Consider the following 98,097-nt stretch of genomic DNA (forward strand, 5'->3'; position numbering starts at 1 on the left):
CAACGGCGCTGGCAAATCGACCTTCGTACGCCAGATCACCGGCGTCGAGCAGCGCACCAGCGGCAGGATGTGGTTCGACGGCAAGGAAGTGAATTTTGCCGGCCCGATCGAAGCCCGCGAGGCGGGCATCGAGACGGTGTTCCAGAACCTGGCGCTCGCCGACGATCTCGACGTGCCGTCGAACCTGTTCCTCGGCCGCGAGCGGGTGCTGTTCAATCTAGGGCCCTTCTCGATCCTCGATCGCAAGTTCATGCGCAAGGCGACCGAGGCAGCCTTGGTCCGCACGGCGGTCAAGATCCCCAATCTTTCCAACACCATCCGCCATATGTCGGGCGGCCAGCGCCAGTGCGTGGCAATTGCCAGAACCGCGACCTTTGCTTCCAAACTCATCATCATGGATGAGCCGACGGCGGCACTCGGCGTGCAGGAGACGATGCAGGTCGAAAACATCATCCGCACGCTGAAGGAAAATGGCGAACCGCTGATCCTGATCTCTCACAACATGCGGCAGGTGTTCGACCTGGTCGACCGCATCGTCGTTTTCCGGCGCGGCCGCATCGTCGCCAATTTGCGCAAGCAAGACACCGACGGCAACGATATCGTCTCCTACATCACCGGTGCCAAGACCGGGCAGGCGGAGCTTGCGGCGTAACGGCAACGAGGCCACCGGCGCTGACACGCCTTCCCTTCCCAACCATCCTCAAAGGAAAATTCTTCATGCCTCTTCGCTTTGCTCTTCTCGGTGCCGGCCGTATCGGCAAGGTCCATGCTCGCGCCGTTGGTTCCAATCCGCAGGCCAGGCTGGTTGCAGTTGCCGACGCCTTCGAGAAGGCGGCGACCGATCTGGCCTCTGCCTATGGCGCCGAAGTGCGCAGCATCGATGCCATCGAGAAGGCCGGCGATATCGATGCGGTCGTCATCTGCACGCCGACCGACACTCATGCCGATCTGATCGAACGCTTCGCCAAAGCGGGTAAAGCGATTTTCTGCGAGAAGCCGATCGACCTCGACGCCGCCAGGGTGGAACGTTGCCTGGCCGTCGTCGACAAGGCCGGCGCCACCCTGATGGTCGGCTTCAACCGCCGCTTCGATCCGCATTTTGCCGCCGTGCGCAAGGCGATCGACGACGGCGCCATCGGCACCGTCGAAATGGTGACGATCACCTCGCGCGATCCCGGCCCGCCGCCGCTCGACTATATCGGCCGCTCGGGCGGCATCTTCCGCGACATGACCATTCATGATTTCGACATGGCGCGCTTCCTGCTCGGCGAGGAGCCGGTGGCGGTCAGCGCGCACGCTTCGGTGCTGGTCGACAAGAAGATCGGCGAAGCCGGCGACTTCGACAGCGTCAGCGTCATTCTCGAAACCGCCTCCGGCAAGCAATGCGTCATCTCCAACTCGCGCCGCGCCACCTATGGCTACGACCAGCGCATCGAGGTGCATGGCTCGAAAGGCATGATTGCGGCCGAGAACCAGCGGCCGGTGTCGATCGAACTCGCCAATGAGAAAGGCTATACGCGGCCGCCGCTGCACGATTTCTTCATGACTCGTTATCTCGACGCTTATGCCAACGAGATCGCTGCCTTCATCGCGGCAGCGACGTCAGGCAAGAAGGCGGCGCCGAGCGGCAAGGACGGGCTGGTGGCGCTCAGGCTGGCAGATGCGGCGCTGAAATCGGCCAAGGAAGGCAAGACCGTCCGCCTCGACAAAACAATCTGACTATCAAACACAGGAGCAAGGCGATGAACGGTTCAGCCGGTCGCAATTCCGAAACATGCGCCATCGTCACCGGCGGCGCACAAGGCATCGGCTTTGCCGTCGCCGAAGCGCTGGCCGATGAGGGCTGCCGGGCGCTGGCGTTGATCGGCCGCTCGCAAGAGAAAGGCGACAAAGCTGTCGCCACTCTCAAGCGCGCAGGCGTCGCTGCCATCTTCATCAGCGCCGACGTCTCAGAGGTGGCCGACTGCAAGCGTGCGGTCGAAATGGCGATTGGCCATTTCGGTACCGTCAACGCGCTGGTCAACGCCGCTGCCACCTCGGCTCGCGGCTCGCTAGTCGAGACCTCCGAGGATCTCTTCGACCAGATATTCCAGACCAATGTGCGCGGCCCGTTTTTCCTGATGCAGGGCGTGGTGGCGCATTTGCTGGCGCGCAAGGCACCGGGCTCGATCGTCAACGTGCTGTCGATGTCGGCGCATTGCGGCCAGTCGTTCCTGGCACCCTATTCGTCGAGCAAGGGTGCGCTGGCGACACTGACCAAGAATGTCGCCAATGCCTATCGCGGCAATCGCATCCGCTGCAATGCGGTGCTGCCCGGCTGGATGGACACCGAGGGCGAAGCGATCGTGCAGAAAAAATGGCACGATGCGCCGGACGACTGGCTGGAAAGGGCCGAGGCCGCGCAGCCGATGGGTCAATTGGTGAAACCGGCACAGCTTGCCAGGTTGATCAGCTATATGATCAGCCCGCAGTCCGGCGTCATGACCGGATCGCTGGTCGACTACGACCAGAGCATCGCGGGGGCGTCGCCGGAATAGTGTCGCGGCGCACCCTGACGCTCTGGTCAATGGGCAGAACGCCCATCGCTTCGTCATCCTGGGGCGGAGCAAGGAGCGAAGCGACGCGGCGCAGACCCCAGGATCCATGCCGCGCCTTCAGAGCGCCGCAACGGTGCAGAATTCTGCTCCGCTGCACCCCTCGGCCAAGGTTACGGCATGGATCCCAGGGTCTTCGCGACGGAGCTTCGCTCCTGCTTCGCCCTGGGATGACGAAGTTGCGGAGGCTTCGACCAATCCCGAATTGGCTGCCAACAGGCCTCCAACCCCTCGGATCCCGTGCGCAGCGCTACTACGCAGCCTCATCACCCACGTGACAAGCGCCCCGGCATCGATTATATGAACCGGATGATCAACCTGACCGCCACGTATTGGTACTTTAGCAGCTCGCTGGCGGCGGGAGGATTGCGCTCGATCTGAAGATTGCAGCATCAAAAATCCGAACAGCCGCCAGACCTGGCGGCTTTTTTGTTTGCCGGCAGGTCTCCTAAAGCATGATCCCGAAAAGTGGCATCCGGTTTTCGGAAAAGATCATGCTCCAAACAAACAGGAGCAGAAAGCCGTGTTGACGACCACAGACGATCTTCGGGTCAAAGAAATAAGGGAATTGAGCACGCCGGACGAGGTGATGCGGGAGATACCGCGCACGCTGACGGCGACGCGCACCGTTGCCGCATCACGCAACGCGATCCACGCCGTGCTGACCGGCGCCGACGACCGGCTGGTGGTTGTCGTCGGCCCCTGTTCGATCCACGACCCGGCCGCTGCCGTAGACTATGCCAGTCGTCTGGCGACGCTGCGCGAAAGCCTGTCGGACCGGCTGGAGATCGTCATGCGGGTGTATTTCGAGAAGCCGCGCACGACGGTCGGCTGGAAAGGCCTGATCAACGATCCCGATCTCGACGGCAGCTTCAACATCGACAAGGGGTTGCGGATGGCCCGCAACGTGCTCTCCGCGGTCAACAATCTCGGCCTTCCGGCGGCCACCGAATTCCTCGACATGGCCACCCCGCAATATATTGCCGACCTCGTCGCCTGGGGCGCGATCGGCGCGCGCACGACCGAGAGCCAGATCCATCGCGAACTGGCGTCAGGCCTGTCCTGCCCGGTCGGCTTCAAGAACGGCACCGACGGCAATTTGCGGATCGCCGCCGAAGCCGTGAAATCCGCCGCCCAGCCGCATCATTTCATGGCGGTGACGAAAGGTGGGCGCAGCGCCATCGCTACGACCACCGGCAACGAGGACTGCCACGTCATCCTGCGCGGCGGTATTGTGCCTAATTATGACGCGGCAAGCATTGCTGCTGCCTGCGCGGAACTCGGCCGGATCGGCGTGGCGCCGCGGCTGATGATCGATGTCAGCCACGCCAACAGCAGCAAGAAGCCGGAAAACCAGCCAGGGGTGGCAGCCGAGGTGGCGGGCCAGGTCGCGGCGGGCGACGAGCGCATCATCGGCGTTATGATCGAGAGCAACCTTGTCGCCGGCCGGCAGGATGTCGTGCTCGGCAGGCCGCTTGTCTATGGCCAGAGCATCACCGATGGCTGCATCGACTGGGCAACCACCGAGACGGTGCTTTACGGCCTTGCCGACGCGGTCGAGCGGCGCCGGTCGGTGCGCCGCGCCATGATATCAAGCCGTCCGGGAGCCGCGTGACCCGGCCGGCGCCGCTGCCATGGACGTTGCGCCCTTCGGGCTCGGAATTCACGCCGCCTTCAAGCCCTCCCAGACGGTGAGCGCCGAAACCGCAACGAGAAGCAGTCCGGCCGCCCGGCCGGCAAGAGCGGTTGCCCTTGGATTGGCGACCAGCAGATCCCGGCTGCGACCGGCGGTAATTGCGAGTCCGCCATAGACAGCGAACTGCGTGGCGATCGTCATCAGCCCCATGATGATCGCCTGCATCCAGATCGGACCGTAATCCGGCCTCAGAAACTGCGGATAGACGGCAAGAACAAAGAGATAGGCCTTTGGATTGATCAGGCAGGTCATGATCCCCTGGCGAAAGGCCTTCCATGCGGAGCGGCTGCCGGCAGGGCCGTCATGGCCGACGGTGATGGAGCTGCGCATCAGCGTGATGCCGATAAAGGCCATATAGGCCGCGCCGGCAATCAGCAGCGGATTGAAGAGGACCGGCAAGAAATGCATGAGCAGGCCGACGCCGAGCGCGCCGTTCAGCGTATGCACCACGCCGCCCAGCATGATGCCGCCGGTCGCCGCAAGCCCTCTGCTGCTGCCGCCGGTCAGCGCATTGGCAAGCACGAAAAGCATGTCCATGCCGGGCACGATGATGATGCCGACAAGGAGGAGAAAGAAGAGCCAGAGGTTTGCCGCGTAGTCCATGTCAGTTGCCTGTCGCCTCATGCAGGCGAGCTGCAGAGGAACTTGTTGATTTTCAATCCGATAGGCGATCCTATAGGTCAGTCCAACTGACGAGGTGTTGTCAGTTGCCTTCGGGCCGAGTGAGGGAATGCGCAAGGCGTCGCGTCTGTTCGAGATTATCCAGATCCTGCGGCTGGCGAGGAAACCGGTGACGGCGGCAATGATCGCCGAGCGGCTGGAGGTGACGGTGCGCTCGGTCTATCGCGACATTGCCGCGCTGCAGGCGATGCGCGTGCCGATCGAGGGCGGGCGCGGCATCGGCTACATACTGCGTCCTGGCTTCGACTTGCCGCCGTTGATGTTTTCGATCGAGGAGATGGAGGCGATCGTACTGTCTCTCGCGCTGCTCGAACGCACGGGCGACAGCGAGCTCAAGCAGGCGGCCAAGCGCGTCAGCGCCAAGATCGCCGGCGCGGTGCCGCCGCCTTTGCGCCAAACGCTCGACGCCAATCAGTTGCATGCATGGGGTTTTGCCGCGCCATCGGCCTCCGCGGTCGATCTGGCGTTGGTGCGCCGTGCCATCCGCGACGAGGCCAAGCTGGACCTTTCCTACCGCGACGAACTGGGCCGAGCCACCGACCGCATCATCTGTCCGATCGCCCTCATCTACTACTCCGAAACCGCCAACATCGTTGCCTGGTGCGAGCTGCGCCAGGCAATCCGCAATTTCCGCAGCGACCGGATCGAGGATTGCCAGGCGACGGGACTATGGTTCAAGGGTGAAGGCGACGGTTTGCGGCAGGTCTGGGTGAACGGGTGGGAAACGGACACCTCAGCCGCAGGCGGCTGAAGCGGCCACTGTGAAGCGGATGCCGGGGGAGGGGCTATCTCACGTCCTCCCAGCGGCTCTCACTGAACGACCTGGCCATCGCGTGCACAGTGCGCTCGATCTCCAGGCCTTCGTCGAAGTCGATGATGCGCGCCGGCTTGCCGGCCAGCCGCGTCAAAAGTTCCCTGCATTCGATGATCTTGAGGTCGTTGAAGCCAAGCCCGTGGCCGGGTGCCGGCAGGAAGGCGTCGTAGGGCTTGTGGTGCGGCGCTACCAGGATGGTGCGATAGCCTTGCTCGGTCGGCCGGTCGGCTGTCAGATAGAGCTGGAACTCATTCATCCGCTCCTGATCGTACAGGATCGAGCCCTTCGAGCCAAAAATCTGGATGGCGATCCGGCCTTTGCGGCCCCAGGCCGAACGGTTGACGAGCAGCGTGCCGGCGATGCCGTTTTCGAGATGCATCAGGATACTGGCGATGTCGTAGGTTTCGACCGCGCGGCGCCCGCCAGAGGCGACGCGGCGTTCGGCATAGGGTTTGGCCATGTCGCACATGACGCGGGCAACGCGGCCGAACAGCACGGCGATGAGCGAAAGCGGATGCACGGCGAAATCGTCGAGCGCGCCGTAACCGGACGCCGCCTCGTGCTTCCAGAAGAACAGCGCCTCCGGATCGGCCATGAAGTCCTCGTCCATCTCGATGCGCAGATGGTTGACCTCGCCGATGATCTTCTCGTCGAGCAGCGCGCCGATATGGCGGATTGCGGGGTTCTGGATGTAGTTATAGCCGAGCGCGGCGACTTTGCCGGACTTTTGGGCTGCCGCAGCCATTGCTTGCGCCTCCGCAAAACTCGGCGCCATCGGTTTTTCACACCACAGATGCTTCCCGGCTTCGAGGATGGCGATGGCCATTTCCGGGTGGAACTGGTTCGGCGTGGTCAGCGAGATCACATCGACGTCGGGATCGTCGACCACCGCGCGCCAGTCACCGGAGGCCTTGGCGAAGCCGAATTCGCTGGCACGGCGTTTTGCAAGGTCCTCGTTGACCTCGCCCAGATGAACCAGCCTTGGCTTATCCACATCGGGAAAAACGGTGCCGACCGCGTTCCAGGCAATGGCGTGGCACTTGCCCATGAAGCCCGTGCCGATAAGACCTACCCCGACCATCCGCTTGCCTCCCTGTGTGTGTGCAAAGTTTGTGTGGATGAATTAGTCCATTTTGTCTGCAGATGGAACGCTTGTCTCATTTTTTATGGTGTTCTTGCACAGGCCCGCTATGATGGGGCACAGAGGGAACCAGACGATGAGCCTGGGCGGAGCGACGATGGACGAACGGGTGCCGCGCGATTTCGAGACGCTGCGGGCGACGATCCTGGAGCGGCGCCAGAGCCTGCCGAAACGTATCGCCCAGATCGCCGCCTATGCGCTCGACAACCCAGACGATATCGCCTTCGGCACCGCCGCCAGCATCGCCGCTTCCGCCGGTGTCCAGCCTTCGACGCTGATCCGCTTTGCCCAGCAGCTTGGTTTTGATGGTTTCACCAGCCTGCAGTTGGTGTTTCGCGAGCGTCTGCGCGAGCGCAACTCGTCCTATGATGAAAGGCTGGCGGCATTGCGCGCCAAGGCCGAGGAAGGCGCCGGCCACCGCGCGATTTTCGACGGTTTTGTTGCCGCAGCCAGCACCTCGCTCAACGACATTTCGCGCACGCTGAATGAAGACCATTTCGAAGATGCGATCGCCTTGCTGGCCAAGGCCGAAACCATTTACGTGCTGGCCAAGCGGCGCTCCTACCCGGTCGCCTCCTACATCGCCTACGCATTGGGCAAGCTCAAGATCCGCAACCAGCTGATCGAATCGGCCGCCGGCCTCAATGCGGAGATGATCGGCTTTGCCTCTCCAAGGGACGCCGTCATCGCCATAAGCTTTTCACCCTATGCCCCGGCCACCATCGAGGAGGCGCGCGTCATTTCGGAACAAGGCGTGCCGATCGTGGCGATTACCGACTCCTCCTTTTCGCCGCTCGCCCAGTTCGCCAGGGTCTGGTTCGAGGTCGCCGAGGCCGATTTCGCCGGCTTCCGCTCGCTGTCGGCGACGATGGCCTTGGCCATGGCGCTGACTGTCGCGGTCGGCGAGAAGCGGCGCGATAGCGGAAAGAAGCGCAAGCCTTAGAGCACCTCTATTGCCGTTTCGCCTCCTGCCAAAAGCCGCGCTGCGTCGCGGGCAGGCGGCGATCCGAACTGGCGGGCATACTCCCGGCTGAACTGGGAAGCACTCTCATAGCCGACAGCGAAGGCGACACGCGCCACGTTGCCCGGCTGGGCAATCAGCAGATGGCGGGCTTCCAGCAAGCGGATTTGCTTTTGATACTGGATTGGGCTCAAGGCCGTCGCCGCCTTGAAGTGACGATAGAACGCAGCACTACTCATATGGGCGATTTCGGCCAGATCCCCGACCCGGACCGGCTGATGGGGATGCGAGCGGATCCAGGCGATCGCCTGGCCAATCCGGGACAGATGGCCGTCGGCGCGCGCAAGTTCACGAAGCTTTTCGCCTTGCGGGCCTTGCAGGAGCCGAAACAGCATCTCCCGCTCGAGCATGGCCGCAAGCACGGGAATCTCCGCTGGCCGGTCAAGCAGCCGCAGCATTCGACGCAACGCGTCGAGCAGGTCGTCATCAACGGGAGAGGTGGAGAACCTGTCGCCGCCGAGGACCGGCCCGTGCTCAACGAGGAGCGCGGCGACAGCCTGCAGGTCAAGGGTCAAGCCAATGGCCAGATAAGGACGTGCCGCGCTCGCTTCGACTATCTGACTGATGCTGGGCGTCTCGACAGTGTAGATGAAATAGCTGGCTGGGTCGTAACGAAGAGCCCGGTCGCCGATCAGAACCGTCTTCGCGCCCTGCACTACGAATAAGACCCCCGACCCCCACACACCCGGCAATGGCGCCGTCGCGACTTCGCTGCGGCCGATCGAAACGCCGGGAATCGCCGTTCTTATTCTTCGCCCGCGCGCATGGCGGCCGGCGATTTCGATCAACTCCTGCAGCGCCTCGCTCATTGCGCCAGCATCGCGCATTCGCACCGGCCGCGCAACAGCGTGAGAGGATTAGGCAAGAGCTGGAGAGTTTCCGGCGCGCGGCGCCCGCTGCCTCGCGCCATTTGTGGGTCTTCGACAGCAAACATGGAGACACGATATGACGACATCGAAAACTGCGCTGGTGACCGGCGCCAACAAGGGTATAGGCCGTGAAATCGCCCGGCGAATGGCGACCATGGGCTTCAAGGTCTGGCTCGGAGCCAGGAGCGCCGAACGCGGCATGGCGGCGGCGCAGGCATTGCGTGCCGAAGGCCACGACGTAGAGTGGCTTGAGCTGGACGTCACGCGGGATGACAGTGTGAAGGCGGCAGCCGAGGCGTTCGGGCAGGCCAGCCCCCGCCTTGACGTGCTGGTGAACAACGCCGGCGTCGCCATCAACTACGACCTGCCGCCGAGCCAGCAGCGGATCGCCGATATCCAGGCCACCTACGACGTCAATGTCTTCGGCCCGATCCGCGTGACCCAGGCATTCCTGCCGCTGTTGCTGGCAGCACCTGCTGCCCGGATCGTGATGGTGAGCAGCTCCACCGGCTCCATCGGCCGGGCGCTGGATCCCGCCACCGCGAACCACGCCGTCAATATGATGGGCTACGGCAGCTCCAAGACGGCGTTAAACGCCATCACGGTGGCCTTCGCCAGGGAGCTCGCACCGCAAGGCATCAAGGTCAACGCCGCCGCGCCCGGCTACACTGCCACCGATCTCAACGGCTATAAAGGTCACCGCACGGTGCAGCAGGCGGCCGAGATCGTCATTCACCTGGCGACCTTGGACGCCGATGGCCCGACCGCCGGGTACTTCAACGATGATGGCCCACTTCCTTGGTAAATCAGCTGGTCTCAGTGGTAGACACTTGACGTTCGTCTGACTTCAAAGTTTCTGAACGCGCGAGCCTTGCACAGCACTTTTCAGCTTGGGAATGCTCGTTCCATATTGACTATGGATTGGAATTATTATTTCATATTGCTGGCGCCACGCTGCCGCTCGCGCGTGTTACCCAAGACAACAAAGCCGATGGGAGGTTCGAATGGGCGAGGCCGTGGAAGCGAAATATTCGCCGCTCGACATCATCACGATCGGCCGCGCTTCCGTCGATCTCTACGGCCAGCAGATCGGCTCGCGCCTTGAGGACATTACTTCCTTCGCCAAGTCGGTCGGCGGCTGTCCGGCCAATATCGCAGTCGGCACTGCCAGACTAGGCCTGCGTTCGGCGCTGCTCACCCGCGTCGGCAATGAGCAGATGGGCCGCTTCATCCGCGAGCAGCTGACCCGCGAGGGCGTTTCGGTCCAAGGCCTCAAGGCCGATCCGGAGCGGCTGACCGCCCTGGTGCTGCTGTCGGTCGAGGATGAAGGCGTCTCGCCGATGATCTTCTATCGCAGCGATTGCGCCGACATGGCACTTTCGGAAGACGACATCGATGAGGCGTTTATCGCTTCGGCACGCGCGGTCGTCGTCACCGGCACGCATTTTTCACGACCCAACAGCGACGCCGCCCAGCGCAAGGCGATCCGTGTCATGAAAGCCAAAGGCGGCAAGGTGGTGTTCGACATCGACTACCGCCCCAACCTCTGGGGTCTCGCCGGCCACGCCGAAGGTTTCGAGCGCTATGTGAAATCCGACCGCGTCTCGGCGCGGCTGAAGACGGTGCTGCCCGACTGCGATCTCATCGTCGGCACCGAAGAGGAAATCATGATCGCGTCGGGCGCAGACGATTGCCTGAGCGCGCTGAAAACCATCCGATCGCTGTCGGCGGCAACCATCGTGCTGAAGCGCGGCGCCATGGGCTGCATTGTCTATGACGGGCCGATCAGCGACGATCTCGAGGACGGTATCGTCGGCAAGGGGTTTCCTATCGAGGTCTACAATGTGCTTGGCGCCGGCGACGCCTTCATGTCGGGCTTCCTGCGCGGCTGGCTCGGCGAGGAAAGCCTGGCGACGGCGGCGACCTGGGCCAATGCCTGCGGGGCAGTTGCCGTGTCGCGGCTCCTCTGCGCACCTGAATACCCGACTTTCGAGGAATTGCAGTTCTTCCTGAAAAACGGCAGCAAGCACCTGGCGCTGCGCAAGGACGAGGCGATCAACCACATCCATTGGGCGACCACGCGCCGGCGCGACATCCCCTCGCTGATGGCGTTCGCCTGCGACCACCGCGTCCAGCTGGAGGACGTCGCGGCAAAAGCCGGCGCCGATCCGTCGCGGATCCCGGCTTTCAAGGTGCTGACCGTCAAGGCTGCGGCCAAAGTCGCGGCCGGCCGCGCCGGCTATGGCATGCTGCTCGACGAAAAATACGGACGCGAGGCGATGTTCGAATTCGCCCACCATTCCTTCACCTGGCTCGGCCGGCCGGTCGAGTTGCCGGGTTCGCGGCCGCTTCGCTTCGAGTTCTCGCAAGACATTGGTTCGCAACTGACCGAATGGCCGGTCGACCACTGCATCAAGTGCCTGTGCTTCTATCATCCCGATGATCCGGCGGAGCTGAAGACCGAACAGCAGCAGAAACTGCGCGCTTTGTTCGAGGCCGCGCGGAAAGTGGGCCGAGAGCTCCTGGTCGAGATCATCGCCGGCAAGCACGGCAAGCTCGACGACATGACCATCCCGCGCGCGCTCGAGGAACTCTACGCACTCGGCATCAAGCCCGATTGGTGGAAGCTCGAACCGCAGGCATCGCACGGCGCATGGGCAAAGATCGAGGCGGTGATCCTGAAAAACGATCCGTGGTGCCGCGGGATTGTGCTGCTCGGTTTGGAAGCGCCGCAGGACGAGCTGGAAGCGGCCTTTGCCGCCACTGCCAAGGCGCCCGTCGTCAAGGGCTTTGCCGTCGGCCGCACCATCTTCATCAACGCGGCCGAACAATGGCTTGCCGGCAAGATGTCGGACGATGAAGCGGTTGCCGACATGGCATCTCGCTTCGAGAGACTGACCGAGGCGTGGCTTGCCGCGCGCGGCCGCAAAGCAGCATAAGAAGGCGCGGCATAAGGACTGCGGAGGAACCGACATGACCAAGACAATCCGCCTGACGATGGCGCAGGCTCTGACCCGCTTTCTTGCTCGACAGATGACCGAGATGGACGGGGGGAAGGTGCCGATCTTTGGCGGCGTCTGGGCGATCTTCGGCCACGGCAATGTCGCCGGCGTCGGTGAGGCGCTGTACCAGGTTCGCGACGAGCTGCCGACCTTCCGTGCCCATAACGAGCAGGCAATGGCGCATGCGGCTATCGCCTATGCCAAAGCCAATTTCCGCCGCCGCTTCATGGCTGCGACCAGTTCGATCGGCCCCGGCGCGCTCAACATGGTGACCGCTGCGGCGCTTGCGCATGTAAACAGGTTGCCTGTCCTGTTTCTGCCCGGCGACGTCTTTGCCAATCGCATTCCCGACCCTGTCCTGCAGCAGGCCGAGGATTTCTCCGACGGCACGGCGACCGTCAATGACTGCCTCCGGCCGGTGTCGCGCTATTTCGACCGCATCACCCGGCCGGAGCAGATCATGCCGGCGCTCAACCGCGCCATGCAGGTGCTGACCGATCCCGCCGAGTGCGGCCCGGTGACGCTGGCGCTGTGCCAGGACGTGCAGGCAGAAGCGTATAACTACCCCGAGAGCTTCTTTGCCGAACGAATCTGGCATCAGCGGCGACCGCGTCCGGATCGCCAGGAGTTGGCCGCCGCGGTGGCAGCACTTAAAGCGGCGAAGAAGCCATTGGTGATTGCCGGCGGCGGCGTACTCTATTCGCAGGCCTCGGGTGAACTGGCCAGACTGGTGCAGGACGCCGGCGTTCCGGTCTGCGAGACGCAAGGCGGCAAATCCTCGCTGCCCGACGATCATCCGCTGAACATGGCGGCGGTCGGCGTCACCGGCACTTCGGCGGCCAACAGGCTGGCCGAAGAGGCCGACGTCGTGCTTGCCGTCGGCACCAGGCTGCAGGACTTCACCACCGGCTCCTGGGCACTGTTCAAGAATGCCGGCAGGACCATGATCGGGCTCAACGTCCAGCCCTTCGACGCCGGAAAGCACCAGGCGCTGCCGCTGGTCGCCGATGCGGCGGAAGGGCTCGCCGAACTCGGCGAGGCGCTGAAGGGCTGGAAGGCGCCTGCCGCCTGGACCGACAATGCGATCAAGGGCAAAAAGGAATGGCAGGCGGAGGCGGGCAAGGTGACTGCGTCAACCAATGCCGCCTATCCGTCCGACGCGCAGGTGATCGGCGCCGTACAGCGCGCCATGGGCTCCGGCGTGGTACTGCTCCATGCCGCCGGCGGCTTGCCCGGCGAGTTGCACAAGCTCTGGCAGGCGGGTGCGTCCGGCTCCTACCACGCAGAATACGGGTTCTCGACAATGGGCTATGAAATCGCCGGCGGACTCGGCGTCAAGATGGCCAAGCCGGACGAGGAGGTAGTCGTGATGATCGGCGACGGCTCCTACCTGATGCTCAACTCCGAGATCGCGACCTCTGTGATGCTCGGCCTCAAGCTGACCATCGTGCTGCTCGACAACCGCGGCTATGGCTGCATCAACCGGCTGCAGATGGCGACCGGCGGCGCCAACTTCAACAATCTGCTGAAGGACGCCCGTCACGAAACCTTGCCCGAGATCGACTTCGCCGCGCATGCTGCGAGCATGGGTGCGATTGCCGAAAAAGTGCCATCGATCGCCGGGCTGGAAACGGCGCTGGCGCAAGCGAAGAAGAACACGCGAACGACCGTGCTGGTCATCGACACCGACCCGCTGGTTTCGACCGAGGCTGGTGGAAGCTGGTGGGATGTCGCAGTGCCGGAAGTCTCGGCACGGCCGCAAGTGAATGCGGCGCGCAAGAAATACGAGGAAGCGCTGAGCGGGCGGGTTCTTTGAACCATCCGCGAACGCGCCTCGAAATGTCCGAAACTGGAGTGACGACTTGAAAGCCAAACTGGGCATGTCCCCCATTGCATGGTGGAACGACGATCTTGCCGAACTCAGCGATGATGTGTCGCTGGAGGAGTGCCTGCGCCAGTCGCGCTCGGCTGGCTTTACCGGCATGGAAATGGGCCGCCGCTTTCCCAACGATCCGCAAGTCATGCTGCCGATCCTGAAAGAGGCCGACGTGACGCTTTGCGGCGGCTGGTTCTCGGGGACGCTGGTCGATGAAGACATGGCGAAAAACAAGGATCGTATCCAGCCGATGATCGACCTGTTCAAGGCGGTGAATGCGCCCTGCATCGTCTATGGCGAAGTCGGCCGCTCCATCCAGGGCGACCGCTCGAAACCCCTCGCCAGCAAGCCCAGGCTTTCGGACGATGAGATGAAAGCCTACGCGAAGCAGGTCACGCAGTTCGGCGAATGGTGTGCCGAGCAAGGCATGCCGCTCTCCTATCACCATCACATGGCGGCGGTGGTCGAGACCGAGCCAGACCTCGATGCCTTCATGCGCTATTCGGGAGAAGGCATTCCATTGCTGCTCGACGCGGGTCACCTGGCGTTTGCTGGGGGCGATGTGCTGCGCGCTATTGATAACCACCACCGGCGCATCAACCACGTGCATGTGAAAGACGTGCGCATGGAGGTGATCAACAAGCTGGATCGTAGCAGGCAATCCTTTCTCGATGCGGTGGCGCTTGGTGCCTTCACCGTGCCGGGAGATGGCTCGCTGGACTTTGGCGCCATCGTCCAGAGGCTCGCCGACCATGGCTATGAAGGCTGGTTCGTGGTCGAGGCCGAGCAGGATCCGAAGAAGAACCCGCCGCTCAAGATGGCGCAGGTCGGCTACAAGGAATTGATGCGGGTGATGACAGCGGCCGGCTATACGGTGGAGACACAAGGCTTTCCCAATGCTTGAGGCTCGCGAGGAAGGGCTGATCCGATGCCGGGGGTGATCCGATGAAAGACTCCGAGCACCCGTTTTTCCGGCCGCTGTGGCGGCGCGTTGCCGTTGTCGCGGTCTGCCTGGTCTGGTCGGTGATCGAATTCGCCACCGGCACGCCGTTCTGGGGCGTGATCGCGCTCGGCTTCGCCGGCTATGCCGTCTGGCAATTCTTCTATCTCTACAAGCCGGCTGACGAGGACAAGCCATCGGCGGACGCCAAACCGAAGGAATGACCATGTCTAAGCTGCTCATCAAAGCCAATAAGGGCCACGGCCGCGTCGCTCATGTGACGCCGCAAAACGCCGGCTGGACCTATGTCGGCTTCGATCTGCATCGGCTCAGACCCGGCGAGAGCGCTTCCGGGCAAACCGCGGATCGTGAGGTCTGCCTGGTGTTCGTCACCGGCAAGGGCAAGGCCAAAGCCGGCGGCAAGGATCTCGGCCTGCTGGGCGAACGCATGTCGCCGTTCGAAGGCAAGCCTTGGTCGGTCTATGTGCCGCAGGGGTCGGAGTGGTCGGTGAGCGCCGATACCGATCTCGAACTTGCCGTCTGCTCGGCGCCAGGACTGGGCGGCGGTCTGCCGGTCCGTGTCATCGGACCTGACAATCTCGGCCAGGAGGTTCGCGGCAAAGGCACCAACACGCGCTATGTCACCAACATCCTGCCGGAAGGCAAGCCGGCCGATTCCTTGCTGGTGGTCGAGGTGATCACACCCGGCGGTCACACATCGAGCTATCCGCCGCACAAGCACGACCAGGACAATCTGCCGGCTGAATCCTATCTCGAGGAAACCTATTACCACCGCCTCAACCCGCCGCAGGGCTTTGCTTTCCAGCGCGTCTACACTGACGCCGACCAGAGCGGTGCTCGTTCGCTCGACGAGGCGATGGCTATTGAGGACGGCGACGTCGTGCTGGTGCCCAGGGGTTATCACCCCTGCGCAGCCTGCCACGGCTATGATCTCTATTATCTCAACGTCATGGCCGGACCGAAGCGGACGTGGAAATTCCACAACGCGCCCGAACACCAATGGCTGATGAAGGCCTGACCACTTCCCCTTCGCCCCAACCGCTGGTCCAAGCGAAAAATCGTCGGCTAATGACCCGGCTGTGTGGTTTTGTTACCGAAAACGCCGCAAAGCTTCGTCAATTCGTCATGGAAATCACCTATGGCAGCGGGCTGACGAGGACTTTCGATGCGCTACGCGATCTATTTCACCCCCCGACAGGACGAACCGCTGGCACGGACCGCCGCCAACTGGCTCGGCCGCGACCCATTCGGTGCCGCCACAAAGCCGGTCGAGGCAGTAGGCGAGTTGTCGGCGGCAGAAGTTGCCTTCCATACCGCTTCGGCGCGCCGCTATGGCTTTCATGCGACGCTGAAGGCGCCCTTTCGACTGGCCTCCAATGAGACGGAAACCTCGCTTCGCGCGGCACTCGACGATTTTGCCGAGGCGACGCCGGTGGTTACGATCCCGCGCCTAGTCGTCAGCCAGATCGACGGCTTCTTCGCGCTGGTGCCGGAAGCACCGCTGCCGTCGCTCAACCGCTTCGCCGATGATGTGGTGCGCGACTTCGACCGCTTTCGCGCGCCGTTGACGGAAGCCGAGATCGAACGGCGCAGCCCCGATTCGCTGAAGCCCGACGAGTTCCGCAATCTCTGCCAATGGGGTTATCCCTACGTGTTCGAGACATTTCGCTTCCATATGACGCTGTCCGGCCGGGTCTCGTCACAGGAAAGCCCTCGTCTTCGCTTAGCAATCGACAGCCTGTTTGCGGGCGTGCTGCAAAGGCCGGTGCCGGTGGACGCGCTGACGCTGTTTGTGGAAACTGAACCTGGCGCGCCGTTCATGGTGCTGTCCCATCACGCGCTCGGGCGCCGCCCGGCCAGAAGAACTGCCTAATGACTATTTGCTCTAACCGCGTTTGTGCGACGCCATTTGGTTCCAGTTGGCTGCAAAATCCTGCAAGGACTGCTTGAAATGACCGCCGAGACTGTTCTTGACAACGCCCGCATCGTGCTCGCCGATCAGATCGTCCAAGGGTCGATCGTGCTGCGCGACGGCATGATCGCCGCCATTGATGCCGGACCCGGCCGCAGCGGCGAGGACATGGGCGGCGACTTCATCATCCCTGGCCTGGTCGAGCTCCACACCGATCATCTCGAAGGCCATTACGCGCCACGGCCGAAAGTGCGCTGGAACCCGATCGCCGCGGTGCTCGCCCATGACGCGCAGGTGGCGACCGCCGGCATCACCACCGTGCTCGACGCCTTGCGCGTCGGCATGGACGAGGATGCGGACCTGACGGCTGCCGACATACGCAAACTGGCCGACGCGATCGAGGACAGTGTCCAGCAGGACCGGCTCAGGGCCGACCATTTCATCCATCTGCGCTGCGAGGTTTCGGCGCCGGACTGCCTTCCAGCCTTCGCCAATTTCGACGGTGACGAGCGGGTCAGGCTGGCGTCGCTGATGGACCATGCGCCGGGACAGCGGCAATTCGTCGATCTCGAGACCTACGCCTACTACTATCAGCGCAAGCTGAAGCTTACGGACCGCGATTTCCAGAAATTCTGCGAAAAGCGGATGGCTGAATCGGCGAGGAACTCGAGCCCGAACCGCAGCTTCATCGCCGCGGCTTGTCATGAGCGCGGCATCGTGCTCGCCAGCCATGACGACGCGACCGTCGGCCATGTCGACGAAGCGATCGAGCAAGGTGTGCGCGTCGCCGAGTTCCCGACCACCGAGGAGGCAGCGAGGGCTTCGAAAAAGGCAGGGCTCGGCGTATTGATGGGCGCGCCGAACGTCATGCGCGGCGCTTCGCATTCGGGCAATGTCTCGGCCCGCACGCTGGCCGGCGACGGCCTGCTCGATATACTGTCATCGGACTACATTCCGTTCAGCCTGATCCAGTCGGCCTTCTTCCTCGGCGACGTGGTCGAAGGTATCTCGCTGCCGCAGGCTGTGGCCATGGTTTCGAAGAACCCGGCCGAGGCGGTCGGCCTCACCGATCGCGGTGTCATCGAGCCCGGCCGGCGCGCCGATCTGGTTCGCGTGCGCGTCGACGACCATGTCCCGGTCGTCCGCACGGTCTGGCGGCAGGGACGCCGGGTCGCATGATGGTGTCGGCATCGGTCGAGCGTGAATTGTCCGCCGCGGGATTTCCGATCCGCGACGGTGTCTTCGTCGCCGTCGTCGGGCCGAGCGGTGCCGGCAAGGACACGGTGATCGGCTATGCGCGCGCGGTGTTTGCCGGCGAGAGCCGGCTGGAGTTCGTGCGCCGGGTGATCACCCGGCCGAGCGATGCGGCCACCGAGGATCACGATACGCTCGCCGATGCTGCCTTTGTCGAGGCCGAAGCGGATGGCGCCTTCGCCATTTCCTGGGAGGCGCATGGCCTGCACTACGGCATCCCGGCCGAAGTCGACTGGTCGGTCTCCAACGGCCGTGTCGCGATCGCCAACGTCTCGCGCGCGATCATCCCTGCGCTGCGGGAGCGCTACGCCAATCTGGCTGTCGTCGAGATCACGGCTACACCGGATATCCTGGCCGAGCGGCTGGCATTGCGCGGTCGCGAGTCGCGCGGCGAAGTGCTGGCACGGCTGGCGCGCAGTGCCAATGTGGCGCTGTCCGGACCGGGTGTCACCTCGATCGACAATAGCGGCCCTCGTGAAGCCGCCGGCGAGCGCTTCGCCGAGGTGCTGCGCAAGGCCATGGCCTTCTCCGACATGTCGGGCCTTATCTAAAGTAGCGCCCATCCGATGCATTCGGTATGGGCGCTACTTGTCTAACCAATATCTTTGGAAGCCGGTACCCCCTTTTCGGGATTATGGCCTCATGCGGCGTGCCGGTCCCGACCAGCGTGACGAGTATCCGCGGCAGTGGTTATCGAAGGCTTCACTGGCGCATCCGCCGGTGTATCCAGAACTGCAACGTGATGGCGATACACCATTTCCCAGCCCTTCCAGCCGGTGAACAGCAGTATGCAGACCACTATGAACGACAAGAGCACACCCCATGGGCGGACCGCGGCTTCGGCGCCTTGGGCATAGCGAAGATAAAAATTGATCAGTGCCACAACGACCGCGGTCAGGTTGCCCAGCATGTGATACCAGGCGTCCGACAAGGCGCGAATGCGCGGCTCGTTGAGGAAGTCGATAAAACCGGCTGTCGCGGCGAGAAGGGCCATTACGATGGCTGCCCCGATCAGCCACATCGATGCCCGTGCCCAGAAAGCATCGGCAGTTCCCCAGAAAACCAGGTCGGTGACAAAGGCACCGACAAGAAACGCGACAGGAAAAGGTATCAGCATCGGGTGGAGAGGGTGAGTTCCGACCTTTGCGGTACTTACTGGATTCGTGGGCATGGGACGCCTCCGCATAGCAAAGCTTAAATAAACGCTTCGATACGGGTTTCGTTCCAAATGGAGAGATGCCTGCCAATGGCAGTCGGCGCATTTCATCCAGCTATTTTTGCGTCATTCCGCGGCAGCACCCGCCACGCCCTTACGGGTAGCTTCCAGCATCCGCCGCCGCGCCCTGAACACGCCCCATTGCTGGTCGACCAGCACGCCGATGAGGATCACCCCGCCCATGACGGCGAAGTTGAGCGAGGACGGGATGCCGAGCAGGTTGACGAGGTTCTGCAGCTCCTGCAGCAGCACCGTGCCGAGCAGGACGCCGATCAGCGAGCCTTCGCCGCCGCGCAGCGAGAAGCCGCCGAGCACCGCTGCCGCGATGGCGTAGAGTTCGTAGAACTGGCCGTGGCTCGCCGGCGAGATCGAGCGTGTGTACATGGCGAAATAGATAGCCGACAGCGCCGTCAGCACGCCGCAGATGACATAGGCGGCTATGACGATGCGGCCGGTGCGGATGCCGGAATATTTTGCCGCTTCCTCGTTCTTGCCGATGGCGTAGAGATAGCGCCCGAATACCGAACGGTGCAGCACCACCCACATGACGACGGCGATGACGATCAGCGCGATGAAACTGTTCGGCACGCCCCAGGACCGCCCCGCCGTCAGGAATTCGAGTTCCGGGAAGTTCTGCCCAAAGGCAAAGCCGGCGGTGCCGTCGGCAGTGTAGAAGCGCGCCACGCCGCGATAGATCAGCAGGCCGCAGAGAGTGACGACAAACGGCTGCAACTTCAGCCGGGTGATCAGCCAGCCATGCATCAGGCCGATGATGGCGCCGAGCGCGATGATCAGCACGAAGGCCAGCGGCCACTCCATCTCCCGCACGGCGATGAAATCGATGAAAAGCGTACCGAGTAGCGCAACCACCGAGCCGACCGACAATTCGATGCCGCCGGTGATGATGACGAAGGCTTGGCCAATCGACAGGATGCCGAACAGCCCGATCAGGTTCGAGGTGTTGGCGAGATTGATCGGCAGCAGGAAGCGCGGGTTGATGATCGCCACCACCGCGCCGACCACCAGGATCAGGATCAGCAGGCCGAGATCTTTCTTGCTCATCGTCTTCTCCCAACGCCTGCGAATTACTTCGGCTGCTTGCCGACCGCCAGCAGCAGCACGTTTTCCTGGCTGAACCGGTCCTTGTCGAGAATGCCGGAGATCTGGCCCTCATGCATGACGGCAATGCGGTCGGAAACGCCGATCACCTCCTCCATGTCGCTGGAGATCATCAGCACGGCGACCCCGGCATCGGCCAGCGCCCGCATCAGCCCGTAGATCTCGGCCTTGGCGCCGATATCGATACCGCGTGTCGGCTCATCGAGGATCATCACCTTCGGCTTCATCGCCAGCCATTTGGCCAGCACGACCTTTTGCTGGTTGCCGCCCGACAGCGTGCCGGTGCGCGTCTGCACGGAGGGCGCCCTGATGCCGAGATCGGTCTTCTGTTTTTCGGCGGTGGCGGCCTCGGCGCTGGCCGAGACCAGCGAGCGCCGCGAATGCGCCGGCAGATTGGGCAGCGAGATGTTCTGGGCAATCGACAGGTCGAGCAGGATGCCAGTCAGCTTGCGGTCTTCCGGGACGAGGAAAATACCGTTGGCCACTGCGTCGGCGGCCGAACCAAGAACCAGATCTTTTGCGTCAAGCTGGAACGAGCCGCCAAAGCTCCTGTCGATGCCGAACAGCACGCGCGCCAGTTCCGTCCGGCCGGAGCCGACGAGACCGGCCAGGCCGAGGATCTCGCCATGCCTGACGTCGAGGTCGACGGGGCGGTCAGGATAGGCGGCGGTGCGAATGGCCTTGACCGACAGCGCGACAGAGCCAGGCGGGCGCGCCGATTCTGCGGCCTTCTCGCGCTCCTTGAGCATGCGGCCGATCATCAGCTTGACCATCTGGTCGTGATTGATGGCGCTCTTCGGCAAGGTTCCGGCGAGCATTCCGTCCCTGAGCACGACGACGCGGTCGGCGACGCGCTCGACCTCGTGAAGGCGGTGCGAGATGAAAATGACACTGATGCCGTCTGCCTTCAGCGCCTTGATGACACCGAGCAGCTTGTCGGTTTCGGCGATCGGCAGGCTCGAGGTCGGTTCGTCGAGGATAACCAGCCGTGCCTTGATCGACAGCGCCTTGGCGATCTCGACCATTTGCTGCTGCGCCAGCGACAGCGCCGACACCGGCGTATCGGCCGAGAAATTGGCGCCCACGCGTTTGAGCAGCGGCGCCGCCTGCGCTCGCAGCCTGGCGCGGTCGACGAGCTTGAGCGGCCCGGCGCGCAGCGGTTCGCGGCCGAAGAAGATATTGGCGGCCACGTCGAGGTTTTCGAACAGGTTGAGTTCCTGGTGGACGAAAGCGATGCCCGAGCCGATGCTGGCCTCGACAGTCAGCCCGTCATGGGCGACGCCATCGACGGTGATGGTGCCTGTGTCCGGCCTGGTCACGCCACCGAGGATCTTCATCAGCGTCGATTTGCCGGCGCCGTTTTCGCCGACCAGGCCGATGACCTCGCCGGGCCTGACCTCCATCGAGAATCCGTCCAGCGCAACGACGCCGGGATAGGTCTTGCGCACACCGTCGAGGCTCAGGAACGGAGCGTCCGCAGATGCAACGATGGATGGGTCGGAATAATTCATCACGCCTGACAGCAGCCGGTGAGCCGTTTGGTCTCAGACTGACGAGCCTCGCGAGGCCCGTCAATAGAACGCCGGCTCAAGGCGAACCTTGAGCCGGCGCAACCTAATTCGCTCAGTTTCCAGACATCGCCTTGAGGCTGGCGGCGTAGGCGTCGATATCGTCCTTGCCGATGATCTTGGTCGGGATGATGATCAGGCCATCGGCGGGAATGCCCGACTTGTCGCCCTCGAGATAGGCAGCCATCAGCTTCATGCCCTGATAGGCCCATTCGAAGGGCTGCTGCACGACGGTGGCGGCGACGGTGCCTTCCTTGACGCCGCCCAGCGTGATCGGATCGTCGTCGAAGCCGACGACGGTGATCTGGCCGAGCTTGCCGGCATCGCGCAGCGCTTCATAGATGCGCGGCGTGTTGTAGGAATAGAAGCCGACCATGCAGGTGACGTCGGGGCTGGCGACCAGCGCGTCCTCGACGTTCTTCTTGGCGCGAGCCTGATCGATGTCGTCGCCACGCACGTCGACCAATTCGATCTTGGTGCCGGCGAGACCTTCCTTCATGCCCTGGATGCGCTCCTTGGCGTTGTCGGCGCCGAGCAGGCCGACGAAGCCGAGGCACTTGCCGCCGTCAGGCATTGCCTTCTTGGCGATCTCTGCCGCCTGCTTGCCGGCATCGACATTGGACGAGCCGATATACGCGACACGCTTGGTCTGCGGCGCGTCGCTGTCGGTGGTGAACAACGCCGTTTCCGAGGCGATCTTGTTCAGCCCGTCGGTCGACGTCTTGGGATCGACGGCCGAGACCATGATCGCCTTCACGCCGGCCGTCACCAGATCGTCCATCAGGCGCTGCTGGATGGCGACCGAGGACTGCTCCGGATATTTGAGTTCAAGATTGTAGTTGGGCAGTTCGGCTTGAGCCTTCTTGACGCCGGCTTCCGCCGCCTTCCAGAAATCGGAAGCGCCGTTGACGACGAAGGCCAGTGTCGGCTTGTCGTCGGCCCGCGCAATTGCGCTGGCGGACAGGCCGAGCAGCAGGGCCGCAGCGGCGACGGACGCATTTCGTATCACAGATTTCATATTCAACCTCCCATTTTGACTCAGTAATTTTCGCTGATGATGAACGTGCCGGCGCGGCTTGGACGCCCTCCTCCTCAAGGGTTTCCGGCAGCGAAGAACGACGCCATTCCAGCCGCGATCGTCGACTTTAGAGACTCATTCGCCGTTCGTAAATAGTCCGATTTGTCTGACATTTCCCGGAGCGGCAGGCAAGCTTCGGCTGACGGGAACCGTCCGATACCAGGCTGGCTTGCGTTCCGAACATGCGCGGTCCGAGGTCGTCCGGGCATGATGGATTGACGTTATAGTGATGCCGGATATTAGTAAAGAGTATTAGTTTGGTCGAGATTCTCGCACAAGGAGAGAGGCCTCCCCAGTCGCAACCGTTTGAACCGGGGACTACATCGCCTAAGAGGTCGATTATATCTATTAGTAGCGCTTCGCCCTATAAATGCGAGATTCGAGGGACCAATGACATGAACGAACCACTGCGTGATCCCGTCCTTGAGGGTACCAGGCGGCGCAAGCCGTCCGGGAAAAACCCCAAGGGCCGCGTTACCATGACCGACATCGCCAGGGTCGCCGGCTGTTCGCAGGCGACGGTTTCGTTCGTGCTCAACAACACGCCGGGCATCAGGCTGTCGCAGCAAACCCGAGAGCGGGTGATCGAGACGGCGCGAGCACTGGGCTATTCGCCGCCGGTGTTTTCTGCCTTGCGAGCCCCGGTTGCCGCATTCGACGGGCTGGATGGCGTGATCGGCTTCGCCGTCGACCAGTTGGCGACCAGCCCGGAGGCGGTCGTCGCCATTGAAGGGGCGCGGCAAGCCTCGTGGAACGCCGGCAATGTAGTGTTGGTGGCGCAGACCATGGGCGACGAGGTGATGGAGGCCCGGGCCATCGCGGCACTGACCAAGCGGGGCATTTCGGCGCTGATCTACATGACCATCTTCACCCGCGAGATCGTCGCGCCGGACTATCTCTACGGCCTCGACATTCCGGTCATCCTGCTCAACTGCTACACCGCCGACTATGCCTTTCCCGCCGTGGTGCCGAGCGAGATCGCCGGCGGCCAGAGCTCGACCCGGCACCTGATCAGCTATGGCCATCGCCGTATCGCCACCATCACCGGCGAGCCCTGGATGCAGGCGGCTCAGGACCGGCTGAAAGGTTACCGCCGGGCGCTGGCGACGGCCGACATCCCGTTCGACCCGGAGCTGGTCGTCGAAGGCGATTGGTCAGCGAGCGCCGGCTATGCCGCGACCGTCAGGCTCTTGGCGCTGAAGGACCGGCCGACCGCCATCTTCTGCCAGAACGACCGTACCGCGATCGGCTGCTACGAGGCGCTGAAGGAGGCCGGCCTGCACATCCCCGGAGATATTTCGGTGGTCGGCTATGACGACGAGGAGATCGCGCGGCATCTGTTCCCGCCGCTGACGACGTCGATCCTGCCGCATATGGCGATGGGACAATGGGCGATCGAGCAGTTGGAAGTCCCCGCTGCTCCCGGTCGCGGCCGGAGCCGCTATCCCGTAACCAAGCTCGAATGCCCGCTGGTCGAGCGGGAGTCGGTTGGCGCCGTGGCGGGCTGAGGCGAGCGCGCCGGCGATCGACAGTTGCACAGGCTTGACATCAGGCCCGCCATATACCCGATTGATTTCATGAGATTGCAAAGCTGCTATAATTTTCAGGACTTCCGCCGGCTCGCAAAACAGCGCCTGCCAGGCCCAATCTTCAACTATATCGATGGCGGCGCGGACGACGAGACGACGCTGCGGCGCAACACGGCGGCTTTCGAGGACTGCGATCTCGTCCCTAACGTCCTTGCCGGCGTTGGACAGGTCGACATGTCGGTCACCGTCATGGGCCAGAAGCTGGCGATGCCGGTCTATTGTTCGCCGACGGCTCTCCAGCGGCTGTTTCACTACAGCGGCGAGCGCGCCGTCGCCGCGGCGGCGGAGAAGTTCGGCACGATGTTCGGCGTCTCGTCGCTCGGCACGGTCAGCCTGGAGGAAGTGCGCAAGCACAGGACGCCGCAGGTCTATCAGTTCTATTTCCACAGGGATCGCGGCCTGAACCGCGCCATGATGGAGCGCGCCAAGGCGTCCGGCGTCGAGGTGATGATGCTGACGGTCGACAGCGTCACCGGCGGAAACCGCGAGCGTGACCTGCGAACCGGCTTTTCCATCCCCTTTCGGCTTACGCTCGGCGGCGTGATGCAGTTCGCGATCAAGCCGAGATGGGCTATAGACTATTTGACCCACGAAAAGTTCAGCCTGCCGCAGTTGGACGGCCATATCTATCTCGGTGGCGGAGCGCTTTCCATCAGCCGCTATTTCACGGAGATCCTCGACCCGTCGCTGGATTGGAAGGATGTCGAAGACATGGTCCGCTTCTGGAACGGCCAGTTCTGCCTGAAGGGGATCATTAGCGTCGCCGATGCCAGAAAGGCCGTCGACATCGGCTGCACCGGCATCGTTCTGTCAAATCATGGCGGCAGGCAGCTGGACGGCTCGCGCAGCCCCTTCGACCAGCTGTCCGAGATCGTCGACGCGGTGGGCGACAAGATAGACGTGATCATCGACAGCGGCGTCCAGCGCGGCACACATGTGCTGAAAGCCCTGTCGTTGGGCGCCAAGGCCGTCGGCGTCGGGCGCTACTACCTCTTCCCGCTGGCCGCCGCAGGACAGGCAGGCGTCGAACGGGCGCTCGGCCTGATGCGAACCGAGATCGAACGCGACATGCGGCTGATGGGATGCAGGTCGGTGACAGAGCTTTCCAAGGGGAATGTGCGGTTTAGGTGAGGGAGCCGGGAAGTGGCGCACGGCATAAGCTTTTCGAAGTGCGATACTATACCGACCTGCCGCCGCTCCTGCCGTCCGTTTCGAAGACAGTCTCGCCGGAAACAGCATCCGTATATCCGCCTTCAAGCTGCTGCAACGTATGCCGGAACCGATCAAGATTGCCGAGCATTGTGGGCCTGGCATCGACCATGTGCTGGAAAGTGTCCCACTCTCCAATCGAGAAGAAGGCGCCATCTCCCGATTTGATGAGAGCCATTTTTCGCAATCCCTCGAAGTTGCGCGGAGCGCTGCTGAACAGTTCGACGAATTCGTCTTCACTACCCGGCTTGACCCGGAAGCGGACGCTGTTGAACGCCGTCATGTACGTTCCCCCGTGAAAGACCTGAAGAAGCTCGAATATGCGAAAGCCCTAAGGCACTCAAACCCTTCGCACACGTGTACAGGAAAATCGGAAGGTTGGCTTCAGTCACCTCCGGCCGAATGCCCCGTTTCTGGCGCTATTTTGCCAGGTAGAGGACGACGCTCGATCTCAATCGGTACGCCCTTCCGACCGGCAATGAAACGCGCTGTTAACGCCGTTCGCGGGTGACAGGATGTTGGCCGCAGTTCGAAGGTATAATCTGCGTCTCGCTGTCAGTTGCGGAGGCGAAAATGAACGTGCTTCGGATTGCGCTCTTGTGCACGGCCATGATCGACCTTGGAATGCCGGCCGTTCGTGCTGAGGATCGGCCTGTGCCGCCGAACAACGAAGCCGCCACAGTGCAGCCGCCCGTTCATTGTGAAGGCCAAAACTGTCTCCCGCCGGCGAACGATCCTGTGCAGGAATGCACCGGCCAAGATTGCACGCCAGTTCCGCCAACTGAACCAGGTCCGGAGGTCAAGCAGGCCGACTGAGCAGCTTCAGCCGACACCGCTCTTTTGGCAGGGATGGCGCTCACTCCTCGCAATCTTCCGGCCGCAGGCGATAGATTCTGTTACCTATGTTCCCGGGGTGGGCATGAGTTTAATGGCGCCGCATCGGGGCGATGATGAGAACTCTGCCTATTGCCTCTAGAACACTCCCAAATGGGGCGTGAGCCAATCGCGCGGGTTTAGATCCTGTCGCTTCATTCCCGATGCCGCAATGCGTCCACAATAATCTTGAACGCAGGAAGGTTTTGGCGGCGGCTAGGATAATAGAGGAAATAGCCATCGAAGAAGGGCGACCAGTCGTCGAGGACCTGCACCAGCAACCCTGAGGCGACGTGCCGCTCCACGATGTTCTCGGGAACATAGGCGATACCATAGCCACTCACCGCGGCGTCGATCATGGCGTAGGTGTTGTTGAAGGTAAGTTGACCGTCCACACGGACACGCAGCGCCTGTCCATCCTTCTCGAATTCCCAGGCATAAAGACCGCCGGCGGTCTCGTGGCGCATGTTGATGCAGACATGGCGGATCAGGTCCTGCGGATGGACAGGCACACCGTGCGCCGCGAAGTATCGCGGCGAAGCCACGGCGACCAGGCGCCAGTCCGGGCCGATGCGGACCGCGATCATGTCTTTCTCGACGCTCTCTCCAAGCCGGACACCGGCGTCAAAGCCTTCCTCGACGATGTTGCGGAAGGTGCTGTCCAGGATCAGTTCGACGCCGATGTCGGGATAGGCGCTGAGGACCGGCTTAAGCTTCGGCCAGACCACGCTTTCGAGCGCGTGGTCGGACAGGGTCAACCTGATCGAGCCTGACGGCTTTTCGCGGAACGCCATCAGCGCTGCGATCTCGTCTTCGATTTCACCAATGCGCGGGGCGATCGTCTGTAGCAGCCTTTCGCCCGCAACGGTCGTCGCGACATTACGCGTCGTGCGGGTCAGAAGGCGTATGCCCATGCGTGTTTCGAGCTGCTTGATCGTGTGACTGAGCGTCGATTGCGCGACGCCGAGCTTTGCCGCTGCCTTGGTGAAGCTGCGCTCTTCTGCGACGGCCTGAAACCACGTCAATTGGTTGAGATCGGTTCTGGCCATGAGCTTCCTTCGTTTGCCATCTCGCAACAGATTATTCGATGTAGTCGATTAGTTCATGCCAATTTCGACGGGTAATCGTTTTATGGCAAAACCACTAGGTTTGCACTGCAACAACGCATTACCGCGATGTCGGTGATTTGGATGACATGGATGTCGCAAAATGCGGACGATGCGCCCGAGGCCGCCGGCAGCCTGATGGTCGCGGCGATCCAGGCTTCGATCCTTCTGGGCGCGATAGTCGGAGGGGTGCTGCTGGATGGCCTGACGATCTCCGCGACCTTTATCGGCAGCGTGGTTCTGGCCGGCTTTGCAATCGCGCTGATCGGCACCGGCCGGCGTCTGCTCGAGCCCGAATGACCGAGAGGGACTGGCCAAGGCGGCGAGTGGCTCAATTCAACCCAAACCTACAGGAGATCGGAAATGCCTATGAATAACCCCTGATACGAAAACATCAGAGCGTGCAATCCACCGGCGCGAGCTTTTGAAGCTGACCGGTGCCGGCGCAGCCGCCTTCAGTGCGGCGTCACTCTTCAACATTCACTTCGCAAAGGCTCAAGACATGTCGAACGGTGCAAACAATTTCTACACGAGCGATCAGGTGACGCTCGAAAAGGTCGCCTTCAAAAGCCAATACCAGATGAATGTCGCGGGGAATCTGCTCGTTCCCAAGGACCTTGACCGCAATGCACGTCATCCGGCCATCGTCGTCGGCCATCCAATGGGCGCGGTGAAAGAGCAAAGCGCGACCCTCTATGCCACCAAGATGGCCGAGCAGGGTTTCATCGCCATGGCAATCGACCTGCCCTTCTGGGGCGAGAGCGAAGGCGAAGCCCGTCAGATCGTTTCGCCGGATGTCTATGCAGAAGCGTTCAGCGCAGCGGTGGATTTCCTTGGAACACGCGCGTTCGTCGACCGCAATCGCATCGGCGCGATTGGTGTCTGCGGCAGCGGCAGCTTCGTCATCAGCGCCGCCAAGATCGACCCGCGCATGCGCGCCATCGCCACGGTCAGCATGTATGACATGGGCGCGGCGAACCGAAACGCACTCAATCACTCGCTAAGCGTCGAGCAACGCAAGCAGATCATCGCGGCGGCCGCCGAGCAGCGCTACTCCGAATTCGAAGGCGGCCAGATCCAGCATACGGGCGGAACTGATCTCGAACTGACCGCGTCGACGCACCCCATCCAGCGTGAGTTCTACGATTTCTATCGGACATCCCGCGGAGAGTTTACCCCGGCGGGTGTCTCCGACCAGATAACGACCAAGCCGACGCTGACCAGCAATGTCAAATTCATGAACTTCTACCCGTTCAACGACATCGAGACGATCTCGCCGCGCCCAATGCTGTTCATCAGCGGCGATCAGGCGCATTCGAAGGAGTTCAGCGAGGAAGCCTACAGACTGGCAGCCGAGCCGAAGGAACTGGTCTGGGTCCAGGGCGCCGGTCACGTCGATCTCTACGACCGTGTGGACCTGATTCCGTTCGACAGGCTTACCAGCTTCTTCGGTCAGCATCTGGCCGCTTAACAAGGCCGTATTCGTCGAAGGGTGCGGCCGTGTGCCGGAATAATGGATATGGCCGCACCGATTGGGAGACCTTAAATGACACGCGACGCCACATGGCTTTCACGCCGCACCTTGCTGGCAGGCGCTGTCAGCTTCGCGCTTCCCTCTTCGGTGCACTCTCAGACCTCCACAACCCCGGGTACGAAAGGAGCCCCGATGCGCCTGAGATTTGTTTTTGCAGATCAGGATTTCACGGCGACGCTGGAGAACAATCCTTCCGCGCACGACCTGGTCTCAATGCTGCCGCTGGACCTGACGATCGACGACTATTCGTCCAACGAGAAGATCGCCTATCTGCCGCGCAAGCTCACCGAGGAAGGCAGCGGTCGCTTCGGGAACGAGGCGGCTGGCGATCTTTGCTACTACGCCCCCTGGGGCAATCTCGCGATGTTTCATGGTCCCTATCGTTGGTCGCGCGGCCTGATCCGGCTCGGGCGACTAGACCAGGGACCGGCGCCGCTTCTGATACGCGGAGAACATCCGCTGCGCGTCGAAATGCTTTCCTGAACCTGGAAGGCCGCTGCGCATCAGGACAATGCCGCGGGTGTCGGAAAAACCCGCATCATTCACCGGGAACAGCAAGAAGCTGCAAACGCAGAAGGAGACGAACATGAAGAAGATTCTCGCTGCCGCTGCAATCAGCACCGCCGGCCTAATGCCGGCCGAGGCCGAGACCATCGAAATCCGCACGAACGGCAGCACGCCGGCCGTGATCGGAACGGCGGACAACTTCACCGGGCAGGCGGTCATCAGTCCGCTCTATCCGCCTACCGACATGACGCGGGCGAGCACCGGACTTGTGAACTTCGCGCCCGGCGCGCGGACGGTCTGGCACAGCCATCCGGCAGGCCAGATGCTTATCATCACGGGCGGTCAAGGCTGGGTGCAGGAAGAGGGCAAGGAGCGGCGCGGCATCAATCCTGGCGATGTGGTCTGGATTCCGGCCGGCGTGAAGCACTGGCATGGAGCGACCGCGATCAGCCCCATGACGCATATCGCCTTGAGCTACATGCAGGACGGCAAGAACGTCGACTGGCTCGAACCTGTTTCCGACGAGCAATACCGCTGACGGGATAACGGAACGAAAGGCTTCATCATGAAAACCTCGACCGTTCTGGCTCTCGCTCTTTCCATGGGAGCCGTCGATACCGCCGCGCAAACCGGATCGCAGACCGGCAGCCTGTCCCGCGAAGACGTGCGAACCGTTTCGCCCGCGCTTGAGCGCTACGCCGATGAGAAGCTTGCAAATGGCCTCTGGAAGAGGCCGGGCCTGTCGCTGCGGGATCGCAGCATCGTCACTGTCGCTGCCGTGATCACGCGCAACCAGGACATTCTCCTGCCGGAGCAGGTGCATCTCGCACTCGACAATGGGGTGAAGCCGGCCGAAATCTCAGAGATTATCACGCATCTCGCCTTCTATGCCGGCTGGGGCAATGCGGTTGCCGCGACGGGCATCACGAAGGAGGTGTTCGCGGCGCGCGGTGTCGGACCCGACCAGCTCCCCAAGGCCATGGTTGATTTCCTGCCGCTGGACGAAAAAGCCGAGGCCGATCGCGCCGCCCGCGTCGCGCAAGGCACAGGACCGGCATCGCCGGGATAGGTGAGGGATACGACCGACGTATTGTTTCGCGACCTGTGGCTGCGGCCCGATCTCGCCCCGCGCGATCGCAGTCTGGTGACGGTCAGCGCCCTGATCTCGGCCGGCCAGGTCGAGCAGATTCCCTACCACCTCAACCGGGCGATGGATAATGGACTGATGCGCATGGAAGCCTCCGAAGCCATCAGCCATCTCGCGTACTACGCCGGATGGCCGAACGCTTTCTCGGCAGCCGCTGTTGCGCGCTCCGTGTTCGAGAAGCGCTCCGCCAACTGAACGCTGCTGGTCGCGATGACTCCTTTGCCCTCATCGTCCAGACCGCCGCCCTCGGCCGCCGTGACGTTGCTGCCGATCATGGCGGCCGTGTTGGCCGGCTTCCTCGTCATCGGCGCGGCCCTGCCGGTGCTGCCGCTGCATGTGAATCAGGATCTCGGCTTCGGAACTTTCGTCGTCGGCCTGGTTGCGGGCTCGCAATTTGCCGCGTCTCTGGTCACGCGCATATGGTCCGGCACCTATTCGGATGCGAATGGTGGCAAACGCAGCGTCGTCCTCGGCCTGATCGCCGCCGCCGGTGCTGGATTGCTGTATCTCCTGTCCTTGACCTTCGTGAGTTCGCCAACCCTCTCTGTTGCGATTCTTCTGGTGGGACGTGCGGTGCTCGGTGGAGCCGAAAGCTTCATCATCACCGGGGGCGTGAGCTGGGGATTGGCAATGGTCGATTCCGGCCATGCGGGGAAGGTCATCGCCTGGGTCGGCACGGCCATGTTCGCGGCGCTCGCCTTCGGCGGTCCGCTCGGCACGATGCTCTTTGTACCGTACGGCCTTGCGGCGATCGGCCTTATCACGACCTTGGCGCCACTGCTCGTTCTGCTGTTCCTATTGCGAGCGCCGAGTCCGCCTGTCCTATCGGCACGGACGAGATCCACTTTTGGCGGCGTGATTGGAGCGGTCTGGCTACCCGGACTTGGCGCGGCGCTTAGCAGCATCGGCTATTGCGCCATTCTCGCATTCAGCTCGCTCCTTTATGCCAATCACGGCTGGCAGCCCGTCTGGCTTGCCTTCACTGCCTTTGGCGCGGCGTTGATCGTGGCGCGAATGATGTTTGGCCATCTACCGGATAAGTTCGGCGGCGCGAGAATCGCCTTGGTGTTCGTTCTGGTGCAAGCGGCCGGATTGATCCTCATGGGATTGGCCCGAAGCACGATGATGGCATCCGCCGGAGCCGCTCTCGCGGGACTCGGCTACTCGCTCGTCTATCCCGGTCTGGGTGTCGAGGCTGTCCGTGACACCTCGCCTGAAAGCCGCGGGCTGGCAATGGGCATCTACACGGTCTTTCTCGATGTCGCGATGGCGCTAGGAAGCCCGGCGTTGGGATGGGCTGCCGATCGAGCAGGTTTGAGCGTTGTGTTCTTTATCAGCGCCGGTGTCACCTTTTGTACGACGGCCATTGCCTTGTATTTAGCCTACAGCACGCACCGAGGCCGACGGGCGCCTGCAAAGAGGTCTTATTGGTAAACTTCGCGGCAATCAGCGGCCTTCTACGTTCGCAACCGAAGTAGATTTAGAGTGAAATGGCTGATGCCACCCAAGTGATATATGGCACGTGCCTGCTGATCAGAAATCAGCCATTCAACCCGAGAGATTCGACCTTTTCCACCGCCTAACGCCGCCGTTTCTACGCCTTTCGCTCGCGGACTATCTCCCGCTCTTTGCGCGGGCGTAGTCTGATGGGAATCGGGCTATATCGTACGATTGCGCGCTATCGGCGGTATTTGGCGCGCCCGAAGAGATTCGAACTCCTGACCCCCAGATTCGTAGTCTGGTGCTCTATCCAGCTGAGCTACGGGCGCGCAACAGGCCATGCTTGGCATAGCCCCGCGATCCGATCCTGGCGACCGGCCGCGATGTGACGTGTTCCCTAGCGACTGAATTTGCGAAAAGCAAGCCGATCCTGGCCAAAAGTTTTGCAGTCATGCTTTGCCGTCATGCGCCGGCCGGCGAAGGCAAGACCGCGTCACGCGGCGGCCGAGCCGACAAGTCGTAGTCTTGGATCGGTCATTTGCCAGTCGGAACGGTCCGTAACGAAACGAGCCGTTGCACGGCGGCCGAGCCGATGGCTCGTAGTCTCGGACCAACCCTTTGCGAATTGAAACGATCCGTAACGAAACGGTTCGTTACGCGGGGCGGCGCAGCCCGTTGCGGGCCTGGTCGAGCCGGACCGGCTGGTCGGGAATGGTGACCGCGAATGTGGTGCGGCCGCCGATCGATTCGACCAGCTCCACCGTGCCGCCATGGGCGCGGATCAATTCATGGGCGATCGCCAGGCCAAGGCCGGTGCCGCCGCTACGGGCCGAGCCGCGAAATGCCGCGAACAGGTTTTCTCGCGCCTTTGGCGGCAGGCCGGGGCCGGTGTCGGTGACGACGATGCGGCTGACGCTGCCGATGCGCTCGGCCGATATGGTCAGGCGGCGCACCACGGCGCTCTCGGTATCCGCCGCCATCGCCTGCACGGCGTTGCGGCTAAGATTGGTGAGCACGCGGAACAGCTGGTCGGAATCGGCATCGACCTCGAGCACCGGGTCGACGGCGTTGACGAATTCGATGCCGCATTCGATATCGAGCAGGCCCTGGACGTCTTCGACCAGCTGACGCAGCCGCAGCCTGCGGCGCGACGGCGGCGGCTCCTGGGTGCGGCCATAGGCCAGCACGCCCTCCGAATAGGACACCGCACGGTCGAGCGCGCGCAGCAGTTTTGGCGCGAAGGCCTGCACGGTCGGGTCCTTGACCTGGCGCAGGCGGTCCGACATCAGCTGCGCCGAGGCGAGGATGTTGCGCATGTCGTGGTTGATCTTCGACACGGCCAGGCCGAGATCGGCCAGGTGCTTCTGCTCGGTCAGCATCTTCTGCAGCCGCTCCTGCATCTGCGACAGTTCGCGTTCGGCGACGCCGATCTCGTCGGCCCGGGCGGCGGGGTGAATGATGCGGCCGGGATCGTCGGGCGCCTCGGAAAAGGACAGCATCGAGCGTGTCATCGTCCTGATCGGGCCGATCATGATCAGGTCTATCGCGGCATAGACCAGCATGGCGGTGAACAGCGAGATCAGCAGCGAGACGAAGGCGACGTTGCGCGAATAGATCAGCATGGCATTGCGCAGGCGGTGGTCGGGCATGATCAGCTCGAATTCCTTGTCGCTGTCGCCAACCGGCCCGAAAACGCGCAGCATCCGCTTGCCGCCGAAAAACAGCGTGTCCAGCGCGCCGGTCATGCCCTTGATCATGCCGACATTGGCGATATCGATATGCTCGTCGACCTGCGGCGGCATTTCGGCCACGACCAGAAGCCGCGAGACGCCGCCGTCGCGCACGGCGATCGCCTTGGCGCCGATCGCCATCAGTACGTCGTTCTGGGCGGCACGCGACAGCGAGGCAGGTTCGCCCTGCACCAGGACGATGGAAACCGCGGCGGCGGTGCTCAGCCTTTCCTTCAGCCAGCTCAGCCTGTAGCTGGCGATCCAGGGCACGAAGATGAGGATTTCGGCCAAGAGCACGAAGACGATGGTGAGCAGCAGCAGCTTCGTCGACAGGCCGCGCGCCAGCGGCACCCTGCGGGTGGCGTCCTTCGCCTGGGCGATGCTTTCGTCGGTTGCTGGGACTTCACTCATGCTCGTCGTCACGGCTGCCTGTCATCACGGCTGCTTGTCTTAAGGACTGCTCGTCTTCACGATCGCTTGATCGGGCAAGATTAGGCGATTGCGGCTTTTTTGCCAAATTCATCCTTGGTCGAAGCCGGAAAGAGGCCGCAAGGACTACCCTGCCAGTCCGACAACGCCGGCCCGACAGGCTGGATTGACTTCCAAAACCCTTCTTTCTATAAGCCCGCTCACGCTCGGGCCATTCGTCCCGGCGCGGTTTCGATCGCGCCAAAACCGGCCCGGCAAAGCTCCTGTTACAAAGTGACAGAATCAAGAAGGGCCGCACCCCGCGGTATTTAAACAAATGAAGCGTACTTACCAGCCGTCCAAACTCGTTCGCAAACGCAGGCACGGTTTCCGTGCCCGCATGGCCACCAAGGGTGGCCGCGGCGTCGTCGCAGCCCGCCGCAACCGCGGCCGCAAGCGTCTCAGCGCCTGAGCACCGAGCGAGAGACAAAATCGTTGCCCGCAACCGGCAAGCCAACGGGTGCCCATCCCAAGCGGCTTCTGAAGCGCGCGGAATTCCTGGCCGTCCGCCGTGGTGAAAAGCGCCGCGGGCGGCTTTTCCTCGTCGAGGTCCTGGGCCGCGGCGACGGCGAGGCGCCGCGTGTCGGCTATACCGTCACCAGGAAGGTCGGCAACGCCGTCGTTCGCAACCGCATCCGGCGGCGGCTGAGAGAGGCCGTGCGCACGCATGCCGCGGATGACATGGCGCCGGGCAATGATTATGTCATCGTCGGGCGCGAAGACGTGCTTACGACTCCGTTCGGCCAGTTGAAGGCCGAACTCTCCCGCAGATTGCGTGGAACACGATAGGCCAAGGGCTTCGATGGAAAACAACCGCAACTTCTTCATCACCATCGCACTGTCGGTGCTGATCCTGGCGCTTTGGCAATATTTCTACGTGATGCCGCGCAGCGAGATGCAGCGCGAAGCCGCCCGCATCGAAGAACAGCGCGTGGCGGAGCAGAAGAAGGCTGCCCAAGGCACCGCTCCCGGCGCGAGCGAAACACCGGTGCAGCCGGGCGCCATTCCGAGCGCGCCCGGCGGCGACGCGGTGACGCCGGCCGGCCGCGAGCAGGCGATTGCTTCGACCAAGCGCGTCAAGATCGACACGCCGAGCCTCGAAGGCTCGATCAACCTCACCGGCGCGCGCCTCGACGATCTCCGGCTCAAGCATTACAGGGAGACGGTCGACAAGACCTCGCCCGAGATCGCGTTGCTCAACCCGGCGTCCCTGCCAAACGGCTATTTCGCCGAGATCGGCTTTTCCGGCACGCCGGATGTGGGCAGGCTGCCCGGCCCCGACACGGTCTGGCAGACCGACGGCAATGCGACGCTGACACCAGCGACGCCGGTCACGCTGACCTTCACCAACGACAAAGGCCTGGTTTTCAAGCGCACCTTCTCGGTCGACAGCCAATATATGTTCACCGTATCCGACACGGTCCAGAACGGCGGCTCGGCACCCGCGACGTTGTCGAACTATGGCCGCGTCACCCGCTTCGACAAGCCGGCTATCGCCAGCACCTATGTGCTGCACGAGGGCCTGATCGGCGTTACCGGAAGCGAGGGCCTGCAGGAATACAAATACTCCAGCGTCGAATCGGACAAGGAGTACAAACCAGGCAAGTCGAGCGACGGCTGGCTCGGCATCACCGATAAATACTGGGCGGTGACCCTGGTGCCGCCGAGCGGCCGCGAATTTCAGCCCACATTCTCTTATTTCGAGTTCAAAAGCGGACCCCACCCGCATAGCTACCAATCCGATTTCCTGTCCGATCCGGTCACAATCGCTCCCGGGCAATCGACGACCGTGGAGTCGGAGATATTCGCCGGCGCCAAGGAAGTTTCGACGATCAACGCCTATGAAAAGGACCGTCATATTCGCCAGTTCGACCTGCTGATCGACTGGGGCTGGTTCTATTTCATCACCAAGCCGATGTTCTGGCTGATCGACACGCTCTACAAATTCTTCGGCAATTTCGGCCTGGCGATCCTCGCCACCACCGTCATCGTCAAGGCGCTGTTCTTCCCGCTCGCCAACAAGTCCTATGCGTCGATGGCGAACATGAAGAAGGTGCAGCCCAAGATGCTCGAGATCCGCGAGAAATACGCGGACGACAAGATGAAGCAGCAGCAGGCGATGATGGAGCTGTACAAGACCGAGAAGATCAATCCGCTCGCCGGCTGCTGGCCGGTGGCGTTGCAGATCCCGGTCTTCTTCTCGCTCTACAAGGTGCTCTACATCACCATCGAGATGCGGCACGCGCCGTTTTTCGGCTGGATCCAGGATCTGGCGGCGCCGGACCCGACATCGATCTTCAACCTGTTCGGGCTGATCCCGATCACCTTGCCGCACATGCTGATGATCGGCGTCTGGCCGCTGATCATGGGCGTGACGATGTTCCTGCAGATGCGCATGAACCCGACGCCGCCGGACCCGACGCAGGCGGCGATCTTCACCTGGATGCCCGTGATCTTCACCTTCATGATGGCGGGTTTTCCGGCCGGTCTCGTTATCTACTGGGCCTGGAACAACACGCTGTCGATCCTGCAGCAGGGCGTGATCATGAAGCGGCAGGGTGCCAAGATCGAATTGTGGGACAATCTGGTCGCGCTGTTCCGCAAGAAACCGTCGCCGGCGGAATAGCCGGCGCTCCGATGATGCGAAACCAGAAAGCCCCGGTTCGTCCGGGGCTTTTTGTACAGGCTGGCGGTCTGGATTAAGCGATTGGTACTGCCGGGCGGATCGCGCTATTTTGACCTGGCTGGCAGTTGCCCGACGGAGCTCGATATGACCGGACCCAATCCATCGATCAAGCATCCGATTCCGTTGCACACGCGCGTCGGCTTTCTGAAACCGCTGGTGACGGCGCCGAACATCGAGATCGGCGATTTCACCTACTATGACGACCCTGACGGGCCCGACAAATTCGCCGAAAAATGCGTGCTGCATCATTACCCGTTCATCGGCGACAGGCTGGTCATCGGCAAGTTCTGCGCCATTGCCGAAGGCGCGCGCTTCATCATGAACGGCGCCAATCACGCCATGTCCGGCTTTTCGACTTATCCGTTCAACATCTTTGGTCACGGCTGGGAGGAAGGCTTCGACCCGGCGACATGGTCGAAGGAGGTGCGTGGCGACACAATCGTCGGCCACGACGTCTGGATCGGCATGGAAGCGGTGATGCTGCCGGGCGTGAAGATCGGCGACGGCGCCATTGTCGCGGCAAAGTCGGTGGTGACGCACGATGTGCCGGCCTATGCGATCGTCGCCGGCAATCCGGCCAAGGTGGTAAAGATGCGCTTCGACGACAGGACCATCCGGCGGCTGCTGGCGCTGGCGTGGTGGCACTGGCCGGTGGAAAAGATCAGCCGCAATCTCGATGCCATTCGTGGCAGCAACATTTTTCTTCTGGAGGCAGCGGTTTGAACGCGTTGAACAAGACCACGATCGGCATCGAATTGTTCACGCGAGCCTGGATATTCATCCGCGGCGTGCCGGCGATGAAATTCCTGCCGCCGGAGGGTCCGCCCGAGATCGCCTTTGCCGGCCGCTCCAATGTCGGCAAATCGTCGCTGATCAACGCGCTGGTCAACCAGAAGGGGCTGGCGCGCACCTCCAACACACCGGGCCGCACGCAAGAACTCAACTATTTCGTGCCGGGCGGATTTTCGGGAGAAGGCGCCGACCTGCCGCCGATGGCCCTGGTCGACATGCCGGGCTATGGCTACGCCACGGCGCCGAAGGAAAAGGTCGACGAGTGGACGAAGCTCGTGTTCGACTATCTGAAGGGCCGGGTGACGCTGAAGCGCGTCTACGTGCTGATCGATGCCCGCCATGGCATCAAGGCCAAGGACGACGAGGTGCTGTCGCTTCTCGACAAGGCGGCGGTGTCGTATCAGATCGTGCTGACCAAGACCGACAAGATCAAGGCGGCGGGGGTACCGCGACTGGTCGAGGAAACGCTCCAGAAGATCAAGAAACGCCCGGCGGCCTTCCCCTTCGTGCTCGCCACGTCGTCGGAAAAGAGCGAGGGCCTCGAGGAACTGCGTGCGGCGATCGTGCTCGCCGCCAACGGCGGGTAGGCCACTGAGTCCGATACCCGGTCAGGCGGGGCTGGAGGCCCGTTCCTGCTCCGCAAGCTGTTCGGTGCCGTAGGCCTTCAGGAACACGTCGACGCCCGACCTGACGATATGTTCGATCTCGGCCACACTTGGCGCCTTGGTGCGATAGGCGAATATGCACTGGCGGAAAAGACCGGCCAGGCACAGCTCGGTGAACTGATAGGCGGCAAGCTCGACGTCGTCGATCTTCAGCAGACCGCGTTCGATAGCCATGTTGAGGAAAACGACAACCCTGTCATGGCCGCGCTTCGGCCCGCGTTCGTAAAATCGCGCACCAAGCTCCGGAATCCGTTCCGACGCACCGATCACCGTCCGTTGCGCCAGGATGACCCTCGCCGAAGTGATCTTCATGGATAGCACGATGCCGAACTTCACCAGCGTCTGGCGAAGGTCGCCGATCTGGTCGAGCACCTCATACATGTTCTTGAAGATCGTGCCGCGTTCTTCCTCGATCAGCGCTTCGAACAGCTCTTCCTTGTTGGCGAAGTAGACATAGATCGTTCCCTTGGACACGCCGGCCTCGCGCGTAATGTCGTTCATCGACGCGGCTTCGAAGCCCTTGTCGATGAAGACACGGCGCGCACCCTCGATGATCTGGCTGCGCTTGACCGGGTCTTGCCCCGCGGCCGGGCGGCCGCGCGGCAGACTGTCCAGCAGATCGCACTGCTCCTTGCCAGCGCTGGACAATGGGCCTGAATCAGACAAAGGAGCGGCCTTGGGGGCTTCGGCCATAATGTCACACCTCGTAAAATAATTCGAACCATCCGGTTCGATTGCTCTTGATATGGGCCTGTTTAAGCGCTAAGTCAACGTCGAGATCGAACCGAACGGTTCAGTCTGACAACATTCAGCGCCAGTTAATTTAGAGAGATATCATGTCCTCGAACGCGCCCACCAGTGCCGAAGTCCGCCCTTTCCCCAGCGCCAAGGTCCAGCCTGCGATCGAAGCGCCGGAAGCCCCTCTCAAGCCCGCCGACATCCCCCCGCTGGCTCCCGCCAAAAAGAAGCGCCCGATGCGCTCGATGTTGTTGCCCATCATCGGCCTGGCCCTGCTGGGCGCGGGCGCATGGTATGGCTACGATTACTGGACCGACGGGCGCTTCATGATCTCGACCGACGACGCCTATGTCCAGGCCGACACGGCGTTCATCTCGCCAAAAATCTCGGGCTATGTCGATCAGGTCAAAGTGACCGAAAACCAGCAGGTGAAGGCCGGCGACCCGCTGCTGATCGTCGATGACGGTGACTACAAGATAGCCGTTGCCCAGGCCGAGGCGCAGATCGCCACGTTGAGCAAGACGCTCGACCGCATCGATGCCCAGACCGAAGCGGCCCGCGCCTCGCTCAAGCAGGCGCAGGCGCAGAAGGCCGCCGACCAGGCCGCGGCCGACAATGCGAAGCGGGTTCAGGTCCGTGCCGCCCAGTTGCTCAAGACCCGCGTCGGTACCCAGGCCCAGTTGGACGACGCCCAGACGGCGGTCGAGCAAGCCAATGCCGCACTAGCCGGCGCCGACGCGCAGATCGAGGCGGCTCAGGCCAATATCGGCGTGCTCGAGGCGCAGCGGGCGGAATCGGCCAGCACGCTGGCCTCGCTGCAGCTTTCCCACGACAAGGCGGTGCGGGATCTGTCCTTCACCGTACTGCGCGCACCCTATGACGGCGTGGTCGGCAACCGCTCGGTCGAGCAGGGCGACCTGATCAGCCCCGGACAGAAGCTCGCCGTCATCGTGCCAATGGACAAGCTCTACATCGTCGCCAATTTCAAGGAGACGCAACTTGCCCGGCTGGTGCCTGGTGAAAAGGTCAGGGTGTCGGTCGACGCGATCGACGGCCAGGACTTCGAGGGTACCGTGTCGTCGCTGGCGCCGGCTTCGGGAGCAGTGTTCTCGCTGCTGCCGCCGGAGAACGCCACAGGCAATTTCACCAAGGTGGTGCAGCGCGTTCCGGTTCGCATCGACGTGCCCGCGGATGTGCTGAAGACGGGCAAACTGCGCGCCGGCCTGAGCGTCGTCGTCGCCGTCGACAGCCGCACGGCGCCTTCGGCATCGAAGTAAAGCGGAACCGGGAGCAAGGGTCATGGCGACCGCAACCATTACCGCCGGATCGGTGTCGGCCATCCCGGCCCAGACAGATCACATGCCGATCCGCCGCGTCATCGCCTTCCTGGCGATGGTGTTCGGCATGTTCATGGCGATCCTGGACATCCAGATCGTCTCAGCCTCGCTGGCCGAGATCCAGGCGGGCTTGAGCGCCAGCTCGGACGAGATCCCGTGGGTGCAGACGGCCTATCTGATTGCCGAGGTCGTGATGATCCCGCTGTCCGGCTTTCTCAGCCGGATGCTGTCGACGCGCGTGCTGTTCACAATCTCGGCGGCGGGCTTCACCGCGGCCAGCGCGCTGGCGGCAACCGCAACCAATATCGACCAGATGATTGTTTACCGCGCCGTGCAGGGCTTCATCGGCGGCGGCATGATCCCGAGCGTCTTTGCAGCCGCCTTCACCATCTTCCCGCCGTCCCGCCGCGCCGTTGTCTCGCCGATGATCGGCCTGGTGGCGACGCTGGCGCCGACCATCGGCCCGACCGTCGGCGGCTATATCAGCCATGCCATGTCCTGGCATTGGCTGTTCCTGGTCAACGTCGTGCCCGGCATTCTGGTGACCACGGCCGCCTGGTCGCTGATCGACTTCGACAAACCCAATCTCAAGCTGTTCAGCAAGTTCGACTGGTGGGGGCTTGCTGGCATGGCCGCCTTCCTGGGCTGCATGGAATATGTGCTGGAGGAAGGTCCCAACAACGACTGGCTGCAGGATCAGGCGGTGTTCGTCTGCGCCGTCATCATGACCTTCGGCGCGGTGCTGTTCTTCTGGCGCGTGTTCACCGCCGAGGAGCCGATTGTCGATCTGAGGGCTTTCAGCAATATCAATTTTGCGTTCGGCTCGCTGTTCTCCTTCGTGGTCGGCATCGGTCTCTACGGTCTGACCTATCTTTATCCCGTGTTCCTGGGGCGCATCCGCGGCTACGATTCGATGATGATCGGCGAGGCGCTGTTCGTCAGCGGCCTGGCCATGTTCTTCACCGCGCCGATCTCCGGCATCCTGTCGAACAAGATGGACCCGCGCATCATGATGATGATCGGCTTCTTCGGCTTCGCCACGGGAACCTGGTGGATGACGCATCTCACCGCCGACTGGGATTTCTACGAACTGCTGATCCCGCAGATCCTGCGCGGCTGCTCGATGATGCTGTGCATGGTGCCGATCAACAACATTGCGCTCGGAACCTTGCCGCCGGAGCGGCTGAAGAATGCGTCTGGCCTGTTCAACCTGACCCGCAATCTCGGCGGCGCCGTCGGCCTGGCCGTCATCAACACCGTGCTGATCGACCGCAATGCCTTCCACTACGCCAGGCTCTCCGAGCACGTGCAATGGGGAAGTGCCGCTGCGCAACAGAAGCTGCAGAACATGACGCTCAACTTCGAGCAGACCGCCGGGCTCGACGCCTCCAAGGCGGCCATCTCCAAACTGTCAGGCATGGTCCAGCAGCAGGCGTCGCTGCTGTCGTTCATGGACGTATTCTTCATGCTGACGGTTTTGTTCGCGACGCTTGGGCTCTTCACCCTGGTGATCCGCAAGCCAGCCGCTCAGGGCGGCGGTGGCGGAGGCCATTGAGGCGCGCTGGATCCCCCGCCTGGCGCCCTCGCGCATGACCCCGAAAAGCGATTTCGGGGTCATGCGCAAAATCAACCATTACGAAGTCTTGGAGCGGCGGACACTCCACCGCTCCAACTTTTTGTTTGGGCATCGGATTTTCCCAAAACCGCTTCGCACTTTTTTGGGTCCGATGCTCTAGCGCGCTCCGACAAAGTAAGGGGCGCGGCCGTCCTCACGCCGTCGCCGGCTTGAAGGTCAAGGCGACGCCATTGATGCAGTGTCGCAACCCGGTCGGCGGCGGACCGTCGTCGAAGACGTGGCCGAGATGGCCGCCGCAGCGGCGACAATGGACCTCGGTGCGGGTCATGCCCAACGACCTGTCCACGGTCTTGCCGATGGAATTCGGGATTTCCTGCCAGAAGCTCGGCCAGCCTGTGCCGGAATCGAACTTGGTCTCAGACGAATAGACCGGCAGGCCGCAGCCGGCGCAAGCGAAGATGCCTTTGCGGTGCTCGTTGAGCAGCGGACTGGTGCCCGGATATTCGGTGCCCTCCTTGCGCAGCACATTGAAGGCCGCGTCGGACAGGATGGCGCGCCACTCGGCCTCGGTCTTGGTAACCTCGAATGTCTCGGCCGCGCGTGCATCCTGGGCTCCGCCCATGCGCAGCGCGGTGGCGCCTGCGACAACGCCAATGGCTGCCGCACCACTCAAAAGAAGCTCGCGACGGTTCATGGCCATTCCTCCTGTTACTGCTTGTGCCAAATTCGACCGCCACACGGAAATCAAAAGCCGGTGACGATCGCTGTCCTCAAAGCGGGACTCCGCGCCTATCCATCTTGCGTGAACGGCGCGGAGTGTGCGCAGGGAGGCCCCTAGGGATATCTTCGCCGGCAGCGTGCGTTTGTTACATCTTCGGCAGGAGAACCTTATCGACGACGTGGATGACGCCGTTGGACTGTTCGACATCGGCGATCGTCACATTGGCGACGTTGCCGTTCTCGTCGGTCACGGTGACCTTGCCGCCGTCGGTCTTGAGCGACAGTTCGCAACCACCGACCGTCTTGACCTTGTGTGTGCCGCCGTCGTGCTTGACCATCTTGGCGACGTCGGCGGCCATCGCTTTGGCGCCGATGACATGGCAGGTCAGGATCTTGACCAGCTTGTCCTTGTTTTCAGGCTTGAGCAGCGTCTCCACCGTGCCGGCTGGAAGTGCCGCAAAGGCCTCGTTGGTCGGCGCGAACACGGTGAAGGGGCCGGCGCCTTGCAGCGTATCGACCAGGCCGCCCGCCTTGACGGCAGCGACCAGCGTCGTGTGGTCCTTCGAGTTGACAGCATTTTCGACGATGTTTTTCTGGGCATACATGGCGGCGCCGCCTACCATCGGGTTTTGGGCATAGGCAATGGTGGCGAGCGCAGAAATGGCGACCGTGCCGGCAAGCAAAAGGGTGGCGAATTTACGCATGATTTCAATCTCCTCGGGTTATCGTTCCCCTTATTCGGGAACGCAAGGAGATACGCGATAGAAAATTCCGGAGTTTCGTCCTCTCCGCAAAAAAATTGCGTCGCTGAAATTTTCCCGGCGCGGATCGACAACCGCCAACAAGCTTTGCAGGCGTTTAAATTCGCGGAAGATAGATTTTCAGGTCTGCTTACGGAGATGAGAAGCGGTCAGATGCTCTTGAGATCGCCCGCTGCGACCACCGGTCCAGTCGGCTGGCCCGTCGGTGAACCGCCGGCAGGCTCAACGCTGACCGCAAGCACGGCGCCTTGCGCCAATTTCTCCTGGACGGGGGGCGGGATGGCCAAATGCGCGGTCGCGCCGGCCGGGATGATGCCTATCGACACCGGCGCCTTCTTGCCTTCGATCATCCACAATTCGAAGTCCTTGCCGGCGGCCCGCTCGCCGGAAACGTGGGAAAGACCGACCTCGTGACGGGCGGCATCGTAGACAACGAGATATTTGACGTCGCTGCCTTCGGCCGCCAGCGAGGCGACAAGCCGCGTCTGCGGCGGTTCGGTGGGCGGGCGGAAGTAAGGCACGGCGATGTAGATCGCCAGCGCTGCAATGGCGGCGGCGGCAAGACCGCGCCAGAAGCCAAGGCTCGACCAGAGGCCGGCCCGCGGCTCTGCAGCGAACAGCCGGCGGTCCAATGCTTCCTTGACCCTGATCGGAGGCTCTGTCTCCGGATAGGCGGCGGTCATCGGCGAAAGATGCGCCTCCCAGCTATCGACAAGGCGCGCGAAGGCGGCGTCCGCATCGATGCGGCGCGACGCGATCTCGCGTTCATCGGCGGCTAGAACGCCAAGAACGTATTCGGCGGCGAACAGGTCGTCGCCCCTACGTTCCGGTCCATTGTCGTCAGCCAGCGTCATCTTTCCAGGCATTCTCTCAGTTTCAACAGGCTGCGACGCAGCCAGGTCCGCATCGTGTTCAGCGGTACGCCATAGCGCTCCGCCAGCTCGGCATAGCTTTTGCCATCCAGATAGGCGCCCCGGACGGCCGCCGCCCGGTTACTCTCCAACTCCTCGAGACAATGGTGGATGCGTCCGGACTCACCGCCCACCACGGCCATGGCCTCCGGCCCCGGCGCCGGATCGGCCACGTCGAGCGCGGCATCGATATAGGCGGCAGGTTCTCGCCGCGCTCTGATCCGATCGATCGCATGATTGCGCGCAATGGCCACCAGCCAGGAGATCGGGCTCAGATCCGAAACGGCAAAACGGTCCGCCTTCGTCCATATCTTGACGAAGATCTCTTGAAGCGCCTCTTCTGCATCTCCCCGATCCTTCAATACACGAAGGCAGACGCCGAAAAGTTTCGCGCTGGTCTGCCGGTAGAGCAGATCGAACGCAGCCCGGTCCTTCATCGAAGTCCGGACAATCAGGTTGCTGATGTCCTGCGGCGTCATCGGCCGCCAAATTAGGCGATTGCAATGTATTTGCAACGACTGAAATGGTCTTGCGCACCGGCAGCGCCAGCCTCGATTGCCAATGGAATCGCCGCCCGCTAGCTTGCCATGAGCGGGAGGGCGACCATGTCGATCGAGCGGGTTCTGTGGGAGCATGACGCAACCGGCCAGGCCGCGCTCGTGCACAAGGGAGAGATCACACCGCAAGATCTCGTCGATGCGGCGATCGCCCGGGCCGAGGCCACCCGGCCGGAGATCAATGCCATTGCCGAACCGCTTTTTGAGGCGGCGCGGGCGCGAGCGAAAACCGTCGACCACAAGCTGCCGCTAGCCGGAGTGCCCTTTGCGCTGAAGGACCTCGGCATCGCCATGAAGGGCGTGCCGACGCATGGCGGCAGCCGCATCCCAGCTTTCACCCCCGATTTCAACTCGGTCATGACGGAACGCTATCTGGCCGCCGGCCTGATCCCGATCGCCACCAGCACCGCACCCGAACACGGACTGAGGCTGGTGACCGAGTCGGTGGCTTACGGCGTCACCCGCAATCCATGGGACACCGCGCACACGACCGGCGGTTCCTCGGGCGGTGCGGCTGCGCTGGTCGCGGCCGGCATCGTGCCGGTGGCGCATGCCTCGGACGGCGGCGGCTCGATCAGGGTGCCTGCCGCTTGTACCGGGCTGATCGGGCTGAAAACCTCGCGCGGCCGCGTGCCCTTGACACCGCTCGTCACCGAAAGCTGGTACGGCTTCGTCGTCGACCATGCGTTGGCCCGCTCAGTGCGCGATACGGCGGTGCTGCTCGACCTGACCCACGGGGCTGACCCGCTGTCGCCCTACGCGGCACCGTCGCCGACCGGCAGTTTTGCTGCGGCGGCCGGGCGCGATCCGGGCAAGCTCAACCTCGCCTTCTATCGAAAATCGCCGCTCGGCCTGCCGATATCGGAAGAGACGTTGAAAGCTCTGGATGCGGCGATCGCGCTGGCGCGCGAAGGCGGGCACAGCGTCGAGGAGATCGACCTGCCCTATATCGATCGCGATTTCATCGCCGATTTCGCCAGAACCGTCGCCGCGGCGGTGGCCGGCACGATGCGGGGCGAGGCCTTGCGCGTCGGCCGCTCCATCTCAGGCGACATCGAACGCGCCACGCGCGTCATGAGCCGGTTCGGTGAAATCCTCTCGGCCGGCGAAATCTATGCTGGCCTGCAGCGGCTGCACGCCGCGTCGCGCCGGCTTATCACCGAAACCGCGCACTATGATGCAGTGCTGATGCCTGTCATCGCGCACCCGCCGCTCGCCTGCGGCACCATGGACCCGAAAGGCGCCGACGAATTCATCGAGAATGTCCTGGACAGACTGCGCCTCGCCGGCCTGCTGAAGTTCAAGCCGCTATTCGGCCAGCTGATGGACAAGAGCCTCTGGTTCACCCACTGGCCGGCGATCCAGAACGTCAGCGGGCAACCGTCGATCACGCTTCCGGTCTACGTCACCGATGCCGGCCTGCCGCTCGGCGTCCAGGCCGCCGGCCGCCCCGGCGACGAGGAAACGCTTTTGTCGTTCGCCGCGCAGATGGAAAAGATCTCGGGCTGGCTGGGACGGCGGGCGCCGCTGCAGGTGCCGGCATAGACCATAATCCCGAAAGGTGGGAACCGGTTTTCGGACAAGATCATGGTCAAACAAATAGTAGTACCGATTTGATCGATCGCGACAGCAAAGCCGTTTGCCCCCTCGTCCAATTCCCGCTAAGACGCCGCCGTTCATGCCAAGCTGGGAACCACGCCGATGACGGATGTCGCCGCCACCGCCGAAATGCAGGCCGCGCTGCTTTCAAGGGCGCTGCCCTATATGCAACGCTACGAGAACAAGACGGTCGTGGTGAAATATGGCGGCCACGCGATGGGCGACATCGCGCTCGGCAAGGCTTTCGCCCGCGACATCGCACTTTTGAAACAATCCGGCGTCAACCCAATCGTCGTGCATGGTGGTGGGCCGCAGATCGGCGTCATGCTCAGCAAGATGGGCATCGAATCCAAATTCGAGGGCGGCTTGCGCGTCACGGACCAGAAGACCGTCGAGATTGTCGAGATGGTGCTGGCCGGGTCGATCAACAAGGAGATCGTCGCGCTGATCAATGCCGAGGGCGAGTGGGCGATCGGCCTGTGCGGCAAGGACGGCAACATGGTGTTTGCCGAAAAAGCGCGCAAGACCATGATCGATCCGGATTCCAACATCGAGCGGGTGCTCGACCTGGGCTTCGTTGGTGAGCCTGTCGAAGTCGACCGCACATTGCTCGACCTCCTGGCGCGGTCCGAAATGATCCCGGTGCTGGCGCCGGTAGCGCCCGGCCGCGACGGCCACACCTACAACATCAACGCCGACACTTTTGCGGGCGCCATCGCCGGCGCCTGCCAGGCGACGCGCCTGCTGTTCCTTACCGACGTGCCCGGCGTGCTCGACAAGGACAAGAAGCTGATCGACGAGCTGACGGTGGCCGAGGCCAAGGCTCTGATCAAGGACGGCACGGTCTCGGGCGGCATGATCCCCAAAGTCGAGACCTGCATCGAGGCAATCGAGCGCGGCGTCGCAGGCGTCGTCATCCTTAACGGCAAGACGCCGCATGCGGTGCTGCTCGAGCTGTTCACCGAACACGGCGCCGGCACGCTAATCGTGCCGTGAGGCCGGGTGTCTGAGGGGCTCAAGCGTTTGGCGAAATAGCGGTCACGGACTGACGCGGCAGGCGTTCGACAACCATCGATTCCTCTTCCTCGTCTTGCGGCGAGCCCCAGAATTCGGCGAGCGACGGGCCATGTTTCAGGCGGCGGTCGCGGACCAGAAAGCCCCAGACTTCGCGGAACCAGACGCGGCGGCCCATTTTGGTGTACCAGCGCATCGAATGCCGTTGCTCCGGATCCTTGTGGAACAGGATACGCGCCAACGCCTTGGGCCGCGACTGCACCGCCAGTTCGATCAGCTTGACGGCGAAGAACAACATCCACGGCTTGAGGCGGGTCATCTGCAGCACCTGATGCTTGTAGTCCCACAGGCGGGCGTCCAGCTGGATCACCTTGCGGTCCCTGGCAATCCTGAAGAACGGCGTCCAGCGATGCGGCGTCACATAGAGCGCTTGGATCTGGTCAGGGTCATAAGCGATCAGTTGGCGGAAGCCGCGCCAGAGGTCGCGCAAGCTTTCGTCCTCGAAACCGGCCACCCAGGTCGCCATCGACAAGATGCCGTTGAGGCGCAGCAGCCGTATCGCCTCGCGGTCGGATGAGGTGCTGCCGCCCTTGCGGATCAATGCAAGCGTCTGCTCGTCGGTATTTTCCATGCCAAGCAGCCAGCGAATGACGCCGGCCTGGCGATAAAGATGCAGGCTGTCGGCGTCGCGGACGATGTCGTCGGCGCGGGTGGAGCCGACGATCAGCACCGACACATTCTCGGCGATCATCGCGTCGAGAAAGGCGCGCCAGGCTTTTTTGGACGACGTCGGGTTTTCGTCGGCAAGGTTGATCAGCTCGACACCATGCTCGCGGTATAGCCAGGCAATCTCCCGCGCGAATTTCATGGGGTCGCGGTGCCGCCAGCGCGTCCAGAAGCCGCGCTGGCCGCAATAGTTGCACAGATGCGGACAGCCTCGCGAGAACTGCATGACCACCGCGCGCTTGCCTCCCCAATAGCTGTAGCGACTGAAGTCGATCAGTTCCCAGCCGATGCGGTAGTCGTCTAGGTCGGTGATCGTTCTTGTCGGCCGGGTTGCAAAGGGCTGGCGCAAATCGTCAGGAAAGGCGATGCCCGCCACATCCGACAGCGGCTTGCGTTTCTCAAGCGCTTCGACCAGCGCGACGATGGTCGCCTCGCCCTCGCCGCGCACGATGAAGTCGAAGACATTCGTTTCAGCCAGTATCTCGCGCCAATGATAGGTCGGAAACACGCCGCCATAGATCAGGATTGTCGCCGGCTGGATGTCCTTGACCATGCCGGCGATCAGCAGGGCTGTCGGATGCGCAGAGGTCGAGCCGGAATGGCCGATCAGAATGCAGTCGGGATGGTCGCTCAAGGCGTCCCGGACCAGCGTGGCAAGCGCCATCGGCCCGAATTCGGCGTCCACAAGCCGCACTTGATGTCCCGCGTCGATCAGCGGACCGCCCAGTGCCAGCAAACCGAGCGGCGGCAGATGGTCGTCCGGCACACGGCTGCCGATGGCGGTATGCGGCGGGTTGATCAGGACGATTTTCATGGCGGGCCTTATGCGATGGCGGTCCGCATGTCGTAGTCGGCGATCTAGTTCCGGAGATTGGCTCGCTTCAGCAGTTCGTGTGCAGCTTTTCCGCAGAAATGCTATCGTCTGAGATGTGCCAGCGGCACATGGCCGGGTCCCTTGATGTTCTGCAGCACAAGCTGCGTGTGGACGTCGCGCACGCCTTCGAGCCGCATCAACCGGTGCATGACGAAGGCATTGAGCTCGTCCACCGACGGCACCATGACATGCAGCAGGAAATCGTAGTCTCCAGTCATCGTCCAGCACGACGACACCTCGTCCATGCGCTGCACGGCGGCGATAAAGGTTTCGGGCGAGCCGTCGCTGTGGGTCACGAGGCGCACCTGGATGAACACTTCGACCATCAGACCGACGGCGCGGCGGCTGAGTACCGCGGCGAAGCCTTTTATGATGCCCGCCTGCTGAAGAGCCTCGAAGCGCCGCGCGCAAGGTGTCGTCGACAGGCCGATCTGCTGCGCCAATTCCGATACCGGCTTGCGCCCGTCGCGCTGCAGGATGTCGAGCATCTTGATCTCGAATTCGTCAAATTGAGGCATTTTCACTCTCCCAAAGCTCGATCGTGGAGTCTTTTACCTCCAACCCTGCATTTGAGCCACCATCAAAGCTGATTTGCCTCGCGCGATCCGGCTAGAATTTCCGGCAATTCGCTGGTCATGATTTCCAGGGAGAGCAAGCCATGACAATGAACGTTGCCGACTATGCCCGCGAATGCGCGGCGCGAGGCCTTCGTGGCGATTATTCCGTCTGCCGTGCCGATTTCACGGTGGCGCAGGGCTACAATTATAGCGCCGAAGAACAGGCGGTGTGGCGCACGCTGTGCGACCGCCAGACGAAGCTGACCAGGAAGCTGGCCCACCACTCCTACCTCGACGGCGTCGCGGCACTCGGCCTTCTCGACAAGATCCCGGATTTCGGTGCGGTCAGCGAGAAGCTGCGCAAGTTCACCGGCTGGGAGATCGTCGCCGTGCCGGGGCTCATCCCCGCCCAGCCGTTCTTCGACCATCTCGCCAACCGCCGGTTCCCGGTCACCAATTGGCTGCGAACCCAAAAGGAGCTCGACTACATTGTCGAGCCCGACATGTTCCACGATTTCTTCGGTCACGTGCCGATCCTGACGCAGCCGGTCTTTGCCGACTTCATGCAGATGTATGGCAAGAAGGCCGATAGCGTGATTGCGCTCGGCGGCGACGAGATGATCACCAGGCTTTACTGGTACACCGTCGAATACGGCCTGATACGCGAGCCGGGCCAATCGCTGAAGGCTTTCGGCGCCGGGCTGATGTCATCCTTCACAGAGCTTCAGTTCGCGGTCGAAGGCGGCGAGGGACACCATGTCCCCTTCGACTTGGAAACCGTGATGCGCACCGGCTACGAGATCGACAAGTTCCAGCGTGCCTATTTCGTGCTGCCGTCGTTCGACGCCCTGCGTGATGCTTTCGAGACCGCCGATCTTGCGGCGATCGTGGCGCGCCGCAAAGGCGAGCCAGCGCTCGACCCGGCGAGCCTATAGGCTGTCGGTTGTTTCCAACGCCTCGGCCTTCAGCCGGGCCAGCTGGTCGCGCTGAAGGTCGAGGGATGCCGTGACGAAGCGCAGGATCGTGGCGAGTTCAGTGTCGCTGAATGTGGCGATCACCTTTTCCCCCTCCTGCGCGATCGCGCCATAATAGCGCGTTGATAGTTCTCGCGTGAGTTCCGTCGCCTCTATGACCACCTTGCGCCTGTCCTCGAGGCTGCGCGTTCGTGTCAGCAGGCCGCGCGCTTCCAGCCGGTCGATCAGCGCGGTGACCGCGGCCGGCGTCAACCCTGTTGCGGCCGCGACCTCGCCAGCCGATCGCGGGCCGCCATAGAGCAGCGCCAGGCAATGGCGTTCCGCCATGCTCAGCCCAAGCCTATCGCCCACTGCCTCGTCAAAAGCCTGCGTCGCGTCCTGCCAGCCCATAATGGCAAGGCTGATAGCGGTCTTCATGTCTGCCCGATTCATGCTTGACCAATTTATTTCGATCATCTAACTATCAATCTGCCTAACATTATGACTATTATAATAATGTGCTGCATCGGGCACAAGGCAAGGCCTATCGCAGCCTGCAAGGAGTGAAAAATGAATCAGACCCCGACGCGCGGCCCACTCACACCGGCTGAGGAGTTCAAATACGCCAAGCTGGCGCTGGAGTGGTATGGCTGGGGCTCTCCCATTGGCCTTGGCATCGCTCTGGTCGCGCTGGCGGCCGCCGCCCTGCTGTTCCGCATCGCCATACTCGGATTTTGACAGTCTGGCCACGGCGCGGTTGAATGCAGGGTGGAACTCTCCCAGTGGAAGGCTCAGGGCCGAGCTCAGGCGGCTCCGGAAATATCGCGGTCGATGATCGACAGATTGCGGCCGCGATGCTTGGCCTCGTAAAGCCGCTGGTCGGCGGCGCGCATCAGCTCCGACACTGCGGCGTCCCTGCCGCAGGTGATGCCGCCAATACTGACTGTCAGCGGAACCGTTCGTTCGTCGACAGGCCGGAAACGGATACGCTCGACCTCACGGCGGATGCGCTCAGCGACGCGCCTGGCCTCGTGTTCGGTGGCACCAATCAGAAGGGCGCAGAATTCCTCGCCGCCGATACGCCCAAGCACGTCGCCGCTGCGCACGCCACGCTCTATCGCCTTTGCGATCAGGAGCAGCGCATCATCGCCGATCAGGTGGCCGTAGCTGTCGTTGATGGTCTTGAAATGGTCGGCATGGACGATCAGCAATGCCCCGCGATCGGATTTACGCCGAGAGCCGTCGAGGGCGGCAAAGAAACTTTCGCGGTTGAGCATGCCGGTCATGTCGTCGCGGCTCGCCTTGTCCGCCAGGCGCCGGTGCGCGGCTGCAAGCTGGGCATGATTGCGAGCAAGGTCGCGGTGCGCGTTCTTCACCTTTTCGCTTTGCCAGAATGCATAGGCGCCGGCGCCCCAGGCCAGAACGAGTGGGCACAGGGTGGATGTCAGCCAGATGGTGCGATTGATCGAAAATCCCATCGCCGGCACAACGATCAGCGTCGGCAGAAGTGAGGCGGCGACGGAGGCGAAAGCGATGGCGGCAGACTTTAGAAATATGTGATTCATCGCTGGCTCCCACTGCTCCGTCTTGGTGTCAGCAAGCGCTGAATGCCACCTTTCGGCGATGCTTAAAATGTTAATCGTTTCGCCATTTTCACCACTCTTGGCGGGCATAGGTTGTGGATAAACCTCCTGTTAGAAAGATCGTTTCGTGCCATAAGGACGGTATGACCACACTTCCCGACCCCGCCCGCTTTGCCCATGTCACCGACTGGGTGTTCGATCTCGACAACACGCTTTATCCGCACCATTCGAATCTGTTCTCGCAGATCGATGTGAAGATGACCGCCTACGTTGGAGAATTGCTGACGCTGCCGCGCGAGGAAGCACGCAAGCTGCAAAAGGAGCTCTACCGCGAATACGGCACGACACTGAACGGATTGATGACGCGCCACGGCATCGACCCCGACGATTTTCTCGAGAAAGTGCACGACATCGATTATTCCTGGCTGGTGCCCGATCCCGTCCTCGGCACCGCCATTCGCCAGCTTCCCGGCCGTAAATTCATCTTCACCAATGGCGATCGCCGGCATGCCGAACGCACCGCGCGGCAACTGGGCATTCTCGAGCATTTCGACGACATTTTCGATATCGTCGCAGCCGGACTGAACCCCAAGCCGGCGCGGCAATCCTATGAGAGATTTGCCGAACTCCACGCTGTTACCGGGCAAAATGCGGTGATGTTCGAAGATCTCGCCCGCAACCTGTCGGTACCGAAATCGCTGGGCATGACCACGGTGCTGGTGGTGCCGCGCAATTTCGAGCCGACCTTCTCGGAAATTTGGGAACGCGACCCGGCCAACGAGGATGATGTGGACTTCGTCACCGACGATCTCGCCGGCTTTCTCACGGCGATCGTCGAAGTCCCTGCTTGAGGCAGCCTGCGCGCTTCAAGTCCTGCTTGCTTGTCAAAGTTTATAGAAGCGGCTGACGATCCCCCAGGCCTCGTCGGCGGTCTCGACAAAATCGATGATATCCTGGTCGCCGGGAGTGATCGTGCCTTGCTCGGCGAGGAAATCGAGGTCGATTGCCCTTGCCCAGAAAGCCTTGCCGAACAGAATGACCGGCACGCGTTCCATGCGGCCGGTCTGGATCAGGGTCAGCGTTTCGAAGAACTCGTCCATCGTGCCGAAGCCGCCGGGAAATACCGCAACGGCCTTGGCACGCATGACAAAATGCATCTTGCGGACCGCGAAATAGTGGAAGTTGAAGCAGAGTTCCGGCGTCACGTAGGCGTTTGGCGCCTGCTCGTGCGGCAGCACGATGTTGAGACCGATCGACGGCGCGCCAACATCGTCGGCGCCACGATTGCCGGCCTCCATGACGCCCGGCCCGCCGCCGGTCACCACGACGAATTCGCGATAGTACGAGGTGGCCGACTGCTGTGAGCAGAGGCGGGCGAATTTGCGCGCCTCCTCGTAATATTTGCTGTTTTGCTCGAGGTTTTTCTTCTGCGTCTCGTTCTTGGCCGCCCAGGCTTCGCCGCCGGGCTCGGGGATGCGGGCGCCGCCGAACAGGATGACGGTCGATTGGATGCCGCGCTCGGCCAGGATCATCTCCGGTTTCAGCAGTTCGAGCTGCAGCCTGACCGCGCGCAACTCGCGCCGCGTCATGAAATCGGGGTCGTTCCAAGCCAGCCGATATGTCTCCGCGCGCGTTTGCGGCGTGTCCGGCACGCTTCTCGACCGCTCCAGATCCTCGTCCGAATGCGGCAGCGGCGTCCATCCCGCCTTTTCCATGGGAGTCATATTTGCTTTACCCGTCCAATTCATTCACTTGCGCCGTCCCGTGACGCTGCCGCGATTGACCCTCCCCAAGCCTTCACATAGGGTCCGCGCGACTTTCAAACAGGTTAAGGCGCCGGCCCTTAACAGCTTGGTAATGGAGCGAATTCATGTCGAAGCACGATCTCGCGAGCCTCGAGGAGATCATCGAGAACGCCTTCGAGGAACGCGACACGATTTCGACCGCAACCCGCGGCGAGACGCGCGAGGCCATCCAATCGGCGCTCGACCTGCTCGACCGGGGCGTCGCCCGCGTCGCCGAGCGGCAGGCCGACGGCAAATGGCACGTCAACCAGTGGCTGAAAAAAGCGGTGCTGCTGTCCTTCCGGCTCAACCCGATGGAGATCATCAAGGGTGGTCCCGGTCAGGCGGTTTGGTGGGACAAGGTGCCCTCGAAGTTCGACGGCTGGAGCGCCGTCGATTTCGAGAAGGCCGGCTTCCGCGCCGTGCCGTCGTCGATCGTGCGCCGCTCCGCCTATGTCGCGCCCGGCGCCGTGCTGATGCCGTCCTTCGTCAATGTCGGCGCCTATGTCGACAGCGGCACCATGGTCGACACCTGGGCTTCGGTCGGCTCCTGCGCCCAGATCGGCAAGAATGTGCATCTGTCGGGCGGTGTCGGCATCGGCGGTGTGCTGGAGCCGATGCAGGCGGGTCCCACCATCATCGAGGACAACTGTTTCATCGGCGCCCGTTCCGAAGTGGTCGAAGGCTGCATCGTGCGCGAGGGCTCGGTGCTCGGCATGGGCGTCTTCATCGGCCAGTCGACCAAGATCGTCGACCGCGCCACCGGCGAGATCTTCTACGGCGAGGTGCCGCCTAATTCCGTCGTCGTCGCCGGCTCGCTGCCCGGCAAGCCTTTTCCAAACAACGAGCCCGGCCCCAGCCTCTACTGCGCCGTCATCGTCAAGCGGGTCGACGCCAGAACCCGTTCCAAGACATCGATCAACGAATTGCTGCGCGATTGATCTTTCTCAACGAATACGGACGGAATTCGCTTGCCTGATAGATCAGACCTCATCTGGCTTTTCTTCAAAGCTTCGGGCCGCGTCAGCCGCGCGGCCTATTTTCTTGGAGGATTGCTGGTGGCCATCATACAGGCCTTCCCGCTCTACCGTTTCACGCTGGTGCCGGAAGGCACCACCGAGAGCAACATGTGGTCGTTTATTTTCTTCATCGCCTTCATTGCCTCGCTTTGGTCGAACGTGGTGCTGGCGGTCAAGCGGTTGCACGACCTCGACAAGCCGGGCGTTGCGGCGCTGGTGCTTTTCGTCCCGGTTGTCTCGATCATCGCTTTCCTCGTGCTTTGCCTGTTTCCAGGGCAACCCGGCCCCAACCGCTACGGCAAGCGCACCAATGCCCCGGCTGAACCCTGAGCGCCGATCGGACATTTCGTCATGCGCTACCGCTCGCTTGATCCGAAACTGATCCTCGAAACCGCCGAACGGCTGGAAGGGCGCGTCGCCGAGCGCTTTCCCGATGCAGGCTTGCGTGGCGTCGCCGCGGAGCTGGTGTCGCTGTCGCGCGATCTGGCAAAGGCAGCCAAGGCGCTGGAGGCGCCGATCTGGTGGCTGCGCGGCCTCATCATCGCCGCCTTCGTCGCCGGAGCGCTGATGTTCCTGTTCGTCGGCACAATCCTGCCGCTTGGCCGCATCTCGGGAAACCACGATGCCTTCCAGTCGGTGCAAGGAATCGAAGCCTCCCTCAACGTGATCATCCTCGCGGTGCTGGGCTTCCTGGCCCTGATTCGCTCCGAGGAGCGGATCAAGCGCAAGCGGGTGTTTCGCCAGCTCCACGGGTTGCGGTCGCTGATCCATGTCATCGACATGCACCAGCTGACCAAGGATCCGGCCGCACTTTCACCCAGTTTCAAGCCGACTGCCCATTCGCCAGCCCGCATCACCAACGCCGCCGACCTTGCCCGCTATCTCGACTACTGCTCCGAAATGCTGTCGATCACCGGCAAGATCGCCGCGCTGTTCGCGCAATCGGTGAATGACGCCGTGGTGATCGACGGCGTCAACGACATCGAGAACCTGGCTTCGAACCTCTCGCGAAAGATCTGGCAGAAGATCACGCTGATCGAAACCCCTCATGGGCAGCCGGCACGTGCGGCGAAGACCGATCCCGAGCCGGGTCCACCGCGTCGGCCTGCAGTCCGCAGACGACCGGGGCCGGCAAGCTAAAACCGGCGACCCGGCGGTCAGATCCGCTAGAGCGGCAGAGCGGGGAGTTCCGAAAGCCCGGTTTTGTGCCGGATGCTCTAAGCGAATGTTAATCACCCTGGCCCAGCATGCCGGCGAAGACTGTGTCGACCGGCACGGAGCGCTCGACTGGCAAGCGACCTATCCCTGATCACCAAGGAGCCGCGCAAAACGTGGAGCGCCGCCGCTCGCCTGTTTGCCTGGTTCTCTTCGCCAATGAAATTGGAACCGGAAGCTGTCCGCGCCCGGCTTCTCGACACCACCTTCGATCGCAAATTCGCAGTCCTGTTCGGCACCATCAGCGTTCTGTTGGTTGCGGTCAGCGCCGCTCTCGCCACCGGGGATTGGTGGCCCTACGCCTGGATTGCCGCCGACCTGATGCTTTTCACCGTCCGCGTTCTGCTGATGCGGGAATGCGAACAGGCCCGCACGCGCGGCTCGAAAGGGCCGCTGGCGGGCCTGATGACAGCCAGCGGCGTCTGGTCGGTCGTCTTCGGCCTCGGCTGCTATGGCTGTGTTGCCAGCGGGAATATGGCGCTTTCCGTACTTGCCGCCTTGAATGTCGCAGGCGTCGTCGGCGTGGTGTCGTCACGCAATGCGGCGACCCCGCGCTTCGCCATATTCGTCATGTTGGCCGTAAGCCTGCCTTACGTGGCCGGTGCATTGTTTTCTGCGGCGCCCGGAATGCCGATCGTCGGAATTCAAACGCCGTTCTATGTGGCCGGCGTCATCATCGTGCTGCTTCAGAACCACGCAATCAATGCCCGCATGATCCGCGCCGAACTGGACAATCGCGACCTGGCCATCAAGGACGCGCTGACCGGCCTGCCAAACCGCATCTTCCTGCAGGAGAAATTGCGCGACATGTGCCGCGAGCTTGCGGCGCCGGCCGCCAATGGCGGCAAGCCGTTTGCAGTGCTCAGCATGGATCTCGACGGTTTCAAACAGGTCAACGACCGTTTTGGCCACGCCGTCGGCGACGTGCTGCTGCGCAAGGTGGCCGAACGATTGAAGCGCGGCTTCCGTCCGGGGGACGTTGTCTTCCGCATTGGCGGCGATGAATTTGTCATCCTTTTGCCCGCAACCTCGGAGATCGAGGCCACCTACCTGGCAAAGCGGGCCATCGAAAAGGTCTCGGTGCCTTTCGACCTCGGGGTCGGTTCCGCTATCCATGTCGGCCTGAGCGTCGGCAGCGCCTTCGCACCCGCCGACGGCGGCGATCCGGAAATCCTGCTCACCTGTTCCGACCATGCGCTCTACGAAGCCAAGCGCACCGGCAAGGGCCGTTACTGGGCACCTGTGCGGGCTACCATCTGACGGCGACGGCTTCCGGCGACAGGCAGGGCGATCCGCTTCTCTCCTGCCCGGCCGGCCATGCCTTGCGTCGCGCCGCTCTTGACCGTTACTTGCCCGCCTTCTCGATGCGCGGCCGCGCCGGCAGAACCATTTGTCGCCCGGCAAGTATCGGGCAGCCGCCGGCGTAGCAGCCGATACTGCCGGCACCGGCGATTACGATTGTCTTGCCATGCGTGATCATGCGATGGCCCTGCCCTGGTCGAGAGGCCTTGCCGCAATTATACGACATGAAAACCATAATGTCGGCGGCATGTCTGGCCCTTATGTCTGGCCGTGACAGTCCCTGCGCTTTCGACTATCGCTTTGCCCATGACGCTGCCTACCGATCCGACCAGAAATCTGGCTGCTCTCATCCGCTGCGCTTCCGTGACGCCCGCCGAAGGCGGTGCGCTGAGCGCGCTGGAAGAAATGTTGAAGCCGCTCGGCTTTGCCGTCGAGCGCCCGGTGTTTTCCGAATCCGGCACACCTGACATAGAGAATCTTTACGCGCGGCGTTCCGGCAACGGCCCGCATCTGATGTTTGCCGGCCATACCGATGTCGTGCCGGTGGGCGATGAAACAGCCTGGACGCACCCGCCCTTTGCAGCCGACATCGCCAATGGCGAGATGTTCGGCCGCGGCGCCGTCGACATGAAGGGCGGCATTGCTTGTTTCGTCGCGGCGGTAGCGCGACACATCGCGCAGAAGGGCGGCCCGAAGGGGTCGGTCTCGCTGCTGATAACCGGCGATGAGGAAGGTCCGGCGATCAACGGCACGACGAAACTGCTCGAATGGGCGGCCGCCAAAGGCGAGAAATGGCATGCTGCGATCGTCGGCGAGCCGACCAATCCCGACGCGCTCGGCGATATGATCAAGATCGGCCGGCGCGGCTCGCTATCGGGCACGGTCGTCGTCAACGGCCGCCAGGGACACGCCGCCTATCCGCAGCTGGCCGACAACCCGGTGCGCGGCCTGGTGACGCTGGTCGACGCCTTGCTTCACCCCGTCTTCGACAACGGAACAAGGGATTTCCAGCCGACCAATCTTGAGGTGACCTCCATCGATGTCGGCAATCCTGCCACCAACGTCATCCCGGCGAAGGCGGCGGCTACCTTCAATATTCGCTTCAACGACACATGGACCGCCGAGACGATCCAGGCCGAGATCCACAACCGCCTCGACCGGGCGGCGAAACGCAAGAAATACCGCGCCGGCAAGAAGACGCCCGTCGACTACGAGATCGCTTGGCGCGACGGACCGAGCCACGTTTTTCTGACACGCGACGACAGGTTGATCGAGACGCTTGGCGGCTCGATCAAGGCGGTGACCGGCAGGAAGCCTGCGCTCTCCACCTCCGGCGGCACCTCCGATGCCCGCTTCATCAAGGATTATTGTCCGGTGGTCGAATTCGGCCTTGTCGGCAAGACCATGCACATGGTCGACGAACGCGTGGCGATTGCCGACCTCGAGACGCTGACGCAGATTTATCTGCGCTTCGTTGAAGACTGGTTTGCGCAGGACATATCCTAGTGATGCTTTCAGCGGATGAAACCTACGCTTCGCTTGCCGGTGCCTGGCGGCTGATGCTCGGCAAGGCCGACGGATTTCGTCTGCTCGACCTTTCGGCGGACGGATTCTGGAACTCCTTTTTTGCCATCGTCGTCGCGGCGCCGGCACTGATCGTCGGCTGGGTCGGTATTGCCAACGAGATCGGCGACCCCAACGCATTCGTCGGCCGTTTCAGCATGTTGATCCGCCTGGCCACCGTCGATATCGGCGCCTGGGTGCTGCCGCTCATAGGCCTCGCGCTGGTGGCGCCGCGGGTCGGCGTCGGCGGCCGTTTCGTCCATTATGTCGTGGCCAGCAACTGGGCCTCGGCGATCATCGCCTGGATGATGCTGCCATCGGCGTTGATCCGGCTTTTCCTGACGTCGGCCAACGAAGTCTCCGGACTCGTGTCGCTGCTGTTGTTTGCGCTGTCGATGGTCTTGACCTGGCGGATGACCAACGTTGCGATCGGCAGGGGTGCGGCCGTCGGCAGCGCCGTTTTTGCCGGCATGTTCGTGGCCTCGCTGATCGTCCTGTTCGGACTGCAGGCGCTGCTCGGGATCAGCGTTCCGGATCAGCCAGGCGTCGGGTAGTCGACGCCGACGAGAAACAGCCCGTCGGGCGGCGCCACCTGACCGCAGGCCGCACGGTCGCGCGCCTCAAGCGCCGCCTTGAGGTCGGCAACAGTCCAGCCGCCTTCGCCGACGCGTTTGAGCGAGCCGACCATAGAGCGCACCTGGTTGTGCAGGAATGAGCGCGCCGAAGCGCGGACCTCAATGAAATCGCCCGCCCGGCTGACATCCAGCCGGTCGAGTGTGCGGACCGGGCTGGAGGCTTGGCACTGGGTCGAGCGGAAGGTGGTGAAATCATGCCGGCCAAGCAGCACCTTTGCCGCTTCGTGCATGGCCCCGGCATCGAGCTGCTTCGGTACCCACCAGATCTTGCCCTTGTCGAGCGCCGCCGGCGCGCGGCGATTGACGATGCGGTAGAGGTAATGGCGGCCGATCGCCGAGAAACGCGCATCGAAACCATCCGGCACGGAGGCGGCCTTCAGGATGGCGATGCGCACCTTGGCCGCCTGCAGATGCGCGTTGACGGCGTCGCGCACCTTGTCGCCGGGCCATGCCTTGATCAGATCGACATGCGCCACCTGAGCGGTCGCATGGACGCCGGCATCGGTGCGGCCGGCGGCGCGCAGCGAAACCTGCTCGCCACAGAACTTCTCGATCGCCTGCTCGATCGCCTGCTGCACCGAAGGCTGGTTGGCCTGGCGCTGCCAGCCGGCGAAGAGACTGCCGTCATATTCGATGTCGAGGCGAAAACGCGGCATTCCCGGATCGAAGCGAAATCAGGCGGCGAGGGCTGAGCCGAAGGCCGAGGCGTAGACCAGCCTGCCGGTCTCCGGCGCCTCGCCCCAGGCAAGCGCCTGCAAAGCCTCGCTTTGGTACTCGCTCTCGAACTTCGCTGCACGGGCGCGGCTGTAACCGAAACGTCCATAGTAAGCGGGATCGCCGAGCACCACGGCGAGCGTCTCGCCAGCAGCCTTCAGGCGGATATGCGCCTCGCGGACCAGCGCACCGCCGATGCCGGTGCCGTGGAACGACGGCTCGACCGCCAAAGGAGCCAAAGCCACCGCCGGGAAGCTCTTGCCGCCATTCTGCACGAAAAGCCGTGAAAACAGGATATGCCCGACCACTTGCCCGTCTTCGTCCGCCACCAGTTCGACGACGGCATCACCGCCGGTGACCAGCGCGTCGACCAGTCCGGCCTCCGTCTGCTGGCCGAATGCGTGTTCTTCGACTAGGCGGATCGCCTCGCGGTCCCGCGGCGTCGCCGCGCGTATGGACATCATGCTCATGACAATTTCATTCCTTTTTCGAGCTTGGCCCCGCGCAGAAACTCCTGCGCGGCTATGGGCCTTGCGCCCGCACGTTGAACTTCGACCAGCCTGATCGCGCCTGACCCGCAGGCGACCGTCAGCCGGTCATCGAGAATTCCTCCCGGTTCGCCGGCGCCTTGCGAGAGCGTCGAGCGAAGCAGTTTCAGCCGTTCTACACGGCCGCCGATTTCGGCCTCGCACCATGCACCGGGAAAGGGCGACAGGCCGCGAATCTGGTTGTGCACGTCGCCAGCAGGTCGCAGCCAGGCTATGCGAGTCTCCGATTTATCGATTTTCTTGGCGTAGGTCACCCCCACCTCCGCCTGTGTGGTAAATGTCAGCGTATTCCGCTCCAGCCGCTCGAGCGCTTGCACCATCAGCGCAGCACTGAGGACCATCAGCCGGTCGTGCAGATCGCCGGCCGTCATGTCGGGTCCAATGGGACATTTTTCAACCATTGCCACCGGCCCGGTGTCGAGGCCTTCGTCCATCCGCATCACCATCATGCCCGTTTCGGTATCGCCGGCCATGATGGCGCGCTGGATAGGGGCAGCGCCGCGCCAGCGCGGCAACAACGATGCGTGGCCATTGAGACAACCGAGCCGCGGCGCCTCGAGAATGGGTTTGGGCAGAAGCAGCCCGTAGGCGACGACCACGGCGACGTCGGCGCGCAAGGCGCGGAACGCCTCCTGCTCCGCCTCGCTCTTCAGCGACACCGGCGTCCGCACCTCGACGCCCAGCCGCTCCGCCTCGCGCTGCGCCGGCGACCGCGTCAGTTCGAGCCCGCGCCGGCCGCCGGCGCGCGGCGGCTGCGTATAGACGGCGGTCAACCCGTGCCCGGCCCCGGCAATCGCCCGCAGCGTCGGCACGGAGAATTCGGGCGTACCCATGAAGATGACACGCAGGGGCATTCGTCGACCCCTATCCCACCATCTTGCCCGGCGCCTTGTCCCTGGCGAGCTTTTTGAACTTCTTGACCACCATGTCGCGCTTCAGTTTTGAGATGTGGTCGATGAACAGCACGCCGTTGAGATGGTCGATCTCGTGCTGCAGGCAGGTCGCCATCAGCCCCTCGGCCTCGATCTCCTGCAGCTTGCCGTCGCGATCGAGATACTTCACCCGCACCGCGGCGGGGCGCTCGACTTCGGCATAGTAATCGGGGATCGACAGGCAGCCTTCCTCATAGACCGAACGCTGGTCGGAGCTTTCAAGGATTTCGGGATTGATGAAGACGTGCGGCGCCGGCGTCTCGTCCTCCTTGGCGAGGTCGATCACCAGCATGCGCAAGGGTTCGCCGACCTGGATCGCTGCGAGGCCGATGCCGGGCGCGTCATACATAGTGTCCAGCATGTCGCCGGCCAGTTTGCGCAAATCGCCATCGACACGCTCGACCGGTTTTGAAACCTGGCGCAGGACGGGATCGGGGAGGATGATAAGCGGCTTGATCGACATGGCGTCTCACCTAAGACCTCGCAGGAAAAGCGTCAACCGGGACGGCTTCGGGTCGTTCACGTTTTGATCTGTGCCGGCAGACCGAATCATCTATGCTGTCGGCATGAACGATCTGGCCACCATCCTGTCCGAACCTGTCGCCCGCCTCGGCGCCACCACGCTCACGCTCGGCCAAGCCCTGGGTTTCGGCGCAATGCTGTTCCTTGGACTGTTCGTGGCGCTCGTCGTTGCGCTCTGGCGATCGGCCAAGGCGCGTGCAGTGGCGGCCGCCGAAGCCGCCGACCACGCCCGTGACGCCGAGGTGCGGATGGCCGGCATCTTGGCAAGCCAGGCGGAAATGCAAGGCCGCATGGGCGCCATCGCCGAAGTGTTCGGGGCGCGCCAGGCGGAACTGACCCAGTCGATCGGCCAGCGCCTCGATGCCATGACCGGCCGCCTGGGCCAGACCATGACCGAGCAGACGAGATCGACGCATGAGAGCCTCGCCAAGCTGCAGGAACGGCTGGCGGTTATCGATATCGCGCAAGGCAATATCCAGTCGCTGGCCGGCCAGGTCGTGCAATTGCAGGCGATCCTTTCCAACAAGCAGACGCGCGGCGCCTTCGGCCAGTCGCGCATGGAGGCCATCGTCGCCGACGGATTGCCGCACGGCGCCTATGAATTCCAGGCGACCTTGTCGAATGGCAGCCGGCCCGACTGCCTGGTGAAGATGCCGAACGGCGCGCCGTCACTTGCCATCGACGCAAAGTTTCCGCTCGAGGCGTGGAATGCCATCCGTGCCGCCGAAGGCGCCGACCTGCAGAAGTCGGCAGCACAGGCTTTCCGCCGCGACATCGAGGTGCATGTCCGCGATATTTCCGAAAAATACCTGATCCAGGGCGAGACGCAGGACACCGCCTTCATGTTCGTGCCCTCGGAATCGGTGTTCGCCGAAATCCATGAGAATTTCGAGGCCGTTGTCCAAAAGGCGCATCGATCGCGGATCGTCATCGTCTCGCCATCGCTTTTGATGCTGTCGATTCAGGTCATCCAGGCAATCCTCAAGGATGCCCGCATGCGCGAGCAGGCGCACCTGATCCAGGGCGAGGTCATCCGGCTAATGGAAGACGTCTCCCGGCTCGACGAGCGGGTGCGCAAATTGCAGACGCATTTCGGTCAATCGGCCAAGGATATCGACGACATCCTGGTCTCGACATCGAAGGTGACCCGGCGCGGACAAAAGATCGAGGCGCTGGAGTTTGGCGTGCAGCCGGCGGAGGATACCGCTGGTTCGAATGGCAGCGGAGCAAAAGCGGAAAGCAGCCCGCGCGTCGCTGATTCGAAAACCGGGCAGTTGAGGCTAAGGGTCGTCGAAGGCGACGATTGAGAGCTACGCCGGAACCGGAGGCTTCACCCGGATCTGGCGCTACTGCTCCTCGATGATGGTCGTGCCTTCGAATTCCGGCAGCCAATGCAGCGCCGAGCGGTGCCAGATCTGCTTTTTCGGCACCAGTTGCTCGCGTTGCCGTGCCGTGCCGACCCTGATGCCGTAAACCTTCGGTCCCTCGCCCGCCGACGTGGCGTAGAGATGCGAGCCACACTCACCGCAAAACGCCTGGGCGCGCTTGGCGCCGCTCGAACCGGTCTTGATGTAGATTTTCGGCTTGCCCTTGGTGATCCTGTAATTGTCCTGGGACGCCGGCACGGTGACGCGAAAGGCCGTTCCGGTTAGCTTCTGACAATCGATGCAGTGACAAATGGTGGTCTTTTCCGGATCGACCTCGGCCTCGTAAGTGATGGCGCCGCAATGACACCCGCCGTCGATTTTCATCTTCGTTCCTCCCGAGCTTTTGCCTGCGATCATAACCGGGACTGTCCGATGGCGCATCGATTTCCTCAAGCCATTTTCCTTAGGCCGGTTCTTGTCCGGATGCCCCCGCCAAGGCCTTGCTCCGGCGTTCCCAGGTGCCGGTGGTCTGAGGCTTGACGAACAGCCGCGTCACCTCCGGCATCTCCGCTTTCAGCCGCGTCTCGAGGCGTTCGACGCAGGTCTCTATCTCGGGCGCCGACAAGTGGTCCTCGAACTCGATGCTCAGAGCGGCGACGATCTCCTGCGGACCCATATGCAGCGTCAGCGCGCCATTCGCCCGCTGCACCGCCGGGTCCTGCTGGACGATGTCCAATACTTTCATTTGCACCTCGGGCGAAGCCGGCTCGCCGAGCAGCAGGCTTTTGCTTTCGCGCGCCAGGAAGATCGCGGTTGCGCCCAGGATCAGCGCGATGCCGATCGACGCGGCGCCGTCGAGCTTCGGCATGTCCAGCAGTTCCGCCGCCGATATCCCGGCGAAGGCGACAACGAGGCCGAGAAGTGCCGCGCTGTCCTCGAAGAGTACGGTGTAGACACTAGGATCCTTGCTGAGCTGCACCGCCTCGAGCCAGCCGTGGCTGCCTTTTTGGTGGCGGAACTCCTTCAGCGCCACCAGCCAAGAGGTGCCTTCGAAGAGGAAGGAAAGGCCAAGGACAGCGTAGTTCACCTTGGCGTTGGCAATCGGCTCCGGCGTCATGATGTGCGTCACGCCTTCGTAGAACGATATGCCGGCGCCCAGTGCAAAGACGAGGAGCGCAACGATGAAGCTCCAGAAGTACAGCTCGCGGCCATGGCCGAGCGGATGCGTGCGGTCGGCCGGGCGCGCGGCACGGTGCATGCCGTAAAGCAGCAGGCTGCCATTGCCGGTATCGACGAGCGAGTGGACGCCTTCCGAGAGCATTGCCGAGCTGCCCGTGAACAAGGCAGCGGCGAATTTGGTCAGTGCGATCGCAAGATTTCCGGCGAGCGCCGCATAGATCATTTTTTTCGACCCGCCATGCGCCGCCATGGTGTGCTGCCTTGGTTGATGCACCGAGATTGGCGGAGCGTCCGCCCACGCTCCACAGCTCTCACAACGCCTGAAGCGCCGAGTTGTTCACAAAGTCAGTTATCCAAAAGGGCGGGGCGGGGCTATTCGACGACCTCGTCCGTCCAGACCTTGAAGCCAGCCAGCGCGCCCGGCCCGAAAATGTGGGTCAGCGGCACATCAGCGGCATCGCGTCCGGAGGCGATCAGGATACGGCCGATGCGCGGCGCGTTGTTGCGCGGGTCGAACGCGTGCCAGCGGCCGCCGAGATAGACCTCCATCCAGGCGGCGAAATCCATGTCCGACCACGGCTTTGGCAGGCCGATGTCACTGATATAGCCGGTGCAGTAGCGGGTTGGAATGTTCAGGGCGCGGCAGAAGGCAACAGCGAGGTGAGCAAAGTCGCGGCACACACCACTCTGCTCGCGATAGGCTTCGGCGGCGGTGCGTGTCGGCCGTGCATTGAAGTAGTTGAAGACGATGTGGTTATGGACGAAGTCGCAGACCGCCTGGACGCGCGGAATGCCGAGCGGGGTGCTGCCGAACAGCCGCCACGCTTCATTCGACAGCACGTCGCTCTCGCAATAACGGCTGGGCAGCAGGAACAGCAGCGTCTCCGACGGCAGATCGCGCACCTCGTGCTGCCACGCCGTCAGCTCGCGCGTCTCGAAGGAGCCGGGGTCGCGGATGACCGCGTCGGTGCCGAAGGCAAAGCGCCCGGCCGGCGCAACGAGACGGTTGCACCAATTGCCGAAACTGTCGCGGTAGCTCTCGATCGGCACCGGCGGGTTCGACGTCAGGAAGTCCGGCCGCTCAAGATCGGATGCGCGCGAATAATGGACATTTAGCATCGCGATCAGCGGTGTTTCCTGCGGGAAGTCGAAGCTCATCTGGCAACCGATGTGGATCCGCATTGTCGTCCTGACCGGCCTGCCTGATCATCAGCCGGCGAAACGCGAGGGCTGATGCTGCAGTGCGAAGAAGACCATGGCACGGACCGCTGCGGTTTACGAGGGAATTAGAAACCGGTTAACAGCCATCGGTCAGGGCGACTGCCCGGCAGCGGCCTCTTGCAGTCGAGCGTTTTCTCTTGTTTCACTTCGCCAGACGTCAACTGGAGGAACGAATCATGGCTAAGGGTGCGATGAAGGCAGGCAAGGAAGCCCGCAAGCCGAAGAAGGACGCGAAGAAACCAGCTCCGGCGCCGGCCCTGAAGGCACCGCCGGTGAAGGCGATGAAGCTGAAGGACAAGTAGGGCCGCAGCTACCGTTTCGGCTTATTTCGACCGGCCGCAAACGCGGCCGGTATGATTGTTCACTAAGCTCACGCGCATCCCCTATGGATGCGGCGAAGATAGATTTCGCGCATTTAAGAAATCGGCCGAAAGCCATCGAAACGGAGCGTTCCGATGGCTTGAATCAGTGCCGGAAGGCGTTATCGCGCGGAGAAGCCGGGCGGCGTCCTGCCGGTGCGCTGCTTGCGCGCGGCATAGCGGGCGTCACGCTTGGCCTTGCGTTCGGCCTCGTCGGCAAGAAAACGGGCGATGCGCTCGTTCTCTTCAGCTTCCCGGATCTTCGCTTCGGCCTGTGCGGCCTCTTCGGCGGCGATGCGTGCCGCTTCGGCGGCTGCCTCGCGCTCGGCCTTTTCGGCCGCTTCGCGCGCCAGCTTTTCCTGCTTCAGCCTGGCCTTTTCGGCCTCACGTATCGCGCGGGCCTCGAGGATCGCCTTGCGCTCGGCCTGTCGTGCCAGCACCGCTGGATCATCTGCCGCCGGCTTTGCCTTGAAGCGCTCCAGAAGCGCCTTCTTTGCCTCGTTCGCGGCATTGCGCCGCTCGAAAACGTCTTTTTCCCTATAGATAGCCAATTCCACTTCCCTGAAGTCAATTTGCGAGGCTTACATACGCGTGAAAACCGAGAGTTCAAGCGCCAAAACGGTATGCCAGCCATGAAATTCTGATCTGTTGCAGCCGGGAGACGCCATTTCGATTGAATTCGGCTGAGAGGCACCCGCACTGTTCACCATCCAGGCATCTGGCGGGGCGGCGGACTGATCGCTACCTGTAGCGCCAGGACAAACCCTGGGATGACACACTATGGAACTCGGTCTCTACACTTTCGCCGACGTCAGCCCGGAACCGGGTCCCGGTGCGATCGGTGCGCACGAGCGGCTGCGCAACTTGATCGAGGAGATCGAGCTCGCCGACCAGGTCGGGCTGGACGTCTTTGGTCTCGGCGAGCACCACCGTCCCGACTACGCTGCCTCCGCTCCGGTTGTGGCACTGGCGGCGGCCGCCGAACGAACCAGGCGCATAAGGCTGACCAGCGCTGTCACCGTGCTGTCGTCCGACGATCCGGTGCGCGTCTTCCAGCAGTTTGCCACCCTCGACCTTCTGTCCGGCGGCCGGGCGGAGATCATGGCCGGGCGCGGCTCGTTCATCGAGTCCTTTCCGCTGTTCGGCTACAATCTCGAAGATTATGACGAGCTCTTCGCCGAGAAGCTCGACCTGCTGCTCGCCATCCGCGATAATGTCAAGGTGACCTGGTCGGGCAGTCTGCGCGCTCCGATCAATGATCGCGGCGTCTATCCCCGGCCCTTGCAGGACAAATTGCCGATCTGGATCGCCGTCGGTGGAACGCCGCAATCCGTCGCCCGCGCGGGCGTGCTCGGGTTGCCGCTGGCACTGGCGATCATCGGTGGCGAGCCGGCGCGGTTCGCACCGCTGTTCGACATCTACAGGGATGCAGCCAGACGCGCCGGCAACGATCCGGCAAGCCTTGCCACCAGTCTCAACGTGCACGGCTTCATCGCCGACAGCACGGACCAGGCAGCCGACGATTTTTACGGGCCGCAGGCCGAGGTGATGAACCGTATCGGCCGCGAGCGCGGCTGGGGGCCGACATCGCGGGCGCATTTCGACCAATCGCGCGGCCCAAACGGCGCGCTGTTCGTCGGCAATCCAGAACAGGTGGCCGAGAAGATCATTGCCCAGCACAGGATATTCGGCAACGACCGCTTCCTGCTGCAAATGGCGATCGGCACCATGCCGCACGCCAAGGTGATGAAGGCCATCGAACTCTACGGCACCAAGGTGGCGCCGATCGTGCGCCGGGAAACTGCGAGGGCCGTTCCCGCCGTGGCGGCACCGGTTGCCTGATTCCCAGTCACCTGATTCATTGGCAAGGCCGCGCGGCGGCCTTGCCGGTGACGCCGGCTAACGGAACCTTGAAGCGACAGAGGCGTTTTCGCCAACGGTCTGCACCAATCGCGGTGTGCCGCCGAGGGTCAGAATGAAAGCCGAACCCGCCGCTTCGGGCGCAAGCGCTGCCGAAAGCCCGGATCCGCGCGTCGAGGCACGGGCGGATGCGCATCTGATGCGTTCGCTGCTCGTCGGCATCTTCATCCTTATGGCGATCTACGCGCTTTACTTCGCCCGCGCCTTCTTCATGCCGGTCATTCTGGCTTTCCTGCTGGCGCTGACGCTGACGCCGATCGTTCGCTTCCTGCGCAAGCATGGCATGCCCGATGTCATTTCGGCGACACTGCTGGTGCTGCTTTCGTTCTGCCTCGTCGCCGTCGCGGGATATCTGCTCAGCGGCCCGGTCATCGACCTCATCAACAACACCTCCACGATCGGCCAGCAGCTTACCGAACGTCTGGCACAATTGCGCCGTCCGTTCGAACGGATCGTGGAGATTTCGCGCCAGATCGAGGGCCTGACACAGACTTCCCAGGAGCCGGGCGTTCAGAGGGTGGCGATGGCGCCATCCGGTATTCTCTCGCAGGCGGCCGGCAATGTGCTGTCGGCTGGCGTCAGCGTTACCATCGTCTTCGTCCTGTCGCTGTTCCTGCTCGCCTCGGGCACGATGTTCTATGAAAAGATCGTCCAGTCCTTCCCCAGTCTCAGCGAAAAGAAGCGGGCGCTGCGCGTCGTCTACGACGTCGAACGTGAAATCTCGCATTATCTGCTTACCGTCACGGTGATCAATACATGTCTCGGCATTGTCATCGGGCTCGGCCTTTGGGCGCTCGGCGTGCCCAACGCGCAGGTCTGGGGCGCGGCAGCGGCTCTGCTCAATTTCCTGCCTTATATCGGGGCGCTGACCACCATCACGCTGGTCACGATCATCGCGCTGATCAGCTTCGACACGATTTCCTATGCGCTGCTGGCGCCGGCCTTCGTCCTTATGTGCGATGTCGTCGAAGGCCAGTTCGTGACGCCGACGGTCGTCGGCCGCCGTCTTGAGATCAACGCAGTGGCGATCCTCATCGCCATCGCCTTCTGGTCCTGGCTGTGGGGTTTCGTCGGCGCCTTGCTGGCGGTGCCGCTGCTGGTCGTGATCAAGGTGTTCTGCGATCATTTCGACGGCCTCAGTCATGTCGGCAATTTCCTCGCGGCGCAGCATACGGCGGTGATCGAGGACGAAGAAATTCACGAGGCGAAAAAGTAGCGGCTTAAGGGTCAAAAACGTCCCCCGATTGGATCACGACCTTGCATCGGTGGCACGTCCGTTGTGCCTGCAGTGCTCAATCAACATTTTGAATTTGCCGCCTCGGCAACGGCTTCCTACATCCGTTCGGCCCACAGGAAACCCGCGCCGATGACCGCTCTTTCCGTTCTCGACCTGTCGCCGATCGTCGAAGGCAGCAACGCTTCGCAGTCACTCGCCAATTCGCTCGATCTCGCCCGGCATGCCGAGCGGCTGGGTTACCGGCGCTATTGGCTGGCAGAGCACCACAACATGCCGGGCATCGCCAGCGCCGCCACCTCGGTGGTCATTGCCCATGTGGCCGGCGGCACCAAGACCATACGCGTCGGCGCCGGCGGCGTCATGCTGCCCAATCATTCGCCGCTGGTCATCGCCGAGCAATTCGGCACGCTCAACGCTCTGCATCCTGGTCGCATCGATCTCGGCCTCGGGCGGGCGCCCGGCACCGACGTGGCCACGGCACGGGCGCTGCGCCGCAACCTCGATGCTGGCGCCGACAATTTCCCGCAGGACGTCGTCGAGCTGATGGGTTACTTCCAACCGGCCGAAGACGGCCAACGCATCCGCGCGGTGCCCGGCGAAGGCGAAAAGGTGCCGATCTGGATTCTCGGCTCCAGCCTCTACGGCGCGCAGCTTGCCGCCATGCTCGGCCTGCCCTACGCCTTCGCTTCGCATTTTGCGCCGGCCGAGCTCGACCATGCGCTGGAGATCTACCGCTCGCGTTTCCAGCCTTCGGAGCAGCTCGACAAGCCTTACGTGATGCTCGGCCTCAACGTCTTCGCCGCTCCTTCCGATGCCGAGGCGCGGCTGCTGTTCACCTCGCTGCAGCAGGCCTTCGTCAATCTGCGCACCGGCCGGCCCGGCCGATTGCCGCCGCCGGTCGAAGGATATGAGCGCGACCTCGATCCAATGGCCAAGACCATGCTCGGCCAAGCGCTTTCCTGCGCCGTCGTCGGCTCTCCCGAAACGGTCAGGCAAGGCATCGAGGCCTTCGTGCGCCGCACCGGCGCCGACGAGCTGATGGTCACAGCGCAGATTTTCGACCATGCGGCGCGGGTGCGCTCGTTCGAGATCCTGGCCGACGCTCACAAATCGCTGTCGGAAGCTGCCTGAGAGTTGGTTCGCCACTTGCCACTGTTGCGGGCAAGGCCGGCCTTGGGCAGGGAACCTCGCGAACAGGTGTGCGAAGACACAGCGAACATTTCGCGCGCTTTACGCGGAGGTTTTCGATCCTCATGCTCGTCCGTTTGCGGGAAACGCGGCGTCCACTAAATGACGATCACCTTGGTGCCGATTGTGGCGCGGTCATAGAGATCGATGATGTCCTGGTTCATGAGGCGAATGCAGCCAGCCGACACAGCTTTGCCGATGGACCACCATTCAGGGCTACCGTGCAGGCGATATCCAGTGTCACCTTTCTCGTTGAAAAGATAGAGCGCCCGCGCCCCGAGCGGGTTCATGAGTCCGCCCTCCATATGGGCCGGTATGATGCGGCCTCGCTTCTGCTCGCGCACGATCATCGCAGACGGCGCGCTCCAATCCGGCCATTCGCGCTTCCTCGCAACGTGAGCAGTGCCATGCCACTCGAAGCCCGCCTTGCCAACGCCGATTCCGTAGCGCAGCGCCTGACCGTCTCCCAACACGTAGTAGAGGAACTTCGCTCCTGTGTCGACAATGATGGTGCCCGGCGCCTCTTCAGTCGCATAAGGTACTGTCTGCCGATGGAACTTTGGGTCAACCTTGTAGATCGGAACCGGCGGAACGCGAAAACCGGCGTCGGTGAGGCCGCCATAGGCCGAGGGGAAAGTCTTTAATGCGCCGCTGGTAGTGCAGCCGAAGAATACGGCCATCCCAGCAAGAACCAGCCCGATTAGGATCGATTTCACGCGCATGACTCAAGCCGGCGCCCGTGTGAACGATCAGCCGCATCTCGTCATATTCCAGACATGCTTCGATTGCCAAGATTTTCCTGACTGTCGGCTGGCTGACCGTTGGCCACTTGGCTCGATCGGCGCCGCGTCCTTCCATTGCTCGGTTTTCGAACGACGAACGCCCGTAGTGGCTGCGAAGGCCCGGGTCGGCAGGACAGGGGGACCGCTGGTCCGTCCGGCATTGCAAAGTTTCTGAACGGAGCCCAAGCGCTACGCGCTGACGCTCTGCGCAGTCGCACCTAGCGGACGGCATGAATTGCGGATCATCAGGCGACCCTTGAGCGTCAGCTTGCGCGGCGGCGCATCCCTGTTTCCGGCGAGCCGGTCGAGCAGCAGATTGGCCGCCTGGTCGCCAATCGCCTGCACCGGCTGTGCGACCGTGGTCAATTGCGGCCGGAACACATCCGACCACGGAAAGTCGTCGAAGCAGGCGACCGAAATATCCTCCGGACAGGACAGGCCGATATCGCGAATGGCCTTCATCGTGCCGATCACCATCGGGTTGTTGGCCGAAAAGATGGCGCTCGGCCGGTCGTGCAGCGAAAGCAGCTGCATGGTGGCGTTGTAGCCGTCGACTTCATGGAAGTTGCCGAAGCGGACGAGCTCGGGCTCGGCCGGCAGGCCGGCGGCCTGGAGGGCCTCGCGGTATCCCGCCATGCGGTCATGCATCGGCGAGATATCGAACGAGCCGGAGATGTAGCCGATGCGCCGATGGCCGAGATCGATCAGGTAGGTGATGGCGTCGAACACCGCGCGCTGGTTGTCGAGAACGACGGCATCGGTGTCGACACCCTGGCAAACACGGTCGAGCAGCACGACCGGCACATTGGCGTCGTCGACAATCGGTTTGAGGATCGCGCCGTCGCCGACACGCGCGACGATCAGTCCGTCGACCATGCGGTCGAGCAGCAATCTGATCTGGTCGTCCTGCGTGTTCAGGTGCTCGTCGGTGCAGCACAGCATGACGGCGTAACCGGCCCTGTCGAAAGCCTGCTGGATGACCGAAACCACGTCGGTGAAGAACGGGTTTGTGATGTGGGGGACGGTGAGCCCGATGGTGCGTGTGGTGCCTATCTTCAGGCTGCGGGCAATGGCGTTGCGCTTGTAGCCGATGTCGCGGATCGCCTGTTCGATGCGCTGGCTGAGCTCGGGGCTGACGGTCGCGGTGCCGTTGATCAGCGCCGACACCGTGGCCACGGAAACACGCGCGGCCTCGGCCACGTGAAGCATGGTCGGAGCAGTGAATTTGCGCTGCTTTTTTCGTCCTGACGCTGTCATTTTCGAAACGTTTCACCACTCCACGGCAGCAATACGTACGGAATCTTACGATTTTGCGCAAGAATTGAAATGGAACAATCTCAGACTCCAGATATTGCCTTGACATGATCGAAACGTTTAGATTAGCGTTTGAGGTGTTCGGTGGCGACGGAGGGAGGCCGTCCTTGTCATGCAGCACGGCAATTCCATCCCTGCGCAAGGCGTTGTGGCGGACGGCTCGGCTATCGTGTTGAGCGCCGAGCACATCTCCAAGTCCTTCGGTGGCATCGCCGCGCTTGTCGATGTCGATTTCGAACTGCGGCGCGGCGAGGTCCATGCGCTGATGGGCGAGAACGGCGCCGGCAAGTCGACGCTGATGAAGATCCTGTCCGGCGTCTATACGGACTATAACGGAACGGTCAGTATCGATGGCGATGCGGTGCGCTTTGCCGGCGTCCGCGAAGCCGAGCGCGCCGGCATCGCCATCATCCACCAGGAGCTGAATCTCGTTCCCGAACTCAGCGTCGCCGACAATATCTTTCTCGGCCGCGAGAAGCTGATCGCCGGGCTGATCGTCGACCGCAAGGCGAGCAGCCGCGCTGCCGGCGCGCTGCTGCAAAGGCTCGGCATCGAGCTCGATCCGGATGCGCGCGTCGGTGCCTTGCGCGTCGGCGAACAACAACTGGTCGAGATCGCCAAGGCGCTGTCGATGTCGGCGCGCATTCTGATCATGGACGAGCCGACCTCGGCGCTTTCGCCAGCCGAATGCCAGCGGCTGTTCCGCATCATCCGCCAGCTCGCCGACAGCGGCGTGGCGATCGTCTACATTTCGCACCGCATCGACGAAGTCATGCATCTGGCCAGCCGGGTCACCGTGTTCCGCGATGGACGCCACGTCCTGACGCGGGCGATGGACAAGCTCGACGAAGACGCCATAATTTCGGCGATGGTCGGGCGAGACCTGCTTGCTTCCTCCCAGGAGCACCGCATCCCCGGTGGCAACACGGTCCTGTCCGTAAGCGAGCTGTCGTTGTCGAAGCCCAATCGCCATGGTTGGCGCACCGTGCTCGACGGCGTCAGCTTCGATCTTGCCGCAGGAGAAATCCTCGGTATCGGCGGGCTGCTGGGCTCGGGCCGTACCGAAATCCTGGAAACCATCTTCGGGTCCAGCGGCGGACGTGCCGGCGGTGAGATCAGGCTCGATGGCGAGGCAGTAGAAATCCGTTCGCCGCGCGATGCGCGCCGGCTCGGCATCGCCCTGGTCACGGAAGACCGCAAGACGCAAGGCCTGCATCTCGAGGCCTCGATCACCGACAATGTCGCGCTGCCGCTGGTCGGCGCGCTGGCGCGGTTCGGCGTGCGCTCGCTGGCCGGTGAGCAAGGGCTGGCACGGGACGCCGTCAAGGCGCTCGGCATTCGCTGCGAGACCGTCGAGCAGCCGGCCGGCACGCTGTCCGGCGGCAACCAGCAGAAGGTCGTCATCGGCAAATGGCTAGCGACGAGGCCGCGGGTGCTGCTGCTCGACGAGCCGACACGCGGCATCGATGTCGGTGCCAAGCGGGAAATCTACGATCTCATCTTCAAGCTGGCGCGAGACGGGCTGGCGATCGCCGTCATCAGCTCGGAATTGCCGGAACTGCTGCATCTTTCCGACCGTATCCTCGTCATGGCCGACGGCCGCCAGACGGGAATCCTGTCCCGCGCGCAAGCCAGCGAGGAGGCCATCATGCGGCTTGCGGCGCCGCGACGGACGATGACGAGGCCTGCCGCATGAGCATTTTGCATATCCTGTCCCGGACGAAGCTCTATTGGGGCCTGATCGCCATCTTCCTGATCGGCGTGCTCGGCTCGCCGATCAGCTCCAAGGGCAACAACATCTTCCTGTCCTACGGCAACCTGCTCGACGTGCTGCGCCAGGTGTCGACCACCGGGCTGATTGCCACCGGCATGACTGCGGTGATCATCACCGGCGGTATCGACCTTTCCGTCGGCTCGCTGATGGCTATCTGCACGGTCGTCTGTGCCATGCTGCTGACGGTCCCCGGCGTGACGCCGGCGGTGGTGCTGGGGGTGCCGACAGTTGCCCTGGCAGCCCTTTGCCTCGGCATTCTCGTCACTCGTTTCATCCTGCTGAACATCGAAAAATCCCGCGCCGGCGCGCAGGCCACGCACGACATCAGGTTGGACAGCGTTCGCGGGCTGGTGACACCCGGCATTGTCGGGGTGATCCTGTGCAGTCTGGTGCTGTGGTTCCTGCTGCCGCAGGTGGGCTCAAAATTCGGCGTGCTCGGCGTGCTGCTGGTGGCGCCTTGTGTCGGCCTGCTGTTCGGCGCGCTCAACGGCTTCATCATCGTCGCCGGGCGGCTGCAGCCCTTCATCGTGACGCTGGCGATGATGGTCACTGCGCTCGGCATCGCCCGGCTGACAGCCGGCCAGAACAATGCGGTGCTGCCGGTCTACACCGGCTCGAATGCCACCGCCGATTTCGAAATGCTGCGCTCGCTGGTATTCGGTGTGATCCCGATGCCGGGCCTGTTCTTCCTCGGCGCCATCCTGATCTACGGCGCTGTGCTGCGCTTCACCCCGTTCGGCCGCTATGTCTATGCGATCGGCGGCAATGAGGAGGCGGCGCGGCTGTCGGGCATCGCCGCAGGCCGCGTGAAGATCGCCACCTATGCCGTGTCAGGGCTGCTGGCCGGCATCGCGGCGGTGCTCTATGTCGCGCAGTACCGGCAAGGCAAGCCGGACGCCGGCGCCGGGCTGGAGCTCGACGCGATTGCCGCCGTGGTCATCGGCGGCACCAGCCTGATGGGCGGACGCGGCAGCCTCACCGGGACGTTCTGCGGCGTGCTGATCTTCGGGCTGCTCTCCAACATCCTGCAGCTGCACAACATCAATTCGAACCTTCAGCTGGTGCTGAAGGGGATGATCATCATCGGTACCGTGCTCGTACAGGAGCGCAGTGCCGGTGATCTTCTCTTCTATCTGCGACTGCCCGGCGGGCAAGCGCACAAGGAAACGGCCGCGGCAAAGCGGCCGTCGCAAGAGACCGCGTCTCTGAATATTGGAGGAAACAAGAAATGAAACGACGTGAATTGTTGAAGCTCGCCGGGCTGACAGCGGCACTCCTGACCACGACCGCCATGCTTGGCGGCGGCGCCCATGCGCAGGACAAGAAGTGGAAGATCGGCTTCTCGCAGGTGACGACCATCGAACCCTGGCGCGCCCAGTTCAACAAGGACATCCTGGCCGAAGCGGCCAAGCATCCGGAAGTCGAGCTGATCATCACCGACGGCGAGGACAAGACCGAGAAGCAGGTCGCCGATGTCGAAAACCTTATCCGTCAGGAGGTCGATGCGCTCTTGGTATCACCGAAAGAATCCGCCGGCCTGACCGGTGTCGTGCAGCAGGCGATCGATGCCAAGATCCCGGTCTTCGTGCTCGACCGCAACGTCGAAACCAACGACTACACGCAGTTCGTCGGCGGCGACAACAAGCTGATCGGCCGGGCTGCCGGTGAATATGCCGTCGAGCTGCTTGGCGGCAAGGGCAAGGCCGCCGGCAACGTTGTCGAGATCTGGGGCGGCATGGGCACCCAGCCGGCACACGACCGCCATGACGGTTTCCATGAATTCACCGACAAGGAGCCGGGCATAAAATACCTGCTCGACCAGCAGTCGGGCGACTGGAAGCAGGACCAGGCCTACAACATCATGGCGACGGCGTTGCGCAACAACGAGAAAATCGATCTTGTCTACGGCCACAATGATCCGATGGCCTATGGCGCCTATCTTGCCGCCAAGGACGTCGGACGTGAGAAGGACATCAAGTTCATCGGCATCGACGGCCTGCCCAATGAAGGCGTGCAGCTGGTCGCCAATGGCGAGCTGACGGCGACGTTCACTTATGTGACGCCGGGCGCCGAAGGGCTGCGGCAGGCGATCAAGTTCCTGAACGGGGAGAAAGTGGAAAAGACCATCACCCTGCCGACGGAGAAGATCACCAAGGAAAATGCCGCCCAGATCCTGAAGGACAACGGCCTCTGAGACGAGGCTTTCCTGCCGGGCGTTCAGCGCCCGGCAGGAACAACAACCAAGCGCCGGCAGGCAGCAGATTAAGCCAGCTTGGCCAGCAGCTTCATGAAAATGGCCGCTTCCTTGGCAGAAAGCGGCGCCAGCGTTTCCTGCGTAATCTCACGGGCAAGCGGGATCAGCCGCTCGATCGCGTCGCGCCCCTCAGCGGTCAGATTGACCAGCAGGCGCCGTTTGTCGACTTCGTGTTTGCTAAGTTCGACAAAGCCACGCGCTCTCAGCCGGTCGATGACGCCCTTCACGGTCGCCGCATCCATGGCGATCAGGCTGCCAAGCTGGTTCTGCGAGGTCTCGCCGACGTCGCGCAATTTGGCCAAAGCGGCAAATTGCGGCGGCGTCAGATCGGCGATGTGTGCGGCGAAGATCGAGACATGGCGCTGATGCGCCTTGCGCAGGATGAAGCCGACCTGCTCCTGCAAGCGATAGTCGTTTTCGTCAGGCTCCTCGGCCTCGACCAGCTTGAGCCGATTGTCCTCGGCGCTCACCGCAGCCCATCCCATGCCTTAATTTCCTTGGCCGCCAGCCCACCCATGCGGTCGTGCACGCGCGGGCCGCAGGTCATGGCGAGGCAAAACAGGATCTCGTCGGGACGGGGGCCATCGCTGATGCCGATTTCCATGGCATCGAAATGGCTGCGCACATAGGCGGCGTTGATGTGGCCGAGCGGCACATCGAGCCGCGCGCCGAAGCCGCCGACCTTCTTTGCCGAGGGCACGATCGCCTTGGCGTCGCCGAGCCGTTCGCGCATGGCATAGCCGCCCGGCACATGCCACAGCGCGCCATGCTCCAGCTCGCCCGCCATGCCGACGATGGCGCCCTTGCCGTAACCGTCGATCTGTTTGACGTCGCCGCCCAATGCGGCAACAAGCCTGTCGGAGAGCAGCAGCCCGAGCGGCTTCAAATCCTCCATGGCGCTCTGCAGTTCCTCGACGTAATGGCCGGCGAACGGGTTCTTGACCACAGCCATGGCCGCCGCGCGGCGCCGCGGCACCTTCGCCACCGGCCCGCCTTCGTGAAAAATCTCTTCGGTCAGCACGGCGATCTTACGGATCGGAAACTCAGGCATGAACAATTTCCCTCTCTAAAACTTTATTGGCGAGCGCCATCGGACCTGCGATGCGCGCCTGACCGCCGAGGAAAAGCGCCGCGGCGGCAATCAGGCCGCGCCGCCGAAACTCCTCGGCAACCGCAAATCCACCTTCGAGTGCAATAGCGATTTCAGCGGCGGAAAGCGGCCCCACGCCCTGCGTCACCAAACGGTCGCCGAGATCGCTGTCAGGCGCGAGATCGCGCGCCCGTACGCGCCTAACGGCTGGATGACCGGGCAGGTCGACGGCGTTGGCGATCAAGGTCGCGGCGGCATCGGCTTCAGCACCCGTCCGCGCCAGCACCGTGACCGCGTCGGCGATGCCGAGCGAAAAGGAGCGGCCGCGCCAGCCGCTGGTCGCGACGCCGCGGATCCCGTTTTCGGCGCGGATCGTGAGACGATCTGCCAACCCATGACCTGTCCCGGCAATGGCAAGCGTCATCGACTGCCCGTTGCCGAGATGGATCGCGCTGTCGCCGCCATTATTGACATAGGCGCGCTCGAGCCGGCGCTCTGCAAGCAGGGCGCCAAGCACTTCGTCGGCTACCGAGCCGGCCACGGCCGCCATCGGCGTGATGAATTGTTTCGCTAGCGGAACGACCGCCGCTTCCATGCGGCGCGCCGTCGGGCCAGCGAAAGCACGTGGCCGCGAGGCGGCCGGGCGCCGCAGTTCGGGCAACTCTTCGACCAGTTCAACCAGGATTGTCTGGAAGCGCGCCACTGCCTGGTCATATGCGGCGCTGCATTCACTCGCCTCGCCGAAGGCCTCGACGATGAGGTCGATCGGCCCATGATTGAGGTGAACCCTCCGGCCGTCCTCGAGCCAATGCGCCTGCGGGCCGTTCATCGCCCGGCCCCGTTTACGGCCGCGCGACGCAACTGAGCCAGCGGCGGCCAGGGATTGTCCAGGGGTGCGGCCGTGCCGCGGCGCGGATTGAGATATTCGCCGCCCTTGGCCAAGATATCGTCGACGCTGCGGATTTCGGCTTCGTAGCCGCCAAGCCTGACATAATCGTCGCGGCGCATGGTGAACTCGATCGGCGCCACCAGCGCCGGCGTCGGCACATAGCCGAAGGCGCCTTCCGGCACGCGGGTGACGTCGACCATCAGCGTGATGCCGCCGCCCGGCCAGACATAGACCGGCGCGCCGCCGACCGTCACATAGGTCTTGAGGCCCTGCACCGAGCGGGTCAGATTGACCGGGTTCTCGGTGACGCCGGCGCGCAGCGAGCCGCCGGCGCCGCCGACGAAAAGCACGGTGCAGAGCGCCGGCTCGCAATTGTCCTCGATCAGTTCGACCGACTTCCGCAGCCGCTCCGGGAACGGTTTCTGCACAGGCTTCAATTCGTCGTCGAGCTCGTAATAGGCGAATTGCTCGCCGGTGGTCGAGACCATCAGCAGCGACATGCCGGGGCGCGCACCCTTTTTGGCGTTCCATTCACCAAGGATCGACAGCGGGTCGGAAATACTGGTGCCGCCCCAGCCGAGGCCGGGCTCCGACACCTTGAAATAACGGCCCGGGGTCGAACGGCGGCCGATGATCTTGATGCCGGTGTCCTGCCAGCCAAGCACCTTGCCGGCCTGATGCTCGGAGACCACGCCGGTAATATGGTCGTCGACGACCACCACCTCGTCGACAAGGCCACGCCACTGGGTGGCGAACATGCCGATGGTGGCCGAACCACAGCCGACACGCATGCGCTGCTCGAGCTTGCCGTCGATGACCGGCGGCTTGCCGGCTTCGACGATGACGGTGGCGCCGCCGTCGATGACGAGCTCGACCGGTTTGCGGTTGCACAGGGCGAGCATGGCGTCACAGGTGGCGCGCCCTTCAGCCTTCGAGCCGCCGGTCAAATGATGTACGCCGCCCAGCGACAGCATCTGCGAGCCGTATTCGCCGGTGGTGACATGGCCGATCGCCTCGCCTTGGGCACGGACCGTCGCCGTTTCGGGGCCGATATGACGATCGGTGTCGATCTTCACCTTGACGCCGCAATAGGAGAAGATGCCCTCGGTGACGACGGTGACCAGATCGACGCCCTCGACCTCCTGGCTGACGATGAAAGGCGCCGGCTTGTAATCGGGATAGGTGGTGCCGGCGCCGATGGCGGTGACGAAGCGGCGGCCGGTGTTGACCAGTTCGCCGTCCCATGCCTCGCCTTCCTCGGCAAAGGGTACGATTGCGGCGCCGGTCTCGGCCGCGTGGTCGAGGATGGTCAGCGGATCCATCCGCACGATCCTGCCGCCAACATTGCCGTAGCGATCGCAGGCGCCGGTGCGGCCATCGGCGATGTAGCACATGACCGGACAGGCATCGCAGCGGATCTTCTCGGCCACCAGCTTCTCGCCGGGATCATGCGTCTCGAAGCGTTCGGCAAGCTCGCTCATCGGCGCGCCTCCTTGTCGCGGATGGCGGCGCGGATGCGGGTCGGCGTCGCCGGAATTTTGGTGACCAGCACACCTGTTGCATGGCGGATGGCGTTGAGGATCGCCGGCGCCGTCGGAATCAGAACATGCTCGCCCAAACCCTTGGCGCCGAAGGGTCCTTCCGGATCCGGAACTTCTATCAGGACGGTCTCGATCGGCGGCACGTCGCCGATCGTCGGGATCAGATAGTCGTGGAGGTTTTCGGTGCGGCCGGGGATATATTCTTCCATCAGCGCCATGCCGATGCCCTGGGCGATGCCACCCTCAATCTGGCCCTCGGCAAGCAAGGGATTGATGGCCTTGCCGACATCGTGGGCGGCGGTGATTTTTATCAGCTTCACGGTGCCGAGCTTGAGGTCGACCTCCAGTTCGGCGATCTGAGCGCCATAACCATAGACGGCGTAAGGCTTTCCCTGACCTTTTGCATCGAGCGGCTGTGTCGGCGGGTCGTAGCTTTCCTCGGCCCGGAAGACAAAACCTTCGACGTCTGCCTTCAGCGAGGAAAGATCGATGCGGCGCGTCGCTTCGCCTTCCCTAACGCTCAGGCTTGTGCCGTCCAGCGCAATCGCCGCCTTTTGCGAGACATTGGCAAAACGCAAGATCTCCTCGCGCAAGGCGCGGCCGGCCCTTTCGGCGGCCTTGCCGGTGACGAAAGTCTGGCGCGAGGCCGAGGTCTTGCCGGCGTCGGGCGTGATCGCCGTATCGGCGCCTTTCAGCCGCAACTTCTCCAATGGCAGACCCAACGCGTCGGCGCAGATCTGCGCGATGACGGTGTTGGAGCCTTGCCCGATATCGACCGCCCCCTGATGCAGGACGACTTCGCCCGATATCGAGATGCCGACCTTGATGGTCGACGGATTGGGCAGCGAGGTGTTGCCGCAGCCGTACCAGCAAGAAGCGATGCCGACGCCGCGTTTTTTGATGCTGCTACCGGCATTGAACGCTTCGGCATCGCGAACGGCACGCTGCCAATGTGAACGGAGGGCCTCGAGGCAGTCGGCGATGCCGACGCCCGACTCGAGCCGCTGCCCGGTGACTGTTTCGGATCCGTTCCGAAGGCAGTTCTTCAGGCGAAAATCGAGCCGATCCATGCCGAGCTTGTCGGCCAGGTCGTCGTAGAGGGTCTCCTGCATGATCGTCGCCTGCGGCACGCCGAAACCGCGAAAGGCGCCGGCAATCGGGCCATTGGTGTGGATGGCGCGGCCTTCGGCGCGATAGTTCGGCGTGGCATAGGGGCCGGAGGCGTGCACCGGCACGCGGTTGGCGACCGTCGGCCCCCAGCTGGCATAGGCGCCGGTGTTGAAATCGCCGGCGAAGACCATGCCAGTGACGCGGCCGTCGGCATCGGCGCCGATGCTCGCTCTCATCAGAGCCGGATGGCGCTTGGTGGTCGAGATCATCGATTCGGTGCGGCTGTAGGCGAGCGCCGCCGGCCGGCCGGTTTTCATGGCGACGAGGCCGATGAGCGGTTGCAGCGAGACGTCGAGTTTGGAGCCGAAGCCGCCGCCGGTGGCGGTCGGCACGATGCGCACCTTTTCCGGGGCAAGGCCGAGCACTTTTGCCGTGTCGTCGCGGTCCATATAGGGCGCCTGCGTGCAGGCGACGACCACCAGCGTGTCGCCGTCCATGAAGGCATAGCCGGCTTCCGGTTCGATATAGGCGTGCTCGACATAGGAGGTGTCGATGGCGCCGGAAACGACGATAGCCGCACCGGCAAGCGCGGCTTCCGGGTCGCCACGCTCGACGAAGCCGGAGGTGAGCAGGTTCGAGGGCCGGTTTTCATGGACCAGTTGCGCACCGCCGGCCTGCGCTTCGCCAGTTTCCAGAAAATGCGGCAACTCGGTCCAACTGACAGGAAAATCGGCAAGGTCGAGATCGAGGATAGCCTCTCGTTCGCCGGCAACCAGCGCCACCGCCTCACCGCGAAAGCGCGAAACCCCTTCGGCCAGCGCCGGCTGGTCGGCGAAGGGCGCGATGACGCCGAAACAATTCTTTCCCGGAATGTCGGCGGCGGTGAAGACGCCGGCAATGCCGGGACGGGATTTCACCCAGCTGCCGAGATCGCCGAAGCTGAAGGCGGCATGATAGTGCGGTGAGCGGACCACCAGCACGGACAGCGCATCGGCGGGGAAGGAATCGCCGCCGAATTTTTCGCCGCCAGTGACTTTCGGCACGCCATCGAGGCGGATCGGGGAGGAGCCGACGGCATGGCCAGAGGATGGCATGCGCTGATCGAGACCGCCGTCGTGGCGCCAAGCATCCCTCACCGCCGCGACGATCTTGCGGTAGCCGGTGCACCGGCAGAGTACACCGCCGAGCGCATCCTGCGTTTCAGCCTCGCTCGGGTAAGGTGTCCTGTCCAGGAGTGCCGTTGCGGCGACCAGCAGGCCGGGCGTGCAGGCGCCGCACTGTGCTGCGCCATGGCTGAGAAACGAGGCCTGCAGTGCCGACAGCCTGCCGTTGCCGAGACCTTCGACGGTCGTCACGACGGTGCCGGAGGCGGAAGCCGCGGGCATCAGGCAGGCGCAGACCGGCTCGCCGTCGACCAGCACCGTGCAGGCGCCGCAATCGCCGGCATCACAGCCGACCTTGGTGCCGGTCAGCCGCAGCTCGTCGCGCAACACCGCGGACAGCCGCCGCACGGGCGGCACGCAAACGCTGACGGCGGCGCCGTTGACCTCGAAGGCGATGTCGGCGCGCTCCATCCCCATCAAGCCGCCGCCCTTTCGCCAGGGATTGCGCCCACAGCACCAAGCACAGCACGGGCAACGATCTCGCGCGCGGCATCCAGCCGATATTCGGCGCTGCCGCGCACGTCGCCGATCGGCGACAGCTCGTCCAGTGGCGCGGATTGGATCGCAGTGGCCAGCGCGGGGCCGACGGGCAGGCCGCGCAGCGCCGCCTCCACACTCGCCAGGCGCCTGCCGACGACCGAGCAGGACCCGACGGCGACGGCCGCGTCCCTGACGATACCATTTTCGACGGCCAGGCGTGCGGCGGCCATGGCGATGGAGATGACGAGATAACGCCGCGCGCCGAGTTTCACGAAGGCGGAGCCGCCGGCGGTAGCAGGTTTGGGAATACGGATTGCCGTCACCATTTCGCCGGACTGCAGAGCGGTGCGACGGTTGCCAAGAATGAACTTTGCAAGGGGCAGATGCCGGGTCGCGACCGAGGAACGCAGTTCGACTTCGGCATCGAGCACCAGCAGCGCCGGCACACCGTCGGCGGCCGGCGAGGCATTGCAGAGATTGCCGGCAATCGAGGCAACGTTCTGGATCTGCACCGAGCCAACTTCCCGCGCCGCCTGCTTCAGCGCGTCGAAGGCCGCCGGCAGCGGATGACGGACGAGATCGGTCCAGGCGGTGCGGGCGCCAATGACCCATTGGTTTTCGGCTTCGGCAATGCCGCGCAATGCCGCCAAGCCATTAATGTCGAGGACATTGTCGCGGAAAGGCTTGCTGCCTTGAGCCGGATAGAAATCGGTACCACCGGCAAGGATGCGCCATTGCCCTTCGCCCAGCAACGCGAGGGCGTCGTCGACCGTGGTGGGTTTTGCGTAACGGATCACGCTTTGCCTTCCCAGAATGGGCTTCCCGAGAGGGGATCCTGCCGAAAGACTTTCCCGAGCATTCAAGGCAGGAAATTCATTCGTATGCAAATGATATCAAGCCGGCAGGAATTGTCAAAGCCAGAGTTTGCACGGCTGTTGGCACCGGTGCGCCCGGAACGCATTTGTTATGCCACGAGAGGTTGACGCAGCCGGCCATCTGGTCAAGTTTCTGCGTCCGGTCGCGTTTTCATTGGAGCCTAAGCTCAGGACGAAGAAAATAAGGAGGCTCCATGGCCGACGAAGCGCTTGTCATTATCGACCTGCAGAACGATTTCTGCCCAGGTGGCGCCCTGGAAGTGGCCGGTGGCGACGAAATCGTGCCGTTGGTCAATGATCTGATCCGGCGGACCGAGCACGTCCTGCTGACGCAGGACTGGCACCCTGCCGGCCATTCGAGCTTTGCCTCCAGCCACCCCGGCAAGCGACCGTTCGAAACGATCGACATGCCTTATGGCGAGCAGACGCTGTGGCCTGATCACTGCATCCAGGGCAGCCTTGGTTCGGACTTCCATTCCGGCTTGGCCTGGAGCAAGGCCGAGCTGGTGATCCGCAAGGGGTTCCGTCCTGCGATCGACAGCTATTCGGCATTCTTCGAGAACGACCGGACGACGCCGACCGGCCTTGCCGGCTATCTCCGGGAGCGAAATATCGATACGCTGACCCTGGTCGGCCTGGCGACGGATTTCTGCGTCGCCTTTTCGGCACTCGACGCGGTCAAGCTCGGCTTTGCGACATCAGTGCGGCTCGACGCCTGCCGCGGCATCGATCTCAACGGCTCCATGGAGACGATGCTGGGCCGGATGCGCGATGCCGGCGTGGCACTGATTTGAACGTCATCCAGCCGAACCTGACAGACTTTTGAGGGGCTTCATGCGGTTTGCGGCGTTGACGGCAGGTGCTGCACTTATTGCCGCAATCCTTTCTCCAGGAGCGGTTCTCGCGGCCGAAGCGCACGAATTGCCGGGCGCCGCCATGTCGCTGTGGTGGGTGTTGCCGTTTGCCGGGCTGTTGCTTTGCATCGCGACCGGCCCGCTGCTGTTCCATCATGCCTGGGAGCACCATTACGGCAAGATCGCTGCCTTCTGGGCAGCATTGGTGATCGGGCCGCTGGCAATCGCCTTCGGCATCCCGTCGGCCACGCAGGCGGTGCTGCATGCGCTGCTCACCGAATACATGTCGTTCATCATCCTGCTGTTTGCGCTGTTCACCATTTCGGGCGGCATCTTCGTTGCCGGCAACATACACGGCACGCCGCTGGTCAATGCCGGGCTGTTGCTGGGCGGGGCGGTGCTTGCCTCGATCATCGGCACAACCGGCGCCTCGATGATCCTGATCCGGCCGCTCATCCGCGCCAACGATAACCGGCGCTTCAACGCCCATGTCGTCATCTTCTTCATCTTCCTAGTGTCCAACATCGGCGGCTCGCTGACGCCGCTCGGCGATCCGCCGCTGTTCGTCGGCTTTCTGCGCGGCGTCGATTTCTTCTGGACGACAGTTCACCTGTTGCCCGAGACGCTGTTCGTCGCCGGCGTGGTGCTGATGGTTTTCCTGGCGATCGACATCATCATGCATCATCGGGAGGAAGGCGCGCCGAAGATCAAGGATCCGACGCCCGACAGCAAGGTGCGCATCCGCGGCCTGGCCAACATCCCGCTGCTGGCCGGTGTAATCGCCGCGATCCTGATTTCTGCTGCCTGGAAGCCGGGAGTGAGTTTCGCTTTTCAGGGCGTCAGCCTCGAGCTGCAGAATCTGGTGCGCGACGCCGTCATCCTGATACTGGCCTTCATGTCGCTTGTCGTCTCGCCGAAGGAGTTTCGCGGCGCAAACGCCTTCAGCTGGGGGCCGATCGCCGAGGTGGCGAAGCTGTTCGCCAGCATCTTCATCTGCATCGTGCCGGTCGTCGCCATATTGCGGGCCGGCCTCGACGGCGCGCTGGCGCCGTTGGTGCTGCTGGTCAGTTCGCCGACCGGCGCGCCCGACAATCTCGCGTATTTCTGGCTGACCGGGGCGCTGTCATCCTTCCTCGACAATGCGCCGACCTATCTGGTGTTCTTCGAACTGGCCGGCGGCGATGCGCAGCATCTGATGACCGAGCTCGCCTCGACGCTGGCGGCGATCTCGGCAGGCGCGGTGTTCATGGGCGCCAACACCTATGTCGGCAACGCGCCGAATTTCATGGTCTACGCCATTGCCAGGCATCGCGGCATCAAGATGCCGAGCTTCTTTGGCTATATGGCGTGGTCGGGCGCCGTGCTGATCCCGACTTTCCTGCTCGCCGGCTTGCTGTTTTTTGCCTGATCAGCCGACGCCGACATAGCGACGGACCGCCGAGGGATCGGCACGCAGTTCCTCGACATCGACCGTCTCGCGGTTGCGGCCGTTCTCGATGAAGCAAACGCGGTCTGCGACCGAGAGCACGGCGTCGACGCGCTGCTCGACAAGAATTGTCGACACGCCGAGCGCTCGCAGTTTCGACACGGTTTCACGGATCTTGGCGATCATCGACGGCATCAGCCCTTCGGTCGGTTCATCGAGCAGGAGCACCTGCGGTTCCAGACACAGGGCGCGGGCCATGGCGAGCATCTGCTGCTCGCCGCCGGACAGCGTGCCGGAACGCTGCCTGAGGCGCTGGCGCAGCAGCGGGAAAAGATCGAGCACGTTCTCGCGCGTCGCCTTGCCCTTGTTGCGGGCCATCAGGCCGATCTCGATGTTTTCCGCCACGGTCATCTCGGCGAACAGCCGCCGGCCCTGCGGCACGTAGGCGACGCCGGCCTTGGGCACCTCATGTGCCGGCAGGCCGGTCAATTCCCGGCCTTCGAGCCGGATCGAGCCGGCGCTTGCCGGCACCAGGCCCATGATCGCCTTCAGCGTCGTCGTCTTGCCGGCGCCGTTGCGGCCGAACAGGCAGAGCACCTCGCCCTCGTTCAACACAAGATCCAAGCCATAGAGCACCTGGACTTCGCCATAGAAGCAATCGAGCCCGGATATGGTCAACGCCTTGGACTGGGCCTTGGACTGGGCCTTGGACTGGGCCTTGGACTGGACCTCAGCCATGGGTGGTCCCCAGATAGGCGTCCTGCACCGCAGCATTGGCGCGAATCTGCTCGGGCGTGCCTTCAGCCAAGATCCTGCCGGCGTTGAAGACGGTGATACGGTCGGCGAGTTGCATGACCACCGGCATGTTGTGCTCGATCAAAAGCACGGTGGCACTATCGGCGATCTCGCGCACCAGCTCGATGAAATTGTCGATCTCGCTATCGGCCAGCCCTTGCGTCGGTTCGTCGAGGATCAGCAGCCGCGGCTTCAGTGCCAGTCCCATTGCCACTTCCAGCAGCCGCTGGTGACCGTAGGACAATTGCCCGGCCGGCATTTGCGCCCGGTCGGCAAGGCCGGTGCGCTCGAGAGCCGCCATGACGCCGGTGTGAACCGCGCCCTTCGAGCGGCCGTCGGTCAGCGTGCGCTGCACCGGCAGGGCAACATTGTCGTAGGCGCTGAGATTGGCAAAGACGCTGGTGATCTGGAATGTGTAGGCGATGCCAAGGCGAACCCTGGCATAGGCAGGCAGGCTGGTGATGTCGGCGCCGTCGAAGACGATCATGCCTGACGAGGGCTGGATACGGCCGCTGACCAGGCTAACGAAGGTGGTCTTGCCGGCACCGTTGGGGCCGATGATGGCGCGGATCTCGCCCGGCATCAGCGCGAAGTCGACGCCGTCGACGGCGCGCAAGCCGCCGAAACTGCGCGACAGGCCTTTGGTGGTAAGCAGCGGCATCATGGCAACCACCCGAGCCAGCGCTGGCGGATGCTGCCGAGAATGCCTCTCGAGAAGAACAGCACCAGCAGGATGAGCGCTATGCCGACGATCAGCAGATAGGCCGAGGTGTAGCCGCTGGCGACGTCGATGACATAATACATGAACAGCGTGCCGATCAGCGGACCGAGCGTGGTGGCGGCACCGCCCAGCAGCACCCAGAGCAGCGGCAGGATGGAATACTGCACCGAAGCGAAGCTCGAGCCGACATAGCCGAACAGCAGCGCATAGGCAGCGCCGGAAGCCGCACAGATGCTGCCGGAGATGACGACGGCGGCAAGCTTGCTGGAGAACGTGTCGTAGCCGAGCATCTTGGTCCGCTCCTCGTTCTCGCGGATGGCGACCAGCACACGGCCATAGCCGGAGCGGACTATCGCCAGGCTTATGAGCAGCACGATCGAGAACAGTGCCAGCGCACTTATATAGCGCACGGTCGCGTTCGTGAGGTCGAATGACGTGCTGCCCAGGACAAGGACCCGCATCGGCTGCGGCACCACCAAGCCCTGGTCGCCGCCGGTCCAGGCGGCGAAATAAAGAATGAGGAGATAAAATACCTGAGCGAACATCATGGTGACGATCATGAAGGCGACGCCGGAGGTGCGCAGCGCCAGCAGCCCGATCACCAGCGCAAGCAGCGCGCCGCAGGCAAGCCCGGCTGCGAAGGCGGCCGGCACGCTCCAGCCGAGATGGATGACGGCAAGGCCGGCGCCATAGAGCCCGGCTGAAAAGAACATGGCATGGCCGAGGCTGAGCAGCCCGACATAGCCGAACAGCAGATTGTAGCCCATGGCGAAGACCGCCAGCACCATAATGCGGGCGAGCAGGCGGTGATGATATTCCGGCAGGACAAAACTAAGCCCGAAAAGCAGGGCGATGACGCCGAGATGCAGCGCATATGGCTTTGCCGGCGAAGCATCCTTCATCGCGATGCTGTCCCGAACAGGCCTTGCGGCCGGAACACCAGCACCATGGCGACAAGCACGGTGGCTATGATCTTGGCCAGCGTCGGCGAGAAGAACACCGAGATAATGCCGTCGGACAGTCCGATCAGCACCGCGGCGACCACCGTGCCGCGCAATGAGCCGAGGCCGCCGATGATGACGACGATGAACGAGAGCAGCAGCGGGTCCCGCCCCATCAGATAATGCGCCTGGCTGATCGGCACGATCAGCACCGCGGCCACAGCCGCCAGCATGGCGCCGAGTGCGAAAACGCCGGCATAGACTCTGGTCACCGGGATACCGAAGGCCTGCGCCGTCTCGCTGTCATATTGGGTGGCGCGCATGACGAGGCCGATTTTCGTGCGCGTCAGCACCAGCCAGGTCGCGATCAGCAGCAGCGCCGACGCGGCGATGATCGACAGCTTGTAGCCGGAATAGCCGAACCACGGCAGGAGGATGCGGTAGCTGAACGGCGGCTCCACCGGCCGCGCCTCCGGGCCGTAGAAGGTCAGCGCCAATTGCTGGATGATGTAGAGCATGCCGATGGTGGCGACGATGGTGGCTTCCGGATTATAGTTGAGCCGGCGCAGCACCAGCCGTTCGGCGACCAGCGCGATCAGACCGACGATCAATGGCGCCAGCACCAGGGCGGCCAGGAAGCCGAGCGCAGGATGGCCGGATATCGCCGTAGAGATTGCCCAGGCAAGCACCGCGCCCAGCATGAAGAACTCGCCATGCGCGACATTGACAACGCGCATGACGCCGAACACCAGCGACAGGCCGAGCGCCGTCAGCGCCAGCACGGCGGAGGTGACGAGGCCTTCGAGGGCGGCGAGGAGCAGGTGAGGTCCGAAGTGCATCGGCTAAGCACCGGCGGATGCGCGAAGCACCCCCCTCTCGCCTGCCGGCCGGGCCGGCAGGCCAGAGGAGGGTGTCTTGGCGCTCACGCTTGCTGCGGCAGCCAAGCTCACAGCGCCTGCGTCGTGTAATCCCCTTCCGGCTCGTAGAGGCCGTCCTCGATCTTGGTCTTGTGGACGACATTCAGCCGGCCGCCTTCGACCTTGGAGATGTTCTGGATGCCAAAACACTGGTGGATCTTGCCGTTGAAGGTTTTCGGCCCCTGCGGATGCTCGGGCCCTTCGGCGAACTCGGTCAATGCCTCGGTCGCCTCGACCAGCTTGGCGCGGTCTTCCGGGCCCTTGTAGCCGGCGTCTTCCATCGCCTTCTTGACGACATAGAGCGTTTCCCAGCAGCCGAACATATGCGCGGCGGTGGAGACGTCCTTGGGGTCGCCGACGGCGGCACCATTGTCGTCGATGCCGACGGCGGCGCGATAGGCCTTCTGCGCGGGGGAATCATCAGGCTGCGCGTAGCGCGGCGAACCTTCCCAGAAATGGCTGCCGTCAAGGAATTCGAGGCCGGGGCTGTTGATGTCGGTAGCTTCGAGCGAATCGATGAAGCCGAACAATTGTGGCCGATTGGAGCCGTAGAACTCGCCGAGCTCCTTGACGAAGGTGAGCACCGCCGGGCCGACCATGACGTGGTAGATCACCTCGGTCTCCGCGGGGATCTGCGGGAAATATTTGGTGAAGGAGGATTCTGTCGGGGGGATGGCGATCTGGGCGATGACCTCGGCGCCTTGCGCCTTCAGGGCCGGCGGCAGGTAGTCGCGATGGTCGTAGCCGAACGCGAAATCGGGAAATATCTGCGTCACCTTCTTGCCGGCATTGGCGGCAATCCACGGCGCCATCGACTGGATCTGGCTCTTCACATCGGTGATGCCGGGCTGGAAGACGTAGCGGTTCAACTTGGTCGACGCGACGTGGTGGCCTTCGCTAACGACGAAATAGGGCATCTTGGCCTCGCCGGCGGCCGGCGCCGAGCCGATGACGACATGCGAAAACAGCGTGCCGTAGACGATGTCGGTCTTGTGCTGGGAGGCGAACTTGCCGACGACTTCGGCGCCCCGGCCGGGATCGGTGCCGTCATCCTCGATGATCACCTCGACCGGCCGGCCGTTGATGCCGCCAGCATCGTTGATAGCCTTGACGGCAGCGGCCGTGGTCTTCTCGTACCAGCGGCCGTAGGCGGCGCCGATGCCGGTGCGGTGCGACTGAAAGCCGATCTTGATCGGCGCCGAGATCTGCGCCTGGCTGTAACGCACGAAACCCGGCGCGACGGCAAGACCGGCGCCGGCGGCAAGGCCCTTCAGCGCCGCGCGGCGGGTGAGAGCGGATCTGGAGAGATCGAAAAACCCATTCTTGTCAGTCACGGCAGTTCCCCTTGTTTTTGAGCTTTGACCAATGGCTGTAGCAGGCAGGCCACTCTTGTTAAGAGGGCCGAAAATTGCATGTGTACAAACTAAATCACCAAAGCTCTGACGTGGCAAGCGAGCTTTCCCCAAGGTCCGATTGACGGCCATCGCGCACCTCGTTCATCCGGCGCTCGGCGTCGCAAGCAGCCATAGGCCGAGCACGGTATAGGCGATCATCAGCACGGTGAGCGGGAACTGGCTGAGCGCGGCGCGAGCCGGACCGGGATGCAGCCGCCAGGCCAAGCCATGAGCGACAAGCACTGCAAGCATGTGGCCGGCAATGATGACGCCGGCCTGGAGGTTCCACAGCCACCACGCCGAGCCGGCGCCGGCGACAACGCCGGCTTCAATTGACATGTCGGCGGTACCGAACAGGTTCCAGCCCAGCGCAAGCGGGTCGGAAAGAGCGGCAATCGCATATTGGCCGTCGACCAGCAGCGCCGTCAGATAATGCGCGAAGTGGTAGGCGAGCGCGATCGGTACGATCGACCAGACCAAAAGCCCGGCGGCGTGACCGAGCGAATGCTTGCTGCCGGCAAGGTGCTGGCCAAGAAAGAGGGCGAGCGCGAACACCGCCGCAAGCACGGCAAAGCTCAGCGCAAGGCCGAAACTGCCGATGCCGATCAAAGCGGTGCGTCCAGGAAACTCCAGCGGATTGATCCCGAACCAGCCTAGCCAGAAGAAGGTTTTCGACAGGCCGTCGAAGGAGACAGACGACAGCGCAAGCAGCAGGAAAGCGACGCCGCTGAGCGGTAGCGGCGCGGCACCGAGCAGCTTGGCACCCGGCCAGCAGAGTTTGAGCCGGCCGTCCTCGTTGTGCTCGACGATGGCGAAGTGCGCTACCATGGCAAAGAACACCGTCAGGAACTCGCCGCGCTGGCTCCAGTCGCGGTATCCGAAGACCTGCATGGCGGCAAAGCTCAGCAGCCAATAGGCGCCGGCGGCCCAGGCCAGCCGCGCCGGATCGTCGGGCGCAGGGTCGATCAGCTCGAACCAGGCGAAGGCGAAGAACAGCACGAAAGCCGGCCAATAGCCGAGCCACTGGGGGAGCAACTGCGGCTGCGATCTGCCGAACAAGTGCGAGACGACGCGGCACGGCCCGTACCACGGATTGGCCGACGACCAGAGATCGCCGGCGAGCCCCTGCAACAGAGCCAGGCCAACCCAGAGCAATGTCCATACGGTCAGCGGCAGTGGATTGGAGAGCGGATCGCGGCTGCCGAACAGGCCGGCGGCGATCAGAATTGCAAAGCCGGCAAAGGATACCAGGCTGACGGCAGTTCGCGCGCCGTCGCCGAAGGCGAAAAGCGGCAGGCGTTTGCGCCAGAAGCGGTCGAGGGAGTCCGGCGGGAGTAGAGCGAGGATCAGGAAGCTGGCGGCAACGGCGAGCGCGCCACCCACGACGTAGTAACCGGTGGGAAGCAGCAGGACGTGGCCGCGGTCGGAGGCGTGGGCGAAGGCGGGAGTGGGCGAGAATGCAAAGCCAACAACGACGAGAGCTAGACTGTAACGACGGGGCTCTACGGCGTCCCCCTCTGTCCTACCGGACAGGACAGAGGGGGGCGCGAAGGAACTCATACTACGCAAGAGTCCCCCCACCTCACACTTTCACCAGTTGCTCCACGCGATCCTTCTGGCCGAATATCCGCAAATAGCGCTCGATCTCTTTCTCGTCGCCGGTCGACTTGGCCGGATTGTCGGAAAGCTTGACCGCCGGCCTGCCGTTGGCTTCGGTGACCTTGCAGACCAGCGAGATGGCGTCTAGCCGGTTGGTCTCGGTCGGCGCGCAGCCCTCGAAATCATTGGTCAGGTTGGTACCCCAACCGAAGGACATGCGCACCTTGCCGCGGAAGTGGCGGTAGGTCTCCTCGATGGTCTCGACCTCTAGCCCATCCGAGAAGATGAGCAGCTTCTGCTTGGGGTCCTTGCCCTTTTCGCGCCACCAGGAAATGATCTTCTCGCCGCCTTCGATCGGCGGCGCGCTGTCGGGGCGGAAGCCGGTCCAGTCGGCGACCCAGTCCGGTGCATCGCGCAGGAACGCCGCGGTGCCGAAGGTGTCCGGCAATACGATAAGCAAGTTACCGCCGTAGTAGCGCTGCCAGTCCTGCAGCACGTTGTAGGGCGACTGTTTCAATTCCTTTTCCGAATTGGTGAGCGCGGCGAACACCATCGGCAGTTCATGCGCGTTGGTGCCGAGCGCCTCGAGATCGTTGTCCATGGCGAGCAGCACATTGGAGGTACCGGTGAAGGCCTCGCCGATGCCCTCCTTCAACGCTTCGACGCACCAGCGCTGCCACAGGAAAGAATGGCGGCGGCGGGTGCCGAAATCCGAGATGCGGATGCCGGGCAGCGCCTTCAGCCGCTCAGTCTTGGCCCACATCTTGGCCTTGGCGCGGGCATAGAGCACGTCGAGCGCGAACGGCCCGAACGCTCGCATGGCCGCGCGAGATCGAAGTTCATTGATAATTGCCAGCGCCGGGATCTCCCACAGCGTCGTGTACATCCACGGGCCGCTGAAGGCGAGTTCGTATTGGCCGTCGCGCTTGGAAAGCTCGTATTCGGGCAGCCGGAAATTTTCCAGCCAGGCGAGGAATTCCGGTTCGAAGATCTGCTTGCGGCCATAGAAGGTGTTGCCGCCGAGCCAGATCATCTCTTTCTTCGAGAAGCGCAAGGTGCGGGCATGGTCGAGCTGCTCGCGCAGCTCCGTCTCATCGATCTCCTCGGCAAGGCGGACCGAGGTGGTTCGGTTGATCAGCGAGAAGGTGGCGTCGACCTTGGGATACATGCCCCAGATCATCTGCAGCATCAGAAGCTTGTAGAAATCGGTGTCGAGCAAGCTACGGACGATCGGGTCGAGCTTCCAAGTGTGGTTGTAGACGCGCCGCGCTATATCGGTCTTTGCCATCGCTCAATGCGCCTTCGCTGCTCGCTCTAGCTTTTGTCTATCGCAATCCGGACGGAAAACCGCTGCGCACTTTTCCTGGAATTGCTCCAAATGCCTCTTAGCATCGAATTTTTGAACGCGCCTCCCGCTTTGCGGGCTGGCCCGACAAAAAGAAGCCCCTGCGGCAAGCGGCGCCTGCGGCAGTTTCGGCCTCAGGATGCAGTCTTGGAGCCGACCACCTTGAGCGCTGGACGCTTGCGGCGAATGCCGATGCGACCTGCCACCGGCGCGTCGGCGCGGCGGTCGGCCTGCTCTTTCTCGGCAAACAGCCAGTCGATGAACAATTGCACGATCGGCGCCGACCGCATCTCGTTGCGGCAGACGACGTAGAAATCGTCGACCGCCGGCACGGAAAGGCTGAACGGGGCGACAAGCAGACCCCTGGCGAGCAGTCCGCTTGCCGTCACCGTATCGCCGAGCGCCACGCCATGGCCGTGCACGGCGGCTTCGGTCGCCATGCGCGCATCGCCGAGATGATGGCGGCGGCCGCGCTCCAGATCCAGTGCGTCGGCGGCGGCCAGCCAGGTGTGCCATTCGCGGCCGTCATCGCCATGCAGGAAGACGTGATCGGCGAGGTCGCGGACGGTGCGGATCGGGCGGTTGTTGATCAGCGTCGGACTGACCACCGGGAACAGTTCGAGACCCGACCATTTGCGCATCCAGCAGTCGGTCCAGCTGCCGTCGCCATAGTGCACGCAGACATCGATGTGCGGAGCGCGGACGTCCTTGGCGTCATTGGATGGGATCAGCGTCAGCCTGATATCCGGATATTGCGAGGTGAAGCTGCCCAGCCGCGGGATCATCCATAGCAACAGCAGAGCCGGCACGCACGATACCGACAGCGCGCCGGTGCTGGCCGGCCGTGTCATGCGCTGTGTGGCCGCCGCAATGCCGTCGAAGGCGGTCGACACCGCCGGCAGCAACTCGGCGCCGTGCGGCGTCAGCTTCACCCGCTGGCCGGCACGCTCGAACAGCTTGACGCCCAATGATTGCTCGAGCGCCTTGATCTGATGACTGATGGCGCCGTGGGTGACGTTCAGCTCGGCCGCCGCCTTGCTCAGTGAGGCATGGCGCGCCGTCGCCTCGAAGGCGCGCAGCGGGTTGAGCGGTGGCAAACGCTTGGCCATTTGGAACCTGAACTCTGTGAGATTTTCTCACAGCGAACACCCTAACAATATCAATTGATTTTTCAATGCAGCTACAGGACACTTTGCCCAGGCATTGCATCAAGACGTGAAATCTGCAGGCAGCCAACGCTGCGGCTATCGAGGCCGCCGTCCGCGCACCGCACCAGCCATGGAGGACCGACATGGGTTACGACCGCGGCAAGCTCGAAGCGTTGCGCCGCAAATATGGCGAGAGCCATGGCGGCGAAATGTTCGACCCGAAATTCCAGCGTGTCGCCGACAAGATCTTCTCCAAGACCGGCACGCGGCTGGCGCCCTATTCCGGCATCCCGACCTTCCTCGCGGCGCCCTATCGTGAAATCGCCGCCGACAATCCGGATTTCGGCGATCTGCAGGTGGCGATGATCGGCGTGCCGATGGATCTTGGCGTCACCAACCGGCCGGGCGCCCGTTTCGGGCCACGGGCGTTGCGCGCCATCGAGCGCATCGGCCCCTACAATCATGTGCTGGAATGCGCGCCGACGCATGAGCTGAAGGTCGCCGACATCGGCGACGTGCCGTTCCAGAGCCGCTACCGGCTGGAGACCAGCCATGACGACATCGAACGCCGCACCAACCAGATCGTCGACGCCGGCGTCCTTCCGCTTTCAGTCGGCGGCGACCATTCGATCAGCCACCCGATCCTGAAGGCTGTCGGCAAGAAGGCGCCGGTGGGCATGATCCATATCGACGCCCATTGCGACACCAGCGGCCTGTTCGACATGACCAAGTTCCACCATGGCGGGCCGTTCCGCAACGCGGTGCTGGACGGCGTGCTCGACCCGAGCCGCGCCATCCAGATCGGCATTCGCGGCTCGGCCGAATATCTGTGGGAGTTCACCTATGAGTCCGGCATGACCGTGGTGCATGCCGAAGAGGTAACCGGCCTCGGCATTCCCGCCATTATCGAGAAGGCGCGCAGGATAGTCGGCGACGGCCCGACCTACGTCTCCTTCGACATCGACAGCATCGATCCGGCCTTCGCACCGGGCACCGGCACGCCGGAGGTCGGCGGGCTGACGACGCGCGAAGTGCTCGAGCTGCTGCGCGGCCTGAAGGGCCTCAACATCGTCGGCGGCGACGTCGTCGAGGTGGCACCGCAATATGACGCGACCACCAACACGGCGCATGCCGGCGCGCAGGTGCTGTTCGAGATCCTCAGCCTGATGGTGTTCAGCCCGGCGATTGCCGGCAGGGCAGGCTGACGCAGCTCGACCATGATCCCGAAAGTGGGAACCGGTTTTCGGAAAAGATCATGGTCCACTAGAGAATCCAAAGGCGACCGCCGCGCTGGAGCCGGCGGTTGCATTCAACAAACAAGCTTCCAGCAGGGGAATGACAATGACACTTCACATGAAGCTCAAATCATCCATCGTCGCCGTGCTGATGTTCGGCGCGACCGGTCTTGCTTTCACCACCCAGGCCGCCAATGCCGACGCCATCGACGACATCGCCAAGGCCGGTGCCATCAATGTCGGCATCTTTTCCGACTTCCCGCCCTTCTCCTCGGCCAGCGCCGACATGAGCATCAAGGGCTACGACATCGACGTGGCGCAATCCATCGCCGACCAGCTCAAGGTCAAGCTCAACCTGGTCAGCGTGACCGGCCAGAACCGCATTCCGTACCTGACCGACAAGCGCGTCGACCTGCTGATGAGCGTCGGCTACTCCAAGGAGCGTGAGCAGGTGATCGATTTCGCTGCCGCCTACGCACCCTACTACATCGCCGTCATCGGCCCGGCAGCACTCTCGGTCAAAGGCAAGGAAGACCTTGCCGACAAGTCGATCGCCGTCAATCGCGGCACGCTGGAGGACACCTCGCTGACCGAGGCGGCACCCGCCTCGGCCGACATCCGCCGTTTCGACAACTATAATTCCGTCATCCAGGCGTTCATCTCGGGCCAGACCCAACTGATGGTGGTCGGCAACGATGTCGGCGCCCAGGTGCTGGCTCGCCAGGAGGAACTGAAGCCGGAGCAGAAATTCCAGCTTCTCACGTCGCCCTCGCATATCGGCCTCAACAAGAAGGAAGACCGCCTCAAGCAAGCGGTCAACGATGCGGTCGCCAAAATGCTGGCCGACGGCAAACTGGACGAAAGCTCGAAGGCCTGGCTGAAGACACCGCTCGATCCCGCCAATCTCAAGGATTGACGGCCGGTGACCTATAGCCTCGACTTCGGCTGGCTTGCCGGGGCGACAGGGGCGATCGCGCGCGGCGCGGCCACGACGATCCTGTTGATCGCCGTGACCACGCTGGCGGGAACGTTGCTCAGCATCCTCGGCGCCGCAGGGCGGCGGAACGGTCCGCTGCTGCTCAAGCGGGCGATCGGCTGGTATGTCGAGGTGATCCGCAACACGCCGTTCCTGGTGCAGCTGTTCTTCATCTTCTTCGGGCTGCCCAGCATCGGCGTCAGGCTCGATCCGGTGCTGGCGGCCAAATTTTGGCTTAGACGAAAAAAAAACCCCAAAACAAAAAAAAAAATTTTGGCCGGGCGCGCCCCCGGGGCGCCCCGGCACAACGCAGCG

The 98,097-nt window shown here is 63.0% G+C and carries 98 protein-coding genes, 1 tRNA gene and 1 pseudogene (1 of these 100 cut by a window edge); 54 read left to right on the top strand and 46 right to left on the bottom strand.

Annotated elements, in window-relative coordinates; all coding sequences use genetic code 11:
* The 4 genes from NKJ84_RS07690 to NKJ84_RS07705 all read left to right on the top strand — a co-directional run.
* Positions 1–652, top strand: partial view of an ATP-binding cassette domain-containing protein gene (locus NKJ84_RS07690; protein WP_254815918.1) — the 3' portion only. 116 nt of this gene lie to the left of the window's left edge; the window shows 652 of its 768 coding nt (coding positions 117–768); its start codon lies beyond the left edge, outside the window; its stop codon occupies positions 650–652.
* A gap of 65 nt (positions 653–717) precedes the next feature.
* Entirely contained in the window at positions 718–1,719 is a 1,002-nt protein-coding gene (gene iolG, locus NKJ84_RS07695; RefSeq protein ID WP_352505985.1) for an inositol 2-dehydrogenase, read from the top strand.
* A gap of 23 nt (positions 1,720–1,742) precedes the next feature.
* Positions 1,743–2,537: an SDR family oxidoreductase gene (locus NKJ84_RS07700; protein ID WP_352505986.1), complete on the top strand. Its 795-nt coding sequence runs from the start codon at positions 1,743–1,745 to the stop codon at positions 2,535–2,537.
* A 580-nt stretch (positions 2,538–3,117) separates the two neighbouring features.
* The gene (locus NKJ84_RS07705; RefSeq protein ID WP_352505987.1) at positions 3,118–4,209 is read left to right on the top strand and encodes a 3-deoxy-7-phosphoheptulonate synthase; all 1,092 of its coding nucleotides are present in this window, start codon (positions 3,118–3,120) and stop codon (positions 4,207–4,209) included.
* Positions 4,210–4,257: 48 nt separating this feature from the next.
* Here the strand turns inward: NKJ84_RS07705 and NKJ84_RS07710 are convergent, their stop codons facing one another.
* Entirely contained in the window at positions 4,258–4,893 is a 636-nt protein-coding gene (locus NKJ84_RS07710; protein WP_352505988.1) for a LysE family translocator, read from the bottom strand.
* 127 nt (positions 4,894–5,020) lie between these two features.
* On the opposite strand from NKJ84_RS07710, the gene NKJ84_RS07715 reads away from it, so the two are divergent.
* Positions 5,021–5,722, top strand: coding sequence for a helix-turn-helix transcriptional regulator (locus NKJ84_RS07715; protein WP_352505989.1), 702 nt, complete (start codon positions 5,021–5,023; stop codon positions 5,720–5,722).
* Positions 5,723–5,756: 34 nt separating this feature from the next.
* Here the strand turns inward: NKJ84_RS07715 and NKJ84_RS07720 are convergent, their stop codons facing one another.
* Entirely contained in the window at positions 5,757–6,866 is a 1,110-nt protein-coding gene (locus NKJ84_RS07720) for a Gfo/Idh/MocA family protein (protein ID WP_352505990.1), read from the bottom strand.
* A 157-nt stretch (positions 6,867–7,023) separates the two neighbouring features.
* On the opposite strand from NKJ84_RS07720, the gene NKJ84_RS07725 reads away from it, so the two are divergent.
* Entirely contained in the window at positions 7,024–7,869 is an 846-nt protein-coding gene (locus NKJ84_RS07725; RefSeq protein ID WP_352506061.1) for a MurR/RpiR family transcriptional regulator, read from the top strand.
* On the opposite strand, the gene NKJ84_RS07730 is transcribed toward NKJ84_RS07725, so the two are convergent.
* Positions 7,866–8,756 carry an AraC family transcriptional regulator gene (locus NKJ84_RS07730; RefSeq protein WP_352505991.1) on the bottom strand — a complete coding sequence of 297 codons (891 nt, stop codon included), beginning with the start codon at positions 8,754–8,756 and terminating at the stop codon, positions 7,866–7,868. The genes NKJ84_RS07725 and NKJ84_RS07730 overlap by 4 nt on opposite strands.
* A gap of 136 nt (positions 8,757–8,892) precedes the next feature.
* On the opposite strand from NKJ84_RS07730, the gene NKJ84_RS07735 reads away from it, so the two are divergent.
* The 9 genes from NKJ84_RS07735 to phnN all read left to right on the top strand — a co-directional run bounded on the left by NKJ84_RS07735 (position 8,893) and on the right by phnN (position 18,372).
* Complete coding sequence (locus NKJ84_RS07735; RefSeq protein ID WP_352505992.1) at positions 8,893–9,621, top strand: SDR family oxidoreductase; 729 nt, start codon at positions 8,893–8,895, stop codon at positions 9,619–9,621.
* A 199-nt stretch (positions 9,622–9,820) separates the two neighbouring features.
* On the top strand, positions 9,821–11,755 hold the full coding sequence (locus NKJ84_RS07740) for a bifunctional 5-dehydro-2-deoxygluconokinase/5-dehydro-2-deoxyphosphogluconate aldolase (protein ID WP_352505993.1): 1,935 nt from the start codon (positions 9,821–9,823) through the stop codon (positions 11,753–11,755).
* Between the two features lie 34 nt (positions 11,756–11,789).
* Positions 11,790–13,634, top strand: coding sequence for a 3D-(3,5/4)-trihydroxycyclohexane-1,2-dione acylhydrolase (decyclizing) (gene iolD, locus NKJ84_RS07745; RefSeq protein WP_352505994.1), 1,845 nt, complete (start codon positions 11,790–11,792; stop codon positions 13,632–13,634).
* 46 nt (positions 13,635–13,680) lie between these two features.
* Positions 13,681–14,598, top strand: coding sequence for a myo-inosose-2 dehydratase (gene iolE / locus NKJ84_RS07750; RefSeq protein WP_352505995.1), 918 nt, complete (start codon positions 13,681–13,683; stop codon positions 14,596–14,598).
* Positions 14,599–14,639: 41 nt separating this feature from the next.
* The gene (locus tag NKJ84_RS07755) at positions 14,640–14,858 is read left to right on the top strand and encodes a DUF3329 domain-containing protein (protein WP_254815905.1); all 219 of its coding nucleotides are present in this window, start codon (positions 14,640–14,642) and stop codon (positions 14,856–14,858) included.
* Between the two features lie 2 nt (positions 14,859–14,860).
* Positions 14,861–15,673 carry a 5-deoxy-glucuronate isomerase gene (gene iolB / locus NKJ84_RS07760; protein ID WP_352505996.1) on the top strand — a complete coding sequence of 271 codons (813 nt, stop codon included), beginning with the start codon at positions 14,861–14,863 and terminating at the stop codon, positions 15,671–15,673.
* 147 nt (positions 15,674–15,820) lie between these two features.
* Positions 15,821–16,528, top strand: a complete 708-nt coding sequence (locus tag NKJ84_RS07765; protein ID WP_352505997.1) for a DUF1045 domain-containing protein — start codon at positions 15,821–15,823, stop codon at positions 16,526–16,528.
* Between the two features lie 78 nt (positions 16,529–16,606).
* Positions 16,607–17,746 carry an alpha-D-ribose 1-methylphosphonate 5-triphosphate diphosphatase gene (locus tag NKJ84_RS07770; RefSeq protein WP_352505998.1) on the top strand — a complete coding sequence of 380 codons (1,140 nt, stop codon included), beginning with the start codon at positions 16,607–16,609 and terminating at the stop codon, positions 17,744–17,746.
* Positions 17,743–18,372 (top strand): phosphonate metabolism protein/1,5-bisphosphokinase (PRPP-forming) PhnN, encoded by a 630-nt coding sequence (phnN, locus tag NKJ84_RS07775; RefSeq protein WP_352477063.1) that lies wholly within the window; start codon positions 17,743–17,745, stop codon positions 18,370–18,372. Before NKJ84_RS07770 ends, phnN begins: the two co-directional genes overlap by 4 nt.
* A gap of 89 nt (positions 18,373–18,461) precedes the next feature.
* Here the strand turns inward: phnN and NKJ84_RS07780 are convergent, their stop codons facing one another.
* The 4 genes from NKJ84_RS07780 to NKJ84_RS07795 form a co-directional block, all read right to left on the bottom strand.
* Positions 18,462–18,992 (bottom strand): DUF2231 domain-containing protein, encoded by a 531-nt coding sequence (locus tag NKJ84_RS07780; protein WP_352505999.1) that lies wholly within the window; start codon positions 18,990–18,992, stop codon positions 18,462–18,464.
* A 111-nt stretch (positions 18,993–19,103) separates the two neighbouring features.
* On the bottom strand, positions 19,104–20,099 hold the full coding sequence (locus NKJ84_RS07785; protein WP_254815901.1) for an ABC transporter permease: 996 nt from the start codon (positions 20,097–20,099) through the stop codon (positions 19,104–19,106).
* 23 nt (positions 20,100–20,122) lie between these two features.
* Positions 20,123–21,667: a sugar ABC transporter ATP-binding protein gene (locus tag NKJ84_RS07790; RefSeq protein WP_352506000.1), complete on the bottom strand. Its 1,545-nt coding sequence runs from the start codon at positions 21,665–21,667 to the stop codon at positions 20,123–20,125.
* A gap of 112 nt (positions 21,668–21,779) precedes the next feature.
* Positions 21,780–22,742, bottom strand: coding sequence for a sugar-binding protein (locus tag NKJ84_RS07795; protein WP_352506001.1), 963 nt, complete (start codon positions 22,740–22,742; stop codon positions 21,780–21,782).
* A gap of 539 nt (positions 22,743–23,281) precedes the next feature.
* Here NKJ84_RS07795 and NKJ84_RS07800 point away from each other — a divergent pair.
* The gene (locus tag NKJ84_RS07800) at positions 23,282–24,310 is read left to right on the top strand and encodes a LacI family DNA-binding transcriptional regulator (RefSeq protein WP_502896116.1); all 1,029 of its coding nucleotides are present in this window, start codon (positions 23,282–23,284) and stop codon (positions 24,308–24,310) included.
* 69 nt (positions 24,311–24,379) lie between these two features.
* Complete coding sequence (locus tag NKJ84_RS07805) at positions 24,380–25,522, top strand: alpha-hydroxy acid oxidase (protein ID WP_352506003.1); 1,143 nt, start codon at positions 24,380–24,382, stop codon at positions 25,520–25,522.
* A gap of 46 nt (positions 25,523–25,568) precedes the next feature.
* Here NKJ84_RS07805 and NKJ84_RS07810 read toward each other — a convergent pair whose 3' ends face one another.
* Both NKJ84_RS07810 and NKJ84_RS07815 read right to left on the bottom strand, forming a co-directional pair.
* Positions 25,569–25,883, bottom strand: a complete 315-nt coding sequence (locus NKJ84_RS07810) for an antibiotic biosynthesis monooxygenase family protein (protein WP_352506004.1) — start codon at positions 25,881–25,883, stop codon at positions 25,569–25,571.
* Between the two features lie 745 nt (positions 25,884–26,628).
* Positions 26,629–27,522 carry a LysR family transcriptional regulator gene (locus NKJ84_RS07815; RefSeq protein WP_352506005.1) on the bottom strand — a complete coding sequence of 298 codons (894 nt, stop codon included), beginning with the start codon at positions 27,520–27,522 and terminating at the stop codon, positions 26,629–26,631.
* 150 nt (positions 27,523–27,672) lie between these two features.
* Between NKJ84_RS07815 and NKJ84_RS07820 the strand changes: the two genes are divergently transcribed.
* The 6 genes and pseudogenes from NKJ84_RS07820 to NKJ84_RS07845 all read left to right on the top strand — a co-directional run bounded on the left by NKJ84_RS07820 (position 27,673) and on the right by NKJ84_RS07845 (position 32,201).
* Positions 27,673–27,879, top strand: coding sequence for a hypothetical protein (locus NKJ84_RS07820; RefSeq protein WP_352506006.1), 207 nt, complete (start codon positions 27,673–27,675; stop codon positions 27,877–27,879).
* A gap of 202 nt (positions 27,880–28,081) precedes the next feature.
* Positions 28,082–29,050, top strand: coding sequence for an alpha/beta hydrolase (locus NKJ84_RS07825; RefSeq protein ID WP_352506007.1), 969 nt, complete (start codon positions 28,082–28,084; stop codon positions 29,048–29,050).
* Positions 29,051–29,125: 75 nt separating this feature from the next.
* A complete protein-coding gene (locus NKJ84_RS07830) occupies positions 29,126–29,596 on the top strand; it encodes a cyclophilin-like fold protein (protein ID WP_352506008.1) in 471 nt (156 codons plus the stop codon).
* 28 nt (positions 29,597–29,624) lie between these two features.
* Complete coding sequence (locus tag NKJ84_RS07835) at positions 29,625–30,158, top strand: (R)-mandelonitrile lyase (RefSeq protein ID WP_352506009.1); 534 nt, start codon at positions 29,625–29,627, stop codon at positions 30,156–30,158.
* Between the two features lie 27 nt (positions 30,159–30,185).
* Positions 30,186–30,962, top strand: a pseudogene (locus NKJ84_RS07840) (carboxymuconolactone decarboxylase family protein).
* 15 nt (positions 30,963–30,977) lie between these two features.
* The gene (locus NKJ84_RS07845; protein ID WP_352506010.1) at positions 30,978–32,201 is read left to right on the top strand and encodes an arabinose transporter; all 1,224 of its coding nucleotides are present in this window, start codon (positions 30,978–30,980) and stop codon (positions 32,199–32,201) included.
* 258 nt (positions 32,202–32,459) lie between these two features.
* On the opposite strand, the gene NKJ84_RS07850 is transcribed toward NKJ84_RS07845, so the two are convergent.
* A tRNA-Arg gene (locus NKJ84_RS07850) sits at positions 32,460–32,536 on the bottom strand.
* Positions 32,537–32,860: 324 nt separating this feature from the next.
* The gene (locus tag NKJ84_RS07855; RefSeq protein WP_352506011.1) at positions 32,861–34,348 is read right to left on the bottom strand and encodes an ATP-binding protein; all 1,488 of its coding nucleotides are present in this window, start codon (positions 34,346–34,348) and stop codon (positions 32,861–32,863) included.
* Between the two features lie 334 nt (positions 34,349–34,682).
* Here NKJ84_RS07855 and rpmH point away from each other — a divergent pair, with 334 nt between their 5' ends.
* The 5 genes from rpmH to yihA all read left to right on the top strand — a co-directional run bounded on the left by rpmH (position 34,683) and on the right by yihA (position 38,470).
* On the top strand, positions 34,683–34,817 hold the full coding sequence (gene rpmH, locus NKJ84_RS07860; RefSeq protein ID WP_008833937.1) for a 50S ribosomal protein L34: 135 nt from the start codon (positions 34,683–34,685) through the stop codon (positions 34,815–34,817).
* A 23-nt stretch (positions 34,818–34,840) separates the two neighbouring features.
* Complete coding sequence (gene rnpA, locus NKJ84_RS07865; RefSeq protein WP_352452998.1) at positions 34,841–35,194, top strand: ribonuclease P protein component; 354 nt, start codon at positions 34,841–34,843, stop codon at positions 35,192–35,194.
* Between the two features lie 13 nt (positions 35,195–35,207).
* Complete coding sequence (yidC, locus tag NKJ84_RS07870; protein WP_352506012.1) at positions 35,208–37,031, top strand: membrane protein insertase YidC; 1,824 nt, start codon at positions 35,208–35,210, stop codon at positions 37,029–37,031.
* A gap of 144 nt (positions 37,032–37,175) precedes the next feature.
* Positions 37,176–37,814 (top strand): CatB-related O-acetyltransferase, encoded by a 639-nt coding sequence (locus NKJ84_RS07875; RefSeq protein ID WP_352506013.1) that lies wholly within the window; start codon positions 37,176–37,178, stop codon positions 37,812–37,814.
* The gene (gene yihA, locus NKJ84_RS07880) at positions 37,811–38,470 is read left to right on the top strand and encodes a ribosome biogenesis GTP-binding protein YihA/YsxC (RefSeq protein WP_352472343.1); all 660 of its coding nucleotides are present in this window, start codon (positions 37,811–37,813) and stop codon (positions 38,468–38,470) included. The genes NKJ84_RS07875 and yihA overlap by 4 nt, the downstream gene beginning before the upstream one ends.
* Positions 38,471–38,491: 21 nt before the next feature.
* Here the strand turns inward: yihA and NKJ84_RS07885 are convergent, their stop codons facing one another.
* On the bottom strand, positions 38,492–39,241 hold the full coding sequence (locus tag NKJ84_RS07885) for a TetR/AcrR family transcriptional regulator (RefSeq protein ID WP_352506014.1): 750 nt from the start codon (positions 39,239–39,241) through the stop codon (positions 38,492–38,494).
* A gap of 143 nt (positions 39,242–39,384) precedes the next feature.
* On the opposite strand from NKJ84_RS07885, the gene NKJ84_RS07890 reads away from it, so the two are divergent.
* Both NKJ84_RS07890 and NKJ84_RS07895 read left to right on the top strand, forming a co-directional pair.
* Positions 39,385–40,563 carry an HlyD family secretion protein gene (locus NKJ84_RS07890; RefSeq protein ID WP_352506015.1) on the top strand — a complete coding sequence of 393 codons (1,179 nt, stop codon included), beginning with the start codon at positions 39,385–39,387 and terminating at the stop codon, positions 40,561–40,563.
* A 22-nt stretch (positions 40,564–40,585) separates the two neighbouring features.
* Positions 40,586–42,178, top strand: coding sequence for a DHA2 family efflux MFS transporter permease subunit (locus tag NKJ84_RS07895; RefSeq protein ID WP_502895625.1), 1,593 nt, complete (start codon positions 40,586–40,588; stop codon positions 42,176–42,178).
* Between the two features lie 214 nt (positions 42,179–42,392).
* Here the strand turns inward: NKJ84_RS07895 and msrB are convergent, their stop codons facing one another.
* The 4 genes from msrB to NKJ84_RS07915 form a co-directional block, all read right to left on the bottom strand.
* Positions 42,393–42,893: a peptide-methionine (R)-S-oxide reductase MsrB gene (gene msrB, locus NKJ84_RS07900; RefSeq protein WP_352477048.1), complete on the bottom strand. Its 501-nt coding sequence runs from the start codon at positions 42,891–42,893 to the stop codon at positions 42,393–42,395.
* A gap of 172 nt (positions 42,894–43,065) precedes the next feature.
* Complete coding sequence (locus tag NKJ84_RS07905; RefSeq protein ID WP_254815890.1) at positions 43,066–43,623, bottom strand: fasciclin domain-containing protein; 558 nt, start codon at positions 43,621–43,623, stop codon at positions 43,066–43,068.
* Between the two features lie 206 nt (positions 43,624–43,829).
* Complete coding sequence (locus NKJ84_RS07910) at positions 43,830–44,534, bottom strand: anti-sigma factor (RefSeq protein ID WP_352506062.1); 705 nt, start codon at positions 44,532–44,534, stop codon at positions 43,830–43,832.
* Positions 44,531–45,070, bottom strand: a complete 540-nt coding sequence (locus tag NKJ84_RS07915) for a sigma-70 family RNA polymerase sigma factor (protein WP_352506016.1) — start codon at positions 45,068–45,070, stop codon at positions 44,531–44,533. The genes NKJ84_RS07910 and NKJ84_RS07915 overlap by 4 nt, the downstream gene beginning before the upstream one ends.
* A 126-nt stretch (positions 45,071–45,196) precedes the next feature.
* Here NKJ84_RS07915 and NKJ84_RS07920 point away from each other — a divergent pair, with 126 nt between their 5' ends.
* Both NKJ84_RS07920 and argB read left to right on the top strand, forming a co-directional pair.
* Entirely contained in the window at positions 45,197–46,693 is a 1,497-nt protein-coding gene (locus NKJ84_RS07920) for an amidase (RefSeq protein ID WP_352506017.1), read from the top strand.
* 156 nt (positions 46,694–46,849) lie between these two features.
* Positions 46,850–47,743: an acetylglutamate kinase gene (gene argB, locus NKJ84_RS07925; protein WP_352506018.1), complete on the top strand. Its 894-nt coding sequence runs from the start codon at positions 46,850–46,852 to the stop codon at positions 47,741–47,743.
* Between the two features lie 19 nt (positions 47,744–47,762).
* Here argB and bchE read toward each other — a convergent pair whose 3' ends face one another.
* A complete protein-coding gene (gene bchE / locus NKJ84_RS07930) occupies positions 47,763–49,301 on the bottom strand; it encodes a magnesium-protoporphyrin IX monomethyl ester anaerobic oxidative cyclase (protein WP_352506019.1) in 1,539 nt (512 codons plus the stop codon).
* A gap of 101 nt (positions 49,302–49,402) precedes the next feature.
* Complete coding sequence (locus NKJ84_RS07935; protein ID WP_352506020.1) at positions 49,403–49,879, bottom strand: Lrp/AsnC family transcriptional regulator; 477 nt, start codon at positions 49,877–49,879, stop codon at positions 49,403–49,405.
* A 140-nt stretch (positions 49,880–50,019) separates the two neighbouring features.
* On the opposite strand from NKJ84_RS07935, the gene phhA reads away from it, so the two are divergent.
* Positions 50,020–50,853, top strand: coding sequence for a phenylalanine 4-monooxygenase (gene phhA / locus NKJ84_RS07940; RefSeq protein ID WP_352506021.1), 834 nt, complete (start codon positions 50,020–50,022; stop codon positions 50,851–50,853).
* Here the strand turns inward: phhA and NKJ84_RS07945 are convergent.
* Entirely contained in the window at positions 50,848–51,348 is a 501-nt protein-coding gene (locus NKJ84_RS07945; RefSeq protein ID WP_352506022.1) for a MarR family winged helix-turn-helix transcriptional regulator, read from the bottom strand. The genes phhA and NKJ84_RS07945 overlap by 6 nt on opposite strands.
* A gap of 93 nt (positions 51,349–51,441) precedes the next feature.
* Here NKJ84_RS07945 and NKJ84_RS07950 point away from each other — a divergent pair, with 93 nt between their 5' ends.
* On the top strand, positions 51,442–51,609 hold the full coding sequence (locus NKJ84_RS07950; protein WP_352506023.1) for a hypothetical protein: 168 nt from the start codon (positions 51,442–51,444) through the stop codon (positions 51,607–51,609).
* 65 nt (positions 51,610–51,674) lie between these two features.
* On the opposite strand, the gene NKJ84_RS07955 is transcribed toward NKJ84_RS07950, so the two are convergent.
* Complete coding sequence (locus NKJ84_RS07955) at positions 51,675–52,436, bottom strand: GGDEF domain-containing protein (protein WP_352506024.1); 762 nt, start codon at positions 52,434–52,436, stop codon at positions 51,675–51,677.
* Between the two features lie 161 nt (positions 52,437–52,597).
* On the opposite strand from NKJ84_RS07955, the gene NKJ84_RS07960 reads away from it, so the two are divergent.
* Positions 52,598–53,305 (top strand): pyrimidine 5'-nucleotidase, encoded by a 708-nt coding sequence (locus NKJ84_RS07960; RefSeq protein ID WP_352477037.1) that lies wholly within the window; start codon positions 52,598–52,600, stop codon positions 53,303–53,305.
* Positions 53,306–53,338: 33 nt separating this feature from the next.
* Here NKJ84_RS07960 and NKJ84_RS07965 read toward each other — a convergent pair whose 3' ends face one another.
* Positions 53,339–54,178, bottom strand: coding sequence for an LOG family protein (locus NKJ84_RS07965; RefSeq protein ID WP_352506025.1), 840 nt, complete (start codon positions 54,176–54,178; stop codon positions 53,339–53,341).
* 146 nt (positions 54,179–54,324) lie between these two features.
* Between NKJ84_RS07965 and dapD the strand changes: the two genes are divergently transcribed.
* From dapD to NKJ84_RS07985, 4 genes are all read left to right on the top strand, one after another.
* A complete protein-coding gene (gene dapD, locus NKJ84_RS07970) occupies positions 54,325–55,179 on the top strand; it encodes a 2,3,4,5-tetrahydropyridine-2,6-dicarboxylate N-succinyltransferase (protein ID WP_352506026.1) in 855 nt (284 codons plus the stop codon).
* 30 nt (positions 55,180–55,209) lie between these two features.
* On the top strand, positions 55,210–55,587 hold the full coding sequence (locus tag NKJ84_RS07975; RefSeq protein ID WP_352455974.1) for a DUF805 domain-containing protein: 378 nt from the start codon (positions 55,210–55,212) through the stop codon (positions 55,585–55,587).
* A 21-nt stretch (positions 55,588–55,608) separates the two neighbouring features.
* Positions 55,609–56,397 carry a hypothetical protein gene (locus tag NKJ84_RS07980; RefSeq protein ID WP_352506027.1) on the top strand — a complete coding sequence of 263 codons (789 nt, stop codon included), beginning with the start codon at positions 55,609–55,611 and terminating at the stop codon, positions 56,395–56,397.
* Between the two features lie 234 nt (positions 56,398–56,631).
* The gene (locus NKJ84_RS07985) at positions 56,632–57,732 is read left to right on the top strand and encodes a GGDEF domain-containing protein (protein ID WP_352506028.1); all 1,101 of its coding nucleotides are present in this window, start codon (positions 56,632–56,634) and stop codon (positions 57,730–57,732) included.
* An 85-nt stretch (positions 57,733–57,817) separates the two neighbouring features.
* Here the strand turns inward: NKJ84_RS07985 and NKJ84_RS07990 are convergent, their stop codons facing one another.
* Positions 57,818–57,952 carry a hypothetical protein gene (locus tag NKJ84_RS07990; RefSeq protein WP_352506029.1) on the bottom strand — a complete coding sequence of 45 codons (135 nt, stop codon included), beginning with the start codon at positions 57,950–57,952 and terminating at the stop codon, positions 57,818–57,820.
* A 128-nt stretch (positions 57,953–58,080) separates the two neighbouring features.
* On the opposite strand from NKJ84_RS07990, the gene dapE reads away from it, so the two are divergent.
* Complete coding sequence (dapE, locus tag NKJ84_RS07995; protein WP_254815876.1) at positions 58,081–59,280, top strand: succinyl-diaminopimelate desuccinylase; 1,200 nt, start codon at positions 58,081–58,083, stop codon at positions 59,278–59,280.
* A gap of 2 nt (positions 59,281–59,282) precedes the next feature.
* Positions 59,283–59,891 carry a transporter gene (locus NKJ84_RS08000; RefSeq protein WP_254815875.1) on the top strand — a complete coding sequence of 203 codons (609 nt, stop codon included), beginning with the start codon at positions 59,283–59,285 and terminating at the stop codon, positions 59,889–59,891.
* Here NKJ84_RS08000 and truA read toward each other — a convergent pair.
* The 4 genes from truA to def are packed head-to-tail and all read right to left on the bottom strand — an operon-like array spanning position 59,873 to position 62,629.
* A complete protein-coding gene (gene truA, locus NKJ84_RS08005; RefSeq protein WP_352477029.1) occupies positions 59,873–60,628 on the bottom strand; it encodes a tRNA pseudouridine(38-40) synthase TruA in 756 nt (251 codons plus the stop codon). The genes NKJ84_RS08000 and truA overlap by 19 nt on opposite strands.
* A gap of 18 nt (positions 60,629–60,646) precedes the next feature.
* Positions 60,647–61,156, bottom strand: a complete 510-nt coding sequence (locus NKJ84_RS08010) for a GNAT family N-acetyltransferase (RefSeq protein ID WP_254815873.1) — start codon at positions 61,154–61,156, stop codon at positions 60,647–60,649.
* Entirely contained in the window at positions 61,153–62,082 is a 930-nt protein-coding gene (gene fmt, locus NKJ84_RS08015; protein ID WP_352506063.1) for a methionyl-tRNA formyltransferase, read from the bottom strand. Before fmt ends, NKJ84_RS08010 begins: the two co-directional genes overlap by 4 nt.
* Positions 62,083–62,098: 16 nt before the next feature.
* On the bottom strand, positions 62,099–62,629 hold the full coding sequence (def, locus tag NKJ84_RS08020) for a peptide deformylase (protein ID WP_352477028.1): 531 nt from the start codon (positions 62,627–62,629) through the stop codon (positions 62,099–62,101).
* A gap of 103 nt (positions 62,630–62,732) precedes the next feature.
* Here def and NKJ84_RS08025 point away from each other — a divergent pair, with 103 nt between their 5' ends.
* The gene (locus tag NKJ84_RS08025; RefSeq protein ID WP_352506030.1) at positions 62,733–63,995 is read left to right on the top strand and encodes a DNA recombination protein RmuC; all 1,263 of its coding nucleotides are present in this window, start codon (positions 62,733–62,735) and stop codon (positions 63,993–63,995) included.
* 39 nt (positions 63,996–64,034) lie between these two features.
* Here NKJ84_RS08025 and NKJ84_RS08030 read toward each other — a convergent pair whose 3' ends face one another.
* From NKJ84_RS08030 to NKJ84_RS08040, 3 genes are all read right to left on the bottom strand, one after another.
* Positions 64,035–64,439: a GFA family protein gene (locus tag NKJ84_RS08030; protein WP_352506031.1), complete on the bottom strand. Its 405-nt coding sequence runs from the start codon at positions 64,437–64,439 to the stop codon at positions 64,035–64,037.
* 79 nt (positions 64,440–64,518) lie between these two features.
* Positions 64,519–65,484 (bottom strand): cation diffusion facilitator family transporter, encoded by a 966-nt coding sequence (locus NKJ84_RS08035; protein ID WP_352506032.1) that lies wholly within the window; start codon positions 65,482–65,484, stop codon positions 64,519–64,521.
* 122 nt (positions 65,485–65,606) lie between these two features.
* A complete protein-coding gene (locus NKJ84_RS08040) occupies positions 65,607–66,416 on the bottom strand; it encodes a transglutaminase-like domain-containing protein (protein WP_254815869.1) in 810 nt (269 codons plus the stop codon).
* Between the two features lie 215 nt (positions 66,417–66,631).
* Here NKJ84_RS08040 and NKJ84_RS08045 point away from each other — a divergent pair, with 215 nt between their 5' ends.
* The gene (locus NKJ84_RS08045) at positions 66,632–66,757 is read left to right on the top strand and encodes a hypothetical protein (RefSeq protein WP_013528464.1); all 126 of its coding nucleotides are present in this window, start codon (positions 66,632–66,634) and stop codon (positions 66,755–66,757) included.
* Between the two features lie 179 nt (positions 66,758–66,936).
* Here NKJ84_RS08045 and NKJ84_RS08050 read toward each other — a convergent pair whose 3' ends face one another.
* Positions 66,937–67,365, bottom strand: coding sequence for a DUF6481 family protein (locus tag NKJ84_RS08050; RefSeq protein WP_023718183.1), 429 nt, complete (start codon positions 67,363–67,365; stop codon positions 66,937–66,939).
* 229 nt (positions 67,366–67,594) lie between these two features.
* On the opposite strand from NKJ84_RS08050, the gene NKJ84_RS08055 reads away from it, so the two are divergent.
* From NKJ84_RS08055 to NKJ84_RS08065, 3 genes are all read left to right on the top strand, one after another.
* Positions 67,595–68,656, top strand: a complete 1,062-nt coding sequence (locus tag NKJ84_RS08055; protein ID WP_352506033.1) for an LLM class flavin-dependent oxidoreductase — start codon at positions 67,595–67,597, stop codon at positions 68,654–68,656.
* 133 nt (positions 68,657–68,789) lie between these two features.
* Entirely contained in the window at positions 68,790–69,950 is a 1,161-nt protein-coding gene (locus NKJ84_RS08060) for an AI-2E family transporter (protein WP_352477022.1), read from the top strand.
* Between the two features lie 150 nt (positions 69,951–70,100).
* Entirely contained in the window at positions 70,101–71,102 is a 1,002-nt protein-coding gene (locus tag NKJ84_RS08065; RefSeq protein WP_352506034.1) for an LLM class flavin-dependent oxidoreductase, read from the top strand.
* Between the two features lie 155 nt (positions 71,103–71,257).
* Here the strand turns inward: NKJ84_RS08065 and NKJ84_RS08070 are convergent, their stop codons facing one another.
* Together NKJ84_RS08070 and NKJ84_RS08075 are read right to left on the bottom strand one after the other, a co-directional pair.
* Positions 71,258–71,881: a L,D-transpeptidase gene (locus NKJ84_RS08070; protein ID WP_352506035.1), complete on the bottom strand. Its 624-nt coding sequence runs from the start codon at positions 71,879–71,881 to the stop codon at positions 71,258–71,260.
* A 249-nt stretch (positions 71,882–72,130) separates the two neighbouring features.
* A complete protein-coding gene (locus tag NKJ84_RS08075; RefSeq protein ID WP_352506036.1) occupies positions 72,131–73,150 on the bottom strand; it encodes a LacI family DNA-binding transcriptional regulator in 1,020 nt (339 codons plus the stop codon).
* 217 nt (positions 73,151–73,367) lie between these two features.
* Between NKJ84_RS08075 and NKJ84_RS08080 the strand changes: the two genes are divergently transcribed.
* From NKJ84_RS08080 to NKJ84_RS08090, 3 genes are read left to right on the top strand one after another with little or no spacing between them, the layout of a single operon-like run.
* Positions 73,368–74,951 carry a sugar ABC transporter ATP-binding protein gene (locus NKJ84_RS08080; protein ID WP_352506037.1) on the top strand — a complete coding sequence of 528 codons (1,584 nt, stop codon included), beginning with the start codon at positions 73,368–73,370 and terminating at the stop codon, positions 74,949–74,951.
* Positions 74,948–76,261, top strand: a complete 1,314-nt coding sequence (locus NKJ84_RS08085; protein WP_023676963.1) for an ABC transporter permease — start codon at positions 74,948–74,950, stop codon at positions 76,259–76,261. Before NKJ84_RS08080 ends, NKJ84_RS08085 begins: the two co-directional genes overlap by 4 nt.
* Positions 76,258–77,223, top strand: a complete 966-nt coding sequence (locus NKJ84_RS08090; RefSeq protein ID WP_352506038.1) for a substrate-binding domain-containing protein — start codon at positions 76,258–76,260, stop codon at positions 77,221–77,223. The genes NKJ84_RS08085 and NKJ84_RS08090 overlap by 4 nt, the downstream gene beginning before the upstream one ends.
* A gap of 68 nt (positions 77,224–77,291) precedes the next feature.
* Here NKJ84_RS08090 and NKJ84_RS08095 read toward each other — a convergent pair whose 3' ends face one another.
* The 6 genes from NKJ84_RS08095 to NKJ84_RS08120 are packed head-to-tail and all read right to left on the bottom strand — an operon-like array spanning position 77,292 to position 84,353.
* Positions 77,292–77,753, bottom strand: coding sequence for a MarR family winged helix-turn-helix transcriptional regulator (locus NKJ84_RS08095; RefSeq protein WP_352506064.1), 462 nt, complete (start codon positions 77,751–77,753; stop codon positions 77,292–77,294).
* Positions 77,750–78,334, bottom strand: coding sequence for an amino acid synthesis family protein (locus tag NKJ84_RS08100; protein ID WP_352506039.1), 585 nt, complete (start codon positions 78,332–78,334; stop codon positions 77,750–77,752). The genes NKJ84_RS08095 and NKJ84_RS08100 overlap by 4 nt, the downstream gene beginning before the upstream one ends.
* Entirely contained in the window at positions 78,327–79,202 is an 876-nt protein-coding gene (locus NKJ84_RS08105) for a UPF0280 family protein (protein WP_352506040.1), read from the bottom strand. Before NKJ84_RS08105 ends, NKJ84_RS08100 begins: the two co-directional genes overlap by 8 nt.
* Complete coding sequence (locus NKJ84_RS08110; protein ID WP_254815858.1) at positions 79,199–80,743, bottom strand: 6-hydroxynicotinate reductase; 1,545 nt, start codon at positions 80,741–80,743, stop codon at positions 79,199–79,201. Before NKJ84_RS08110 ends, NKJ84_RS08105 begins: the two co-directional genes overlap by 4 nt.
* Positions 80,740–83,493, bottom strand: a complete 2,754-nt coding sequence (locus NKJ84_RS08115) for a molybdopterin-dependent oxidoreductase (RefSeq protein WP_352506041.1) — start codon at positions 83,491–83,493, stop codon at positions 80,740–80,742. The genes NKJ84_RS08110 and NKJ84_RS08115 overlap by 4 nt, the downstream gene beginning before the upstream one ends.
* Positions 83,493–84,353 (bottom strand): FAD binding domain-containing protein, encoded by an 861-nt coding sequence (locus NKJ84_RS08120; RefSeq protein WP_352506042.1) that lies wholly within the window; start codon positions 84,351–84,353, stop codon positions 83,493–83,495. The genes NKJ84_RS08115 and NKJ84_RS08120 overlap by 1 nt, the downstream gene beginning before the upstream one ends.
* 272 nt (positions 84,354–84,625) lie before the next feature.
* Between NKJ84_RS08120 and pncA the strand changes: the two genes are divergently transcribed.
* Positions 84,626–85,225: a bifunctional nicotinamidase/pyrazinamidase gene (gene pncA, locus NKJ84_RS08125; protein ID WP_352506043.1), complete on the top strand. Its 600-nt coding sequence runs from the start codon at positions 84,626–84,628 to the stop codon at positions 85,223–85,225.
* A 40-nt stretch (positions 85,226–85,265) separates the two neighbouring features.
* Entirely contained in the window at positions 85,266–86,693 is a 1,428-nt protein-coding gene (locus NKJ84_RS08130; protein ID WP_352477012.1) for a sodium:proton antiporter, read from the top strand.
* Here the strand turns inward: NKJ84_RS08130 and NKJ84_RS08135 are convergent, their stop codons facing one another.
* The 8 genes from NKJ84_RS08135 to gcvA all read right to left on the bottom strand — a co-directional run bounded on the left by NKJ84_RS08135 (position 86,694) and on the right by gcvA (position 95,532).
* On the bottom strand, positions 86,694–87,449 hold the full coding sequence (locus NKJ84_RS08135) for an ABC transporter ATP-binding protein (RefSeq protein ID WP_352506044.1): 756 nt from the start codon (positions 87,447–87,449) through the stop codon (positions 86,694–86,696).
* Positions 87,442–88,170 carry an ABC transporter ATP-binding protein gene (locus tag NKJ84_RS08140; RefSeq protein WP_352506045.1) on the bottom strand — a complete coding sequence of 243 codons (729 nt, stop codon included), beginning with the start codon at positions 88,168–88,170 and terminating at the stop codon, positions 87,442–87,444. The genes NKJ84_RS08135 and NKJ84_RS08140 overlap by 8 nt, the downstream gene beginning before the upstream one ends.
* The gene (locus tag NKJ84_RS08145) at positions 88,167–89,129 is read right to left on the bottom strand and encodes a branched-chain amino acid ABC transporter permease (RefSeq protein WP_352506046.1); all 963 of its coding nucleotides are present in this window, start codon (positions 89,127–89,129) and stop codon (positions 88,167–88,169) included. The genes NKJ84_RS08140 and NKJ84_RS08145 overlap by 4 nt, the downstream gene beginning before the upstream one ends.
* The gene (locus tag NKJ84_RS08150) at positions 89,126–90,007 is read right to left on the bottom strand and encodes a branched-chain amino acid ABC transporter permease (protein ID WP_352506047.1); all 882 of its coding nucleotides are present in this window, start codon (positions 90,005–90,007) and stop codon (positions 89,126–89,128) included. The genes NKJ84_RS08145 and NKJ84_RS08150 overlap by 4 nt, the downstream gene beginning before the upstream one ends.
* Positions 90,008–90,114: 107 nt before the next feature.
* Positions 90,115–91,419, bottom strand: a complete 1,305-nt coding sequence (locus NKJ84_RS08155) for an ABC transporter substrate-binding protein (RefSeq protein WP_352506048.1) — start codon at positions 91,417–91,419, stop codon at positions 90,115–90,117.
* A 162-nt stretch (positions 91,420–91,581) separates the two neighbouring features.
* Positions 91,582–93,039, bottom strand: a complete 1,458-nt coding sequence (locus NKJ84_RS08160) for a hypothetical protein (RefSeq protein ID WP_352506049.1) — start codon at positions 93,037–93,039, stop codon at positions 91,582–91,584.
* 22 nt (positions 93,040–93,061) lie between these two features.
* Complete coding sequence (gene pncB, locus NKJ84_RS08165; RefSeq protein ID WP_254815847.1) at positions 93,062–94,366, bottom strand: nicotinate phosphoribosyltransferase; 1,305 nt, start codon at positions 94,364–94,366, stop codon at positions 93,062–93,064.
* 191 nt (positions 94,367–94,557) lie between these two features.
* On the bottom strand, positions 94,558–95,532 hold the full coding sequence (gene gcvA, locus NKJ84_RS08170; RefSeq protein ID WP_352477004.1) for a transcriptional regulator GcvA: 975 nt from the start codon (positions 95,530–95,532) through the stop codon (positions 94,558–94,560).
* A gap of 182 nt (positions 95,533–95,714) precedes the next feature.
* On the opposite strand from gcvA, the gene speB reads away from it, so the two are divergent.
* From speB to NKJ84_RS08185, 3 genes are all read left to right on the top strand, one after another.
* Positions 95,715–96,776 (top strand): agmatinase, encoded by a 1,062-nt coding sequence (gene speB, locus NKJ84_RS08175; RefSeq protein ID WP_352506050.1) that lies wholly within the window; start codon positions 95,715–95,717, stop codon positions 96,774–96,776.
* 136 nt (positions 96,777–96,912) lie between these two features.
* The gene (locus NKJ84_RS08180) at positions 96,913–97,722 is read left to right on the top strand and encodes a transporter substrate-binding domain-containing protein (RefSeq protein ID WP_352477002.1); all 810 of its coding nucleotides are present in this window, start codon (positions 96,913–96,915) and stop codon (positions 97,720–97,722) included.
* A gap of 6 nt (positions 97,723–97,728) precedes the next feature.
* Positions 97,729–98,097 (top strand): ABC transporter permease subunit (locus tag NKJ84_RS08185; RefSeq protein ID WP_352506051.1); only part of this gene is annotated, 369 nt, incomplete at its 3' end.

It is taken from the genome of Mesorhizobium sp. M0048, assembly GCF_040323405.1.
Lineage (GTDB): Bacteria > Pseudomonadota > Alphaproteobacteria > Rhizobiales > Rhizobiaceae > Mesorhizobium.

Coding starts and splice junctions, on each gene's coding strand:
- NKJ84_RS07805 (WP_352506003.1), top strand. CDS start 24,380: ATGAGATTGCAAAGCTGCTATAATTTTCAGGACTTCCGCCGGCTCGCA.
- NKJ84_RS07905 (WP_254815890.1), bottom strand. CDS start 43,623: ATGCGTAAATTCGCCACCCTTTTGCTTGCCGGCACGGTCGCCATTTCT.
- pncA (WP_352506043.1), top strand. CDS start 84,626: ATGGCCGACGAAGCGCTTGTCATTATCGACCTGCAGAACGATTTCTGC.
- NKJ84_RS08075 (WP_352506036.1), bottom strand. CDS start 73,150: ATGCTTCACGTGGCCGAGGCCGCGCGTGTTTCCGTGGCCACGGTGTCG.
- NKJ84_RS08080 (WP_352506037.1), top strand. CDS start 73,368: ATGCAGCACGGCAATTCCATCCCTGCGCAAGGCGTTGTGGCGGACGGC.
- NKJ84_RS08025 (WP_352506030.1), top strand. CDS start 62,733: ATGAACGATCTGGCCACCATCCTGTCCGAACCTGTCGCCCGCCTCGGC.
- NKJ84_RS07875 (WP_352506013.1), top strand. CDS start 37,176: ATGACCGGACCCAATCCATCGATCAAGCATCCGATTCCGTTGCACACG.
- NKJ84_RS08115 (WP_352506041.1), bottom strand. CDS start 83,493: ATGGGGATGGAGCGCGCCGACATCGCCTTCGAGGTCAACGGCGCCGCC.
- NKJ84_RS07700 (WP_352505986.1), top strand. CDS start 1,743: ATGAACGGTTCAGCCGGTCGCAATTCCGAAACATGCGCCATCGTCACC.
- NKJ84_RS07960 (WP_352477037.1), top strand. CDS start 52,598: ATGACCACACTTCCCGACCCCGCCCGCTTTGCCCATGTCACCGACTGG.
- NKJ84_RS08105 (WP_352506040.1), bottom strand. CDS start 79,202: ATGAACGGCCCGCAGGCGCATTGGCTCGAGGACGGCCGGAGGGTTCAC.
- NKJ84_RS07890 (WP_352506015.1), top strand. CDS start 39,385: ATGTCCTCGAACGCGCCCACCAGTGCCGAAGTCCGCCCTTTCCCCAGC.
- NKJ84_RS07800 (WP_502896116.1), top strand. CDS start 23,282: ATGACCGACATCGCCAGGGTCGCCGGCTGTTCGCAGGCGACGGTTTCG.
- NKJ84_RS07965 (WP_352506025.1), bottom strand. CDS start 54,178: ATGACTCCCATGGAAAAGGCGGGATGGACGCCGCTGCCGCATTCGGAC.
- bchE (WP_352506019.1), bottom strand. CDS start 49,301: ATGAAAATCGTCCTGATCAACCCGCCGCATACCGCCATCGGCAGCCGT.
- speB (WP_352506050.1), top strand. CDS start 95,715: ATGGGTTACGACCGCGGCAAGCTCGAAGCGTTGCGCCGCAAATATGGC.
- NKJ84_RS07820 (WP_352506006.1), top strand. CDS start 27,673: ATGTCGCAAAATGCGGACGATGCGCCCGAGGCCGCCGGCAGCCTGATG.
- NKJ84_RS07785 (WP_254815901.1), bottom strand. CDS start 20,099: ATGAGCAAGAAAGATCTCGGCCTGCTGATCCTGATCCTGGTGGTCGGC.
- NKJ84_RS08140 (WP_352506045.1), bottom strand. CDS start 88,170: ATGATGCCGCTGCTTACCACCAAAGGCCTGTCGCGCAGTTTCGGCGGC.
- NKJ84_RS07990 (WP_352506029.1), bottom strand. CDS start 57,952: ATGATCACGCATGGCAAGACAATCGTAATCGCCGGTGCCGGCAGTATC.
- argB (WP_352506018.1), top strand. CDS start 46,850: ATGACGGATGTCGCCGCCACCGCCGAAATGCAGGCCGCGCTGCTTTCA.
- pncB (WP_254815847.1), bottom strand. CDS start 94,366: ATGGCAAAGACCGATATAGCGCGGCGCGTCTACAACCACACTTGGAAG.
- NKJ84_RS08070 (WP_352506035.1), bottom strand. CDS start 71,881: ATGCGCGTGAAATCGATCCTAATCGGGCTGGTTCTTGCTGGGATGGCC.
- NKJ84_RS07770 (WP_352505998.1), top strand. CDS start 16,607: ATGACCGCCGAGACTGTTCTTGACAACGCCCGCATCGTGCTCGCCGAT.
- NKJ84_RS08135 (WP_352506044.1), bottom strand. CDS start 87,449: ATGGCTGAGGTCCAGTCCAAGGCCCAGTCCAAGGCCCAGTCCAAGGCC.
- NKJ84_RS08130 (WP_352477012.1), top strand. CDS start 85,266: ATGCGGTTTGCGGCGTTGACGGCAGGTGCTGCACTTATTGCCGCAATC.
- NKJ84_RS07855 (WP_352506011.1), bottom strand. CDS start 34,348: ATGAGTGAAGTCCCAGCAACCGACGAAAGCATCGCCCAGGCGAAGGAC.
- NKJ84_RS07720 (WP_352505990.1), bottom strand. CDS start 6,866: ATGGTCGGGGTAGGTCTTATCGGCACGGGCTTCATGGGCAAGTGCCAC.
- iolB (WP_352505996.1), top strand. CDS start 14,861: ATGTCTAAGCTGCTCATCAAAGCCAATAAGGGCCACGGCCGCGTCGCT.
- phhA (WP_352506021.1), top strand. CDS start 50,020: ATGACAATGAACGTTGCCGACTATGCCCGCGAATGCGCGGCGCGAGGC.
- NKJ84_RS07935 (WP_352506020.1), bottom strand. CDS start 49,879: ATGCCTCAATTTGACGAATTCGAGATCAAGATGCTCGACATCCTGCAG.
- NKJ84_RS07810 (WP_352506004.1), bottom strand. CDS start 25,883: ATGACGGCGTTCAACAGCGTCCGCTTCCGGGTCAAGCCGGGTAGTGAA.
- NKJ84_RS07755 (WP_254815905.1), top strand. CDS start 14,640: ATGAAAGACTCCGAGCACCCGTTTTTCCGGCCGCTGTGGCGGCGCGTT.
- NKJ84_RS08160 (WP_352506049.1), bottom strand. CDS start 93,039: ATGAGTTCCTTCGCGCCCCCCTCTGTCCTGTCCGGTAGGACAGAGGGG.
- NKJ84_RS07765 (WP_352505997.1), top strand. CDS start 15,821: ATGCGCTACGCGATCTATTTCACCCCCCGACAGGACGAACCGCTGGCA.
- NKJ84_RS07835 (WP_352506009.1), top strand. CDS start 29,625: ATGCCGCGGGTGTCGGAAAAACCCGCATCATTCACCGGGAACAGCAAG.
- iolD (WP_352505994.1), top strand. CDS start 11,790: ATGACCAAGACAATCCGCCTGACGATGGCGCAGGCTCTGACCCGCTTT.
- NKJ84_RS08090 (WP_352506038.1), top strand. CDS start 76,258: ATGAAACGACGTGAATTGTTGAAGCTCGCCGGGCTGACAGCGGCACTC.
- NKJ84_RS08150 (WP_352506047.1), bottom strand. CDS start 90,007: ATGCACTTCGGACCTCACCTGCTCCTCGCCGCCCTCGAAGGCCTCGTC.
- NKJ84_RS08065 (WP_352506034.1), top strand. CDS start 70,101: ATGACCGCTCTTTCCGTTCTCGACCTGTCGCCGATCGTCGAAGGCAGC.
- NKJ84_RS07795 (WP_352506001.1), bottom strand. CDS start 22,742: ATGAAATCTGTGATACGAAATGCGTCCGTCGCCGCTGCGGCCCTGCTG.
- rpmH (WP_008833937.1), top strand. CDS start 34,683: ATGAAGCGTACTTACCAGCCGTCCAAACTCGTTCGCAAACGCAGGCAC.
- NKJ84_RS08045 (WP_013528464.1), top strand. CDS start 66,632: ATGGCTAAGGGTGCGATGAAGGCAGGCAAGGAAGCCCGCAAGCCGAAG.
- NKJ84_RS07945 (WP_352506022.1), bottom strand. CDS start 51,348: ATGATCGAAATAAATTGGTCAAGCATGAATCGGGCAGACATGAAGACC.
- NKJ84_RS07985 (WP_352506028.1), top strand. CDS start 56,632: ATGAAATTGGAACCGGAAGCTGTCCGCGCCCGGCTTCTCGACACCACC.
- def (WP_352477028.1), bottom strand. CDS start 62,629: ATGTCGATCAAGCCGCTTATCATCCTCCCCGATCCCGTCCTGCGCCAG.
- NKJ84_RS07715 (WP_352505989.1), top strand. CDS start 5,021: ATGCGCAAGGCGTCGCGTCTGTTCGAGATTATCCAGATCCTGCGGCTG.
- NKJ84_RS08010 (WP_254815873.1), bottom strand. CDS start 61,156: ATGAGCATGATGTCCATACGCGCGGCGACGCCGCGGGACCGCGAGGCG.
- NKJ84_RS07910 (WP_352506062.1), bottom strand. CDS start 44,534: ATGACGCTGGCTGACGACAATGGACCGGAACGTAGGGGCGACGACCTG.
- NKJ84_RS08145 (WP_352506046.1), bottom strand. CDS start 89,129: ATGAAGGATGCTTCGCCGGCAAAGCCATATGCGCTGCATCTCGGCGTC.
- NKJ84_RS07845 (WP_352506010.1), top strand. CDS start 30,978: ATGACTCCTTTGCCCTCATCGTCCAGACCGCCGCCCTCGGCCGCCGTG.
- NKJ84_RS07950 (WP_352506023.1), top strand. CDS start 51,442: ATGAATCAGACCCCGACGCGCGGCCCACTCACACCGGCTGAGGAGTTC.
- NKJ84_RS08000 (WP_254815875.1), top strand. CDS start 59,283: ATGCTTTCAGCGGATGAAACCTACGCTTCGCTTGCCGGTGCCTGGCGG.
- yidC (WP_352506012.1), top strand. CDS start 35,208: ATGGAAAACAACCGCAACTTCTTCATCACCATCGCACTGTCGGTGCTG.
- NKJ84_RS07955 (WP_352506024.1), bottom strand. CDS start 52,436: ATGAATCACATATTTCTAAAGTCTGCCGCCATCGCTTTCGCCTCCGTC.
- NKJ84_RS07725 (WP_352506061.1), top strand. CDS start 7,024: ATGGACGAACGGGTGCCGCGCGATTTCGAGACGCTGCGGGCGACGATC.
- NKJ84_RS07830 (WP_352506008.1), top strand. CDS start 29,126: ATGACACGCGACGCCACATGGCTTTCACGCCGCACCTTGCTGGCAGGC.
- NKJ84_RS07920 (WP_352506017.1), top strand. CDS start 45,197: ATGTCGATCGAGCGGGTTCTGTGGGAGCATGACGCAACCGGCCAGGCC.
- NKJ84_RS07790 (WP_352506000.1), bottom strand. CDS start 21,667: ATGAATTATTCCGACCCATCCATCGTTGCATCTGCGGACGCTCCGTTC.
- NKJ84_RS08055 (WP_352506033.1), top strand. CDS start 67,595: ATGGAACTCGGTCTCTACACTTTCGCCGACGTCAGCCCGGAACCGGGT.
- truA (WP_352477029.1), bottom strand. CDS start 60,628: ATGCCGCGTTTTCGCCTCGACATCGAATATGACGGCAGTCTCTTCGCC.
- dapD (WP_352506026.1), top strand. CDS start 54,325: ATGTCGAAGCACGATCTCGCGAGCCTCGAGGAGATCATCGAGAACGCC.
- NKJ84_RS08110 (WP_254815858.1), bottom strand. CDS start 80,743: ATGAGCGAGCTTGCCGAACGCTTCGAGACGCATGATCCCGGCGAGAAG.
- NKJ84_RS08040 (WP_254815869.1), bottom strand. CDS start 66,416: ATGCGGATCCACATCGGTTGCCAGATGAGCTTCGACTTCCCGCAGGAA.
- NKJ84_RS07915 (WP_352506016.1), bottom strand. CDS start 45,070: ATGACGCCGCAGGACATCAGCAACCTGATTGTCCGGACTTCGATGAAG.
- iolG (WP_352505985.1), top strand. CDS start 718: ATGCCTCTTCGCTTTGCTCTTCTCGGTGCCGGCCGTATCGGCAAGGTC.
- NKJ84_RS07825 (WP_352506007.1), top strand. CDS start 28,082: ATGTCGAACGGTGCAAACAATTTCTACACGAGCGATCAGGTGACGCTC.
- NKJ84_RS07980 (WP_352506027.1), top strand. CDS start 55,609: ATGCGCTACCGCTCGCTTGATCCGAAACTGATCCTCGAAACCGCCGAA.
- gcvA (WP_352477004.1), bottom strand. CDS start 95,532: ATGGCCAAGCGTTTGCCACCGCTCAACCCGCTGCGCGCCTTCGAGGCG.
- NKJ84_RS07885 (WP_352506014.1), bottom strand. CDS start 39,241: ATGGCCGAAGCCCCCAAGGCCGCTCCTTTGTCTGATTCAGGCCCATTG.
- NKJ84_RS08180 (WP_352477002.1), top strand. CDS start 96,913: ATGACACTTCACATGAAGCTCAAATCATCCATCGTCGCCGTGCTGATG.
- NKJ84_RS07735 (WP_352505992.1), top strand. CDS start 8,893: ATGACGACATCGAAAACTGCGCTGGTGACCGGCGCCAACAAGGGTATA.
- dapE (WP_254815876.1), top strand. CDS start 58,081: ATGACGCTGCCTACCGATCCGACCAGAAATCTGGCTGCTCTCATCCGC.
- NKJ84_RS07710 (WP_352505988.1), bottom strand. CDS start 4,893: ATGGACTACGCGGCAAACCTCTGGCTCTTCTTTCTCCTCCTTGTCGGC.
- NKJ84_RS08030 (WP_352506031.1), bottom strand. CDS start 64,439: ATGAAAATCGACGGCGGGTGTCATTGCGGCGCCATCACTTACGAGGCC.
- NKJ84_RS07740 (WP_352505993.1), top strand. CDS start 9,821: ATGGGCGAGGCCGTGGAAGCGAAATATTCGCCGCTCGACATCATCACG.
- NKJ84_RS07780 (WP_352505999.1), bottom strand. CDS start 18,992: ATGCCCACGAATCCAGTAAGTACCGCAAAGGTCGGAACTCACCCTCTC.
- NKJ84_RS07815 (WP_352506005.1), bottom strand. CDS start 27,522: ATGGCCAGAACCGATCTCAACCAATTGACGTGGTTTCAGGCCGTCGCA.
- msrB (WP_352477048.1), bottom strand. CDS start 42,893: ATGAACCGTCGCGAGCTTCTTTTGAGTGGTGCGGCAGCCATTGGCGTT.
- NKJ84_RS08035 (WP_352506032.1), bottom strand. CDS start 65,484: ATGGCGGCGCATGGCGGGTCGAAAAAAATGATCTATGCGGCGCTCGCC.
- NKJ84_RS08085 (WP_023676963.1), top strand. CDS start 74,948: ATGAGCATTTTGCATATCCTGTCCCGGACGAAGCTCTATTGGGGCCTG.
- phnN (WP_352477063.1), top strand. CDS start 17,743: ATGATGGTGTCGGCATCGGTCGAGCGTGAATTGTCCGCCGCGGGATTT.
- NKJ84_RS07730 (WP_352505991.1), bottom strand. CDS start 8,756: ATGAGCGAGGCGCTGCAGGAGTTGATCGAAATCGCCGGCCGCCATGCG.
- NKJ84_RS08060 (WP_352477022.1), top strand. CDS start 68,790: ATGAAAGCCGAACCCGCCGCTTCGGGCGCAAGCGCTGCCGAAAGCCCG.
- NKJ84_RS08100 (WP_352506039.1), bottom strand. CDS start 78,334: ATGCCTGAGTTTCCGATCCGTAAGATCGCCGTGCTGACCGAAGAGATT.
- NKJ84_RS07895 (WP_502895625.1), top strand. CDS start 40,586: ATGGCGACCGCAACCATTACCGCCGGATCGGTGTCGGCCATCCCGGCC.